Source organism: Streptomyces noursei ATCC 11455, from assembly GCF_001704275.1.
Classification (GTDB): Bacteria; Actinomycetota; Actinomycetes; order Streptomycetales; family Streptomycetaceae; genus Streptomyces; species Streptomyces noursei.
In genome coordinates this window covers 3,822,789-3,934,497 of record NZ_CP011533.1, presented here as the reverse complement: position 1 = coordinate 3,934,497, position 111,709 = coordinate 3,822,789, and the positions used below count along the sequence as shown (strand labels likewise).

Sequence of the window (111,709 nt, the reverse complement as noted above, 5' to 3'; positions counted from 1 at the left end):
GGCCGGCCGCCGCGGCGGCGGGCGATAGCCGTCCGGTGTGCCGAGCGACACCGCCAGCGCCACCACCGCCAGCAGCCCGGTCGCCCCGAACCCGGCGCGGGTGGTCAGCCGGGCCCGCCGCTCCGCGCCGGCCCGGACGTCGTGCGCGGGCGGCGGCACCGCCGGGCGGGACGCCGCCAGCGCGCCCAGCCGGGCGTGCAGCACCGCGCCCTGACGGTCCGGCGGCAGCCCCTTGAGCCCCAGTTCCGGCAACTGCTCGGCCAGGCACTCCCGGGCGTGCGTCAGCCGCCCGGTCGCCGCCGGTGTACTGGCCTCCACCTCGGCCGCGGTCTCGTGCAGCCCCAGCCCGACCCCGTCGTGCAGCAGCAGGGTGCGACGGTAGGGGACGGGCAGCGCGAGCACGGCCGTCAGCAGCGCATGGTCCCGCGGCGCGGCCGGCGGCGGCGCGGGTGTCCCGGGCCGGGGCCGCTCGGCGGGCCGCAGCCCGGGGAACAGCCGCCGCCAGGGCGCCAGCGCGTACTCGTACGCCGCCGCCCGCACCCACCCCACCGGATCCGGATCCGCCCGCACCTCCGGCCAGCGCTGCCAGGCCGACTGGAACGCCCGCTCGACGGCCCGCCGGGCGAGCCGGGCCCGCCCGGTGAGCAGCGTCGCCTGCTGGATCAACGGCCCGGCGTGCGCGCCGTGCAGCGCGTCGAAGTCGACTGACGGACAGTCAAGTCTGTTCTGGCCACGGCTCTCTGATGTGACGTCGGAAAATTTCTCGGGCTGCCTCCGGTCGCGCTCGCTCATACCGGAAGTCTGAAAACGCCGGGCCGTGGATCTCGCGCGACACGTCGGACGGATGCCCGATACGTGGTGGAAAGCGATGTTATTGGCAGCATGGCGGCGTGAGTCAATTGACCGAACGCGGTACCACGTTGTCCTCACACGGCCGGACCGCCGCGCAGCGCTCCTCGGCGATCGGCACCGCCGTCGTCAGCGGGGTGACCGCCGCCGGCCTCGGCCTCGGCGCGCTCGCGGTCGCCGTCCTGCTGCTCTGGGTCGTCTCCCCGTACCCGGACAGCGGTCCCTCACGGGCGCTGCACCTGGCCGCCGGCCTGTGGTTCATGGCGCACGGCGGGGGCCTGGTCCGTGAGGCGACGGCGTCCGGCGTCCCGGCGCCGGTCGGCGTGACCCCGCTGCTGCTGGCCACACTCCCGGTCTGGCTGCTCCACCGCGCCGCCCGGGACACCCTGGCCTCGGCCGCCGAGCAGCGCCCCGACGACGGCTCCGCGGTCGCCCCGCGCACCCTGCTCGGCGCCCTGCTGGCCGGGTACCTGGCGGTCGCCGCCGGGGCGCTGCTCTACACCTCCACCGGCCGGCTGACCGCCGCGCCGCTCGCCGCGCTGCTGGCCGTCCCCGGCACCGCCGCCGCCACCCTCGGCGGCACCGCCTGGCACATCCTCGGACCGGACGCCGTGGCCCTCCTGCCGGCCCGTGTGCCGCGCGCCTTCCGGAGGTTGCCGGCCGGCCTCCGCGCCGCGCTCACCGGCCCCCGCCTCGACACCGCCCTCAAAGCGGCCGCCGCCGCCACCCTCGCCCTGCTCGCCTCCGGCGCGACGCTCACCCTCCTCGGCCTGGCCCTGCACCCCGGCCGGCTCGCCGACGACCTGAGCCAGCTCGCCCCCGACTGGGCCGGTTGCTGCACGGTGCTGCTGCTCTGCCTCACCCTGCTCCCCAACGCGGCCGTCTGGGGCGCCGCCTACGGCCTGGGGCCCGGCTTCACCGTCGGCGCGGGCAGCACCGTCGGGCCGCTGGGCACCTCACCGCGCCCCGCGCTGCCGCACTTCCCGCTGCTCAGCGGCCTGCCGGACCCGGGCCCTGGAAGTTGGTGGTCGGAGGCGCCGGCCCTGGTGGTGCCGGCCGCCGCGGTGGTGCTGCTGACCCGGTACGCGGCCGGCGAGGGGCACCGTTCGTGGGGACGGACGGCCGGGACGGCGGCCGTGGCGGCCGCCCTGTGCGGCCTGGCGACGGCGGTGCTCGGGATGCTGGCCGGCGGCGCGCTGGGCCGGGGCGCACTCGCCTCGTTCGGCCCCCGCGGCTGGCTGATCGGCCTGGCGGCGGCGGGTTGGACGGCGCTGGCCGGGGTGCCCGGGGCGCTGGGCCTGCGCGCCTGGCGACGGGCCGGGCGACGGGTGGCGGAGGGCCGGTCGGTGCGCCTCCGCGCCCTGCCCGGCCTCCTGTTCCGCCGCACCCGGGCGGGCCACGGACAGCCGGGCCCGGAGACGGGACGGAGGGCCGGGCGGCGGATCGGCCGGGGCGTTCTCCGGGCCACCGGCACCGGCCGGCGCAACCGCCGGGAGGAGGGCGAGCGGACGGAGGGCACGGGGGACACGGGCCGGCAGGAGGGCCACGACGTCCGGCCCGAGGAGGTGCCAGGCGGTGCCGCCGAGGGGGACGGTGCCGGGGGCGGCGGCAGGAAAGGCGGCCGGGAAGGTCGGGCGAAGGGCCGGGGGACCGCCGCCTGACGGCGCACGCCCCGACGCCCCCCCACCCGCTCCGGGCCACCGGCCACCGGCCGTTCCCACCACCACGACGGGAACGACCGCTGACGGAAACGGCCGCTACTGCTGCTGCTGGCTGAGCAGCGGTCGGAGCTGCGGCGGGAGGAGGTTCTCGCAGGACTTGCTCGCCGACTGGGTCAGCGCATCGTTCACGCAGGTGAAGTAGTCGCGGTAGACGACCTGGACGGTGAAGGTCGCGGCCACCATCATCAGCGCCAGCGAGGCGGTCACCAGACCGGCGATCGCGGCGGTGGTCTGCGGCCGGGTCGCCGGGCCCGCGACACCGCCCGGACGCCCCGGCGGGGGCGGGGTGGCGCCGCCGGCCGGGTTCCCCTCGGGCGCCGCGGCGCCCGCCTTCTTCGGGACGGGCTTGCCGCGCAGCGCGCTGATGCCCCAGTAGAGGGAGAGCGAGCCCAGCAGCAGCGCCACCTCCGGCAGGCTGAAGAGCACGAAGAAGAACGCCCACATGCCTGCCAGCAGGGCGTAGCGGGCCCGTCGCTGGAGCGGGTCGGTCGGGTCCCAGCGCAGCCCGCCGGGGCCGCCGCCGCCCGGTCCGCCGGGCCCGCCCTGGCCGCCGCCCCGGCCCGGCCGGCTGCCGAAGCCGCCGCCCTGCCGGCCCGGCTGGCGGCTGCTCCACTGGCTGCCCCATGCCGGGGGCTGGTCCTGCGGCCGCTGCTCCTCGCCGTCGCCCGCGTCCCCCTGCGCCTGCCCGGTGAGGTGCGGGCGCGGGCGCCACTCCTGGTCGGGGGCGTCGGCCGGCGGCGGCGCGAACGGGTTGTCGTCCTGCCCGGCGGAGGTGGACGGGCCCGGGGTGCCGTCGGACGGTGCGTCCGGGTCGGACGACGACTTGCGCTCGCGCGGCAGGAGGACCAGCCCCGGGGCGGTGGTGGGCTGGGGGTGCCACCCGGCGATGGCCGGGGGAGGGAGGAGGAGAGCCGCGCGGCGGCGTCGGTCCGGCATCTGGAGTGAGTCTTCCCCTTGTCGTGGGCGTCCGTCCGGCGGGTGGGCCGGGCGTGCGGTCACCATGAACTGCATGCGATCTCTCGCCTGACGCTACCTCCCGTGTCCGCCCCCGTCCCGCGGGGGCCGCGCGGTGTGCCGGTATCGTTGCTGACGGTCGGCGCCTTCGTAGGGTTCCCCGGATTCACGGAACCCCTCGCTTTGTACGACCGCACAAAGCCCTGTAGAGCCCCGCACAGCCCCCAGACCCGCAAGACCTGGCGAGAAAGACCCCACCGTGGCCTCCTCTTCTCTTCCCGCTCGCTCCGCCCCGGCCCGCATCGTGGTACTCGTCTCCGGTTCGGGCACCAACCTCCAGGCGCTGCTCGACGCCATCGCCGAGGAGGGCGCCGCGGAGTACGGCGCCGAGATCGTGGCCGTGGGCGCCGACCGCGCCGGGATCGTCGGTCTGGAGCGCGCCGAGCGGGCCGGGCTGCCGACGTTCGTCTGCCGGGTCAAGGACCACCCGGACCGCGCGGCCTGGGACGCGGCGCTCACCGAGGCGACCGCCGCGCACGCCCCGGACCTGGTGGTCTCGGCCGGCTTCATGAAGATCCTCGGCAAGGAGTTCCTGGCCCGCTTCGGCGGCCGGACGATCAACACCCACCCGGCGCTGCTGCCCAGCTTTCCCGGTGCCCACGGCGTCCGCGACGCCCTCGCGTACGGCGCGAAGGTCACCGGCTGCACCGTCCACTTCGTCGACGACGGCGTCGACACCGGCCCGATCATCGCCCAGGGCGTGGTCGAGGTCCGGGAAGAGGACGACGAACCCGCGCTGCATGAGCGCATCAAGGAAGTCGAGCGATCGCTGCTCGTCGAGGTCGTGGGGCGCCTGGCCCGTCACGGCTACCACATAGAGGGACGAAAGGTACGTATCTCGTGACCGCCACCGAAGGTACGCAGCGGCCCATCCGCCGCGCGCTGGTCAGCGTCTACGACAAGTCCGGGCTGGAGGAGCTGGCCCAGGGGCTGCACGCGGCGGGCGTCCAGCTGGTCTCGACCGGATCGACGGCCGGGAAGATCGCCGCCGCCGGGGTGCCGGTCACCAAGGTCGAGGAACTCACCGGCTTCCCGGAGTGCCTCGACGGCCGGGTCAAGACCCTGCACCCCAAGGTCCACGCCGGCATCCTCGCCGACCTGCGCCTCGCGGACCACCAGCAGCAGCTGGCCGACCTCGGCGTCGAGCCGTTCGACCTGGTGGTGGTGAACCTCTACCCGTTCAAGGAGACCGTCGCCTCCGGCGCCACCCCGGACGAGTGCGTCGAGCAGATCGACATCGGCGGCCCCTCGATGGTCCGCGCCGCCGCCAAGAACCACCCCTCGGTCGCCGTGGTCACCAGCCCCGAGCGGTACGCCGACGTCCTCGCCGCGGTCAACGGCGGCGGCTTCGACCTGGCCGCCCGCAAGCGGCTGGCCGCCGAGGCGTTCCAGCACACCGCCGCCTACGACGTGGCCGTCGCCGCCTGGATGACCAACGTCTACGCGCCGGAGGCGGACGGGGCCGCGCTGCCCGAGTTCCTCGGCGAGACCTGGGAGCGCCGCAGCACCCTGCGCTACGGCGAGAACCCGCACCAGGCCGCCGCCCTCTACGTGGACGGCCAGCCGGGCGGCATCGCCAACGCCGAGCAGCTGCACGGCAAGGAGATGTCCTTCAACAACTACGTGGACACCGAGGCCGCCCGCCGCGCCGCCTACGACCACGATGAGCCCTGCGTGGCGATCATCAAGCACGCCAACCCGTGCGGCATCGCGATCGGCGCGGACGTCGCCGAGGCGCACCGCAAGGCGCACGCCTGCGACCCGGTGTCCGCGTACGGCGGCGTGATCGCGGTGAACCGCCCGGTGACCGTCGCCCTCGCCGAGCAGGTCGCGGAGATCTTCACCGAGGTCATCGCGGCCCCGGCGTACGAGGACGGCGCGGTCGAGATCCTCGCCCGCAAGAAGAACATCCGGGTCCTGAAGGTCGACGGCACCCCGCACCAGCCCGGCGACCTCAAGCTGCTCTCGGGCGGCGCGGTGCTCCAGCACACCGACGTCTTCCAGGCCGAGGGCGACGACCCCGCCACCTGGACCCTGGCCACCGGAGAGGCGCTGTCCGCCGAGGAGTTGGCCGAGCTGGCGTTCGCCTGGAAGGCGTGCCGCGCGGTGAAGTCCAACGCGATCCTGCTCGCCAAGGACGGCGCGTCGGTGGGCGTGGGCATGGGCCAGGTCAACCGCGTCGACTCCTGCAAGCTCGCCGTGGAGCGTGCCGGCGAGGAGCGGGCGTGCGGCTCCTACGCCGCGTCGGACGCCTTCTTCCCGTTCCCCGACGGCCCGGAGATCCTGATCGCCGCCGGCGTCAAGGCGATCGTCCAGCCCGGCGGTTCGATCCGCGACGAACTCGTCGTCGAGGCCGCCCAGAAGGCCGGCGTGACGATGTACTTCACCGGCACCCGGCACTTCTTCCACTGAGGTCCGACCGGCCCCGCGGGGCCGGACAGCGCGGAGGGCCGCACCCCTTGCCCGGGGTGCGGCCCTCCGCCGTGCGCGGTACCGCCGCGGTCAGTAACGCGGCCGGCTGAACCAGGCGTTGGACTCGTCCTTGGAGACGAAGACCGTCACCAGGATGCCCAGCACCGTGTGGACCAGGCCGATCGGGAAGCTGAAGAGGCTCACCAGGATGGTGCCGACGCCGAAGATGATGCTGCCGACGCGGACCCCGCCGCCGCCGTTGCCGAACTGGGAGGCGAGCGCGATCCCGGCCACCGTGAAGATCACGATGATGACGATGACCGCGATCAGCAGGCCCTTGCCGACGTTGAACGCCGACATGTCCGCGTAGGGCGAGGACGAGGCCTGGTGCGACGCCTTGGTGACGCCGCCCAGTCCCAGCACCGCCAGGACCAGCCCGATGAGGTTCAGCGCGGCGAGCACGAACATCATCACCCGGGCCGCCTTGGCGCTGCCCGGCATCACCGTCGGGTACGGCATCTGCGCCGGCGGCATCGCACCACCGGGGTAGGCGCCGTACGGGGCCATCGGCTGCTGCGGCTGCGGGGGCTGCTGGGGGTAGCCGTAGCCGGGCTGCTGGCCGGGCGGGGGGCCGTAGGGGTTGTTGGGGTTCGGATAGCTCACGAGCGGTGTCCTTCAGGCGACTTGAGGCGGTATCGGCGAGCGCCGCGAAGGCCCCCGATCGCTGCTGCGAGGGGGGCCTTCACTGGGCTGTGCGGGGCGTTGCGTGCGGCCCGTTACGGCATTACTTGGGAACCTGCACGACCACGGTGCCGACGATCTTGTCCGCGAACGTCTGGTTCTTCTCGTCCCACAGCGGCCACAGCCAGCCGATGCCGCACAGCAGACCGTTCAGGTAGCGGCAGAGGTAGCGCACGAAGGTCATGCCGAAGCCCATGGGCTGGACGGTGGTCTCCTTGATGACCTTGATGCCCAGCGCCTTCTTGCCCGGGGTCTGGCCGGTGGCGCCTTCCTTGGCGATGAGGAAGAAGCTGCCACCCACCATGATCAGCCACGCCAGCGCCATCATGATGATGGCGCCGACCGGCGTGCTGCTCGACACGGCGCTGTTGGCCGCGTCCCGGATGCAGGTGTAGTCGCCCGTCGGGCAGTGGGAGTAGTCCGGGGTGACCGAGGAGACCGAGCTGGCAGCCATGACCGCGGCGATGATGTACAGGATGATCGGCACGGCGGCGATGATGAGGCCGTCGACCAGCAGGGCGCCGACCCGCGCTCCCCAGCTCGCGTAACCCATCGGCATCCCCATCCCCATCCCCGGCATGCCGGGCTGGCCGTACGGGGCCGCCGGCTGCTGCGGGTAGCCGCCGTAGCCAGGCTGGCCCTGCGGCGGGACCTGGCCCTGCTGCGGGTAGCCGTACGGCTGCTGGGGCTGCTGCGGGGCGCCCTGCGGGTAGCCGTAGCCCGGCTGACCGCCCTGCGGCGGGACCGGCGGCTGCTGGCCGTACGGCCCCTGGGGGGCCTGCGGCTGCTGGCCGTACGGGTTGTTCGGGTCACCGAAGCTCATGGTGCTGCTTTCCTCCGTTGGTGTCAGTGGGGGACGACGCGGCGTGACTCGGAGGAAAAACAGGTTCTTTCATGGCCCGCCCCCGACGATGCCTGCGGCACTGCGGCGTCAATCCTTCTAGGTGAGGATTCCCTCTGTCCAGTCAAGGGGGTCAGCCTTTGTCCAACCGCAATGATCATTTCAGGACAACTGCCGTTCGCGCGCCCTGATTGGAACCCGGGAGCCTCTATCCGGGAGGATGGGGGTATGACTGCCCAGATTCTGGATGGCAAGGCCACCGCCGCCGCGATCAAGTCCGAGCTCACCGCCCGCGTCGAGGCGCTGAAGGCCAAGGGTGTCACCCCCGGCCTGGGCACCCTGCTGGTCGGGGACGACCCGGGCAGCCGCTGGTACGTCAACGGCAAGCACCGGGACTGCGCCCAGGTGGGCATCGCGTCCATCCAGCGCGAACTGCCGGAGACCGCCACCCAGGAGGAGATCGAGGCCGTCGTCCGGGAGCTCAACGAGGACCCGGCCTGCACCGGCTACATCGTCCAACTCCCGCTCCCCAAGGGCATCGACGCCAACCGCGTGCTGGAGCTGATGGATCCGGCCAAGGACGCCGACGGGCTGCACCCGATGAGCCTGGGCCGCCTGGTCCTCGGCATCGAGGGCCCGCTGCCGTGCACCCCGTACGGCATCGTCCAGCTGCTGCGGCGGCACGACGTCGAGATCAAGGGCGCGCACGTGGTCGTCGTCGGCCGGGGCATCACCATCGGCCGGCCGATGCCGCTGGTGCTGACCCGCAAGTCCGAGAACGCCACGGTCACCCAGTGCCACACCGGCACCCGCGACCTGTCCGCGCACCTGAAGCAGGCCGACATCATCGTCGCCGCGGCCGGTGTGCCGCACATCATCAAGCCCGAGGACGTCAAGCCCGGCGCGGCCGTGCTGGACGTCGGCGTCAGCCGGGACGAGAACGGCAAGATCGTCGGCGATGTGCACCCCGGCGTCGCCGAGGTGGCCGGCTGGGTCGCCCCCAACCCGGGCGGCGTCGGCCCGATGACCCGCGCCCAGCTGCTGGTCAACGTCGTCGAGGCGGCGGAGCGCGCGGCCCAGGGCTAGTCCGCACGGCCCGGCCCCACACCCGACGGGGAAGGGCCACACCGGCCCGGACGTGCGAGCCTGGAAGGGGCCGCCGCCCGCGGTCCCGCACTCTCGACCCGTTCTTGACACCGACCTGGACACCGGAAGGGGCTGACCGCCACACATGGCTGCCGAAGCGCACTCGGAGGGTGCGTCCGAGCCGCAGCGCACCTCGCGCCGCTTTCCGCAGCTGACCCGCGACACCGCCCGCCCCGAAGGCGGCGGCCGGGCTGCTTCGGGCGACTATCCGGCGCCGGCCCGACAGTGGCCGCTGCTCTCCGTACTGGGCGGGGTCGGCCTCGGGCTGCTGCTGGTCGCGCTGGACGCCTTCCGGATCGGCTCGATCGTGATCGGGCTGTCCCTGCTGGGCAGCGCGGTGCTGCGGTGGGCGCTGCCGTCGGTGGGGATGCTGGCCGTCCGCTCCCGCTTCACCGACCTGATCACCTACGGCGGACTGGGCTTCGTGATCGTGATCCTGGCCATGATGGTGCAGCCCAAGCCGTGGATCCACATCCCGTTCCTGGACGACATCGTCCACTTCACGGTCCGTTAGGGCCGGTCCGGAAGCGTCCCGCGGCGCTGCGGCACACCTCGTGCCGTAGCGCCGCGTGCTTGTGTGACGCGGGTAACTTGGCGACGTCCGGGGGGTGCCCCAACCGCGAGAGGGACGTCCATCTCATGGCCAAGATCAAGGTTGCCAACCCCGTCGTCGACATCGATGGCGACGAGATGACCCGCATCATCTGGTCGTCCATCAGGGACCGGCTGATCCTCCCGTACCTCGACATCGAGCTGAAGTACTTCGACCTCGGCATCGAGCACCGGGACGCCACCAGCGACCAGGTGACCGTCGACGCCGCGCACGCCATCCAGCGGTACGGAGTCGGGGTGAAGTGCGCGACGATCACCCCGGACGAGGCCCGGGTCGAGGAGTTCAACCTCAAGGCGATGTACCGCTCGCCGAACGGCACCATCCGCAACATCCTCGGCGGCGTGATCTTCCGCGAGCCCATCATCATGGAGAACGTGCCCCGGCTGGTGCCCGGCTGGACCCGGCCCATCGTCGTCGGCCGCCACGCCTTCGGCGACCAGTACCGCGCCACCGAGCTGAAGGTCCCCGGCCCCGGCGTGCTCACCCTGACCTTCGCCCCGGCGGACGGCGGCGAGCCGACCGAGCTGGAGGTGCACGAATTCCCGGGTGCCGGCGTGGCCCTGGCGATGTACAACCACGACGACTCGATCCGCGACTTCGCCCGGGCGTCGTTCCGCTACGGACTGGACCGCAACTATCCGGTCTACCTGTCCACGAAGAACACGATCCTGAAGAAGTACGACGGCCGTTTCAAGGACCTCTTCCAGGAGGTCTTCGACAGCGAGTTCCGGACCGACTTCGAGACCCGCGGCCTGACCTACGAGCACCGGCTGATCGACGACATGGTGGCCGCCGCCCTGAAGTCGTCCGGCGGCTACGTCTGGGCCTGCAAGAACTACGACGGCGACGTCCAGTCCGACATCGTCGCCCAGGGCTTCGGCTCGCTCGGCCTGATGACGTCGGTGCTGATGACGCCCGACGGCCGGACCATCGAGGCCGAGGCGGCGCACGGCACCGTCACCCGCCACTACCGCCAGCACCAGCAGGGCAAGGCCACCTCCACCAACCCCGTCGCTTCGGTCTTCGCCTGGACCCGCGGCCTGGCGCACCGCGGCAAGCTCGACGACACCCCCGAGGTGACCCGCTTCGCGCAGACCCTGGAGCGGGTCTGCGTGGAGACCGTCGAGGGCGGCCAGATGACCAGGGACCTGGCCCTGCTCATCGGCCCCGCCCAGCCCTGGCTCACCACCGACCAGTTTCTGGAGGCCCTGGACGCCGCCCTCCAGAAGGCGATGGCGCCGTCCTGAGTCCGCGCCGGCGCCGGCCGCCGTGCCTGGCCGGGATTCGCCCTCCGTGGAGAGCCGGCACGGAAAAGGGGGGATTGCCCTCGCGGATCCCGGGAATGCGCACCACAACCCCCCACGGGTGTGGCACAACCGCCGGCCGCCCGCGCTCCCCCTCCCACGAGCGGGCGGCCGTCGCCCCCTGATCGGGCCGCTCCGCCGGCCGCCCGCGCGGCGGTCGCCGAGGCGGTCCGGTCGGGGTCGGCGTGGCGGCCGGTGAGGTGTCCCACACCGGCCCGTCACGTGGGCCGGGCGGGGGTCCGATAGCCTGACGGCCGGGTCTCTCGATACCAAGAGACCTCGATAGATGGGCAGGGACACCCACCGCCACCCAAGGTGGTCCAGGGGCTTGCCCCCGGAATACCGCGCAGGAGATCGCCATGACCCGCACTCCCGTCAACGTCACCGTGACCGGCGCCGCCGGCCAGATCGGTTACGCCCTCCTCTTCCGCATCGCCTCCGGCCATCTGCTCGGCGCGGACGTGCCGGTCAAGCTGCGCCTGCTGGAGATCCCGCAGGGTCTCAAGGCCGCCGAGGGCACCGCGATGGAGCTGGACGACTGCGCCTTCCCCCTGCTCCGGGGCATCGACATCACCGACGACCCGAACGTGGCCTTCGCCGGCGCCAACGTCGCGCTGCTGGTCGGCGCCCGCCCCCGCACCAAGGGCATGGAGCGCGGCGACCTGCTGGAGGCCAACGGCGGCATCTTCAAGCCGCAGGGCAAGGCCATCAACGACCACGCCGCGGACGACATCAAGGTCCTGGTCGTCGGCAACCCCGCCAACACCAACGCGCTGATCGCCCAGGCCGCCGCCCCGGACGTACCGCGCGAGCGCTTCACCGCGATGACCCGCCTGGACCACAACCGCGCGGTCACCCAGCTCGCCCAGAAGACCGGCACCCCGGTGTCCGAGATCCACCGCCTGACCATCTGGGGCAACCACTCGGCCACCCAGTACCCGGACATCTTCCACGCCACGGTCGCCGGCAAGAACGCCGCCGAGACCGTCAACGACGAGAAGTGGCTGGCCGACACCTTCATCCCGACCGTCGCCAAGCGCGGCGCGGCGATCATCGAGGCGCGCGGCGCGTCCTCCGCCGCCTCCGCGGCCAACGCCGCCATCGACCACGTCCACACCTGGGTCAACGGCACCGCCGACGGCGACTGGACCTCCATGGGCATCCCCTCGGACGGCTCCTACGGCGTCCCGGAGGGCCTGATCTCCTCCTTCCCCGTCACCACCAAGGACGGCAAGTACGAGATCGTCCAGGGCCTGGAGATCAACGAGTTCTCCCGCACGCGCATCGACGCCTCCGTCAAGGAGCTGACGGAGGAGCGCGAGGCGGTTCGCGCGCTCGGCCTGATCTGAGCCGGCGCCCGCCGCAACACCACCCCACCGAGCCCGTACGGCCCAACGGCCGTACGGGCTCGTCCCGTTGACGGCCCGTCGTGAGCCGATAACGCGCTGACACGATGGCCTCCGCTCCTCTATGCTGCGATGCCTTCACACGTCCGGGTGACGGTGCGCGCCGGCGGAACCGCCCCACCGCGCCGGCGCGTTGTGACGGATACGCGGTGGCACGCAACGGCAGGTACGGGGGAGGCCGATGACTGGCAACGAGGTGCCCGCGCAGCCGGGGGAGCCGGGGGGCCGGCCACGACTGCGCAAGGAATCCGCGGGCGCTGCGGCGCCCGCACCGCTCCACACGACCCCGCCCGGGGCCAGCGAGGCCACCCGCCTGCTGTGCGCCGGGACGTACCTCGACGAGACCTTCCGCGACGCCGTCATCGACGAGCTCTACGTCCACGAGGAGCGGTTCGCCGCCCCCTCCCTGGGCATCGACGCGGCCCGGGTGCTCGCCCACGCCCTGCGCGCCCGCCGGCTCGAACTCGGCTGGTCGGCGGCGATCCTGCTGGTGTGGATCGTCGCCATCCCGCTGTCCCAGGGGATGGCGACGGCCTACCTCGGCCCGGTCGTCCTGCTGGGCCTGGCCCGTTTCGTCCGCAGGTTGTCGGCGACGTCGTGGTGGGCCCGGTCCGTCTCCTTCGTCCTGCGGTGGTACGCCCGGATCTCGCTGACGCTCTTCGTGGTGGGCTTGGCGCTGCTGGCCTTCGCCAGCAGCCTCCCGCGGATCCTGCCGGCGCTGTCGCCGCTCGCCCTGATCGACGCCCTGCTCGCCGAGATCGGCGCCACCCCGTCGTCGTCCTACGGCGGCGGATGGAGCGACCTGGGCGGCGCCCTGGGCACCTCGGACACGGGCGTTCCGGCCGTGTTCGCGATCTGGGTGGCGCTGCTGCTGCCGGTGCTGGTGGCCGTCCTGGTCGCGCTCCAGCGGGGCCAGTTCGCCCGCGCGCTGGCCCGCGAACTGTCCCGGGAGCGCTTCCCCGACGTGATGGCCGACCCGGCCGAGCGCGCCGAGGGCCTGCGCTTCCAGCGGCTGCGCGAGCGGGTGCGGACCGAGCAGCACGGGCCGCTGGTGATGTACCGCCCCGGTGACCCGTTCTGCGGCGCCGGCGAGCCGTTCAAACCCTGGTCGCTGTCGGTGGAGTTGGTCCCCCGCACCGACGGCACCGCCGTGCCGCTGGACAACGGCGAGATCCTCGCCCGGATCGTCCCCCTCGTCGAGGCGCTGCGGGTGCCGTCCGGCTCACCGGCGATGGCGGACGCGGTCCGCGACCGGCTGCGCGCCCTGGAAATCGACCAGTGCGTCTTCCTGCCGGTCGACGGCCTGCCGACCCGCGCCGCCGCGCCGTACGACCCGGTGGCCTTCGAGGCGCACCGTCTCGCCGCCCTGGAGGAGGGCGGCGAGACCCGCCGGCACTTCCTGCGGATCCGGGTCGGCGGTTGGCACGAGGGCGTGGTCACCACGGTCTTCGTCCGGGTCCACACCCAGGGCGGCATGCTGATGATGGAGGTGGCGCCGCACGTGCTGTGGCCGCTGCGCCCGCTCTTCCAGGACGCCGACCGGATCGCCCACCAGTACCGTCACCACCACCACTTCGGCAAGGCGGTCTGGGCGCTGACCCGCAGCCCCCGCACCGCCGGCGAGGCGCTGCTCACCCTGCTGCGCGGGGTGGGCGGCGCATGGCGCCTGGCCACCGAGGGCCACGGCGCCGCCCTTCCGGAGGGCCCCGCCGCGGCCGTCCGCGAACTGGGCTCGATCGGCGAGGCGTCGCTCTTCCAGTACATGGACGTCGCCCGCTACTTGAAGACCATCCAGCAGCGGGTGGCGGCCGGGGTGAAGAGCGCCCTGCACGAGGCGGGGTACCAGACCGCCGAGTTCGAGCAGCGCATCGTGCACGTCGCCGACGGCGGGGTCTACGTCGAGTCCGCGCAGGGCGCCGTCGGCATCGGCGACCACAACACCATCACCAACAACGGCGACCCCGCTCCCAAGAGCGACTCCGCTTCCCCGAAGGGCAGGTCCTGACGTGGCATCAGACGACACATCCGGCAAGGGCATCCACATCGGCAGCGTCCAGGGGGCCTTGGCCATTGGCGACCACAACACCGTCACCCACCACGGCGCCAACGTCCAGGGCGCCGGCGTGACCCCCGACCCGGCCCACGAGGAGCTGCTGCGGGCCGTCCGCGCCCTGCGCGAGGACCTCGGCCGGGCCGTGGAGACCCCCGAGGTCCGGGCGCTGACCGCCGAACTCGCCGGCGCCGAGGAGGAGATCACCGGCACCGGCACCGCCGCCCCCGGCCGGCTGGCCCGGCTGCGCGAGGTGCTGACCGACGCGAGCGCCGTGGTGGGGCTGCTGTCCTCCGGTGCGGCGGTGGTGCAGTCGGTCGCCGCCCTCCTGGGGGGCTGACCGGCCGTGCCCGCAGGCTCCGGACCGCGCTGGAACCCCGACACCCAGTCCTGGGAGACCGGCCCCACGCGTCCCACCCGCCCGTACACCGGCCCGATGCCGCCCCGCCCGGCCGCGCCGCCGACCGCCCCCGCGCCGCCGACCGCCCCCGGGCCGACGGCCGGCCCCGCCGCGCCCGAGTACCCGCCCGGCCCGTCGTACGACCCGGGCGCCGACACCCCGGGCGGGCCCGTCCCCGACCCGGCCGCCGGCCGCCGGACCCGGATCCTGATCGCCGGTGCGGTGGCCGCCGTCGTCGTGGTCGGTGCCGGCGGCGGCTACCTCCTGTGGGGCCGGGGTGCCGACGTCCGGCCGGCCGCCCGGCCGACGGCCTCGGCGAGCAGCGCCACCGCCGCCGCCCCGACCGGCCGCGCAACGGCCTCCGCGTCGCCCACCGCCTCCGCGTCCGCCACGCCCGTCCCCAGCGGCTACCACCTCGTCCACGACGAGAAGGGCTTCACGCTCGCGGTCCCCGACGGCTGGCAGCGCGAGCTCCGCCCCACCGGGGTCTTCTACACCTCGCCGGACTCCCGCAGCCTGCTGCAGATCTTCCAGATCACCGAGCCCGACCTCACCCCGCGGCAGGCCCTGGAGCAGGCGTCCAAGGGGCTCTCCGGCAACCCCGGCTACAAGGAACTGGGCATCGAACCGCGCCAGGGTCCGGCCGGCGCCGGCGCCGTCCAGCTGACCTACGCCTACGACAGCGACCGCCTGGGCATCCGGGTCCAGGCCGTGGACTGCGCCTTCACCGTCCCCGACGGCCGCCAGTTCGCGATCCTCGCCCTGGGGCCGGAATCCGACTGGCCCCGGCAGGAGGGGGTCCAGCAGGTCGCACTGGAGTCGTTCGCACCCACCGGCTGAGCGCCCGCGGCCCGGGTCCTCCGGGCCGCCGTCGCCGACAGGCCCTAGCCGGGCAGCTCGGTCCGCTCCCACCACTCGTAGACCGGCAGTCGGCCGTCGGCGGTGTCCCACTCCCGCGCGGTCGGCCGGAAGTGCTCGTAGCCGCCGCGGTACGCGACCTTCAGGTCGCCCCCTCCGGGCTCCACCTCGACGATCCGCTCGCTGATCCCCTCGGGACCGCCCTGGAGTACTGCCTTGGGTGCCTTGCTCGCCATGGCGGCAGTGTCTCGCGCGGTCCGCGGCCGTCCGGGACGGCTCGCCGGGCCGCCCGTCAGTCGCGCGGGAAATCCTCGGTCTGGAGGGTCATGCCGAGGACGGTGTCGGTGAGGTCGATCGGTTCGCCGTAGGCGAGGGTGAGGTCGCGCTTGTACTCGCCGTCCTGGGGGTGCGTGAAGACGCGGCAGCGGCCGAGGTAGGGGTCGATGATGAGATAGACGGCGATTTCTGCGGCGGCGTACGCCGCCTTCTTGGGACCGTAATCGTTGGTCCCGGTTCCCTTGGAGATGACCTCCGCCACGAACTCGACGTCCTGGCAGCGCCAGCGGCCGTTCTCCTTCTTGGCGTTCTCGGCGAGCTTGGCGATGTCCGGGCAGAAGCCGTTCTTTTCGCCGGGGAAGTCGATCCGTACGTCCGACTTCACCAGCCTTTTCTTCCCGCCGAAGCGCTCTCGGAGCGCCGTCGCGACCTCGAAAATGGTGTCCCAGTGGACGTCCCGCTGCGGCGCCATGTAAACGGTCCCCTCGACGATCTCGACCTTGTATCCCTCGGGGACGGGCATCCGCTCCAGTAGATCGAACAACTGGTCCAACGTCAGCTCACCGGGCTCGGCCATCTCGATCCGTTCGGTCCGCTCAAGGCTGATGGTCATCGTGCCGCTCCTCCCCGCTCCGCCGCGGGATGCGGGGAGCCGCACGCTTCAACGATACGTATGTACGAACGTCACGTGGGGCGAACGTCACGCGGCCTGGGTGCGGTTCTCCAGGGCGTTGATGTCGACGGTCTGGCCGGGGGCCGGGGTGTGCGGGGGGACCGGCCGGTCGTAGTCGCTGAGCAGGATGGTGCTGCTCTCGTCGTCGACCTGGGTGGTGATCTTCAGTGGGTAGTGGGTGCCCTTGATCGCGACGTAGACGGTCTGGGTGGCGTCCTCGGTCTTCTTGACGATGGGCAGGACCCGGGTGCCTTCGTGGGTGGTGGGTCGGCCCTTGCTGAGGGTGACCGCGGGGGGTGAGGGCTGATCGGGCGCGGGGGGCTGCGGGGTCACCGACTTCTGGAAGGCGTGCAGGTCGCAGGCGATGGCCAGGCTCTGGAGGAAGGTGTCGTCGGTGGTGCCGTGGAGGAAGCGGTCCTGGTAGTTGCGGGCCGCGGTGGTGCCCTCGTCGCCGGGCAGCTGGCTCTTCCAGTAGGCGGCGTCGGGCTTCAGCCACACGTCCTTGCCGCGTTTGATCAGGTCGACCCGGCCGAGCTTGCCCTTGTCGATGTTGCCGTTGCAGTTCCCGTCCTGGTCGAGGGTGAGGTCGAGCTTGGTGTCGTCGGTGGAGGTCTCGGTGCGCATGCGCAGGGACTTCGCGCCGAGGAGGCTGTGCAGGGCGTCGTCGGAGATCTCCTGGGCGGATTTGTGGGCGAGGTCGCCCTCGTCGCCCGGGTCGTCGGCCGGGACCGCGGCGATGCAGGTGGCGGTCAGGGCCGCCCCGGCCGCGCCGCAGGCCAGGGCGGTGAGGGAGCGGCGTCTGCGGGTCATCTCAGCACCTCCCGTCCGGAGGGGCTCCCGGGGCCGCGGTGGGCCGCTCGGAAGGCTCCGGGGTGGGCATACGGCTATTTAGCGTACGTTCCGGTCTATTCGGGCGCATGCGGAGGAGTCGGGCACTCGGCGGTGACTCGTGTCACTTTCGATGAATGTTTGCGCATAGGAACGGAGCTTTGGGTTAGGGGTCCCCGTTGCTGGCGGGCCGGCGGTTGCCTCAGTGGCGATCACCGAGGCCCCGGGCCGCCGGCGCAACACATCGGTAAGCGGAAGGCAGAAGATCGTCGTGGCGGCAACCGAGACAAGCGAGACCATTCACGTAGGCGGGGTGTGGCGGGCGGCCGTCTCCGGCGCCACGCGCGAGGTCCTGGACCCCGCCGACGCCACGACGCTGCAGGTGGTCGCCGAGGGCGGCGCCGAGGACGCCGACGCGGCGGTCGCGGCGGCCAAGGCGGCCTTCGACGGCGGCGCCGGGGTGTGGCCCCGCACGCCGGTCGCCGAGCGGGCGGCGCTGCTGCGCCGGGTCGCCGACCTGCTCCAGCGCGACCGCGAGCAGATCGCCCTGATCGAGAGCCGGGACACCGGCAAGACCCTGGAAGAGGGCGGGGTCGACGTCGACGACGTCACCAACGCCTTCCGCTACTTCGCCGACCTGGTCGCCAACGACAGCGGCGGCCGGGTCGTGGACGCGGGCAGCGCGGACGTGCACAGTGTCGTCGTCCACGAACCGGTCGGCGTGTGCGCGCTGATCACGCCCTGGAACTACCCGCTGCTCCAGGCGAGTTGGAAGATCGCCCCGGCGCTGGCGGCCGGCAACACCTTCGTGATCAAGCCGAGCGAGGTCACCCCGCTCTCGACGGTGTACCTGATCCGGCTGCTGGTCGAGGCGGGTCTGCCGGAGGGCGTCGCCAACATCGTCACCGGCGCCGGGCTGCCGGTCGGCCAGCGGCTGGCCGACCACCCCGACGTGGACCTCTTCTCGTTCACCGGCGGGCTGGCCAGCGGCACGAAGGCGGGCGCGGCGGCGGTCTCCGGCGCCAAGAAGATCGCCCTGGAGCTGGGCGGGAAGAACCCCAACGTGGTCTTCGCCGACGCCTGCGCCACCGACGAGGGCTTCGACACCGCCGTCGACCAGGCGCTGAACGCGGCGTTCATCCACAGCGGGCAGGTGTGCTCGGCCGGCGCCCGGCTGATCATCGAGGAGTCCGTGCGGGACCGCTTCGTCGCCGAACTCGCCCGCCGCGCCGAGAAGATCACGCTCGGCCGGGGGACCGAGCCGGGCGTGGAGTGCGGCCCGCTGGTCTCCCAGCAGCAGTTGGAGAAGGTCGAGGCGTACGTCGCCTCCGCGCTGACCGAGGGGGCGAGCCTGCGTTGCGGCGGCGCCCGCCCCGAGCCCAGCGACGTCCGTCCCGCCGGCGGCTACTTCTACCGGCCGACCGTGCTGGACGGCTGCCACCGCGGGATGAAGGTGGTCCGGGAGGAGACCTTCGGGCCGATCCTCACCGTCGAGACCTTCCGCACCGAGGACGAGGCCGTCGCGCTCGCCAACGACACCGAGTACGGACTGGCCGGCGCGGTGTTCTCCGCCGACACCGCCCGCGCGCGCCGGGTGGCCGCCCGGCTGCGGCACGGCACCGTGTGGATCAACGACTACCACCCCTACCTGCCGCAGGCCGAATGGGGCGGCTTCGGGAAGTCCGGCATCGGGCGCGAACTCGGCCCGAGCGGACTCGACGAGTACCGGGAGAGCAAGCACATCTACGAGAACCTGCGGCCCCAGCCCGTCCGCTGGTTCGCCGGCTGACCGGTACCCACCCGTCACGTCTCCGGCCCGGGATCCAGGCCCCCGGGCCTCAGCGCGCACTTCGCAGTAAGGAGCACCCCTCATGCCCGTGTACGACTACGTCGTCGTCGGTGGAGGAACCGCCGGTTCCGTCATCGCCTCCCGCCTCGCAGAGGACCCCGACACCACCGTCGCCGTCATCGAGGGCGGCCCCTCCGACATCGACCGCGAGGACGTCCTGACGCTGCGCAAGTGGCTCGGCCTGCTCGGCGGCGATCTGGACTACGAGTACACGACCACCGAGCAGCCCCGCGGCAACTCGCACATCCTGCACAGCCGCGCCAAGGTCCTCGGCGGCTGTTCGTCCCACAACACCCTGATCTCCTTCAAGCCGCTGCCGTCCGACTGGGACGAGTGGGAGGCGGCCGGCGCCACCGGCTGGGGCGCCGAGCAGATGGACCCCTACTACGGCAAGCTGCGCAACAACATCGTGCGGGTGGCCAAGAAGGACCAGAACCAGATCGCCACGGACTGGATCGAGGCCACCAAGACGGCGCTCGGCGTCCCCGAGGTCGTCGGCTTCAACGACCGGCCCTTCGAGGAGGGCGTCGGCTTCTTCGACCTCTCCTACCACCCGGAGAACAACAAGCGGTCCTCCGCCTCCGTCGCCTACCTCCACCCCCACATGGAGGCCGGCGACCGCCCCAACCTCACGCTGATGCTGGAGACCTGGGCGCAGAAGCTGGAGCTGGACGGCACCACCGCCAAGGGCGTCCACGTCCGCACCAAGGACGGCGAGGAGGTCTACGTCGAGGCCGCCCGCGAGGTGCTGGTGTGCGCCGGCGCGGTGGACACCCCGCGGCTGCTGATGCACTCCGGCATCGGCCCGAAGGCGGACCTGGAGGCGCTGGGCATCGAGTGCGTCCTGGACCTGCCGGGCGTCGGGGAGAACCTGATCGACCACCCCGAGTCGGTCATCGTCTGGGAGACCGACGGGCCGATCCCCGGCAACTCCGCGATGGACTCCGACGCCGGTCTGTTCGTGAAGCGGGACCCGGGACACAAGGGCCCGGACCTGATGTTCCACTTCTACCAGATCCCGTTCACCGACAACCCCGAGCGACTGGGCTACGAGCGCCCCGAGCACGGCGTCTCGATGACCCCCAACATCCCCAAGTCCCGCGCCCGCGGCCGGCTCTACCTGACCTCCGCCGACCCCGAGGTCAAGCCCGCCCTGGACTTCAAGTACTTCGAGGATGAAGGCGACTACGACGGGCAGACCCTCGTCGACGGCATCAAGCTGGCGCGCAAGGTCGCGCAGGCCGAGCCGTTCAAGAAGTGGCTCAAGCGCGAGGTCTTCCCCGGCCCCGAGGTCACCGACGACGCGGAGATCAGTGAGCTGGTCCGCAAGGCCGCGCACACCGTCTACCACCCGGCCGGCACCTGCAAGATGGGCGCCAAGGACGACCGACTCGCCGTCGTCGACCCGGAGTTGAAGATCCGCGGCCTGCACGGCATCCGGATCGCCGACGCCTCGGTCTTCCCGACGATGCCCGCGGTGAACCCGATGATCGGCGTGCTGATGGTGGGGGAGAAGTGCGTCGAACTGCTCCGCGCGGCCCCGGCCCAGGGGGGTGATGCGTGATGACCGGTACTGCCGCCGACACCACCGCGGTCCCCACCCCCCGCGAGTCCGGGCAGGGTTCCGCGGCGGACGACATGGGCACGCAGCCCGTGGTGTTCTCCGTACGGAACCTGTGGAAGGTCTTCGGCCCCAAGGCCGAGCGGATCCCCGAGGACGCCTCGGTCACCGACCTGAGCGCCCGGGAGCTGCGCGAACAGACCGGCTGCACGGCCGCCGTCCGCGACGTCTCCTTCGACGTCCGCAAGGGCGAGGTCTTCGTGGTCATGGGGCTCTCCGGCTCCGGCAAGTCCACCCTCGTCCGCTGCCTGACCCGACTGATCGAGCCGACCAGCGGCGACCTGGAGATGGACGGCGAGGACGTCCGCGCCATGGACCGCACCGCGCTGCGGGAACTGCGCCGCCGCCGGGCCGCCATGGTCTTCCAGCACTTCGGCCTGCTGCCGCACCGCACCGTCGTCGACAACGTCGCCTACGGGCTGGAGATCCAGGGCGTCGGCAAGTCCGAACGCCGCGAGCGGGCCGCCGAGATGGTCGACAAGGTCGGCCTGGCCGGCCTGGAGAAGCGCCGCCCCGGCCAGCTCTCCGGCGGCCAGCAGCAGCGCGTCGGCCTGGCCCGCGCGCTCGCCGTGGACCCCGAAGTCCTGCTGTTCGACGAGCCGTTCAGCGCGCTCGACCCGCTCATCCGGCGCGACATGCAGGAAGAGGTCGTCCGCCTGCACCGCGAGGAGGGGCGGACCATGGTCTTCATCACCCACGACCTCGCCGAGGCGCTGCGGATCGGCGACCGGATCGCCCTGATGCGCGACGGGCAGATCGTTCAGCTCGGCACGCCCGAGGAGATCGTCGGCTCGCCGGCCGACGACTACGTCCGCGACTTCGTCCGGGACGTCCCGCGCGAGCAGGTGCTGACCGTGCGCCGCGCGATGCGCCCGGCCGAGGACGGCGAGGCCGCCGACGGTCCCGCGCTCGCCCCCGACACCCTGATCGCCGACGCCATCGAGGCGGTCGCCCGCTCCGGCGGGCCCGCCCGGGTCGTCGACGGCGGCCGCTGCCTGGGCATCGTCGACAGCGCCTGCCTGCTGAACGTGGTGGCCCGGATCCCGCAGCCGCACCACGACGCCCCGGGGGAGGTGGCCGCCTGATGTACGCCGCCGCCCCCTACCGCGGCGCCGGCCGCGCCGTCGTTCCCCGCGCGCCCGCCGCGAGCCCCCGGGCCCGGCTGCGCGCCGCCCTGTTCCGCCAGTGGCGCCAGGCCCAGCGCGCCGCCGCGCTGAACGTGCCGGTCGGCACGGTGAAGCGAGGCCGCGCATGAGCGAGCGCAGCATGGGGGTCCCCCCGGCCGAAGGCTGGGGGAGAATCGTCAAAAGGTGTGTGCCGTGCGAATGCAGGGCCTCGCGAAGCGAGGTGTCGGCATGAGTACCGCCGCACCCCCCACCACTCCCGGCGCGCTCGGCGCCGGGAGGCTCAGTCCGATACAGGGCCTGCTGCGTCGCCGTGGCCTCGCCAAGCTCCTGCTGCTCGCCGTCGCCGCGGCGGTCCTGGTCCCGCTCGTCCGGTCCGCGTGGCCCGGCGCCTCCTGGCCCGGCGCGCTGACCGTGGACGTCTCAGGACCGCTCGACCACGCCAGCAACTGGATCATCGACAACCGCGACAGCCACTGGCTGTTCGTCTACGTCCTCGGCCACCTCAGCAACGCCGTGGTGCTCTCCGTCCGCGGTGTCTACCTGCTGCTGCTCGCGCTCGGCTGGACCGGTGTGACGGCCGGCGTGACGCTGCTGGCCTGGCGCGTCGCCGGCCTCCGCATCGCCGCCATCGCGCTGGTGTCCTTCCTGGTCAGCGGTGCCCTGGGGATGTGGGTCCCGACCATGCAGACGCTGGCGCTGATGATCGTGGCGGTCCTCGCCTCGGTCGTCGTCGGCGCGCTGCTCGGGCTCGCCGCCGGCCTCTCCCCGCGGCTGTTCAAGATCCTCCGCCCGGTCCTCGACACCATGCAGGTGCTCCCGGCCTTCGCCTACCTCCTGCCGGTCGTCATGATCTTCGGCATCGGCGTGCCGGCCGCGCTGCTGGCCACCGTGATCTACGCGGCGCCGCCGATGGCCCGGCTCACCGCGCTCGGGCTGCGCGGCGCGGACGCCGGCGTGCTGGAGGCGGTCTCCTCGCTCGGCGCCACCGGACGCCAGCGGCTGCTGACCGCCCGCCTCCCGCTGGCCCGCAAGGAACTCCTCCTCGGCGTCAACCAGACGATCATGATGGCGCTGTCCATGGCCGTGATCGCCTCGATGATCGGCGCCGCCGGCCTCGGTGACCGCGTCTACCAGGCGCTCGCCTCCGTCGACGTGGGCGCCGCGCTCGCCGCCGCCGTCCCGATCGTGCTGCTGGCCATCGTCATGGACCGCACCACCGCCGCGGCCGGCGAGAAGCTGGGCGCGACCCCGGCCGCCGCCGGCCCGCGGCTGCTGCGCGGCTGGCCCGCCTGGGCAGGGATCGCCGTGATCACCGCCGTGGCCGCGCTCGCCGGCCGGCTGGCCGGCGGAGCGATCTGGCCCGCCGGTGCCACGCTCGCCATCGCCCGCCCGGTCAACGAGGCCAAGGAGTGGATGGTCAACCACCTCTACTCCGGTGTCCCGGTCGTCGGCGGCACCGCCGACTGGGCCGCGCACTTCACCAACTGGGTGCTCAACCCGCTGCGCGACGGCCTGACCGCGCTGCCCTGGTACGGCGTGCTGCTCATCGTCGCCGCGCTGGCCTGGCTCATCGGCACCTGGCGCACGGCGCTCACCGCCGTCCTGGCGATGGCCGCCATCGGCGTCCTGGGCGTGTGGAAGCCGTCGATGGACACCCTCTCCCAGGTCCTCGCCGCCCTGGCGCTGACCCTGGTGGTGGGCCTCGGCGTCGGCATCCTCGCGGCCGGCAGCAAGCGCTTCGAGGCCGTGCTGCGGCCGGTCCTGGACGTCATGCAGACCATGCCGCAGTTCGTCTACCTGATCCCCGTCGTGGCGCTGTTCGCGGTGGGGCGCGCCCCGGCCGCCGCCGCTGCCGTGGTCTACGCGCTGCCGGCCGTCATCCGGATCACCACGCAGGGCCTGCGCCAGGTGGACCCCGGCGCCATGGAGTCCGCCCGCTCGTTGGGCGCCACCCGCTGGCAGACCCTCCTCCAGGTCCAACTCCCGCTCGCTCGGCCGGCGTTGCTGCTGGCCGTCAACCAGGGCGTGGTGCTCGTCCTCGCCGTCGTCATCATCGGCGGCCTGGTCGGCGGCGGTGCCCTCGGCTACGACGTGGTCACCGGCCTGGCCACCGGCAACCTCGCCATCGGCCTGGTCGCCGGCGTCGCCATCGTGTGCCTGGGCCTGATGCTCGACCGGGTCACCCAGCCCACGGAACGGCGCACGACCGGGAAGGGAGCCTGACCATGTCCCGCACACCGATACGCCCGCGCACCCTCGCCAAGGCGCTCGCGGCCACGGCCGCGACCGGCGCGCTGCTGGTCTCGCTCTCCGCCTGCGGCAAGGCCGACATGACCAAGCAGGCGTCGCCGTTCGCCGCCGCCAAGGGCTCGAAGTCCGTCACCCTGTCCGTCCAGACCTGGGTCGGCGCCCAGGCCAACGTGGCGGTGGCGAAGTACCTGCTCGAACACGAACTGGGCTACCACGTCGACACCGTCCAGGTGGACGAGATCCCCGCCTGGGACGCGCTCAGCCAGGGCCGGGTCGACGCGATCCTGGAGGACTGGGGCCACCCCGACCAGGAGAAGCGCTACGTCCAGGACAAGAAGACCATCACGGCGGGCGGCGGCAACGGCGTCACCGGCCACATCGGCTGGTGGGTCCCCAAGTACTGGGCCGACGCCCACCCCGACGTCCTCAACTGGAAGAACCTCAACAAGTACGCCGACCAACTCCGTACCTCGGAGAGCGGCGACAAGGGCCAGCTGATGGACGGCTCGCCGTCCTACGTCACCAACGACAAGGCGCTGGTGAAGAACCTCGGCCTGAACTACCAGGTCGTCTTCGCCGGCTCCGAGGCCGCCCAGATCACCCAGATCCAGCAGTTCGCCAAGCAGAAGAAGCCCTTCCTCACCTACTGGTACGAACCCCAGTGGCTCTTCAACCAGGTGCCGATGGTGGAGGTCAAACTCCCCGCGTACACCGACGCCTGCGCGGCGAAGGGCGCCAAGGACCCGGCGTCCGTCGACTGCGCGTACCCCACCACCCCCCTCCAGAAGTACTTCAACACCGACTTCGCCGAGAGCGGCAGCTCCGCGGCGCGGTTCCTGAAGAACTTCCGCTGGGACAAGAAGGACCAGAACGAGGTCTCCGAAATGATCGCCTCCAACGGCCTGCCGGCCGACGAGGCCGCCAAGAAGTGGGTGGACGAACACCCCGACGTGTGGAAGAGCTGGCTGCCGAACGCCCCGAAGAAGTAGCCACCGCACCACCACACCTCCACGCCGCCGGGCGGGACCGACATCGATCGGCCCCGCCCGGCGGCGTGCCCGCTCGCTCAGTCCTCCAGCAACTCGTTGACCAGGTCGACCGCCAGGTCCTGGGTCTGGTGGACGGGGAGGCCCTCGTCGAGGAACCAGTCGTCGGTGGCCTCGGGGTGGGGGCCGACCACGGCGACCTTGCCGGCGCCGCAGGGGGCGACGACGGCGGCGACGGTGCCGTTGGGGTAGGTGGCGAGGACGGTGGCGTCGGCGCCCTCGTCGAGGAGGAAGTGCGGGCCGTCCTGGAAGTAGACGGTGCGGGGGAGGCCGCGCCAGCGGGTCTCGACGACGGTGTCGCCGTCGTGGGTGATGGTGGCGCCGGGCGTGACGATGTACTGGTCGGTGTCGCCGGGGAGCAGGTCGAAGCCCGGGTCGTCGCCGGCCAGGTAGCCGCCCAGGCAGAAGCCCAGGTAGCGGCCGCCGCCCCGGACGTAGTCGCGGATCTCGTCGGCGTGCTTGCGCAGGCGGCGGTAGGCGGGGTCCAGGGAGCCGCCGCCGGGCTGGGCGTAGAGATGGGCGTGTGCCAGGGACGTGGCGGAGAGCGGGATGTCCTCGTGCGGGCCGATGTAGCGGACGTCGAGGTTCCAGGGGCCGGAGGACAGCAGCGAGGCGACCGCCTCGGAGCAGCCGGCGGGGCGGGCGGCCGGGCCGCGGTAGACCAGGGCCAGCCGGCGTCCGTCGGGTGTGGGCAGGGGCGGGGTCGGGGGTGCGCCGCCGCCGAGGAGCCGGCGGAGGGAGCCGAGGAAGCCGTTGGGGGGAGGCATGGGACTCACCGTGAGGGGCTGGTGGGGTGCGGGGTCGGGTCGGCGGGCGAGGGGGCGGCGGGCCGCAGGGCCAGGCCCTGGGCGGGGATGCCGTGCCATGCGGTGCCGGGGACGAGGTACTCGCCCTTCATGACCAGGGAGAGCGCGTCGAGCCAGACGCCTTCGCCGACGATGCCGTCGTAGAGCACGACCGCGCGGCTGCCGACGGTGGCGCCCGCCCGGACGGTGACCTTCGACATCTTCATCACCCGGTCCTCGAACAGGTGCGTCTGCAAGCTTACGCCGGGGCCGATCGCCGCGTCGTCGCCCACGTCGACCAGGTCGAACTCGGTGAGGAAGGTGGTGCCGAGCCATGTCCGGCGGCCGATCCGGGCGCCGAACAGGCGCAGCGCCGGCGGCAGGAACGGGGTGCCGGCGAGGGCGGCGAGGCCGGCCGGGACGGCCGCCGCCTCGTAGAGGCCGGTGACGAACTCGGTGCGGCGGACGAACCAGCTCCACAGGGGTTCGACGCGCGGCCGGTAGTGGCCCACGACCAGGAGTTTGAGCAGCGCGCAGGCGGCGATGACGGTCAGGCCGGACGCCATGAGCAGGAGCGGGGCCAGGAGGAGGGGGAGGGCCGGGGAGGGGCTGTGGGCGAGGGCGGCCAGGGCGAGGAGGAAGAGGAAGGCGGCGGTGCCCAGGAGGGACGCCGGCATGGTGGCGCGGAAGTACTCGATGGCCAGGCGGCGGCGGACCGCCTTGCGGGTGGGGCGGAAGGTCAGCTCCTCGGGGAAGGTGCCGCTGCTCTGGCGCTGCGGGAGGTGGATGGCGGGGGAGCCCAGCCAGAAGGTGCCGGCCGGCACCTCGTCCTCGGGGGGGACGGTGCCGACGCCGATCAGGGAGTTGGGCCCGGTCCGCGTCCCGGCCGGCAGGTAGGCGGCGTTGCCGACGAACGCGCGGCGGCCGACCTCGGTGCGGCGGCAGGCGACATGGCCGCCGGCGAACGCCGCGCCGCCGACCCCCGCCATGTCCGCGACGAAGCTGCCCTCGCCGAGGGTGAGCAGGTCCGGGTCGAGGTGGGCGGCGGTGGAGACCTCCGCGCCGGGGCCGATCCGGGCGCCCAGCAGCCGCAGCCAGGGGACGGTGTAGAGGGTGGCGTAAAGGGAGTTGGTGAAGGTGAGGCTGAATTCCAGCAGCTTGTCGGAGAGCCACTTGCGCACGCCGAGGCCGGAGCGGACCGGGTGGACGCCGACCGGGGTGCGGCGCAGCACCAGATGCTTGGCGCCGGCGATCGCGGCGCACACGGAGAGGACGTAGAGGGGGGCCGCCAGGGTCAGGGCGACCAGGACGGTGGGCCCGCTGCCCCAGGCCAGCCAGGTGCACCACATCAGTGCCGCGCTCGGGACCACGACGGCCAGCGCGAGGAATTCGAGGAGGACGACGCCCAGTGCCGCGGCGGCCAGATGCCGTGCCCGCCCGCGCTCCGTCGGGCCGCCGGCGCGCAGCATGTCCTCGATGTGCGGGGCCAGTGCGGCCACCGGGGAGGGCGGGGAGCCGGCCCAGCGGGCGCCGGGCGGCACCGCCTGGCCCTGGCCGATCACCGACTGCTCGCCGAGTCCGGCGCCGGCCGCCATGCGGGCGCCCGGCTCCAGCACCGCATGGGCTCCCACGTAGGCGCGGGGGCCGATGTCTATCGGGGCGACGGTCACCCAGCCGTCCGCGACCCGCCAGGCGCGCAGGGTGGCGCCGTAGCCGACCGAGGTGTCCGCGCCGATCCGGACCAGGGACGGCAGCGGCACGACGCCGGTGGCGATGGTCGTCCGCGGCCCGATCCGGGCGCCCAGCAGCCGCAGGTAGCGGCCCATCAGGGGGGAGCCGCCGAGCGTGGGGAGCGGGCTGGCGGCCAGGAGGAGGGTGAGCGTCCACAGGCGGAGGTAGGTCGCGCCCCACAACGGGTAGCGGCCCGGCCGGATCCCGGCGGCCAGCGGGCGGGCGAGGACCACCGGCAGCAGCCAGCGGATGCCGAAGTAGCCGACCAGCACGGCCAGTACGGGCCGCACCGGGACCGGGGCCCGGCTGGTGAACGTGCCGTCCTGCCAGCTGAAGACGGTGGCGAGCGGCAGGGTGAGGACGAAGAGCTGGACGTAGAGCACCACGGCCTGGACCAGGCCCGCGGCGGTCACCCGGGCACCGCTGTGCCGCAGCGGACGGGGGCGGACCGGCAGCGGGCCGGCGGGGGCGGCGCCGGTGCCGTCGCGCGCCGCCGCGCCGCCGCCCACGGCCTCCGTGGCGCCGGGAGCGCCCAGTCGGGCCGCCAGGCCCCGGACCGTCGGGTGGGCGTAGACGTCGCGCAGGGTGGCGCCGGTGTCGCCGCCGATGCCGCGGCTGCGGAGCAGCGAGACGACCTGGGCGGCGAGCAGCGAGTGCCCGCCGAGATCGCCGAAGAAGTCCGCGTCGGTGGACAGCGCGTCCGGTCCCATGCCGAACACCTCGGCCCACACGTCCCGTACCCGGCTCTCCGTCTCGTCCCGCGGCGGCACCACCGGCCGGCCGCCGCTGCCCAGCCTGCGGCCGGTGGGCGCGGGCAGCCGTCTGCGGTCCACCTTGCCGCTGGGCATCGCCGGCAACCGGGGGAGGATGTCCAGAAAGGGCGGCACCATGTAGGCCGGCAGCCGGTGCCGCAGGCGCTGGTGCAGCCGGGCCACCAGCGCGTCCCCGTCCGCCGTGCCCGCCTGCCCGCCGCGGTCCGGCGCCGGCACCACGTAGGCGGACAACTCCCGGCCCTCGCCCTCGCCGTTCCGGTTCGGCAGCGCCACCAGCGCGGTGGCCGCCTCGGCCACCCCGGGGTCCTCCAGCAGCACGTTGTCGATCTCGCCGAGGTCCACCCGGTAGCCCCGGACCTTCACCTCGTCGTCGGCCCGCCCCAGGAACTCGATCTCCCCGTCCGCGGTGATCCGGCCGAGGTCGCCGGTGCGGTAGAGCCGGCCGCCGCGGGGCGCCAGCGGGTGCACGATGAAGCGCTCCGCGGTCAGGTCCGGGCGTCCCACATAGCCGCGGGCGAGGCCGGGGCCGCCCACGCAGATCTCGCCGACCGCCCCGTCCGGGACCCGCCGCAGCAGGTCGTCGAGGAGCACCACCGTGTACGTGGGCAGCGGCCGGCCGATGGTGACCGGCCGGCCCGGCCGGAGTTCGCCGACGGTGGCGGTGACGGTGATCTCGGTCGGCCCGTAGGTGTTCAGGATCCGCCGGCCCGGCCGGCTCCACCGCTCGACGAGCCGGGCCGGGCATGCCTCGCCGCCCACCACGATGCTGCGCACCGCCGGCAGGTCCCGGGGGATCGTGGCCAGCAGCGTCGGCACGCAGTAGAAGACCGTGACGCCGGATTCCTCCAGGAGGTCGGCGAGTTCGGTGCCCAGCCGCGCCGATCCGGTGCCGGGGGGCCCCGCGACGACGGTCCCGCCGACCGTCCACGTGGGCCAGATCTCCTCGACGGAGAAGTCGAAGGAGAGCGTCATGCCCTGGTAGACCCGGTCGTCCGGGCGCACGTCGTAGACGGCGGGGACGACGGCGAGGAAGTTGCAGATGCTGGAGTGGGCGATGGCCACGCCCTTGGGCCGGCCGCTGGAGCCCGAGGTGTACATGATGTACGCGAGCGGGTCGGTGGGGTCGTCGGCCTCCCGGCCCGGGGGCCCCGCCGGGGCGGTGCGCCGCGCCGGGGCCGGCAGCGGCCGGGTGGCCGGGGCGGCGGCCAGCTCCGCCGCCGCCGCGTCCAGCGCCACCACCCGCGCCCGCAGGCCGTCCACCGTCGCCGCCAGCGCCGCCACCGTCAGCACCGCGTCCACCTCGGCGTCCGTCACGATGAAGGCGACCCGCTCGGCGGGCGCCGCCGGGTCGATCGGGACGAACGTCCCGCCCGCCTTGCCCACGGCCAGCAGCGCGGCGTACATGTCCACCGACCGCGGCACCAGGATCGCGACCCGGGACCCCTCGCCGATGCCCCGTGCCCGCAGGTGGTGGGCGAGCCGGTTGGCGCGGGCGTCGAGTTCGGCGTAGGTGTGCACGTGCGGCCCGCATTCCAGCGCCGTCGCCGACGGCATGCGGTCACAGGTGGCTTCGAAGAGGCGGTGCAGCCGCGCCGCGACCCGCCTGGTCGTGGTCATGACTCCATCGCATCGCCGATCATCCGTGATCGCATGTCCGGTCCCGCGACGGCCCGGCCGACCTGCTCGTCCGGGGCGAACCGCGGGCCGGGCGGGGCCCGTCAGCCGCGACACCAGCGGTCACCCGATCGTATGGCCGCGGTCACGCCGGGCCACCACGCACGCCTTCGCGCTCCAGGCTGGGAGGCGCCCCCACCCCACCCGGGGCCCGTCCCCGACCGAGCCGGGGACCCGCCCCGGCCCACGGAAGGCCCGGCCCGTCATGCCCCTGCCGCCGCCGCACTGCCCGACGCCCGACTGCGACGACCACCTGTGGAAGGACACCACCACCACCGAGTTCCACTGGGACAACTGGCGCTGGCGTTGCCACCGTTGCGACAAGAAGTGGTACCCGACCCGCGAGCAGATCGAGGAGTACCGGCACGCGGTCGGGGCGGGCCGCCGGGATCCCCGGGTGGCGGCCAGGCCCTAGTCAGGGCCCGTCCGAGGGCTCCTGGCCGGGGCCGCGGCCGTCAGGCGGGCTGCCCCGGCCACGGCACCTCGATGTCGACCGGCGCGCCGTAGTCGACGCCGGGGACCGCGAAGCCGTAGAGGCGGTGCACCTCGCCGTGGAACCAGCCCAGGTCGGCGAGGTGCGCGATGTCCTCCGTCGTGGCCGCCTGCCAGCGCTCGGCGACCGCGGCCTGGATCTCCGGGTCCAACTCCCAGGTGTCCAGGCGGATCCGGCCCTCCTCGTCCAGGTCGAGCGGGCGGACCCCGGTGAGCTGGTCCCACAGGGCGCTCAGCTGCGCGGTCGGCGGCACCATCCGCTCGTCGAGGACGCCGCGCAGCAGCCCGACGTAGAGCGCGATGCCGGGGATGGCGGTGGAGGACTGGGTGACCGCGGCGCCGTTGACGGAGGTCACCGCGCGCCCGCCGACCAGCTCGGACAGCCGCTTGTCGAGGGCGCGCGCGGTGCCCTCCAGGTGCGCCTTGGCGGCGCCGATGGTGCCCTTGCGGTAGATCGCCTCGGTCAGCGTCGAGCCGATGTAGGAGAGCGCCGCGGTGGCGAAGCCGTCGGCGAGCAGACCGCGGCCGGCCAGGTGGTCGATCCAGCGCTCCCAGTCGGCGCCGCCCATGACCGCCACGGTCTGCGCGATGTCCTCCTCGGCGGCCGGCGCGGTCTCCACCTCCTTGACCTCGGGCGCCCCCTCGTCGTCGAAGACCAGGGTCTTGGTGCGGGACGACGTGCCGATCGGCTGGAGGACCGAGGCATGCACGGTGCCGGTCTCGGGGTCGGTGCGCCGCGGCGCGGCCACCGAGTAGATCAGGTAGTCCAGCTTGCCGCCGAACCGCTCCACCAGCAGGTCGGCGACCTGCTCCTTCATCGCGTCGGAGAACGCGTCCCCGTTGAGGAAGACCATGTCCCGCCCGGCCTCGCGGGCCAGCTCGGCGGTCGCGGCGGTGCGGTACCAGCCGGCGGTGGCGGTGCGTCGGGCGGTGGCCGGCTTCTCGAAGCAGACGCCGATGCCGCGGATCCCGGCGCGCTTGAGACCGGCCAAGGTGGCGGCCAGCCCGTAACCGGCGGACGAGCCGATGACGAGGGCCACCGGGCCGTCGGCCGACGGCGGTGCGGCCGGGGCGTCCACGGCCTCCCACATGTCGGAGACCAGCTGTCGGCACCCGGCGGGGTGGGAGTCGAGGAAGAGGAACCCGCGGCTGCGGGGACGGTCGATGACGCGCTCGGTCACGTGAGGGTCCTTGGGACGGTTCGGACAGGACACCACTGATTGTCCCGATCTTTTCGCGGTCGCCTCCCCCGCCCCCGTCCGGCGCGGCGGACCGGCATAGTAGGGCGCGGCCCCTGCAGGGGCATGACAGTCACCACGGCGCACCAGCCGGTGTCGGCCGCCAGCCGTCCCGTGCCGCGCCCGCACGCCCGTACGCACCAGGGGGGAACCGCACCGTGCCGTCCACACCACCCGTCCCGCCCATCCCGTCCACACCATCGGCCTCGCAGGAGTGCCGCCGGCCGGCCGCGGGGGCGGTCCGGGCCCGTTCCCGTCGCCGGACCGGGCTGGCCGCCGCGGCGGCCGCAGTGCTGCTCGCCGTCGCCGCGACCGCCTGCGGTCCCGACGGCAACGCCGCGTCCGGGGCCGGGAGTTCGGCCGCCGGGGAGCAGAAGGCCGGCGGCCCGCGGCTGCCCGACGGGGCGCCGACCAGCCTCGACGACCTCAAGAAGTGGCAGGACGGCGGCTGGAAGAACTGGGAGAAATGGGCCCATAAGGCCCAGGACTTCGCCAACCCGATCATCAAGGATCACTGGAAGGCCGACCGGATGGCGCAGGCCCAGGCCGCGCCGGACGTCGGCGTGCGGGCCTCCGAGGCGGTCGGCGGCAGCGGCGCCACCGACCCCGAACCCCGCCCGGTCAACGCCGAAGAGGTGGCCCGCCCCTACCACCGCAACATGGCCCCGGTCGGGAAGATCTTCTTCGACAGCCCCAAGGGCCCGATGGTCTGCTCCGGCACCATCGTCGAGGACCCGGCGCACCCGGGGAAGTCCAACCTCGTGTGGACCGCGGGCCACTGCGTCCACTCCGGCCGGCAGGGCGGCTGGATGCGCAACATCGTCTTCGTGCCGTCGTACAACGACCACGGCGTGCCGATGAGCCAGGTCGGCACCGCCCCCACCGACCAGGTCACCCCGTACGGCCGCTTCTGGGCCGACTGGATCACGACCTCCGGCGAGTGGATAGACATGGGCAGCTCCTCGTCCGGCAACGGCGGCTCCGCCTACGACTTCGCGGTGCTGCACGTCCGGCCGGAGAACGGCGGCGGCAAGTCCCTCCAGGAGACCGTCGGCGCCGCGGCCCAGGTGTGGTTCAACGCCCCGCACGCCGACGGCATCAGCTCCGTCAAGGCGTTCGGCTACCCGGCCGCGCCGCCCTACGACGGCGCCCGGATGATGGCGTGCCTCGACCGCCCCGGCCGCCTCACCATGCAGCAGGGCACGCCCGCCATGGACCGGATCGGCTGCACCATGACCGGCGGCACGTCCGGCGGCGGCTGGTTCGTCGGCCGCGGCGGCAAGCTCACGCTGATCTCCAACACCTCGATCAGCTCCAACGCCCACACCTGGCTGGCCGGCCCGTACCTGGGCCCGGAGGCGCAACGCGTCTTCAACACGATCAGCGCGAAGTTCGCGGGGCAGTAGAAGCCGCCCGGCCCCGACCGCAACGCACCGCCCCCGGCCCGCAGTTGAGCGGGTACCGGGGGCCTGTCGTGCGGCGGCCCGCCCCGTCCCCGTCAGCCCTTGGCGGCTGTCCCGGCCGCCGCCTCGCGGCGCAGGGCGCGGACGCCCCGGAACCCGATCACGCCGATTGCCGTCCCCAGAAGAAAGGACACCACGGCGAGCAGCAGGTGGACCCAGAAGTACGCGGTCGGATCGCCGGCCGAGTCGAAGGCAAGACCGCTGGCATCCTTGATCAAATTTTTGACGAAAGTGAACCAGATGCACCAGCTCCACACCCCGAAGGCGAGCAGGAACCAGGACACGGGGCGAGAGAGCTTCATGGGTTCCAGTATGGGCGGCGGCTCCATCCGGCCGTTCGGAGGGGCACTCTTCCGTGGGGCGCGTTCTAAGAGGCGGTCGCAGACGGGTACGTTCACGGACGTGCCGACGACCAAGAGTGCCTCCGCGTCCCCCTCCGCCGTTCGTACCGTCGCCGCGTTGGCGTCCTCCGCGCTGCTGGTGTCGCCCCTGCTGGCCGGCACCGCGCACGCCGCCCCCGCGGACGGGGGGCAGCCGCCCAAGGCCCCCGTGCCGCCCGCGAAGATGTCACAGGTCGGCGGCGAGCGGCTGGGCCAGCCCGGTGTCCAGGTGCAGCTCAAGGCGGGCGCGCCCGCGCTCCCCAAGGAGCTCACCGCCCGCTCGTGGATCATCTCCGACGCCGAGTCCGGCGAGGTGCTGGCCGCGAAGAATCCGCACTGGCAGCTGGCGCCGGCCAGCACGCTGAAGATGCTGTTCGCCGACACCGTGCTGCCGAAGTTCCCCAAGACCCAGACGTACAAGGTCAAGCCGGCCGACCTGGCCGGTATGGGCACCGGCAGCAGCCTGGTCGGGATAAAGGAGAACCTCACGTACACCGTGCACGACCTGTGGCTGGGGGTCTTCCTGCGGTCCGGGAACGACGCGGTGCACACGCTCTCGGCGATGAACGGCGGCACCGAGGCCACCGTCAAGGAGATGCAGAAGCGGGCGGTGGAGCTGAACGCCACCGACACGCACGTGATCACACCGGACGGCTACGACGCACCGGGGCAGGTGTCCAGCGCCTACGACCTGAGCCTGTTCGCCCGGGCCGGGCTCAAGAACCCGGACTTCCGGGAGTACTGCTCCACGGCGAGCGCGCAGTTCCCGGGCGACATGGGCAAGGACGGCAAGCGGGCGACCTTCGGCATCCAGAACACCAACCGCCTGCTCAGCGGCGACTTCGACATCAAGCCGTACCCGGGCATCGCGGGCGTGAAGAACGGCTCCACGACCAACGCCGGGTCCACGTTCACCGGGGTCGCCCAGCACGGTGACCGCAAGCTGCTGGTCACCGTCATGAACCCGGAGAAGAAGCAGCACAACGAGGCGTACCGGGAGGCCGCCAAGCTCTTCGACTGGGGCTTCGCCGCGGACGGCAAGGTGGACCCGGTCGGCAGCCTCGTCGACCCCAAGGGCGCGGGCAACGGCACCGGCGGCGCCAAGGACGGCGACAAGGAGACCCAGGCCGCGCTGGACTCCGCCGGCGGCTGGGGCGGACCGTGGACGGCCGCCGGCATCGGCGGCGCGGTGGTGGTCCTGCTGGGCGCGGTGGTGTTCTTCGCCCGCCGGCGGCGGGCGCTGCCGGCCGGCGAGCGGGGGCGTCGGGGCGCCGGCGGGGGCCGGCGGAAGAAGTGACCGCGCGGGACTGAGACCGGGGGCCGGGCCCGCCGGCCGCCGGCCGGGAGGCGGCGGCCGGCACCCGGCACGGCCGGCACGTCCCCGCGCCGGTCACCTCCCCGCGGGCGTCACGTCCCGGTGGCCGCCGCCGGCTCCGTCCCCGCCTCCGGCCCCACCCGATGGGTGGCCGTCCAGGACGCGCAGAAGACCAGCAGCTTCGCGGTGAAGTTGATCCACAGCAGCAGCGCGACCGGGGTGCCGAACGCGCCGTACATGTTGCGTGCGGCGACGCCCCGCAGATAGCCGCTGAGCAGCAGCTTCAGCACCTCGAAGCCGATCGCGCCGATCAGCGAGGCGACGACCAGAGCGCGCCGCGGCGGATGGGCGCCGGCGAGCTTGGTCAGGATGTAGGCCAGCATCAGGAAGTCGGCGAGCACCGCGGTGCAGAACCCGGCGACGGTGAGCAGGATGCTGACCGCGCCGCCCTGGGGCAGGCCGATCGCCGCCACCGCCCGGTCGACCGCCGCGGAGGCGAACGCCGAGGAGCCCAGGGAGACCAGCGCCACCCCGCCGAGGCCGAGCAGCAGCACGCCGTCGCGGACCTTGCCGAACAGAAAGTTGACGTCCTCGGCGGGCGCCTCCCACACGGCCCGCAGGCAGTCGCGCAGGGACTGCACCCAGCCGATGCCGGTGAACAGCAGCACGGCACCGGCGATCAGGCCGACCGTGCCGGCGTTCTCCACCAGCGCGGCGAGGTCGAGCTGAGCGGCGATGCCGGGGACCTGCTCGGAGAGCTTGTCCTCCAGGTTGTGCAGCCGGTCCTTGCCGATGGTGGCGGCGACGATCGCGGCCCCGACGGTCAGCAGCGGGAACAGCGCGATGAAGCTGGTGAAGGTGATGGCCGCGGCCAGCCGGGTCCAGTGGACCCGCTGTATCCGTTCGTAGCTGCGCCACAGGTGGGTGGCGAGCACCCGGCGGACGACCGGGACGAGCGGCGGGCCGACGAGCGGCAGCCGGGAGACCCGCTTCAGCATCCCGCCATCGGCGCCGGGGCGCTCCTCCGCGGGGTCCTTCTCCGCGGGGCCCTTCTCCGCGGGGTCGTCGTCCGTGGAGCGCTTGTCCGTGGGGCCGTCGTCCGCGGGCGTGCCCCCGTCTTCGCCGTTCCCCCGCATGCCCCGTCCGCCAGTCATCCCCGTACCGCCCTCCCGCGCCGACCGCTCCGGCTGATCCGGAACACTAGCCTCCGGCCACCCCGGAGTGCGGCTGCCACCCGGAGCACCGGGCAGGTGCGCGCGGCGGGCCCGACGCGGCGACGCCTCAGGAGGAGGACGCGGCGGGCGGCCGGGACAGCTCGGCGGACTCCGCGGCCTGCCGGGGCAGCGTCACCGACCCGCCGCCGGACCCGAACGGGTACTCCCGCTCCAGCCGCCAGACCTCGTCGTCGCCCTTCTCGTAGAGCGCGAAGCCGCCGATCGTCCAGGCTGCCGAGTAGTCCGCGAGCTCCGTCTGGGCGCGGTCCATGGCCGCCTCGTCGATGGCGTGCGCGACCGTCACGTGCGGGTGGTACGGGAACTGCAGCTCACGGGCGCACGGCCCGGACGCGGCGCGGACCCGCTCCTGGAGGACGGCGCAGCCGCGGGCGCCCTCGACGACCTTGACGAAGACCACCGGCGAGAGCGGGCGGAAGGTGCCGGTGCCCTCCAGCCGCAGCGGGAACGGCCGGCAGACGGCGGCGACCGTGGCGAGGTGCCGCTCGATGCCGGGCAGCGCGTCGGCGTCCACCTCGGTCGGTGGGAGGAGGGTGATGTGCGTGGGGATGCCGCGGGCGGCCGGGTCGCCGAAGTCCTCGCGCTTCCGTTGGAGGAAGCTGCCGTGCGGCTCCGGGACCGCGAGCGAAACGCCGAGCGTGACGGTCCCCACTGCGTTCTCCCTCCTGACGTGTGCATGCGCGCCGCGTGGGCGCGCACCCTTCCCAGTGTGCCGGGGACGGACCCGAAGGCGCGTCCCCGGCCGTCCCCGGACGGTCAGCCCTTGGCCGGCAGGAACCCGATCCGGTCGTACGTGGCGGCCAGCGTCTCGGCCGCCACCGCACGGGCCTTCTCGGCGCCCTTGGCCAGGATCGTGTCCAGCGTCTCCGGGTCGTCGAGGTATTCCTGCGTACGGGTCCGGAACGGTGTGACGAAGTCGACCATCGTCTCGGCCAGGTCCGTCTTCAGCGCGCCGTACATCTTGCCCTCGTAGGAGCGCTCCAGCGAGGGGATGTCCTCGCCGGTGAGGGTGGACAGGATGGTGAGGAGGTTGCTGACGCCGGGCTTGGCCTCCCGGTCGAAGCGGATCACCGTGTCGGTGTCCGTCACGGCGCTCTTGATCTTCTTCGCGGTGACCTTGGGGTCGTCGAGGAGGTCGATGATGCCCTTCGGCGAGGACGCCGACTTGCTCATCTTGATCGACGGGTCCTGAAGATCGAAGATCTTCGCCGTCTCCTTGACGATGTACGGGTTCGGGACCGTGAAGGTGTCGCCGAAGCGGGTGTTGAAGCGGTCCGCGAGGTCGCGGGTGAGCTCCAGGTGCTGGCGCTGGTCCTCGCCGACCGGGACCTGGTCGGCCTGGTACAGCAGGATGTCGGCGACCATCAGGACGGGGTAGGTGAACAGGCCGACCGTCGTCCGGTCCGTGCCCTGCTTCGCCGACTTGTCCTTGAACTGCGTCATCCGGGACGCCTCACCGAAGCCGGTGACGCAGTTCATCACCCAGGCGAGCTGGGCGTGCTCGGGGACGTGGCTCTGCACGAAGAGCGTGCAGCGCTCCGGGTCGAGACCGGCGGCCAGCAGCTGGGCCGCGGCGATCCGGGTGTTGCGGCGGAGCTCGGCGGGGTCCTGCGGAACGGTGATCGCGTGCAGGTCGACCACCATGTAGAACGCGTCGTGGGACTCCTGGAGCGCCACCCACTGGCGCACCGCACCGAGGTAGTTGCCGAGGTGGAAGGAGCCGGCGGTGGGCTGGATTCCGGAGAGCACACGAGGCGGACGCGGCATGGCGGAGCCATTCCCCTTGGGGTGGTGGTGGGTGGCGGACGGGCGATCGAGAGCCATGGCAAGCATTGTCTCAGGTCCGCCGGGGGCCCGGGCGTGGAGGCCCGCAGGGGGTGGCCGAACACATCCCGTAGGGGACGCAGGCGCCCCCTACGGGGCCACAACGTGGGGGTGGTGAGGGGTATTCCCGGTGCTCCCGTGCTCCGGGTGCTCCGGGTGCTCGCGGGGCTCCGGGGGTCAGCCGCCCAGGGGCAGGCCCGGGGCCGGATGGGCGGCCATCAGGTCCGCCACCTCCTTGCGGATCGTCGCCAGCGCCTCCTCGTCGGCGCCGGCCGCGGCCCGCACGCCGCGGTCGATCCACTCCGCGACCTTCGGCATGTCCGCCGTCCCCAGCCCGCGCGAGGTCAGCGACGGGGTGCCGATCCGGATCCCGGACGGGTCGAACGGCTTGCGCGGGTCGAACGGCACGGTGTTGTAGTTCACCACGATCCCGGCCCGGTCCAGGGCCTTGGCGGCGACCTTGCCGGGCACCTCCTTCGACGTCAGGTCGATCAGCACCAGGTGGTTGTCGGTGCCGCCGGAGACCAGGTCGAAGCCGCGCGCCAGCAGCGCCTCGGCGAGCGCCTTGGCGTTGGCGACGACGGCGTGCGCGTACTCCCGGAAGGACGGCGCGGACGCCTCGCGCAGCGCCACCGCGATGGCGGCCGTGGTGTGGTTGTGCGGCCCGCCCTGCAGGCCCGGGAAGACCGCCTTGTCGATCGCCTTGGCGTGGGTGGCGCGGGACATCAGCATCGCGCCGCGCGGGCCGCGCAGCGTCTTGTGGGTGGTGGTCGCCACGACGTCGGCGTGCGGCACGGGGGAGGGGTGCGCGCCGCCCGCCACCAGACCGGCGATGTGCGCGATGTCCGCGACGAGCACCGCGTCGACCTCCCGCGCGATCGCGCCGAAGGCGGCGAAGTCGATGGTCCGCGGAACGGCCGTGCCGCCACAGAAGATGATCTTCGGGCGCTCCTTCAGGGCCAGGTCGCGCACCTGGTCGAAGTCGATCCGCCCGGTGTCGGCCCGTACGCCGTACCGCACCCCGTTGAACCACGTCCCGGTCGCCGAGACGCCCCAGCCGTGCGTGAGGTGCCCGCCCATCGGCAGCGACATGCCCAGCACCGTGTCGCCGGGGGAGGCGAAGGCGAGGTACACGGCGAGGTTCGCGGGCGAGCCGGAGTACGGCTGGACGTTGGCGTGCTCGACGCCGAAGAGGGCCTTGGCGCGCTCGACGGCCAGCGTCTCCACGAGGTCGATGTTCTGCTGGCCCTCGTAGTAGCGGCGGCCCGGGTAGCCCTCGCTGTACTTGTTCTGCAGGACCGTTCCGGTGGCCTCCAGCACGGCCGCGGAGACGTAGTTCTCACTGGGGATCAGCCGCAGGGTGTCGGCCTGGAGCCGCTCCTCGGCGTCGACCAGCGCGGCGAGTTCGGGGTCGGTGGCGTGCAGGGCGGGATGGGTGGCGGGATGGGCCGTCATGGCGTCCTCCGGGGCGATCGATCGGTGGTCGGTCGTGGTCCCGGGGTACCCAGGCGGGCGGCACCTCGTAGGCGTGTGGCCGCGCACCGCTCCCTCGGGGTCCGTTCCCCGTACGCCAGTCGCGGCTGCGCACCGGAAGTCTAGGGCCTGTCCGCGACGTCCCGCCCGCTGTGCGGCGCGCCCCGGCCGACGCCGCGAACTGCCCCGGCACGCGCCCCCGCCGCACCGGGCGGAGGGCCGGCCGGGGGACCGGCGCATGGTCTGCGGGCGCTTGCCCCCGGGCCCGACAATGGAAGGGAAGGGACGGGGGAGGCCGCAGGAGCAACGAGAGGCCGGAGAGCACGACGGCGGGGCCGGCCCCCGCCGATACGGTCGGGCCCGCCGGTCCGGCCCACCGGACGGAGTCAGCCGTGACATCCACGGAAGCGTTCATCGCCGCCGCCGAGGCCCACAGCGCGCACAACTACCAGCCGCTCCCCGTCGTCGTGGCCACCGCCGAGGGCGCCTGGATGACCGACGTCACCGGCCGCCGCTACCTGGACCTGCTCGCCGGGTACTCCGCGCTCAACTTCGGCCACGGCAACCGCCGCCTGCTGGACGCCGCGCGCGCCCAGCTGGAGCGGGTCACGCTCACCTCCCGCGCCTTCCACCACGACCGTTTCGCCGACTTCTGCACCCAGCTCGCCGACCTGTGCGGGATGGAACTCGTCCTGCCGATGAACACCGGCACGGAGGCGGTGGAGACCGCCGTCAAGACGGCCCGCAAGTGGGGCTACAAGGTCAAGGGCGTCCCCGACGGCCGGGCCCGGATCGTCGTCGCGGAGAACAACTTCCACGGCCGGTCCACCACCGTCGTCTCCTTCTCCACCGACCCCGAGGCCCGCGCCGACTTCGGCCCGTACACCCCCGGCTTCACCGTCGTCCCCTACGGCGACCTGGCCGCCCTGGACGCGGCCGTCGACGCGGACACCGTCGCCGTGCTGCTGGAGCCGATCCAGGGCGAGGCCGGCGTCGTGGTGCCGCCGCGCGGCTACCTGGCCGGCGTGCGCGAGCTGACCCGGGCCCGGAACGTGCTCTTCGTCGCCGACGAGATCCAGTCCGGGCTCGGCCGCACCGGGACCACCTTCGCCTGCGAACACGAGGGCGTGGTGCCCGACGTGTACGTGCTGGGCAAGGCGCTGGGCGGCGGGGTGGTGCCGGTGTCCGCCGTGGTGTCCTCCCGCGAGGTGCTGGGGGTCTTCCGGCCCGGCGAGCACGGCTCGACGTTCGGCGGCAACCCGTTGGCCTGCGCGGTCGGGCTGGAGGTGATCGCGCTGCTGCGCACCGGCGAGTACCAGCGGCGGGCCGCCGAACTCGGCGACCACCTGCACCGCGCGCTGGCGCCGCTGGTGGGCGGCGGCGCGGTGGACGCGGTCCGCGGCCGGGGCCTGTGGGCCGGCATCGACGTCCACCCCTCCCGCGGAGACGGCCGGGCCGTGGCCGAACGGCTGCTGGCCCGCGGCGTCCTGGTCAAGGAGACCCACGGCGCGACGATCCGGATCGCCCCGCCGCTGGTCATCAGCGAGGAGGACCTCGACTGGGGCCTGGCCCGACTCCGCGAGGTGCTGGGCGTCTAGGGCCTGTCCGGCGTGCGGGTGGAGCATGCGCGCCGGGCACCCGGTCGGGTGCCCCCTGCCCCCGTGGCCCGGTGGCCCCGTACAGTCGGGCCATGTTGCTCGGGATGATCTGTGCACTGGCCTCCGCCGTGTGCTTCGGCACCGCGTCCGTGTTCCAGGCCGTGGCGGCCCGGGACACCCCGACCGGCACCGGGTCCGGCGTCGACGCCCGGCTGCTGCTGCGGGTGCTGACGCAGTGGCGGTATCTGCTCGGACTGGCGCTGGACGGGCTGGGGTTCCTGCTGGAGCTGGTGGCGCTGCGGACGCTGCCGATCTACACGGTCGGCGCGGCGCTGGCGGCGACCCTGGCGGTGACCGCGGTGGTCGCCGCGCCGGTCCTGGGCGTCCGCCTCCGGCGTGCGGAGTGGGGCGCGGTCGCGGTGGTCTGCGGCGGCCTGGCCCTGCTGGCGCTGTCGTCCGGCGCCGAGGGGCACCGCGCCGGCACCCCCGCGCTGCGGATCGGGGTGCTGGTCTGCGCGCTCGCCCTGCTGGCCGGCGGCGCCCTGGCCGGCCGTCTCCCGGACCGGGCCCGCGCCGCCGTGCTCGGCCTCGGCGCGGGCTTCGGCTTCGGTGTCGTCGAGGTGGCGGTGCGGCTCATCGACGGCTTCGGGCCGGCCGACCTGCTCACCAATCCCGCCAGCTACGCGCTGCTGATCGGCGGGGCCGCGGCCTTCCTGCTGCTGACCGCCGCCCTGCAGCGCGGCGCGGTCACCACCGCCACCGCCGGCATGGTGATCGGCGAGACGCTCGGCCCGGCCGTGGTCGGCGTCGCCTGGCTCGGCGACCGCACCCGCGAGGGGCTGGCCCCGCTGGCCGTCGCCGGTTTCGCGCTGGCCGTCGCGGGGGCGCTGGCCCTGGCCCGGTTCGGCGAGGCGCCGGCCGCGCACCCCGCCGAGCCGGTGGCCGAACCCGGTCCCGCCCCGTTGGCCGCGGAACGCCCCTGAGCGGGCCCGGTCAGTCGCCCGGCGGCAGCGCCCGCAGCAGGGCGTCCAGGATGGTCGCGAAGGAGTGCTCCGGCGGGCGGCCGTAGGGGATGACCAGCGCGTCCCGGGCGACCGCGGGGCCCGCCGGGTCGGTGAACTGCGCCAGCCCCTGCACCGCCAGCCCCTGCCACAGCGCGGCCCGGGTGATGGACTGCTCGGTCCCGGCGGGGAGTTCCAGCACGGCGTGCAGCCCGGCGGCGATCCCCGAGACGTGCACATGCGGGGCGCGCTCGGCCAGCGCGGCCACCAGCTGGTCGCGCCGCCGCCGGTAGCGCAGCCGCATCCCGCGGACGTGCCGGTCGTACGCCCCCGAGGACATGAACTCGGCCAGGGTGAGCTGGTCCAGCGACCCGGACTGCCACTCGCCGGTCGACTTGATCTCCAGCACCCGGTCGATCAGCCGGTCCGGCACCACCATCCAGGCCAGCCGCAGCGCCGGGGCGAGGCTCTTGCTCGCGGTGCCCAGATAGACGACGTGGTCGGGGTCGAGCCCCTGGAGGGCGCCGACCGGCTGCCGGTCGTAGCGGAACTCGCCGTCGTAGTCGTCCTCCAGGACGTAACCACCTCTGGAACGGGCCCAGTTGACCGCGGCGGCCCGCCGGTCCGGGTGCAGCGGGACGCCGGTGGGGAACTGGTGCGCGGGGGTGAGCAGGGCCGCCCGCAGGTGGTCCAGGTCGGCCAGTCGGCCGGTGTCCGCGCCGTGGGCGTCGACCGGGAGCGGGACGGTGCCGAGCCCGGCGCGGGTGATGACGTCGCGGTGGAAGGGCAGTCCGTAGGACTCGGTGGCGACCCGGCCGGGCGTGCCGCCGCGCGGCTTCAGCGCCCGGCACAGCAGCCCCAACCCCTGCATGAACCCCGCGCAGATCACGATCCGGTCCGGATCGGTGCGGACGCCGCGGACCCGGGCGAGGTAGTCGGCGAGCACCGCGCGCAGTTCGGGGCGGCCGGCCGCGGTGCCGTATCCGAACGCCTCGTTGGGCGCGGCGGTCAGCGCCCGGCGGGCCGCCGCCAGCCAGGCGGTCCGGGGGAAGGCCGAGACGTCCGGGGTGCCGGGGGTGAGGTCGAAGCGCGGCCCGGCGGCGGTCGGGGACGGCGGGGCCGGGGTGCGCCGGGGCGCCCCGCCGCCGGCCCGCGGCAGCACCCGCTCGGCGACCTCGGTGCCGGAGCCCTGTCGGGCGCACAGCCAGCCCTCGGCGACCAGTTCCGCGTAGGCGTCGGCGACGGTGTTGCGGGCGATGCCGAGGTCGGTGGCGAGGGAACGGGAGGACGGCAGCCGGGTGCCGGGGGTCAGCCGCCCGGACCGCACGGCTTCGCGCAGCGCGCTCATCAGGGAGGCCCGCACCCCGCCCGGCCCGTCGAGGTCCAGATGCAGGTCCCGCCCGAGATCCCGACCGAAAGTGGCCCGCGATTTCTCCATGGAAGTGGACCATACTCCTGCGCCACTCACCCCGTAGCGTCAAGGTCATGACGAACCCGACGACACCTTCCGCAACCCAGCAGGCCCCCGCCGGGGCGGGCCACCACCACGGCCCCCGGATGCGCTGGGCCAAGCTCGCCCCCGAGGTCTACAAGGCCATGATCGCGCTGGACGCGGCGGCCAAGAAGGGCCTCGACGGGACCCTGATCGAGCTGGTCAACATCCGCGCCTCGCAGCTCAACAGGTGCGCCTTCTGCCTCCACATGCACACCGCCGACGCCCGGAAGGCCGGCGAGACCGAGGAGCGGATCGCCCTCCTCAACGCCTGGGAGGAGGCCGCCGGCTTCTACACCGACCGGGAGCGCGCCGCCCTGGCCCTCACCGAGGCGATCACCGTGCTCACCGAAGGCTTTGTGCCGGACGCCGTCTACGAGCAGGCCGCCGCCGTCTTCGAGGAGGCCGAACTGGCCCAGCTGATCGCCCAGATCACCACCATCAACGCCTGGAACCGCTTCGGCGTGACCACCCGCCTCGTCCCGGGTCAGGTGTGAACGCGATGAGCCACCGCATGAAGTACTGGAGCCGGGTCCCCGCCTTCTTCCAGGCCCAGCTCAAGCTCACCCAGGCCGCCAAGAAGGGGCTGGGCGACGACGTCCTGGCGGAGCTGGTCGTGCTCCGCGCCTCCCAGCTGAACAGGTGCGCGTTCTGCATCGACATGCACGTCACCAACCTCCGTGCGGCCGGTGTCGAGCAGCGGCGGATCGACCTGCTGCCGGCCTGGGAGGAGGCCGGCGACCTCTACTCCGAGCGGGAGCGGGCGGCCCTGGCCTTCACCGAGGCGGTCACCGTGCTCACCGAAGGCTTCGTGCCGGACGCCGTCTACGAGCGGGCCGCCGCGCAGTTCGACGAGACCGAACTCGCCCACCTGCTCGCCGTGATCGTCGCCATCAACAACTGGAACCGCGTCAACGTCACGGTCCGCCAGCCGCCCGGGGCGGAGCTGTGACCGCCGCCCGCGCGGCGACCCTGCGCGCCCTGCACCACGACCGCCGGCCGGGCGACCCGCTGATCCTCCCCAACGTCTGGGACGCCGCCAGCGCCCGGGTCTTCGCCGACGCCGGCTTCCCGGCGCTGGCCACGCCCAGCGCGGGCATCGCCGCGTCCCTGGGCTACGCGGACGGCGAGACCCCGGCCGACGAGATGTTCGCGGCGATCGCCCGGATCGTCCGGGCCGTGGACGTCCCGGTGACGGCGGACGTGGAGGCCGGGTACGGGCTGTCCGCCGAGGAGTTGGTCGGCCGGCTCGCCGAGGCCGGCGCGGTCGGCTGCAACCTGGAGGACTCCGACCACGCCACCGGTGCCCTCCGCGACCCGCGGGAGCAGGCCGACTGGCTGGCCGAGGTACGGGCCGAGGCGGGCGAGGCGCTGGTCGTCAACGCCCGGATCGACACCTTCCTGCGCGGCGGGACGGACCTCGACGCGGCGCTGGAGCGGGCCCACCGCTACGCCGCCGCCGGCGCGGACTGCCTCTACCCGATCCTCGTCCCGCCGGAGCTGCTGCCCGAGCTGGCCGCGGCGGCCCCCCTCCCGCTCAACGCCCTGGCCAGGGCCGGCGGCCCCGCCCCGCGCGAGCTGGGCGCCCTCGGCGCGACCCGGATCACCTTCGGCGGCGGCCTGCACCACGCGGCGATGGCCACCCTGGCGGCGGAGGCGGCACGGCTGCGGGACGGTGCCGAGCGATGACGGACCGTCAGTCGTCGCGGTGATCGACGCGCGGGGCGTACGGAACGAGCGGGGCGCACGGGGGCGTCCGCGACCGGCCCGGCCGCCCCGTTTCGCGGGTGGCGGATGCCAAGATGGGCCATGCTCTCCGTCGCCGTCGCCCCCTGGCAGCGCCCCCCGGTGATCCTGCGGAACGCGGACGTCCCGCACTACGCGGCCAGCACGATGAAGGTCGCCGTGCTCGCCGCCGTCCACCGCAGCGGACTCGACCCCGACCGGGAGGTCCCCGTCGTCAACCGCTTCGCCTCGGCGGCCGACGGCAGCTACACCCACTCCCGGGTGGACGACAGCGATCCGGCGCCCTGGGAGCTGCTGGGCCGCACCGCGCCGCTCGGCTGGCTCGCCGGCCGGATGGTCAGCCACTCCTCCAACCTGGCCACCAGCCTCTGCCTGACCGCGGTGGGCCATGCCGCGGTGGCCGAGGTGTGGCGGCGGGCCGGGGCGTCGGCCGCCTCCCGGAGCCCGCGCGGCGTCGAGGACGCCCCGGCCCGCGCCGCCGGCCTCGACAACCGCGTCACCGCCCACGACCTGATCCGGCTGCTGACATCGCTCGAACCGGAGGTGCTGGCCCGGTTGGAGCACAACGCCCACCGGGTCGACCTGGCCGCGGGCCTGCCGCCCGGCACCCGTCTGGCCAGCAAGAACGGCTGGTTCCCCGGGGTGCGGCACGGCGTCGGGCTGGTCCACCCGCCCGACGCCCCGCCCTACGCCCTCGCCGTCTGCTACACCGGCCCGCTGGCCAACGGCCAGGACGTCGACGACCCCGCGGCCCGCCTGCTGGCCCGCCTCTCGTCCCGCGTCTGGAACTGTCGGCACCGCCTCGCCCCCGCCCCCTGATGCGGAATTCGCTGAGGCTACGTCAGATTTCTTTTCCGTTCTGTGAATTGGCTGCTCAGAGGCTTCCGATCCGCGCTACAACCCGCCCCGGCGCGGGTATCAGGAGAACGGGCGTACGGGGAGCCCGAATGGCTTGATAGCTTGGTGGCGAAAGCCCGCGGGGCAACGGGGAGAAGCGGTACATGGCCGAGCAGTTCAGGGTCGACCTGGAGGAACTGGACGTCGTCGTGCGGCAGCTGCGTCACCTGCAGCGCGATATGGACGATCCCCATCAGACGGTCAAATACGCCACGGCGATCCCGAAGTCGGCGTTCGGGGTCGATTTCGTCGAGGCCGGAAAGCTCGCCGGCGCGCACGACGGCATGCAGACGTACATGGCGGACGTGCTCGGCGCGCTCCAGGACCTGATCCGCACCTTCGGCGAGAAGACCGAGGCCAGCCGCGGCGCCTACGAGGACCAGGAGCACGAGACCCGGCCCCCCGAGCACTGATGTCCCACCCCCGCCCGGCACCGGGCGGGACAGCGCGGCCCGCACCGGGCGGACATGACGACGGCGAGTTCGAGGGAGGGGGACCGGTATGACGGAGACCGGGCAGGCGCGCGACGGCGCCGCGGAGATGGCGCGCCGGCGGACCGAGCACGAGCGGGCGGAGCGGCTGAAGTCGCTCCGCGGACACCGGCTGACCCCGCGGTCCCCCTCCGACTTCCAGCAGCACGGCCTGCCCGCGCTCCGGGCGATGATCGAGCACGCCAGCGCCGGGGCGATCGAGACCTCCGGCCGGCACTGGCGGTCCTCCGCCGACCGGCTGGGCGGCGACGACGGACACGGCGGGATCCGCAAGGCGTTCCAGGACGCCGTGGAGCACGCCTCGGCGCACTGGGAGGGCTCGGCGGCCGAGGCGTTCCGCCGGGAGGCCGCCAAGGTGCTGGCGAAGATCGACCGGAGCTACCAGCACGCCCGCAACGTCGAGTCCACCCTGATCGGCACCCGCTCCTCGGGCCCGGAGGTCGGCGTCGCGCACAACCTCCGCGAGGCACAGAAGGCCCTGGCCAAGCTCCAGCTCGCCGGCGCCGCGGCCGACCCGATGGAGGCGGCCGGCGACGAGAGCCAGTTCAAGCGGGACATGGCCAATCCCAAGCTCGACACCCGGATGGCGCTGGAGCTCAACCGCGGCAGCCTCCCCCCGAGCAAGCAGCGCCAGATCGAGGCCGTCATCGTGATGGACGAACTGGCCGCCCACTACGAGGCGCAGGGGGAGCGGCTCCGGGAGGGCACCGGGCAGGGCGTCGAGGGCGACTGGCCGGTCGCCCCGTCCGGCAGCCCGGCCCCGCCGCCGGTGAACGCCGAGGTGACCGGCGGCCCCGCCCCGCAGCACCCGCCGACGGCGCAGCGGCCCAACGGCGCGGGCGGCGGCGCGGTACCGGCCGGCTTCGACAGTCCCCGGGCCGACCGGCCGGTGACCACCGGACTGGAGAGCATCGGCGGCGGCACCCTCGCCGCACCGCCGGCCGGCGGCCACGCCGTCGGCGCGGGCACGCCGCCCGGCGGCCAGAGCGGCCCCGCGCCCGCCGGCGGTGGCCTGCCGAACAGCGCGGTCGTGTCGGGCGTCATCGGGGTGACGGGCGGCGGGCTGCCCACCGGTGGGACGCGCCGTGCCGGGCGCGGCTCCGGCAAGGCCCGCCGGAGCGCCGGCGGCACGGCGGGCAGCCCCGACGCGGTCGCCGCCCGCGCCGCGACGCCGCCCCGCACCCCCGGCGCCCCGACCGCCCGGCCCGAGGGCCCGGCCGGCCCGGCCGGCGGCAGCAAGCAGGGCGGCGCCGGACTCCACCGCAGCCGCGGCGGCGCCCGGGCCACCGCGGCCGACCCGGCGTCCACCGAGGGCAAGGGCGGCCGGGGCAAGGCGGAGCAGTCCGACAAGGGCGGCCGGCGCCGCTCCGGAGGACCGCGGTCCCGCCACCCCGACGAGGACGAGAGCACCGGGACCCCGCCGCGGAAGATCCCGCCGCCGGTGATCGAGTGACGACCGGCGGGGACGGGGCACCGGAAAATCGGACGACGCGCCCCGGACCCCGCTGTTAGCGTCCCGAGCCATGGATCCGGTTGGCGAAAAACAGATACGCGCGTCCTTCGTGAACTGCTCGAAGGGCGAGGCGAGCAGGCTCAACCTCCCCGTGGGGCTGGCCGAACTCCCCTGGGCGGACCTCGACTTCCTCGGGTGGCGCGACCGGGGAGCGCCGGACCGTAGCTACCTGGTCGCCCCGCGGGCCGACGGCCTGATGGGTGTGACCCTGCGGGTGCCGCAGGGCGTACGGCGCAGCTTCACCAAGACGACGGTCTGCTCGATCTGCCTGACCGGGCACCCGGGCTCCGGCGTCAGCCTGCTCGCCGCCCGCCGTGCCGGGGTCGCGGGCCGGCAGGGCAACACCGTCGGCACCTATCTGTGCGCCGACCTCGCCTGCTCCCTCTACGTCCGCGGCCGCAAGAAGTCCCAGCTCGCCGGGCGGCACGAGGAGACCCTTCCGCTGGCGGACCGGATCGCGCGCACCGTGGGGAATCTGGACGCCTTCCTCGACAAGGTGCTGGCCGGCGAGCCGGCATGAGGACGCGGCGGGCCCGGGGACGGACCGCAGGTCACAGGCCCCGCGCGGCCAGGAAGTCCCCGATCAGCGCCAGCCACTCCGCGTTCCGCTCGACCATCGGCAGATGCCCGGTGGCGATCTCGACGTACTCCGCGCCCGGGATGTGGTCCGCCAGATAGCGGGAGTTGGCCGGGTCCAGCAGCGCGTCCAGGGTCGTGGCGACGACCAGGGTCGGGACCGTGATGCCCGGCAGGTCGGCGGTGGTGTCCAGGGCCTTCACCAGGGCCGCCTGCTCCGCCGAGCCGACCGGCGGCAGCGTCGGGTCCGGGTCCAGCACGGCGGCCAGCTCGGCCGGCGGCAGCGCGTTCAGGCGCTCCGGCGACAGCCCGCTGAGCGCCCGCGCCTGGGCGAAGCCCTGGTAGTCGCCGCGGTCCAGGAGCCGCAGCCACAGGTCCAGCCAGACGTTGGCGCGGGCGTCCGCCTTGGCCAGCCCGGCGGTCAGGACCAGCCCCCGCACCCGCTCCGGATGGCGGGCCGCGGCCCGCACGGACACCGCGGTGCCCATCGAGAAGCCGATCACGGTGAAGGTCTCCAGCCCGGCCGCGACCGCCTCGGCGACCACCGCGTCGGCCAGCGCGTCCAGCTCCAACGGGCCGGCGGCGCGCGGGGTTTCGCCCGAACCGGGGTAGTCCGGCGCCACCACCCGGTGGCCGGTGGCGGTCAGGGCCGGGATCAGCGTGCCGTAGTTGTCCCGGACGCTGCCGGTCGCGCCGTGCGCCAGCAGGACGCCGGGGCCGTCGGCCGGGCCGGCGACGGTGGTGGAGAGACGGGGAAGGGAAACGGACGGGGTCTGCGCTACGGGAATCTGCGTCATGCCCGAGAGGTTGCCCTTTGACACTGGTGTCAAGGTCAAGCCGACACCGGGAAGAAGCGGGGGAGAGGGGCGTCACATGGCGGACGGCACGGGGACGGATCCGCGGCCGACGGGACCGATGCGGATCGGCGAACTGGCCCGCCGCGCCGGCGTCAGCACCCGAGTGCTGCGCTACTACGAGCAGCGCGGCCTGCTCTGCGCCGGACGCGACACGAACGGCTACCGCACCTATGACGCAGGAGCCGTCGCGACCGTCGCCCGCATCCGCGAACTGCTCGCCACCGGTCTGAACACCGACTCCATCCGCGACCTGCTGCCCTGCGCCCAGGGCGGTCCCGGCCTGATGTCGTGCAGCTTCTCGTGCGGCGTGGTGGAGCGGCAGATGGCCCAACTCGACGCCGAGATAGCCGAGTTGCAGCGACGCCGGGCGGCCCTGGGAGCCTACGCCCAGGTTATGCGGGAACGGCGTGCCCAGGACGAGGCACTGGCCGCGATGGCCCTGCGGTCGGACTGACCGGCACCGGCCCGCGGCCGAGCCCGGAGACGGCGAAGGGCCCCGCCCCCGTACGAACGGGGGCGGGGCCCTGGGAAGCAAGCGGCCCGGGTCGGGCCCGACGGATCAGAACCGCCGGGTGATCAGGGCCCGCTTGACCTCCTGGATCGCCTTGGTGACCTCGATACCGCGCGGGCAGGCGTCCGTGCAGTTGAAGGTCGTCCGGCAGCGCCAGACGCCGTCCTTGTCGTTGAGGATCTCCAGCCGCTGCTCGCCGCCCTCGTCACGCGAGTCGAAGATGAAGCGGTGCGCGTTGACGATCGCCGCCGGGCCGAAGTACTGGCCGTCGTTCCAGAACACGGGGCACGAGCTGGTGCAGGCCGCGCACAGGATGCACTTGGTGGTGTCGTCGAAGCGCTCGCGGTCCTCGGAGGACTGCAGGCGCTCGCGGGTCGGCTCGTTGCCGGTGGTGATCAGGAACGGCATCACGTCCCGGTACGCCTGGAAGAAGGGCTCCATGTCGACGACAAGGTCCTTCAGCACCGTCAGGCCCTTGATGGCCTCGACGGTGATCGGCTTCTCGGGGTTGATGTCCTTGATCAGCGTCTTGCAGGCCAGCCGGTTGCGACCGTTGATCCGCATGGCGTCCGAGCCGCAGATGCCGTGCGCGCAGGAGCGGCGGAAGGTGAGCGAGCCGTCCTGGTCCCACTTGATCTTGTGGAGGGCGTCCAGGACGCGCTCCTTGGGGTCGATCTCCAGCTGGAAGTCCTGCCAGCCGGCCTCCTCGGAGACCTCCGGGTTGAACCGGCGGATCCGGAAGGTGACGCTGATCAGGTGCGCAGCGTCGTTCTCGGCCGCGTCCAGGGCCGCGGAGTGCTTGTCGATGGTCGGGGTGCTCATCAGTACTTACGCTCCATCGGCTGGTAGCGGGTCTGCACGACCGGCTTGTAGTCGAGCCGGATCGACTCGGAACCGTCGGCGCCCACCTCGCGGTACGCCATGGTGTGCCGCATGAAGTTGACGTCGTCGCGGTTGGGGTAGTCCTCGCGGTAGTGACCGCCGCGGGACTCCTTGCGGGCCAGCGCGGACACCGCCATGACCTCGGCCAGGTCGAGCAGGTTGCCCAGCTCGATGGCCTCCAGCAGGTCGGTGTTGAAGCGCTTGCCCTTGTCCTGGATCGCCACGTTCCGGTAGCGCTCGCGCAGCTCGGCGATCTTCTCGACCGCGGTCTTGATCGTCTGCTCGGTGCGGAACACCATCACGTTGGCGTCCATGCACTCCTGGAGCTCCTTGCGCAGCTCCGCGACCCGCTCGCCACCGGTGGAGTTGCGCAGCCGCTCGACCTGCTCGGCGACCAGCGACGCCGGGTTCTCGGGCAGCTCGACGAAGTCGGCGGTGGCCGAGTACTCCGCGGCCGCGATGCCGGCCCGGCGGCCGAAGACGTTGATGTCCAGCAGCGAGTTGGTGCCCAGGCGGTTGGCGCCGTGCACGGAGACGCAGGCGACCTCGCCGGCGGCGAACAGGCCCGGCACGACGGTGGTGTTGTCCGCCAGGACCTCACCCTCGACGTTGGTCGGGATGCCGCCCATGGCGTAGTGCGCGGTCGGCTGGATCGGGATCGGGTCCGTGTAGGGCTCGATGCCGAGGTAGGTGCGCGCGAACTCGGTGATGTCCGGCAGCTTGGCGTCCAGCTGCTCCGGCGGCAGGTGCGTCAGGTCCAGGTAGACGTGGTCGCCGTCGGGACCGCAGCCGCGGCCCTCGCGGATCTCCGTGTAGATGGAGCGCGAGACGACGTCACGCGAGGCGAGGTCCTTCATGACGGGCGCGTACTTCTCCATGAAGCGCTCGCCGTCCTTGTTGCGGAGGATGCCGCCCTCACCGCGGGCGCCCTCCGTCAGCAGGATGCCCATCCGCCAGATGCCGGTCGGGTGGAACTGGAAGAACTCCATGTCCTCCAGCGGCAGCCCGCGCCGGTAGCACGCGGCCTGGCCGTCACCGGTCAGGGTGTGCGCGTTCGACGTCACCTTGAAGAACTTGCCGGTGCCGCCCGAGGCGTAGATGACCGACTTCGCCTGGAAGACGTGGATCTCGCCGGTGGCCAGCTCGTAGGCGACCACACCGGCCGACTTCTTGACGCCGTCGACCTCGGTGATCAGCTGGTCCAGGACGTAGAACTCGTTGAAGAACTCCACGCCCTCCTTGACGCAGTTCTGGTACAGCGTCTGGAGGATCATGTGGCCGGTGCGGTCCGCGGCGTAGCAGGACCGGCGGACCGGGGCCTCGCCGTGGTTGCGGGAGTGACCGCCGAACCGGCGCTGGTCGATCCGGCCCTCCGGCGTGCGGTTGAAGGGCAGGCCCATCTTCTCCAGGTCGAGGACCGAGTCGATGGCCTCCTTCGCCAGGATCTCGGCGGCGTCCTGGTCGACCAGGTAGTCACCGCCCTTGACCGTGTCGAAGGTGTGCCACTCCCAGTTGTCCTCCTCGACGTTGGCGAGGGCCGCGGCCATGCCGCCCTGGGCGGCACCGGTGTGGGAGCGGGTCGGGTAGAGCTTGGTCAGCACGGCGGTGCGGCTGCGCTTCGTCGCCTCGATGGCGGCGCGCATGCCGGCGCCGCCGGCGCCGACGATGACGGTGTCGTACTTGTGGATCTGCATGGGTGGATACCTCAGTCCCTCAGCCCGGGGCCTAGCGGATGTTCGGGTCGAAGGTGAAGATCACCAGCGTGCCCAGAAGGACGGTGAACACCGTGGCGGTGTAGAGGAGCATCTTCAGCCAGAAGCGGGTGTTGTCCCGCTGCGCGTAGTCGTTGATGACGGTGCGCAGGCCGTTGGCTCCGTGCAGCATGGCCAGCCACAGCATCAGCAGGTCCCAGACCTGCCAGAAGGGCGAGGCCCAGCGGCCGGCCACGAAGGCGAAGCCGATCTTGGAGACGCCGCCGTCGAGCACCAGCTGGATCAGCAGGTGGCCGAGGACGAGGACGACCAGGACGATGCCGGACAGCCGCATGAACAGCCAGCCGTACAGCTCGAAGTTGGTGCGGGTCGACTTCGGGGTCCTCCCGGTGCGCTTGCGCGGCGCCTCGATGACCGGAGCGGGATTGTCCGCGTCGTAGAGCGCGACGTTCTCGGCGGTGGTGGATTCAGCAGACATCACGCGTCAGCTCCCGAACAGCGTGCGCAGGGTGTGCTGCAGCACGGGGTAGAAGGCACCAGCCATCAGCACGACCCAGACGCCGACGACGGTCCACAGCATCTGCTTCTGGTACTTCGGGCCCTTGGACCAGAAGTCCACAGCGATGACCCGCAGGCCGTTGAGCGCGTGGAAGAGGATGGCGGCCACCAGGCCGTACTCCATCACGTTGACGATGGGCGTCTTGTAAGTCGCTACGACGTTGTCGTACGCGTCGGGGGAGACACGGACGAGAGCGGTGTCGAGGACGTGTACGAACAGGAAGAAGAAGATGAGGACGCCAGTGACTCGATGAGCCACCCAGGACCACATGCCTTCCCGGCCGCGGTACAGCGTTCCAGCCGGCACGGAAGAACCCTCCGGGAGCGGGGACTAGGGCCGCGCCGGCTTCTCTGTCGGTCGGGCCCGGCCGGGTACGGTCCACCGGCCGCTCGTCATCGTATCGACGAGTTGTCGGTTCCTCGCGCGGGGGTCCTTAGGTGTGATCAAACAGGCACCAACGGGCTATCACACAAGTCCGAACCCGTCCATCAAGGACATCCGGCCGCGAGTCGCGCGAGCCTGGCGCGCGCCAGCCGCCGTAATTCCTCCGCGGCGACCGACCGCTCCTCGTCCGGTTCGTGTGCCAGGCGGGTGCGGATGGCGTGCAGGGTCTGGTCCATCAGCTCGTCGGCACGGTAGCCGTCCAGGCAGATGACGAAGGCGTACCGGAAGCGGAGCTCGTACGCGGCGTGCGCGGCGCGCAGTGCGGTGTGGGCGGCGAGGGCGCCGGGGCCGGGGCGAGCCGGTGGGAGCGGCGCGGGCGCCTCCTGGGCCAGCGCCTCGACCTGCTCGGCCGAGGTGAGGTCGTAGCTGGCCTCGTCGCCGGCGGCCAGCAGGGACTCCGGGTCCGGGTAGGGGCGGTGGCCGGCGAGCCGTTCGCCCCAGCGGAGGCAGCCGCAGCAGGTCAGCAGGGTGACGACGGCCTGGTGGTGGGGGAGTGCGTGGAAGCGGTCGAGGCCGGCCGCCGGAGCCGGGGCGAGCCGGTTCTGCCAAGGTATGCCGCACCGCGGAGCGGGCGGTTGGGGCCGCGCCGTCGGTCGGACGGCCGGAGTGTCACCGGACAGCGTGGGCTCCTCGGGCGGAAGCAGTCGAGTGTGATCGGCGTGGTGGCTGGGGCGGAGGTGAACGGCGGGTGCGGTGGTGAGGGAGAGGGCGGATGGGCGGCGGACGACTGGCGGAATCCGAGCGACGCGTGGGGCGAAATGGATGAAAAGTCTGATACGTACGGAAGTGGAGGCAGGTGTGGTGATACGTCACATGAGGTGGCACCCGGCGGTTGTCCGGCGGTCCACGCGCCCCGGAACGGAGTGAGCGACGGCGAGGCCACGCTAACGACGCCCGCCGGCCACTGTCCGACGGATGCGCGATTTTCACCCGGATGAGAGAGCTCTCGCGCGCTCGGTGGACGACCTGTTCCGCCCCCTGGCAATACCTTCGCCCCGAAAAGTGAGGATTGCACGATGTCGAACCCGATGCGGCCGCCGCGTTTCCCGCGGTCCTCAGCCTCCCCTCAGGACCCGCCTCCGGCCCGTCGGGCCGCCGGCCCGGAGGCCCGCCGCGCACTGCTGGCCGTCCCGGTGCTGGCCGGCGCGCTGGCGCTCGGCGGCTGCGCGCAAGGGGCCGATTCCCAGGCTCCCGGCGCTGCTCCCAGCTCCTCCAGCCCCGCCGCGCCCATCCCCAGCTGGGCCAAGGTGACCGGTCCGCCACACATCGTCCCGGCCGTACGGGACTTCCGCCCGGCGAACGGAATCGGCTGGCGACCGACCAAGGGCGCCCGGATCGTGGTACCGGCCGGGGAGAAGAGCACCGTCGCCGATGAGGCGCAACTTATGGCCAAAGATCTCGGCGGGTTGGCCGTGGTCTGGGGAAACCAGGACGTCCGGCCCGGCGACGTCGAGGTGAAGCTCAGCGGCGGCGCCAAGGGGCCCGACAACGCGCCCGGCAGCACCGTCGACGAGTCCTACACCCTCGCCGCCCGCGGCGGCCGGCTCACCCTCACCGCCCCCACCGACGCCGGGGTCTTCTACGGCACACGGACCGTCAAGCAGGCCGTCCGCAACGCCGGCGGCCTCCCCGAGGGCACCATCGAGGACCGTCCGGACCGCCCCCAGCGCGGCATGCTGCTCGACAACGCCCGCAAGTCGTTCACCGCGGACTGGATCGAGGCCCGCATCCGGCAGCTCGCCGACCTCAAGCTCAACCAGCTCCAGCTGCACTTCTCCGACGACCAGGGCTTCCGCATCCAGAGCGACAGCCACCCCGACATCGTCTCCGCGGACCACCTGACCAAGGACCAGGTCCGCCACCTGATCAAGGTCGGGCAGAGCCTGCACGTCACCCTCATCCCGGAGATCGACTCGCCCGGCCACCTCGGCGCCGTCCTCGACCACTACCCCGACCTGCAACTGCGCAACGCCTCCGGCAAGGTGCTCCGCGGCGCCATCGACATCTCCAAGCCCCAGGCGGGCGAGCTCGTCGACTCGCTGCTGAAGGAGTACGCGCAGCTCTTCCCCGGCCCGTACTGGCACCTTGGCGGCGACGAGTACCAGGTGCTGATGGCCTCGAACCCCGAGGCGTCCTACCCGCAGCTCGCCAAGGCCGCGCAGGACAAGTACGGCCCCGGCGCCACCATCAAGGACCTGGCGACCGGTTGGCTCAACGACCGGCAGAAGACCGTCCAGGCCGCCGGCAAGACCCGGATCGAAGCCTGGAACGACGGCTTCTTCGCCGGCGGCAAGGTGGCCGCGGACAAGAACCGCACGGTCGCCTACTGGACCGGCAAGGAGATCGGCGCCCGCGACCCCGCCGAGTTCCTCCGCGAGGGCCGCACCGTGCTCAACCTCAACGACGAGTACCTCTACTACGTGCTCGGCGAGCCCAACAACTTCACGTACCCGACCGGCGAGCGGATCTACAAGAGCTGGACCCCGCTGGTGCTGCGCCACACCTCGCCGGTGTCCGTACCGGCGAGCCTGACCGGGGCCGACCGCATCCCCGGGGCCCGGTTCGCGATCTGGAACGACCGCGCACAGGCGCAGACCGCGCAGCAGATCGCGGCCGGCATCAGGATGCCGCTCGCGGCGCTGGCGCAGAAGACCTGGGACCCGCGCACCCCCGCGCTGTCCTGGCCGGACTTCAAGGCGCTGGTGAACCGGCTCTGAGGGCCGGGCGGGAGAGATACGAGAGACGGCCGGGGCCGCCACCCCCCACAGGAGAGGCCCCGGCCGTCGCTCACGTAGGAGCCCGCGACGGGCTCCTAATCGATACAGCGCCAACGGTCCCGAAAGCGTCACACGGGGTACGGGCGACGGCACGGCCAGTGGCCTGGACGCGGGCCCGGCAGGCCCCGTAACGTGCCGGAACGCGCCGACCGGCGGACCGGTCGGGGCGTCCCGGCGACCGGAAGAACGGCTGGTTACCGGGGAGTTCGAGGAACGCGCGGGCACCGCGCACCGATGTGTCGTCCGCCCCAAGGGGTGGCCCGGGTGCCGGAACCCCGGTCTGACCCGTTACGGTCAGCAGGAACGGCCGGACGGCCGGTGGACGGCGCGGGGGCGACCCGGACCGGTCGGGCGCCGACCACGGCGGACCGGACGACCGACGAACCACACGAAGAAACAGCGACAGCGCAAAGCGGCAAGGACCGGGCGGCGGACATTCAGCGTGCGACAGGATGGACCCGTGCGAGGGGACGACATTCAGCCGGACGACGGACGGCTGACGGTTGCCGTGCAGGCGGCGCAGGAGGGTGACGAGACCGCGTTCCGGCTCGTCTACCGCGCCATACACCCCCGGCTGCTCGGGTACGTCCGGACCCTGGTGGGCGAGGCGGACGCCGAGGACGTGGCGTCCGAGGCGTGGCTCCAGATCACCCGCGACCTCGTCCGCTTCAGCGGCGACGCGGACCGCTTCCGCGGCTGGACCGCCCGGATCGCCCGCAACCGTGCGCTGGACCACATCCGGATGCGCGGCCGACGGCCGGCCATCGGGGGCGACGAGACCGAACTCACCGACACCCCCGCGGCGTCCGACACCGCGGGCGAGGCGCTGGAGGCGCTGGGCACCGGTCACACCTTCCGGCTGATAGGCCGACTGCCGCAGGACCAGGCCGAGGCGGTGACCCTGCGGGTGGTCGTCGGACTGGACGCCAAGAGCGCGGCGCAGGTCCTGGGCAAGCGGCCGGGCGCGGTCCGCACCGCCGCCCACCGGGGCCTGAAGAAACTGGCCGAACTGCTCACGGACGACGGCAGCGGGGACGACGACGGGGAATCAGGGGGGCCGTCCGGAGGTTCCGGCAAGGGTGGTGGAATGGCGGGAGAGCTGCCCATACAGGACCGAAGACGCCATAACGGCGTGGCGGAATCGTACGTACCAGGTGTGACGGAAACGGCCGCACGAACGCAGAAGGACATGTGATGGCCGACGACCGGTATAGCTGGCTCGACAAGGACGCCGCGGAGCGACTGCTGCGTGGTGAGCCGGCCGGTTCCCAGGTCGGTGACGGCGCACGCGAACTCGAACAACTGCTGAAGGCCGCCGCCGCGGCCGGCTCCGGCCTGCCCGAAACCGCCGCGGCGCCCGGCGAGGAGGCCGCGCTGGCCGCCTTCCGGCAGGCCCGGCCCGGTCCCGCCGCCCGCGGCGCGACGGCGCCCGGCACGCGCACCACCCGCACCCACCACGTCGTCGAACGCACCGGGCTCGCCCGCCCCTTCAGACGCGGCTTCGCGGTCGCCCTCGCGGTCTGCGCGATCGGCGGCATCGCGGTCGCCGCCGGCACCGGTGTGCTGCCCACCCCGTTCCGCGGCGGCGAGCCCCGGCCCGGGGCCAGCGTCTCGGCGGCCGAGTCGCCCAGCGTCTTCGGGAGCGAGGAGCCCGCCGCCACCACCGGCGAGACCGGCCGGATCCCGGCCACCCCGCCCGGCGGGCGGAGCACCGTACCCGGTCCCACCCCCACCCCCGACAGCAGTCACGGCACCGACCCGGCGCCGGGCAGCCGGACTCCGGGCGCCGGCACTTCCGGCAACGACGGCAAGCCGCTGCCGGGCGGCGGCGACGGCCGGAACCAGAAGCGGAAGCTGCTGCTGGCCCTCTGCAAGGACTACGAGGCCGGCAAGCGCGGCGACATGGACCGCGACACGCTGCGGCGACTGGAGGCCACCGCCGGCGGCGCGGAGAAGGTGCACGCCTTCTGCCGCCAGTACCTCGGCGACGGCGGCCAGGGCGGCGGCTCGGGTGACAACGATGGCGGGGGCGGCGGCCAGGGCGGCGGCCAGGGCGAGAACGGCGGCAACGGCGGCGGCCACAACGGCGGCGGCAGCGGCGACGAGGAGGGCGACTCTTCCCCCTCCGCCTCGCCCACACGGAGCGCGCCGCCCGCCAGCAGCACCCCCGCACCGACCCCCAGCACGGCCGTGCCGACTCCTACCGGAACCCTTCCCGCCGGTCAGGTGTGACGTTTTTTGACGCCGTGACGCAGTAAGAAATGAGCCGACTGGTCATCGGCGGCGCACGAGCCAGGGTTCCCCCCGTACCCGTGGCTCAGCGCACATGGCGCGGGCGGGGCACGTTCCCCCGGCCCTGCCCGCGCCGTCCCCCCTCTTTGCGCCTAAGCCGGCGCGCGCTTTCGCGGAGGGGGTTTGCTGTTGGTGGGGGTTGCTCAATTTTCGCTTCCGTCAGAGATTCCCTCGGTGGTCTGCGGCCGGATTTCGGCTTGCGGGGGCGGGGGTGGGGGATCGGCGGCCCGAGCTGTCAGTGCCGCCGGTGTTGGCCTCCCGGGATCCGCCGTATGACAGGCCCCTTCTCGACGCTGCGCCGCGGTGAACCTCCAGGCATGCTGTGCATGCGGTGCAAACCGGCACTGTTCACTCGTTTGGAGGCGTAGCGGACATGGTGCGGTACAGCGAGAGCGGGCTGCCCATCGAGCCGGTGTACGGGCCGGAGGCGCTGGCCGGATGGGACCCGGACGCCGGGCTGGGCGAGCCGGGCGCCTTCCCGTACACACGCGGGGTCTACCCGACGATGTACACCGGACGGGCCTGGACCATGCGGCAGTACGCCGGGTTCGGCACGGCGCGGGAGTCCAACGCGCGGTACCGGCGGCTGATCGAGCACGGCACCACCGGGCTGTCCGTCGCGTTCGACCTGCCGACGCAGATGGGGCACGACTCCGACACCCCGATCGCGGCGGGCGAGGTGGGCAAGGTCGGGGTGGCGATCGACTCCGTCGAGGACATGGAGGTGCTGTTCGGCGGGATCCCGCTGGGGACGGTCTCGACGTCGATGACCATCAACGCGCCGGCCGCGCTGCTGCTCCTGATGTACCAACTCGTGGGCGAGGAACAGGAGGTGAAGGGGCATCAGCTCAACGGCACGGTGCAGAACGACGTGCTGAAGGAGTACATCGCGCGGGGCACGTACATCTACCCGCCGCAGCCGTCGCTGCGGCTGACCGCGGACATCTTCCGCTACTGCCGGGCCGAGATCCCCCGCTGGAACACCATCTCCATCTCCGGCTACCACATGGCGGAGGCCGGCGCCTCGCCCGCCCAGGAGATCGCCTTCACCCTGGCCAACGGCATCGCCTACGTCCGCACCGCGCTCGCCGCCGGCATGGACGTCGACGACTTCGCGCCCCGGCTGTCGTTCTTCTTCGTCGCCCGCACGACGCTGCTGGAGGAGGTCGCCAAGTTCCGGGCCGCGCGGCGGATCTGGGCGCGGGTGATGCGGGACGGGTTCGGGGCGCGGAACCCCAAGTCGCAGATGCTGCGCTTCCACACCCAGACCGCGGGGGTGGCGCTGACCGCCCAGCAGCCGGAGGTGAACCTCGCCCGGGTCACCGTGCAGGCGCTGGCCGCGGTGCTCGGCGGGACCCAGTCGCTGCACACCAACTCCTTCGACGAGGCGATCGCGCTGCCGACCGAGAAGGCGGCCCGGCTCGCCCTGCGCACACAGCAGGTGCTGGCGCACGAGACGGACGTCACCGCCACCGTCGATCCGTTCGCCGGTTCGTACGCCGTGGAGTCGCTGACGGACGCCGTCGAGGACGCCGCGCGGGCGCTGATGGGGCGGGTGGAGGACCTGGGCGGCGCGGTCGCCGCCATCGAACAGGGCTTCCAGAAGGACGAGATCGAGCGCAACGCCTACCGGATCGCGCGGGAGACCGACGCCGGCGAGCGGGTGGCGGTCGGCGTCAACCGCTTCCGGACCGAGGAGGAGGAGCCCTACGAGCCGCTGCGGGTGGACCCCGCCATCGAGGCGCAGCAGGCCGAGCGGCTGGCCCGGCTGCGCGCCCGCCGCAACGGCCGCGCGGTCACCGCGGCCCTCGGCGCGCTGCGCAAGGCCGCCGAGGGGCCGGACAACGTGCTCTACCCGATGCGGGAGGCGCTGCGCGCCCGGGCCACGCTGGGCGAGGTGTCCGACGCGCTGCGCGAGGTGTGGGGGACGTATGTGCCGACGGACGCGTTCTGAGGCCGTGCCGGGTGCCGGGTGTGGCGCCCGGAACGCGTCCGTCAAACTGGAGGCATGTCCGCACCCCGCCGTCGCTGTCCCATCTGCACCCGAGAGATCGCCGTGGTCGGCGGCCGGTACGCCCGCCACGACCCGCCGGGGCGGCGGACCGGGATCGAGCTGATCTCCTGCCCGGGATCGCGGCGGACCGCGCCGATGATGGCGCCCGCGGAGAAGCTCTTCGACCCCGAGGAGCCGCCGATGCCCGGCCAGCAGCCGCTGTTCTGACGCAGCCTCCCGGGCGCGCGGGGTGCCGGGACGGCATCGACTACGGCGCCAGCACGTCCAGTTCGGCCATCGCGCCGGTGGTGATCTCCCGGGTGAGGGCCTCCGCCCGGGCCGCGTCCCCGGTGCGGATCGCCTCGGCGACCTGGACGTGCAGGGTGACCGCGGCCGGGTCGGGGTCGGTGAACATCACATGGTGCTGGGTGCGGCCGGTGAGGACGGCCGCGACGACCTCCGCGAGCCGGGCGAACATCTCGTTGCCGGAGGAGGTCAGCACCACCCGGTGGAACGCCATGTCGTGGACGAGGTACGCGTCGAGCTGCTGGCCGCGCGAGGTGGCCACCATGCCCATGGCGTGCTCGGTGAGTTCGGCGCACTGGGCGGGGGTGGCGTGGCGGGCGGCGAGACCGGCCGCCACCGGCTCGACGGCCGAGCGCAGCACGGTCAGCGACCGCAGCTGCCGGGGGCGGTCCCGGCCGGCCAGTCGCCAGCCGATCACCCGCGGGTCGTAGACGTTCCACTCCTCGGTCGGGCGGACGGTCACCCCGACCCGGCGCCGGGAGGAGACCAGGTGCATGGACTCCAGGACCCGGATCGCCTCGCGGATCACCGTGCGCGAGACGTCGAACCGCTCGGCCAGCTCATCGGTGCGCAGGACCGTGCCCGGAGGGTGGTCGCCCGCGGTGATCGCGGGCCCCAGGGACTCCAGCACGCGGGCGTGCAGCCCCTTCTCCCCGTTCCCGGTCGCTTCCATGGGCCAAGCCTACGGTCCCGCCTCTCGGCCAATTAAGTATGACGTTTGCGTCACAGGGGCTTGAATACGTCGTACCTAATGAGTTTCAGTGGGGGCGCACGAGGTCGAAGAGGACAGCGTCGTACCGATAGCGCCGATAACGGCTGTATCGGCGGTCTGGCGCGCAATGTCCTGCATACGAGGTATCGAGGTAATCGGGATGGGCAGCGCCGACGTCATCGTCGTCATGGGTGTGGCCGGGACCGGCAAGACGACGATCGGTCCCCTGGTGGCCGACGCGCTCGACGTCCCCTACGCCGAGGGCGACGACTTCCACCCGCCGGCCAACATCGCCAAGATGTCGGCCGGCATCCCCCTGGACGACGCCGACCGCGGCCCCTGGCTCGACGCCATCGGCTCCTGGGCGCACGGCCGCGCCGACCACGGCGGCGTGGTCAGCTGCTCCGCGCTCAAGCGCGCCTACCGCGACCGGCTGCGGGCCGCCGCGCCGGGCGTGGTCTTCCTCCACCTCGCCGGCGACCGCGCGCTCATCGAGGCGCGGATGGCCGAACGCAAGGGCCACTTCATGCCCACCGCGCTGCTGGACTCCCAGTTCGCCACGCTCGAACCCCTCGGAGCGGACGAGGCGGGCGTGGCCGTCGATGTCTCCGGCACCCCGGAGCAGATCGCCGACCGGGCCGTCAGCGCCCTGCGCCGCCCGGCTCCGGCCGCGTAACCCCCCCCAACGCGCCGGCCGGACCCGGGCCGGCCGGGCCCCGTCTCCCCCACGGGGCCCGGCCACCCTCCCCCTCCAACCAAGGGATCTCCCCTCTCCAACCAAGGGAATCGCCGTGCCACATCTCAGCGTCGAGATGCTCGCAGCGGACGCGACCGCGCCCATCACCTCGGCCGGTCACGCACAGCTGGGCATCGCCGTCCTGGCGGGTATCGCCGTCATCGTCCTGCTGATCACCAAGTTCAAGCTGCACGCCTTCCTGTCGTTGATCATCGGCTCGCTGGTGCTCGGCGCGGTGGCCGGCGCCCCGCTCGACAAAGCCATCGCCAGCTTCTCCACCGGGCTGGGCACGACGGTCGCGGGCACCGGCGTGCTGATCGCGCTGGGCGCCGTCCTGGGCAAGCTGCTCGCCGACTCCGGCGGCGCGGACCGGATCGTGGACACGATCCTGGCGAAGGCCGGACAGCGGGCGATGCCCTGGGCGATGGTGCTGATCGCCGGGGTCGTCGGACTGCCGATCTTCTTCGAGGTCGGCATCGTGCTGCTGATTCCCGTGGTGCTCCTCGTCGCCAAGCGCGGCAACTTCTCCCTCATGCGCATCGGCATCCCGGCGCTGGCCGGACTATCCGTGATGCACGGGCTGATCCCTCCACACCCGGGGCCGCTGGCCGCGATCGACGCGGTCAAGGCCAACCTCGGCGTCACGCTGGCGCTGGGCGTCGTCATCGCCATACCCACGGCGATCATCGCCGGCCCGCTGTTCTCCCGTTACGCGGCCTGCTGGGTCGACATCGCCCCGCCGGAGAAGATGCTGCTCTCCTCCCGGGAGACCCCGGACTCCCCGGCGCAGCACGCCTCCGACGGGCCGGACAAGCGGCCCGGCTTCGGGATCACCATCGCCACCGTGCTGCTGCCGGTGGTGATGATGCTGGCCAAGGCCCTGGTGGACGTCGTCGTGGACGACCCCAAGGACTCCCTCCAGCGGGTCTTCGACGTCGTCGGCTCGCCGCTGATCGCGCTGCTCACCGCCGTCGTCGTCGGGATGTTCACGCTCGGCCGGGCGGCCGGCTTCACCCGCGGCCGGATCGCCTCCACCGTCGAGTCCTCGCTCGGCCCGATCGCCGGGGTGCTGCTGATCGTCGGCGCGGGCGGCGGCTTCAAGCAGACGCTGGTGGACTCCGGCATCGGCCAGATGATCCTGGAGATCTCCCGGCACTGGAACATCTCCGCGCTGCTGCTGGCCTGGCTGATCGCGGTCGCCATCCGCCTCGCCACCGGCTCCGCCACGGTCGCCACCATCTCCGCGGCCGGCCTGGTCGCCCCGCTCGCCGCGGAGATGAGCACCACCCACGCCGCCCTCCTCGTCCTCGCCATCGGCGCCGGCTCCCTCTTCTTCAGCCACGTCAACGACGCCGGCTTCTGGATGGTCAAGGAGTACTTCGGCATGGACGTCGGCCAGACCCTGAAGACCTGGTCGGTGATGGAGACGCTGATCTCGGTCGTCGGGATCGTGGGGGTGCTGTTGCTGTCGCTGGTGGTCTAGGACGCCGCGACGGGCCGATGCGTGGACGGGCCCTCGCCGACTGCCTCAACTTGCGGTCGGCGGGGGCCCGTTGCCGCTTCGTCGCGGCCCTACGGCTGCTGTTTCAGGCCGAGTTGCAGCCGTGTCGCACGGGTGATGCTGCTGAGGTGCAGTGTCGGCCCCGATGGTCTTCAGGGCTGGTGCTCGTACCCGATCGTGAACCGGGGCGGCAGGCACCATTCCCCATACTCGATGACGCCATCGGCGTCCGACCAGCGGTGCGCACCCGCCAGGATCGGAGAGCCCACGGGGAGGCCCAGGGCGCTGGCCTCGCGCGCGTCCGCAGCCCGTGCGTGCATGTCGTCCCTGGCGTGCGTGACGGTGCGTCCCGTGGTCTCCAGCACCTTTGCCGACAAGCCGTGATTACGTTCTGGTGCGGTGTTCAGCAGGTCGGGCACGAGGGCGGCGAACGGCGCCGGATACCACGTCACCGCGAACACCGTCCGGGTCTTGCCCCGACCCGCCAGCCATTCCCGGCGCACCACCTGATCTCCCGTATTCAGGTCGAAGATCTCGGCGACGTACAGGGGAGGGGTGATCAGCTCAGCGGCCGTGACCCGGCTTGTCTCGCCGTCCGCGAGGAACGATTTCACGCGCTGCACCCTGGCGAGCCGGTCGCGAGCCGAAAGCGTCCATACCGGGTCGTCGGCGACGTACGTACCCCGTGGAGTGGTCCGGATGTACCCCTCCACCTGGAGCGCCTGGAGGGCGCGGGAGACCGTGGCGGCGGCCACCTGCCACTGCCCCGAGATCTCCCGGTTCGTGGGCAGCTTCGCCCCCGGCTCCAGATCGCCCGACAGGATCCGCTCCCGGAAGTGATCCGCGATCTTCGTGAATGTTTTCGGACCTGCCATCTCCCTTACCCCTCACGTGAGTTGAGCGCCGAAGTAGCTCAGCACACTAGGGCACCGGGAACCGTAGCGAAAGTGCTTCGGCCACTCGGATACTGAACTAGTTCACTCGGGCGGAGCAGTGGACAAGGGCACGGTCATGACCGGACCGAGCTGCCCGGCGTGAAGCGCGCCCGAAGGTGCTCTCCGAAGGCGCAACGGGCCATGTGCAGGACCCCCGCGACCGTCCGCCCGGCCCGAGGCATGGCCATCAAACGGCAAGGAGTTGACGACATGACCGACGTTCTCGCGAGATCACTGGTCCCACTGCCGGGGCTGATGTCGCCCGGGCGGGGTCGCCATCGGTCGGTCGGTGCGCGAACTACCGTGCGGGGCTGCGATGCTCCGGCGTCGGCGACTTCCCGCGTGCCCGTCGGGCGGTGCGGGCACCGACGGACGCTGTGGCTGCCGGTCGGCGGTCCCGACGCGGGTCGGCCCCGCCGGTTCCACGCCGCGGAGGTGGCCGCGCGATGAACCCCATGGACACCGTGCGGCTGTTGCCATGGAACAGCCCGGAGGGGAAGCCGTGCTACCTCCTCGGCGGGACCGGCACCGGATACGTCTCCCGGCTCGCCGACCGGGTGGAGGCGGAGCACATGGACGCGGCGGCCGAGTTCATCGAGGAAGCCGGTGACATCCTCGCCGGACGGTGTTGGACACCCGGTGAAATCCACCTGCTGGCCGTCGAGTTGACTGCTCATCTGGCCAGGGTCCACCGGGTCTCGGAGAGCCGGGGTGTTCGGCTGCTCCAGTTGGCCGGTGGTCTCGCCGAGGACGCCGAGGCGGCGGGGAGCGTCCCGGGCGCTGCCCTGAAGGGCGCCGCGCAGGGGTCGCGCGCGCGGTGAGGGACACCGGGGCCCGTCCTCTCCTGGTCGCAGGGGAAGAGGCGGGCCCCGAACCGGCGTCGCGGGCGGTGTGGTCCGGCCTGCCTCAGACCGCGACCGGGGCCGTGCCGAAGTGCGTCTCCAGTGCCTCCGTGATCGCGGCCTGCGCGGTCTCGGGCGGTGCCGCCACCGCCACGTAGCCGTCGGGGCGGATGAGGAAGACGGTCGGGGTGGTGCCGTAGGCGGCGTGCAGGTGGCCGTCGGGGTCGAGGAGGTCGGGGGCGGGGCCGGCGGTGCGGACGGTACGGACGGGGGTGGAGCCGGCGGCCCTGGTGAGGGGGGCGGGGTCGAGGTCCGGGGCGTCGAGGGCGAGCACGGTGAAGTGGGGGCCGCGGAAGACGTCGAAGAGGTGGGTGGGGGTGCCGTCGGCGATGGTGCAGGGCGCGTCGGGGGCGCGGTCGCCGGCGGTGAGGGCGCCGTCGGGGAGGGCGGTGCGCAGTTCGCGGGAGAGCGGGCTTTCCCGGTAGCCGACGTCGAGTTGGTGCAGGTCGCGGCCGCGGCGGAGGCTGCCGGAGCGGTGCAGGCGGGTGCTGGTCTCCAGGATGCGGGCGGCGATCGGGCGGCGCTCGGCCTCGTAGGTGTCCAGGAGGGCGTCGGGTGCGCCGTGGCGGAGCACCTGGCCGAGCTTCCAGCCGAGGTTGTAGCCGTCCTGGACGCTGGTGTTCAGGCCCTGGCCGCCGGCCGGGGAGTGGATGTGCGCGGCGTCGCCGGCCAGGAAGACCCGGCCGTGGCGGTAGGCGTCGGCCATGCCCGCCTTGGGGCGGTAGAGCGAGGTCCACAGCACCTCGCGGACGTGGTCGCGGGTGAGGTGGGTGTGCTCGGCGATCAGGCCGCGGACCGCCTCGGGGGAGGTGTCCGGCTCGTCGGAGGCCGCGGCGGCGAGCATCTGGAAGTCGTCCGTGCCGGCCAGCGGGAGGAGGGTGAGGAAGCCGCCGGTCGGCAGCGTCCAGCGGTGCCAGTGGTCCCGGTCGAGGCCGTCGAGGCGGACGTCGGCGAGGACGGCGTGGCCGGGGGCCAGCTCGGGGCCGCTCATGGGGACGGCGAGCTGCTTGCGGATGGTGCTGCCGCCGCCGTCGCAGGCGACGAGGTAGCGGGCGCGGACGGTGCGACGGACGGTGTCGGGGCCGGTGAGGTGGGCGGTGACGCCGTCCGGGTCCTGGGTGAAGTCGGTGAGTTCGGCGGCCAGTTGGACGCTGCCGCCCAGTTCCCCGAGGCGGTCGTGGAGCAGCTCGACGTTGCGCCACTGGGGGAGCATCAGGGCCTCGGAGTGGGGCGTGGACGGGGTCGGGGCGACCCGTTCGATCATCTGGTGGCTGTGGGCGATCCGGCCGTCCTCCCACAGCGCCACGGGCGGGTAGATGCCGCCGGCGGCCCGCGCGGCGTGGAGCACGCCGAGGTCGTCGTAGACCTCCTGGGTGCGCGGCTGGATGCCGGTGCCGCGGGCGCCGCGGGAGAGCGTGGGCTGCCGCTCGACGAGCAGGGCGGTCACGCCCCGGCGGGCGAGGTCGATGCCGAGCGCGAGGCCGGTCGGGCCGGCGCCGGAGATCAGGACCTCGACGGGTGGCGCGATGGGGTCCGGGGCGGTGGCCTCGAAGGCGTCCGTGGCGGCGTTGGCGAGGGTTTCCTTAACGCTGTTAAGTGCCATGCTTAGGAGACTGCCTTTAACGGTGTTAAGTTGTCAACATGGTTTCGCGTATCGACCGGGACGTGGTGGTGGAGACCGCCCTGCGGCTGCTGAACGAGAGCGGGCTGGATGGGCTGACCCTGCGGCGGATCGCCAAGGAGCTCGGCGTCCAGGCCCCGGCGCTCTACTGGCACTTCAAGAACAAGCAGGAACTGCTGGACGAGATGGCCACCGAGATCTTCCGGCGGCTGTTCCGGGCCACCATGCCGGAGGGCGGGCCCGGGGCGGACGGCCGGTGGCCGTCCTGGCGGGAGATGCTCCACCAGACCTGTGTCGTGCTCCGCCGCGAACTGCTCCGTTACCGCGACGGCGGCAAGGTCGTCAGCGGCACCCGGATGACGGACGACACCTTCGCGGCCCCGATGGAGCTCTTCCTCAGCCACTTCGTCGCGGCCGGCTACACCCTGCCCGAGGCGTCCCGCGCCTGGTGGACCGCGTACAACTACACGGTCGGGCTGGTCATCGAGGAGCAGTCGGTGCACCCCGACCCCGCGCACCCGGAAGTCCGCGATCCCTCCTACGACCAGGGCGAGCGCGAGCGCCGGCTGGGCAAGACGTACCCGCTCGCTGCGCGGGCCGGCCGGACGCTCTTCGGTGACGTCGAGGAGGCGTTCGAGGCCGGGCTGCAGATCATCGTGGCCGGCATCGAGGCCAACCACCTCAAGCGGCTGGGGAGTTGAGGGGAAGAGAGGAGCGCAGGGGTGGCCCCGCGGTGGGACGCTAGCGCCGCGGGTCGATCGCCCGGCGCAGGCGCGGGGTCAGCGGGCGCTCGACCCAGCGGTGGAGCACCCACGCGAGCAGCAGCATCAGCCCGACGGTCAACAGGAGCGTGGCGTACGAGGGCAGCCCGGCGCCGCGGTGCAGTGCGCCTATCACGACCCAGCCCAGATGCTCGTGGACGAGGTAGAACGGGTAGGTCAGCGCCCCGGCGACGGTCAGCCAGCGCCAGTCGGCCCAGCGGAACGCGCCCAGGGCGACGGCGGCGACCGCGGCGAACCCGAGGGTCACGATGGCGATGATGACGGTCGTCGAGCGGTAGGAGAAGGCGTGCACGGACGGTGCGTGCCACAGTCCGGCGACCGCGTAATGCTGTCCGATCAGCCAGCTGACCAGCACGATCGTCCAGGCGACCGGGTCCCGACGGCCGAACCGGTGCAGCAGGTACAGCCCCACGCCGCCGATGAAGAACGGGGCGTACTGGGGCATCAGCACGGTGGTGAGGAACGGCTCGTGGGAGGACTGGGCCAGCGCGGCGGCCAGCGTCCAGCCGGCGCAGAACAGGACCACCCGGCCGCGGGTGGCGCCCGGCAGCACCACGCACAGCGCGAAGAGGGCGTAGAAGCGCATCTCGGCCCAGAGGGTCCAGCAGACGCCGAGGACCCGGTGCACGCCCAACGGGTACTGGAGCATGGTGAGGTTCGTCAGCACCTCGCTGGGCGCGAGCGCCTTGAAGGCGACCCAGGGGAGCGCGAAGACGGCGGTGACGAGGAGGATCGCCGCCCAGTAGGCGGGATAGAGGCGGGAGACACGGCTCGCGACGAAGGAGCGCAGGGTCCGGCCCCAGCCGCTGAGGCAGATGACGAAGCCGCTGATCACGAAGAAGATCTGGACGCCCAGGCAGCCGTACGCGAACGCGTTGGAGAGGTACGGGAACTGGTGCGTCGGGGAGCCGCCCCAGGCCCGGGAGATATCGCCGTTCCGGCCGCCGTAGTGGTACGCGGCGACCATCAGGGCGGCGACCAGGCGCAACCCGTCCAGGGCGCGCAGCCGGGCGGCGCCGCCGGCCCGGTCGCGGCCCGGCGTCGCGGTGTCCCGGGCGGCGGCCGGCCCGGCGCCCGGCGCGCCGCCCGCGGTGCGGTCGGACGACACCGGGGGCGCCCCGGGCGGCGGAGAGGTGGTGGTCATCAGGCGGCGGTCCGCTTCCTCAGTCGGCGCTGCACGGCCCGGGCCCGGCGCGCCACCCGGCGGACCGCGGCGTTGCGCGGGATGAACGACAGCTGGGACGGCAGCGCGCCGGGCAGTGCCAGCACGGTGAGCCGGCGGCGCTTGAAGTAGCGCTGGGTGTGCGGGTCCAGATGGGCGGCCAGGTAGCGTTCGGCGGCCCGGCGCAGGTGCGGGTAGATCTGGTGCTGCATCGCATAGCCGACGGCGGTGACCAGCGGGCCGACGTCCTGCGGGGTGGCGGTGGCGCGCGGCGCCGCGCCCCGGTCGGCGAGGTCCGGCACCAGCGCGTCCACCAGCGTCACCGGCACCCGGTTGCTGTTCTCGTACGGCGTCAGCCGCTCCAGCAGCAGCCCGGTGCCGGTCCGGGCGACCGGCAGGTCGTAGAAGGCGGACGCGGTGAACAGTGCGGTGGAGAAGCACCCGGCCACCAGCGCGGGCCGGACCCGCTGGTAGAGGACCTCGGCGAGCACCGGCCGGTCCAGCACGGTCAGCGAGATCCCCAGCTTCTCGGCCTCCCGCTCCAGCAGGTGCGACCAGCGGGCCGGCGCCGACGGGTGCGGCTTGAAGACGATCTCGCGGTGGCCCCGCTCGACCGCCCCGCGCACCATCCGGACGTGCAGTTCCTCTTCCTCCTGCGGGGTGAGGATGGAGAGGGCGGAGAGGTACTGGCCGAGCAGCAGCGCCGCCCCCTCGGGGACGCCGGACAGGTCGCCCGACGCCTCGCCGTCGTCGGCGAGTTCGGTCAGCACCTTGGTGAAGGCGTCGGTCGGCACGATCACCGGCTCCACCCCGAACTCGGTCAGCAGCAGCGGCTTCAGGCCCGGCACCAGGTCCAGGTGGAGCAGTCGGCCGATCCGGGTGCCGACCAGCGGGTCGAGCTTGTTGCGGGTGGGGCCGTAGCTCATCAGCCCGTCGGCGTAGACGTCCACGGGGGCGTCGGGGAACAACTGGGCCAGCGCCATGGCCGGGTTGACCTGGATCGACTCCACGACCAGCTCGACCTGGTCGTCCCCCAGCCCCCACAGCAGCCGCAGATGGCGTTCCCACAGCGGCACGTCGTTGGGGCGCGGGGACCAGCCGCCGGGGTGGAACGGGCGGATCGTCTCATTCCAGGACAGCAGGCGGTCGAAGCGGCCGCGCAACGACGCGAAGCCGGGCATGGCGTCCAGGGCCGGGGTGGTCTCCGGGGTCGTCGCGTTGTTGCTGATCAGCAGCAGTCGGCGGTCGGCCGGGGGGAACAGGTCGGCGTCCAGGGCGGCGGCCAGGGTCGCCGCGCCGTAGAGCGTGGACGCCAGAAAGATCTGGGTACGGGGCCGGGCAGGCATCAGGCGGCGACCTCCGCCGTGGCGGAGGGGCGGCGGCGCAGCCGTCGCAGCCGGGACGCGCGCTGTACATCCATGGAATCCAGGGCTTCCTTCAGTACGTCCTGCGGCATGCGTTTCATGGCCGCGGCGCTCATCACCCGCAATTTACGGGCGACCGCCGGCTCGAATCGTTCGATCGAACCGAGATGATGGGAAATGATCGCGCAATAGGTGCGCACCGCCTTCGGCAGCAGCAGATGCGCCTCGGGGTCCCGTGCCGTTTCCTCGATCACCTGATCGAAAGCGCGGATGAAGTCCAATTGCCGGACATCGCCGATCTGGGTCAATGAGGACGCCACTCCACGCCGGTAGAAAACCCCCAGCAGACCGGTCACCGCCATGGATTTCGCCTCGCGGTGCAGCCGCCAGATCCACGGCCGGTCCTCCGCGGTGCGCAGCCCGTCGGTGAAGTGCAGCAGGCCGTCGTCGAGCAGCCGGCGGTGGTAGATCCCGGCCCAGGCGTAGGCGTAGTCGACCGAGGTGGAGCGGTCGGCGGGCAGGATCACGCTCCGCGGATCCATCACCACCCCCCGCCGGCCGTGCGGGACCCGGTGCACGGTGCGCGCCTTGGCGGTGCACTGGACGTGGTCCGTCCGCACGAAGTCGCACCCCAACTCCTCGATGACGGAGAGGAGTTCGGGGAGATAGCCGGGGGCCAGCCAGTCGTCCCCGTCGAGGAAGGCGAGGTACTCGCCGCGGGCCGCGTCCAGACCGGTGTTGCGGGCGGTGGCCAGGCCGCCGTTCTTCTCGTGTCGCAGCACCCGGGCGCCCGGGAGGTCCGTCGCGGCGCGCGCGAGGATCTCCGGCGTCTCGTCGCGTGAACAGTCGTCGACGAGCAGGAATTCGAAATCCTCACGGGAGTTCGCCGCGAGGCTTTTCAGAGTATCGGGCGCGTATGTCTGCACGTTGTAGAACGGCACGACGACGGAGAGCTTGACCACCCCCATGACGTTAGGTGCGGCGCCCGGCATTCGTCTTGACGCGGTGCGTACTTGGCGGTGAACGAAGAATGGCGGGATGGTTAACCAGTTCGGTGACCGGACGGTATCCGGGTGGGTTCGGTGTTCGTCGGTCGGCTGTTAACCCGTTGTTGCTCCTCAGTTGGTCCGCCGCCCGTCGCGCCTTTCTAGCGTCTTCGACGTGCCATCACCTACCCATTCGGCGCCGCGGGTCGCGGTGCTCGCCGACTCGGACACCCGGTGGAAGTGGGGCGCCCTGACCGCGCGCCGACTCCAGCCGGACGCCCGGCTCGACGGCTACCTGCTCCGCGGTCGCGCCACCCCCACCGTCCGCCAGCTCGGCGAGGTCGGAGCCCGCGCGGACTCGCTGCGGGAGATCAGGGGAGTGGACTTCCTCGAACTGATGGAGCGCGGCCCGGAGGCGGCGGACCGCACCCGCCACGACGTGCTGGTGCTGGCCTGCGTCGGCGGCGCCGTCCAGGCGATGCTGCACGGCCTCGGGCACGCCTGGCGGGCCGGCGGGCGCCGCCCCGTCGTCGTCACCGGCTATGTCGGCGTGGTCTACGAGAAGCTCGCCGACGGCCTGCTGCTGCGGCACGGCGCGGACGTGGTGCTCGCCAACTCCCGCCACGACGCGGACCGGTTCCGCGCGGTCTACCGTGGCGTGGGCGCGCCGGACGACAGTGTGGTGGAGTGCGCCCTGCCCTTCCTCGGCGGCGCCCCCTACGAGGCCCCGCACACCCCGTACACGGTGGTGTTCGCCGCCCAGCCCTCCGTCCCGGAGCACCGCGAGGGGCGAACGTACCTGCTGCGCCGGGCAGTTGAGCACGCCCGCCGGCACCCCGACCGCGAGGTGCTGATCAAGCTCCGCAGCAGGCCCGGCGAGCACACCACGCACATCGAGGAACTTCCCTACCAGAAGCTCGCCGCCAAGGTCCCCGGCGGACTGCCCGCCAACTGCCGCCTGGTGTACGGCAACATGGGCGAGGTCCTGGACCGCACCGACCTGATGGTCACGGTCAGTTCCACCGCCGCCCTGGAGTCGCTGCACCGCGGCATCCCCACCGCGGTCCTCACCGACCTCGGTATCCGCGAGGCGCTCGGCAACCACCACTTCCTCGGCTCCGGCTGTCTGGCCTCCTGGGACGAACTCGACGCCGGCCACCGCCCGGAGCCCGACCCCGACTGGCTGGCCCGCCAAGGTGTCGCCCCGGCGGTCCCGCCGGCCCCCGAGACCGGGGGAGGGGCGTACGAGCACGCCTTCGACGCCGCCCGCGACCGGGTCGCCGAGCTGGTCGCCGCCGACCACCTGCCGCCGCTCACCCCGTACTACACGCCCCGCACCGCCCCCGGCTATCTGCCCGGCATCCTCGCCCGCTACGGCCTGGACGCGCAGGGCGCACCGCTCGCCGGGTACCCCGACGCGCCCCAGGAGACCGGCGGGCTACGGCAGTTCGCCCGCGACACGGTCCGCGAGGCCGCCCGGGGCGCCTACCGGCACGGCGTCCAGCGCGTCGCCCCCGCCATCCGCCGCTGGGGGCAGCTGTGAGCGACGCACGACCAGGAACCGCGTTCGGCCCCCACTCGACCGAGGAGAGCCCCATGCCCCCCACCGTTGTGGCCGTCATCCCCGCCCGCGGCGGCTCCAAGGGCGTCCCCGCCAAGAACCTCGCCGCCGTCGGGGGCGTGCCCCTGGTGGCCCGCGCGGTCCGCGAGTGCCGCGCCGCCCGGCTCGTCACCGACGTGGTCGTCTCCACCGACGACGCCGGGATCGCCGCCGCCGCGCGCGGCGCCGGAGCGATGGTCATACGCCGGCCCGGCGAGATCGCCGGCGACACCGCCACCAGCGAGGCCGCGGTCCGACACGCCATGGACACCTACGAGGCCGAACAGGGCCGCCGGGTCGACGCGGTGCTGCTCGTCCAGTGCACCAGCCCGTTCCTGGTCAGCGAGGACATCGACGCGGTGGCCGCGGCGGTCGTCGAGGGCGGCGCGGACAGCGCGCTGACCGTCGCCCCCTTCCACGGCTTCGTCTGGCGGGACGCCGAGACCGCGAAGGACGCTGCGGGCGCCGCTCCCCAGGAGGCGGCCGACCCCGACGGCGGCGGCCACGGCGTCAACCACGACAAGTCCTTCCGGCCGCGCCGCCAGGACCGCCCGCAGGACCTGCTGGAGACCGGCGCCGCCTACGCCATGGACGCGGCCGGCTTCCGCACCAGCGGCCACCGCTTCTTCGGCCGCACCGAGCTGGTCCGCACCGACCCGGCCCGGGTGCTGGAGATCGACGACCCGCACGACCTGGCCCGGGCCCGCGCCCTGGCCCCGCTGCTGGACGCTCCGCGCCCCGGCGCCCTCCCGACGAGCGACGACATCGACGCCGTCGTCCTCGACTTCGACGGCACCCAGACCGACGACCGGGTGCTGGTCGACGCCGAGGGCCGGGAGACCGTCGCCGTGCACCGCGGCGACGGCCTGGGGATCGCCGCGCTCCGCCGCTCCGGGCTGAAGCTGCTGATCCTCTCCACCGAGCAGAACCCGGTGGTCGCCGCCCGCGCGCGGAAGCTGAAGGTGCCCGTCCTGCACGGCATCGACCGCAAGGACGTCGCCCTCAAACAGTGGTGCGAGGAGTCCGGTGTCACCCCCGAGCGGGTGCTCTACGTCGGCAACGACGTCAACGACCTGCCCTGCTTCGACCTCGTCGGCTGGCCGGTGGCGGTCGCCTCCGCCCACGACGTGGTGCGCGGCGCGGCCCGCGCGGTCACCGCCACCCCCGGCGGCAGCGGCGCCATCCGCGAGATCGCCGGCTGGCTCCTCGGCCCGTCCCTGTAACGCCGTTACAGGCACCCGTCCCGCCCGCACCCCCGACACCGCCCCCGAACCACCGCCCCCAGCCACCACCCCCGAAGCACCTCCCCGAACAGAACGAAGGAACCTCCCATGAGCAGCAACGCCCGCCTCCGCTCCCTCGGCGACCGCCTGGTCGGCCCCGGCCGCCCCGTCTACGTCACCGGCGAGATCGGCATCAACCACAACGGCGACCTGGAGAACGCCTTCGCGCTGATCGACGCCGCCGCGGACGCCGGCTGCGACGCGGTCAAGTTCCAGAAGCGGACCCCCGAGATCTGCACCCCGCGCGATCAGTGGGACATCGAGCGCGACACCCCCTGGGGCCGGATGACCTACATCGACTACCGCCACCGCGTGGAGTTCGACGAGGACGGCTACCGCGCCATCGACGAGTACTCCAGGAAGCGCGGCATCGCGTGGTTCGCCTCCCCCTGGGACGTCGAGTCCGTCGCCTTCCTGGAGAAGTTCGACGTGCCCTGCTACAAGGTGGCCTCCGCCTCGCTCACCGACGACGAGCTGCTGCGCGCCCTGCGCGCCACCGGCCGCGCCGTCATCCTCTCCACCGGGATGTCCACCCCCAAGCAGATCCGGCACGCCGTCGAGGTTCTGGGCAGCGACAACATCGTCCTCTGCCACGCCACCAGCACCTACCCGGCCAAGGCCGAAGAGCTCAACCTCCGCATGATCCACACCCTCCAGGCCGAGTACCCCAACGTGCCGATCGGCTACAGCGGCCACGAGACCGGCCTGCAGACCACCCTCGCCGCGGTCGCCCTCGGCGCCACCTTCGTCGAGCGGCACATCACCCTCGACCGTGCCATGTGGGGCTCCGACCAGGCCGCCTCCGTCGAGCCGCAGGGCCTGACCCGCCTGGTCCGCGACATCCGCACCATCGAGGAGTCCCTCGGCGACGGCGTCAAGAAGGTCTACGAGAGCGAGCTCGGCCCGATGAAGAAGCTGCGCCGGGTCGCCGGCGTGGTCGCCGAGGAGGAGGCCGCCGAGGCCGCCGACCGCGAGCCGGCCGCCGTCTGACCGGCCCCACGCCGACAGGAGTTCGCCACGTGAGCTCACCCGAAGGGACCTGCGCCGCCGGCGCCGAGGTCCCGCCCGAGGAGACGGCGGGGACTCCCACCCGCCGTCTCCTCGGCGTCCCCCGGCAGCGCAAGCGGACCGAACCCACCGGTGACGACATGACCACGGCCTCTGCGGACACCGCCGGTGCGGACACCGGCACCCTCGCCTTCGTCGAGAGCCCGGTCCAGCTGCTGAACGTCCTCGAATGGGCGCACACCCGGGTCGGCGCCGACCAGCCCGCCGCGCTCACCGTCGTGGTGCTCGCCCCGCACGACCCGATGACCCGCGGTCAGCTGCGCCGGATGGTCGAACTCGCCCGCGACGAGGGCCACACCGTCCGCTGGGAGGAGGCCCGCGGCGGCACCACCGCCCCGCTGCGCACCATCGGCGGTCTCACCCCGCTGCTCCGCCGGGCCGGCCGGATCGTCCTCGGCGACCCCTTCTCCCGCTACGTCCAACTGCTCCTCGGCCTCACCCGGGCCCGCGACCTGGTCGTGGTCGACGACGGCACCGCCACCATGGAGTTCATCGGCCAACTCGCCCGCGGCGAAAGGCTGGTGCGCTGGCACCGGCACGGCTCCGGGCGCGGCCCCCGCGACCTGGTCTTCGCACCGTTCGCCGCCGCGGCCCGCCGCCGTCTGACCCCCGGCCCCGAGGGCGCCCGGCGCCGCCGCACCGTCGCCCTCTTCAGCTCCATGCCGGTCCAGGCGCCCGAGGGCATGGCGGTCACCGCCAACGACTTCGCCTGGACCCGCGGCCGCTTCGGCCCGCCCCGCCTGACCCGCACCGCCGACATCGTCGGCACCTCGCTGGTGGAGACCGGCGTCGTCGACACCGACCGCTACCTGGCCGCGGTCGCCGACCTGGCCCGTGCGCACGGCGCCACCCGCTACTTCGCCCACCGCCGGGAACGCACCGGCAAGCTCCACCGCCTGGCCACCGAGACCGGGCTGGAGGTGGTCCGCCCCGACCTCCCCCTGGAACTGATCGCGCGCCGCGGCCCGGTGGGCCGGCTGGTCCTCAGCTTCCCCTCCACCGTCGTCCACACCCTGCCACTGGCCCTCCAGGGAACCGGAGTCCAGGTCGCGGTCTGCGACATCGACCCCGCCTGGCTCACCGCGCACGCCTCCCCGCGCGCCCAGGGGTTCCTCGACGACGTCACCGGCACCGCCCAGGACGTACGGCGACTGCCCGGGATGGGGGCGCTCCCCCGCAAGCGGGAGGTGCCCCCACCCGTTTGCGAGGGAGGACCTGACCGAACCTGACGGTGAGTGATGAAGCCCTGATGAGGCCCTGATAAAGCCCTCCTTCATACCCGTACCAAAAACCGTCCATGCACCCGGCTGCCTAAAATTTCTTCCCCTGACGGGCTGAACTTTTGTTGATCGAGGGACAGTTGCCCCGTTCGGCCCCGTAACCTTCAACGGGTGAACCAACTGATGTCTCGCGCCGCCGACGTTCCGCACGCCTCCGCCCTGCCCGGCACGCTCTCCGAGGCACTACGCGCCGAACTCATCACGTTCCGCCGCGACTTGCACATGCACCCGGAGCTCGGCAACCAGGAGTTCCGGACCACCGCGGCGATCAAGGACCGACTGGAGAAGGCCGGGCTCCGCCCGCGGGCCCTCAGCACCGGCACCGGCCTCATCTGTGACATCGGTACGGACGACGGCACCACAGCGGGCGGGCGGCTCGCCCTCCGCGCGGACATCGACGCCCTCCCCATCCCCGACACCAAGACCGTCGACTACGCCTCCACGGTCCCCGGTCGCGCCCATGCCTGCGGCCACGACGTGCACACCACCGTCGTGCTCGGCGCCGGCCTGGTCCTGGCCGAGCTGGACCGGGCGGGCCGGCTGCCCCGGCCGGTGCGGCTGCTCTTCCAGCCCGCCGAGGAGGTCCTGCCCGGCGGTGCCGCCGAGGCCGTCGAGAGCGGTGTGCTGGACGGCGTCGGGCAGATCCTCGCCGTGCACTGCGACCCCCGGGTGGACGCCGGCCGGATCGGCCTGCGCACGGGCGCGATCACCTCCGCCTGCGACCGCCTGGAGATCACCCTCGAAGGGCCCGGCGGCCACACCGCCCGTCCGCACCTGACCACGGACATGGTCACCGCCGCCGCCCGGGTCGCCATCGACGTCCCGGCGGTGATCTCCCGCCGGGTGGACGCCCGAGCCGGCCTCGCGATCACCTGGGGCCGGATGGAGACCGGCCACGCCTGCAACGTCATCCCGCAGCGCGCCGCGCTCGCCGGCACCATCCGCTGCCTGGACCTGAACGCCTGGCGGCAGGCGCCGGACCTCGTCCACGCGGCGATCGACGAGGTCGCCACCCTGCACGGCGCCAAGTCCCAGATCGACTACGTCCGCGGCGTCCCGCCCGTCGTCAACGAGGCGGACAGCGTCCAGCTGCTGCACGACGCGATGGCCGCCCGCCGCGGTGCCGAGGCCGTCGAGGGCACCGAGCAGTCCCTCGGCGGCGAGGACTTCTCCTGGTACCTCGAACACGTCCCGGGCGCCATGGCCCGGCTGGGCGTCCGTCCGCCCGGCGAGCTGAGCAGCCTCGACCTGCACCGCGGCGACTTCGACGTCGACGAGCACGCGATCACCGTCGGGGTCGAGCTGTTCACGGCGGCGGCGCTGCTCTGAGGCCCGCGGACCGTAAAGATCCCGCCACATCCCACCACCCCGGGCGGTCGGCCCTGCGCCGACCGCCCGCCGTGTTGCCGGGGCAGGTCGTGAGAGACGAATCGATAACGGCGACGCCATGGAGGGTTTTGCGCCAGGTCTACGCGCGTTAATCTCCCGACAAGCCAGCGCCACTGGGGGCGCTTACAGCGAAGGGAAGGCCCCGTGCGTCGGGTCATCAGGGTTGTCGCCGCGGCCACCGCCACCGCGTGTCTCGGGCTCACCGCCACCGCTTGCGGCCAGAGTTTCGCCGAGGCCAACCGCGCGAAACACGCGGGCGTCGGGCTGGCCTTCGACATCGGCGGGCGGGACGATCACTCGTTCAACGAGGCGGCCGCCCGCGGTACCGAGAACGCCCGCCGGCAACTGGGCGTGAACGTCAAAATGCTCACCGCGAAGAACGGCGAGACCGAGGCCGACCGCGAGCAGCGGCTGACCTCGTTCGCCGAGGCCGGGTACAACCCGGTGATCGGGGTGGGCTTCGCCTACAGCCAGTCCGTGCAGAACGTCGCCAAGGACTTCCCGGACACCACCTTCGGCGTGGTCGACGCGGTGCCGACCGGCAAGAACGTCGACGCGATGGTGTTCGCCGAGCACGAGGGGTCGTACCTGGCCGGCGTCGCGGCCGCGCTGAAGAGCAAGACCCACAAGGTCGGCTTCATCGGCGGGGTCAACAACGCGCTGATCCAGAAGTTCCAGGCCGGCTTCGAGCAGGGCGTGCGCGACACCGACCCGAAGGCCAAGGTCGTCTCGCAGTACCTGTACCCCAACAACGACAAGGGCTTCAACGACCCGGCCGCCGCCAACGCCAAGGCTCAGGGCATGCTCGACAGCGGCATCGACGTGATCTACACGGCCGCCGGCCAGTCCGGCGCCGGCTCGATCGAGGCGATCAGCAAGGTCAAGGGCGCCTGGGCGATCGGGGTGGACTCCGACCAGTACCGGCAGCCGGGACTGGCCCGCTACAAGGACCACATCCTGACCTCCGTGGTGAAGAACGTGGACGTGGCGGTCTTCGACCTCATCAAGAGCTGCGAGCAGCACAAGCCGCTGACCGGCATCCACACCTACGACCTGAAGCACGGCGGCGTCTCGCTCGCCACCTCGGGCGGTTTCATCAAGGACATCCAGCCGCAGATCGACGCGGCCCGGAAGAAGATCATCGAGGGTCAGGTGAAGGTCAAGGAGACGCCGTAGCCGTAGCCTCCGGGGGCCGCACCCGGCAGCCCCACGGGGCCGCCGCAGGCCCCTCTCCCCCCTCTTTTCCCTGGTTTTCCCCCACTCGTCCGCTTCTTCCGCTCCTTCGCCCCTGAGGGGAGTGCGCCATCAACGCAGCGCCCACCAGCAGCAGCCCGCCCGGCCAGGACGCCCCTGCTGTAGAACTCCGCGGGATCACCAAAAGGTTCCCCGGCGTCGTGGCCAACCACGACATCCATCTCACCGTCCGCCGCGGTACCGTCCACGCCCTGTGCGGTGAGAACGGCGCCGGCAAGTCGACCCTGATGAAGATCCTCTACGGCATGCAGAAGCCGGACGAGGGCACCATCGCGCTCGACGGCGAGCAGGTCGCCCTGCACTCCCCGGGCGACGCCATCGCCCGCGGCATCGGCATGGTGCACCAGCACTTCATGCTCGCCGACAACCTCACCGTCCTGGAGAACACCGTCCTCGGCGCGGAGAAGCTGCACGGCATCGGTGCCGGCGCCCGCGCACGGATACGTGAGATCTCCGACGCGTACGGGCTGAACATCCGGCCGGACGTGCTCATCGAGGACCTGGGCGTCGCCGACCGCCAGCGGGTGGAGATCCTCAAGGTCCTCTACCGGGGCGCCCGGACGCTGATCCTCGACGAGCCGACCGCGGTCCTCGTCCCGCAGGAGGTCGACGCGCTCTTCGACAACCTCCGCGAGCTCAAGTCCGAGGGCCTGACCGTCATCTTCATCTCGCACAAGCTGGGCGAGGTGCTGTCGGTCGCCGACGACATCACCGTCATCCGGCGCGGCACGACGGTGGCGTCCGTCGAGCCGTCGAGGACCACCCCCAAGCAGCTGGCCGAGTTGATGGTCGGCAGCGAGCTGCCCTCCCCGGAGACCCGCGAGTCCACCGTCACCGACGTGGAGATGCTGAAGGTCAGCGACGTACGGCTGTCCGCCACGGACTCCGACGGCGTGGTCCGCACGGTGCTGGACGGCATCTCGTTCACCATCCGCAAGGGCGAGGTGCTGGGCGTCGCCGGCGTCGAGGGCAACGGGCAGGCCGAGCTGGTCGAGGCCGTCATGGGCACCCGCACGCCCGACGGCGGGACCATCACCCTGGACGGCCGGGACCTGTCGCGGTCCTCCACCCGCGCCCGCCGCGAGGGCGGCATCGGCTACATCCCCGAGGACCGCCACCGGCACGGCCTGCTGCTGGACGCCCCGCTGTGGGAGAACCGCATCCTCGGTCACGTCACCGAGCGCCCCAACAGCAAGGGCAAGCTGCTCGACCTGGCCGGTGCCCGCAAGGACACCGAGCGGATCGTCGCCGAGTACGACGTCCGCACCCCCGGCATCGAGGTCACCGCGGCCTCGCTCTCCGGCGGCAACCAGCAGAAGCTGATCGTCGGCCGCGAGATGAGCCACCACCCCAAGCTGCTGATCGCCGCCCACCCCACCCGCGGGGTCGACGTCGGCGCGCAGGCGCAGATCTGGGAGCAGATCCGCGCCGCGCGCCGGGAGGGGCTGGCGGTCCTGCTGATCTCTGCCGACCTGGACGAGCTGATCGGGCTGTCCGACACCCTGCGGGTGATGTACCGCGGCCGGCTGGTCGCGGACGCCGATCCCGCAGTGATCACCCCGGAGGAGTTGGGCTCCGCCATGACCGGTGCCGCCAGCGGCCACCTCAGCGCGTCGGACGACAGCGCCGTCGCCCAGGGGGGTGGCGAGAAGTGAGCACGTCCACCACCACGCCGACGACCAAGAAGAACCCGGCCGTCGACGCCATCGCGCGCAGCGCCGCCCGGGACAAGATCCTGCTGGGCATCGCCGCGCCGGCGCTGGCGATCGTCGCCGCGATAGTGATCAGCTCGCTGGTCTTCCTGGCGTCCGGCGAGAACCCGTTCCGGGCCTACGGGATCATGGCCGACTACGGCCACTACAGCGACAGCCAGGTCTGGATCGTCAACAAGGCGGTGCCGTACTACCTTTCGGCGCTCGCGGTGGCCATCGGCTTCCGGATGAACCTGTTCAACATCGGTGTGGACGGGCAGTACCGGCTGGCCGCCTTCGCCGCGGCGGCGGTCGGCGGCGCCATCGCGCTGCCCGGCGCCCTCCAGATCATCCTGCTCATCGTCATCGCGATGCTGGTGGGCGCGATCTGGTCCGGCATCGCGGGGCTGCTGCGGACCACCCGCGGGGTCAGCGAGGTGATCACCACGATCATGCTGAACTCCATCGCGGCCTCGGTGATCGGCTACTTCCTCCAGGACGGCCGGCTCGCCGTCAAGGACGGCAACCTCCTGCACACCAAGTTCCTGCCGGAGTCCAGCCACTTCTTCTCCTTCCCGACCCACCCCAAGCCGGTCGAGGGCTTCGTGGTGGTCGCGGTGGTGGCCGGTGCCCTGTACTGGTTCCTGATCAACCGCACCCGCTTCGGTTTCGACCTGCGGGCGGTGGGTGCCTCCGAGTCGGCCGCCGAGGCCAGCGGCGTCAGCGTCAAGCGGATGATCGTCATCAGCATGCTGCTGTCCGGTGCCGCGGCCGGCCTGGTCGGGATGCCGACCCTGCTCGGCGAATCGTTCCAGTACGGCACGGACTTCCCGGCCGGTATCGGCTTCACCGGTATCGCCATCGCGCTGCTCGGCCGCAACCACCCGATGGGGATGGCGTTCGGCGCACTGCTGTGGGCGTTCCTCGACCGCACCGGCTCCCGGCTGGAGTTCGAGGGCTACGCCCAGGAGATCGTCGGCGTCATCCAGGGCGTGATCGTGCTCTGCGTGGTCATCGCCTACGAGGTCGTCCGCCGCTACGGGCTGCGCCTCCAGCAGCGCAAGGTCGGCGAGGAACTGGCCGTGCTGGCCCGGACCGGCGACGGCACGAACGGGACCGGCGTCGCCGGCAACAGTGACAAGCCGGAGGTGACGGCGTGAGTACGGAGCTCAAGTCCGCGGCGCGACCCGCGGCCCCCGGCACGGGCGGCGGGAAGCGGAAGCTGACCTACCCCTGGATCATGCTGATCGTCGCCGGCGCGCTGTTGGCGGTCTCCGCCCTGCGGGCCGTCAGCGGCGCCGCGGACCTCACGTCCGCCGGCCAGTTCGGGGCCGCGCTCAGCGCCGCGGTACCGATCGGGCTGGCCGGTCTGGGCGGTCTGTGGGCCGAGCGGGCCGGCGTGATCAACATCGGTCTCGAAGGCATGATGATGCTCGGCTCGTTCGCGGCCGGCTGGGTGGGCTGGCAGCACGGCCCCTGGGCGGCGGCCGCGGCCGGCATCCTCGGTGGCGCGCTCGGCGGCCTGGTGCACGCCGTCGCCACCGTGACCTTCGGCGTGGACCACATCGTCTCCGGTGTCGCGATCAACATCCTGGCGCTGGGCGCCACCCAGTACCTCGCCACCCTCTGGTTCGGCCAGGAGGGCAGCGCGGCGATGGTGGCCGGCGGCAACGACAAGCAGTCCCCGCCGATGTCCGACATGCCGACCTTCACCGTCCCCGGCCTCGCGGACTGGCTGAACGGGATCGAGGGCCACCACTGGTTCCTGGTCTCCGACGTCGCCGGGGTGCTCGGCGCCGCGGTCACCGGCGTCTCCTGGCTCACCGTCCTGACCGTCGTCCTCTTCGTCGGCACCTTCTTCCTGCTCTGGCGCTCGTCGTTCGGCCTGCGGCTGCGGTCCTGCGGCGAGGCCCCGCTCTCCGCCGAGACCCTCGGCGTCAACGTCTACGCGTACAAGTACGCCGCGGTGCTGGTCTCCGGCGCGCTGGCCGGTCTCGGCGGCGCCTTCCTGGCGATCAGCGTGCACTTCTACCAGGACGGTCAGACCGGCGGGCGCGGCTACATCGGCCTGGCCACGATGATCTTCGGCAACTGGCGGCCGGGCGGCGTCGCCCTCGGCGCGGGCCTGTTCGGCTTCATGGACGCCATGCAGCTGCGCAGCGGCGGCCCGACCGTGCACGCCCTGCTGCTGGGCCTGGCCGCGCTGCTCGCCGGCCTGGCGCTGGTGCGGCTGCGGGCCGCCAAGCGGGCCCAGGCCGCGGTCGCCGCGGTCGCCGCCGTCGTCCTGTTGGTCTGGTACGCGCTCTCCGACAGCGTCCCGCTGGAACTGGTCGAGGCCAGCCCCTACATCGCTACGCTGCTGGTCCTGGCGCTCTTCTCGCAGCGCCTGCGGTCCCCGAAGGCGATAGGCAAGCCCTACCGCCGGGGCCAGGGCCACTGACGCGCGCGGACCCCCGCACCGCGCGCGAAGGAAGACACGAAGGAAGACAGCACGTATGACGCACGAAGTGCCGGTCGACTGGACCGCACTGCGGACGCAGGCCCGGGACGCGATGTCTCGGGCCTACGCCCCTTATTCCGGCTACCCCGTCGGCGCCGCCGCTCTGGTGGACGACGGCCGCACGGTCACCGGCTGCAATGTCGAGAACGCCTCCTACGGCCTGGCGCTGTGCGCCGAATGCGGCCTGATCTCCGCCCTGTTCGCCGGCGGCGGCGGCCGACTGACCGCGTTCACCTGCGTCGACGGCAAGGGCGAGCTGCTCGTCCCGTGCGGTCGCTGCCGGCAGCTCCTCTACGAGCACGGCGGCCCGGAGCTGCTGGTGGACACCGCGGCCGGGGTCCGACCGCTGGCGGAACTGCTCCCGGACGCCTTCGGCCCGGGACACCTGACGCGGTGACGGCGGGCGGGGCCCCGCGGGCGGCGGGTGCCGCCGCCCGCCGCCCGCCCTGGCGACCGTGGCGTCTATGCGTGTAGAACGGGACCTACCCGTTCGAAAGGAACCCGTCCATGGACGCCATCTCCGTCATCCGTACCAAGCGCGACCGCGGTGAGCTGACCCCGGAACAGATCGACTGGGTCATCGACGCGTACACCCGCGGCGAGGTCGCCCACGAACAGATGTCGTCCCTCGCCATGGCCATCTTCCTCAACGGCATGAACCGTCAGGAGATCGCCCGCTGGACCGCCGCCATGATCTCCTCCGGCGAGCGGATGGACTTCTCCTCGCTCGCCCGCCCCACCGCCGACAAGCACTCCACCGGCGGCGTCGGCGACAAGATCACCCTGCCGCTCGCCCCGCTGGTCGCCGCCTGCGGCGCCGCCGTCCCGCAGCTCTCCGGCCGCGGCCTGGGCCACACCGGCGGCACCCTCGACAAGCTGGAGTCCATCCCCGGCTGGCGCGCCACCCTGAGCAACGACGAGATGCTCGACGTCCTGCGCACCGTCGGCTCGGTCATCTGCGCCGCCGGCGACGGCCTCGCCCCCGCCGACAAGAAGCTCTACGCCCTCCGCGACGTCACCGGCACCGTCGAGTCGATCCCGCTGATCGCCTCCTCCATCATGTCCAAGAAGATCGCCGAGGGCACCGGTTCGCTGGTCCTGGACGTCAAGGTCGGCTCCGGCGCCTTCATGAAGAACCTCGACGACGCCCGCGAACTGGCCTCCACCATGGTCGGGTTGGGCACCGACCACGGCGTGCGCACGGTCGCCCTGCTCACCGACATGGCCACCCCGCTCGGCCGCACCGCCGGCAACGCCCTCGAAGTCCGCGAATCCGTCGAGGTGTTGGCCGGCGGCGGCCCCTCCGACGTCGTCGACCTCACCCTCGCCCTCGCCCGCGAGATGCTCGACGCGGCCGGCCTGAAGGACGCCGACCCGGCCAAGGCGCTGGCCGACGGCTCCGCGATGGACCACTGGCGCCGCATGATCACCGCCCAGGGCGGCGACCCGGACGCCGCGCTCCCGGTGGCCCGCGAGACCCACGTCGTCCCCGCCCCCGCCTCCGGCATGTTGCGGACCCTCGACGCCTACGCCGTCGGCCTCGCCGCCTGGCGCCTGGGCGCCGGCCGCGCCCGCAAGGAGGACCCGGTGCAGGCCGGCGCCGGCATCGAACTCCACGCCAAGCCCGGCGACCGGGTCACCGCCGGCCAGCCCCTCCTCACCCTCCACACCGACACCCCCGAGAAGTTCGACTACGCCCTCGCGGCGCTGGACGGCGGGGTGGAGATCGCCCCGTCGGACACCCCGTTCGAGACCCGGCCGGTGGTGCTGGAGCGGATTGCCTGAGTGTGTGTGGGGGTGCCGTTGCCTTGAGGGGCACGGCATCCCCGCCACCCACCCCCGCCGGGGTGGTGGGACTCGTATGGGTGGGGGCGCCGGCGGTCCGGTATGAGGTGGAGCCTCCCGTACCGGTCCGAGAGCCGTTATCCGAGAGTCGTTAGTCGTCGGAGGTCAACGCATCCGCTTCGGGCACGGATGCTCCGGCCTGAAGAAGTTCGGGCAGGCGATCAGATGCACCGCGTAGAAGGTGGTGCCCCCCCGTTGATGCACCAGCCGCCGACGACATCACGGCCCTGCTCCACCGTTTCCCGCGCACTGTCGACCTGGGCCTGGACGGTCCCGGGGTCCTTCGCGTGGAATCCGTCGAACCGGTCGGCGTAGTCGGCGATCTGCTTCCCGAACCAGGCGGCCGCTTCGCCGGCGTCGTGGAACGTCTCCTTCACGAACGAGGCGTTTTTCAGCAGCCAGTTGGCCGGTTCCAGCGGAACCACTGATGCTGAGGCGAACTGGGGGTTGCCGGGCCGTCGAAGCGCATCGGTGCTGTACTCCGTCCCTGATCCGACCCAGGTGTATCCGTGGCAGTGAACGTTCAAGGATTCCTCCTGATGGAGGGCGGCCCGGGATCAAACGATCGGGGGCCGCCCTGTCTCACTGGCGTGGCACCGGAGTGCTACTGCACTGGGATATTGGCGACCGCACCCGTCCCCGTCGCCGCAACCCCCGGACGGGTTGCCGTCCTGGCCCTCGTCCTCGTCGCCTCCGTCGGCCTTGACCGGATCGAACCGATATCGCATGCTGCACCTCCTGGTGCGTGAGCGACGCGGGGTCCGTCCCCGCGTCGGCGTGCGCTGGCTGGGCCTCCGGAGGAGGCCCGGACCCGTCCCGGCCGGATGTCCGGCCAAGGAATCGCCGGCCGGGACGGGGGCTTGATGTGTTCCCCGAACGTCAGGGCTCGCGCCGCGGCGCGTCCAGGGGCAGGGGGAGCGGTTGCGTTTGCCGACGGGGGCGTCCCCCTCATGCCGCTGCGGATCCTCCTCAGGCGCTCGGCCTGACCATGCCGGAGCCCTTCCGGGTCTTGAAGGTCCAGATGCTGCACCACTGGGGCCGCGCTGCTCGACTCCGTCGAAGGCCGGCTGCAACCTGCCACTGCGGACGACCGTGATCGATGCCCCGAGCGTCTGGGAGCACGTGACCTGGACGACCTGGAAACCACCGCGCGAACCTTCCGCGCCTGGGATCACAAATACGGCGGAGGACTGCGCCATAAGGCGGTCCTCGGGCAGCTGAACGAGGTTGCCTCCGCGCTCAACGAGAATCAGCCCCACTCCATCGAACGGCGGCTGTACGGCGTCATGGCTCAACTCGCCGGCACCGCGGCCACGATGGCTTGGGACTCAGGGCTTCAACGCCGCGCTCAGGACTACTATTTGCTTGCTCTCCGCTCGGCGCATGCGGCTGGCGACACTGCATTCGGTGCCAACGTGCTCGCCGGCATGGCACGCCAGATGCTCTACGGAGACCGCCCGCAAGATGCGCTTGAACTGGTTCGTCTCGCCCAAGACCGAGTCCGTGCCACAGCGGGGGCGCGTTTGCGCGCGATGCTTCACACCCGTGAGGCATGGGCCTATGCGGTCATGGGGCGAGGCACGGACTTCCAACGTGCCACTGGACAGGCTCAGGAGGCGCTGGCGGCCACCAGCCTCAGCGATGAGCCCTACTGGATCAACTACTTCGACGCTGCCGAACTGGCAGGTGTCACCGGTGGTCGGCTACTCGAACTGGCCAGGCAAGCTCCCCGAGAACATGCGCTGAGCGCAGCGGAAGCGATCCATACCGCTCTTGAGCAGCGTGCCCCCGACGCACGCCGGAGCTATGCGCTCGATTGGATCGGTCTCGCTGAGTGCCATTTCCTCGTCGGAGACACCACCGAGGCAGTTCGCAGTACGCGGCAAGCGGTCAATGTCGCTGGGTTGACGCAGTCTGCCCGCGTCCGCCATCAGCTGTCCCGGCTCTACCCCTATACCGTCGGAAGAGAGGTTCCTGGCTCTCTCCGCGAGGTCCGAGACCAGATCCGTTCACTGCTCGCCGCCGCCTGAAAGAGACCCACAATGGTCACCATCGCCGTAACCGGGCACATGAACCTGACCGCGGGCACTGTGCCGCTCGTGCAAGAAGCTCTGCGAAGGCTTCTGTGTGAATACGCCCGGGATGGACTGGTCGGCGTCACCTGTCTCGCCCGCGGTTCCGACACCCTTTTCGCCGAGGCTGTTGTAGAGGCCGGTGGGGGGCTCGTTGTCGTCCTCCCCTCACGGGACTACCGCCAGACCAAGGTCAAGCCCGACCACGCGCCGGCTTTCGACCGCCTTGCCGCCGAGGCCGAGATCGTGACCATGCCCTACGACACCGCGAACCGGCAGGCATACGAGGCAGCCAACGGCGAACTGCTCAAGCGAGCCGACCGACTTGTGGCCGTGTGGGACGGAACGCCGCCTTCGGGAAAGGGAGGCGGGACCGCGGACACGGTCGAGCAGGCGCGGAGTGCGGGACTTCCCGTTGACGTGGTGTGGCCGGTCGGTGCTGGACGCGACGAGCCGTAGGACGACGAAAGGCCCGCCCCACCAGGACAGGTGGTGGGGCGGGCCCTTCGGTTCGCGGGGCCGCGTGGTGCGGCCGGGCTGGGGGCCGGGTTACGCGGCCTTGCCCAGGCTCAGCAGCCGCCGTTCGGTCATCGCCCGGCGGGTGGCGTAGAGGGTGATGCCGACGGCGCCGGCCATCGCGGCCAGGCCGAGCAGGACGGTGCCCGACCAGCCGGCGGCGTGGAAGGCGGCGGCGCCGAGCGCGCCGCCCAGGCTGCTGCCGATGTAGTACGCGCACTGGTAGAGGGCGGACGCCTGGGCCCGGGCGGTCTTGGCGGTGCGGCTGACCGAGGACGAGGCGACCGCGTGGCCCGCGAAGAAGCCCGCGGTGATCAGGACCAGGCCCGCCAGTACCGCGCCGATCGAGGAGGACAGGGTCAGCAGCAGGCCCGCGGTGGTGGTGCCGACCGCGAGGTAGAGCGCGCCGCGGCGGCCCATCCGGCCGACCAGCGTGCCGGCCGCGGCCGAGGAGACCGTGCCGACCAGGTAGATCACGAAGATCGAGCCGACGATGCCCTGGGGCAGGTCGAACGGCTCGGAGACCAGGCGGTAGCCGATCACGGTGTAGACCGCGCCGAAGACCGTCATGAACAGGGCGCCGATGGCGTAGAGGCGGCGCAGCAGCGGGTCGGCGAGATGGCCGCCGAGCGTACGGGCCAGCGTCCGCGGGCCCACCGCGCGCGGCACGAAGTGGCGGGCCCGGGGCACCAGCAGCCGGAACGCCACCGCGCAGACCACGGCCAGCACGCCCACCGCGCCGAGCGCGGCCCGCCAGCCCCACGCCTGGGCGACCCAGCCGGTGACGATCCGCCCGGACATCCCGCCGATGCTGTTGCCGGCCACGAACAGGCCGATCGCGCCCACCAGCGCCTTGGCGCGTACCTCCTCGGCCAGGAACGCCATCGCCGAGGCGGGCAGCCCGGCCAGCGCGACGCCCTGGACGGCGCGCAGCGCGATCAGCGTGCCGAGCGAGGGCGCGAACGGCACCAGCAGCGCGATCACCGCGGCGACGGTGAGGGAGGCCGTCATCATCGTGCGGCGGCCGAACCGCTCGGAGAGCGCACTGAGCGGGATCACCCCGAGGGCCAGCCCGAAGGTGGCCGCGGAGACGGTCCAACTGGCCTGGTCCGGGGCGACGTCGAGGTCGGCGGAGATGGCCGGCAGCAGTGCCTGCGTGGAGTACAGGAGGGCGAAGGTGGCCACTCCGGCGGCGAAGAGGGCGAAGCTCATCCGGCGGTAGCCGGGGCCGCCCGGCCGCAGCTTGTCCGACTCGGGGTCGGTCGGCGCGACGGAAGAGGAGGAGTCTGTGGACGACTGGGGAGAGGCGGCCGCACGGTCGGTGACGGACGCCCCGGTATCAGCGGGAGGCATGCTTCGAAGGTAGGACGACGGCATCTCATGCGTCCAATGCATCAAAACGCCATAATCGATGCCGTGGCACATGATCGCAGTTCACAAGGGTCTCTGTTGCAAGCTCGCAACAGAAAAGACATTCCGGAACGCCTCGGCCCGGTCCCGCCGACCGCGCCCGAGGCGGTCGAGCTGGGGCCCGACTCCTGGGCGTTGACCCTCGCCCCGCGGCTCGCCCAGTTCGCCGCCGTCGCCCGGCACGAGCACGTCACCCGCGCCGCCCACGAACTCGGCATGCCCCAGCCCACCCTCAGCCGCGCCCTGGTCCGGCTGGAGGACGACCTCGGTGTGGCCCTGTTCACCCGGCACGGTCGCACGCTCTCCCTCACCCCGGCCGGGCGCGCCTTCCGCGCCGCGGCCGAGCGGTCCCTGGGCGAGCTGGAACGAGCCACCGAAGCGGTCCGCGCCGACGCCGACCCGGCCGCCGGCAAGGTCGCCTTCGGCTTCCTGCACACCCTCGGCTCGGAGACCGTCCCCGGCCTGATCCGCAGCTTCCGCGCCGACCACCCCGGCATCCGCTTCCAACTCGTCCAGAACTACGGCGAGGCGATGATCGAACGGCTCCGGGCCGGGGACCTCGACCTGTGCCTGACCTCGCCGGTCCCGGACTACCCGGACCTGGTGGCGCGCCGCCTCGACGAACAGAAGCTCCGGCTGGTCGTCCCGGACGACCACCCGCTGGCCGCCCGCAAGCGGATCCGCCTCGCGGAAGCCGCCGGCGAACTCTTCGTCACCCTCGAACCGGGCTACGGCCTCCGCCGGATCACCGACGCGCTGTGCGCCGAGGCCGGTTTCATCCCGCGGGTGGCGTTCGAGGGCGAGGAGGCCGAGACGCTGCGCGGACTGGTCGCCGCCGGCCTGGGCGTCGCACTGCTCCCGCCGCCCGCGGTGCCCCGGCCCGGCGTCGCGGAACTGACCGTCACCGCCCCGCGGGCGGTCCGTGAGATCGGCGTGGCCTGGCTCGACGGCCGCACGGACACCCCACCGGTGGCCGCCTTCAAGAAGTTCCTCCTGAGCCGGCGGGGTGCCCTGCTGTCGTGACCCGGTCGGGGGCCTGGGCCCCACTGGTCGGCCGCACCCCCCGCAGGGCCTCGTCGTAGGCGGTCAGGGCGGCCTCGCGGTCGAAGAACTGGCGTTGTAGTGCGGACACCCGTCGGTAGCGCGGCCCAATGGGCATGCCGAATCCCCCCGTTGCTCTCGGTTGCCGGGGAGGGTACCCCCGACGTCCGGGCCCCGCACCGGAGTCGACCGTTCGGTCAGTGGCGCAGCGACGCCCCGAAACCCGACGCCAGGGGCATGCGCAGGCCCAGGGGCGGGGGAGCGGCCAGGGCGTCCTTGACGGGGCGGGCGTAGGCGCGGGCGAAGAGGGCGCCGAGGACGAAGTCGGTGGCCAGGGCGTGCACCTCGGCGCGGTGCTGGTGGAGGGAGTGGCTGTCGGAGTGCACCTCGAAGCGGCAGGTGTCGCGGTTGATCTTCTTGGCGCGCTGGGCGTAGCGGTAGGAGAGGTCGGGGTCCACGCGCTCGTCGTTGGTGCCGTGCACCAGGAGGACCTGACGGCCGATCAACTGCTTGACGGGTTCCGGCTCGGCGCCGAACCGGCGCGGGTCGGGCAGCCAGGGCGCGAGGGCCAGCACGGCGTGGACGGCCGGGTGGCCGGCGGCGTGCAGCGCGGCGCGGGCGCCCATGCCGGTGCCCACCAGCGCGACCGGGACGTCGCCGTAGCGCCGGACCACCTCCTCCAGCGCCCAGGTGGCGTCCCGCGCCGGGTGTGCGTCGGCGCCGTTCCAGCCGCGGCAGCGGTAGTGCACCACGTGGGCGGTCAGTCCCTCGGCGCGGCCGGCGCGCGCCAGCCGGGCGGCCAGCGGGCGCACGGTCAGCGCGTGCACCGGCGACGGCCGGCGCAGCCCGGTCGGTCCGCACCCCGGTAGCAGGAGGGCGACGGCGTTCACCGTCCGGACCGTGCCGTCCGCTCCCAGCGGTTTTCCCAGCCGGGCCTCGCGCACCGGCAGCGCTTGCTGAGCCATGACGAGAACGATGACAGAACGAGGCGCGCTGTCCACCCTGCCGACGGGTCACTGTTACGTATCGTTCGGCGTGATCTACGCGCGTAGGGGCTACAGTGCGGAAATGACGAGCGAGATCAGCAACCTCCCCACCGCCGAACAGATCCGCCGCGCCCCCAAGGTGCTCCTCCACGACCACCTCGACGGCGGACTGCGCCCCGGCACCGTCGTCGACCTGGCCCGCGAGAACGGCTACCAGGGGCTCCCCGAGACCGACCCGGAGAAGCTCGGGATCTGGTTCCGGGAGGCCGCCGACTCCGGCTCGCTGGAACGCTATCTGGAGACCTTCGCGCACACCTGCGCCGTCATGCAGACCCGCGAGGCGCTCTTCCGGGTCGCCGCCGAGTGCGCCGAGGACCTGGCGGCGGACGGCGTCGTCTACGCCGAGGTCCGGTACGCGCCGGAGCAGCACCTGGAGGCCGGGCTCAGCCTCGAAGAGGTCGTCGAGGCGGTCAACGAGGGCTTCCGGGAAGGCGAGCGACGGGCCCGCGCGAACGGCCACCGGATCCGCGTCGGCGCCCTGCTCACCGCCATGCGGCACGCCGCCCGTGCCCTGGAGATCGCCGAACTCGCCAACCGCTACCGCGACCTGGGCGTGGTCGGCTTCGACATCGCGGGCGCCGAGGCCGGCTACCCGCCCACCCGCCACCTCGACGCCTTCGAGTACCTCAAGCGGGAGAACAACCACTTCACCATCCACGCCGGCGAAGCCTTCGGCCTGCCGTCCATCTGGCAGGCGCTCCAGTGGTGCGGCGCCGACCGGCTCGGCCACGGTGTCCGCATCATCGACGACATCGAGGTCGCCGACGACGGCTCGGTCACCCTCGGCCGGCTCGCCTCCTACGTCCGGGACAAGCGCATCCCGCTGGAACTGTGCCCGACCTCCAACCTCCAGACGGGGGCCGCGGCCTCCTACGCGGAGCACCCCATCGGGCTGCTGCGCCGGCTGCAGTTCCGCTGCACGGTCAACACCGACAACCGCCTCATGAGCGGTACGAACATGTCCCGGGAATTCGAGCACCTGGTCAAGACATTCCGTTACACGCTCGATGACCTGCAGTGGTTCACGGTCAATGGTATGAAGTCTGCTTTCCTTCCTTTCGATGAACGTCTCGCCATGATCAATGACGTCATCAAGCCCGGATATGCGGAATTGCGCTCCGAATGGCTCTTCCGGCAGTCGGCGGCAACCCCCGCTCCCAGCAGGGGATCTGACGCTGAGTAAGTGCTCCGTGCGGGGGGCTAGCGCAACGGCCGGTGGATTGTCCACCGGCCGTTTTCCGGTGTGCCGGGAGTGTTTGCGGCGGCCATGGCCGAATCACTAGGTTTTTTAGCCGGTCAAGCCCCCATCACGAGGACGTAATGCAATGAAGCAGGGAACGGTCAAGACTCTCGGCGCCGTCGCGCTCGGTGCCGCCATCGCCGCCACCGGCGCGGGCACGGCCTCCGCCGCCCCGGTCGCCCCGGTTGCCCCGGCGGGCAACTCGATCGGTGCCAACGGCGTGGTGAGGGACGCCGCCACCACCCTCTCCGGGGTGACCAGCAACCAGGGCCCCGGCAACGACGTCAGGACCCCCATGACCCACAAGGGCAACCAGCTGCTCGGCGGCCTGCCCACCGGCCAGGTCGCCAAGCTCCCGATCGGCTGACCCGGCCCGAAGTCCCCTAGGGGACAACCCTTCAGGACCGCCCCGGTCCGTACGCGGTATCCCGTACGGGCCGGGGCACCCTCATGTCCGGGGCGCGCCCGGTCACCAGGCCGCGGCGCTGCGCGCCTTGTCCTCCGAGGGGAGCAGGATCCACAGCGCCAGGTAGACCAGGAACTGCGGACCGGGCAGCAGACAGGAGAGCAGGAAGATCACCCGCATCGTCGCCGGGGACGTCCCGAAGCGGCGGGCGAGGCCGGCGCAGACACCGGCGATCATGCGGTTGTTGGTGGGGCGGACCAGTGCGGCGGCCATGTCGGGCTACTCCTTCTCGACGATCCGGGGCGGTTGCCCCGATGTCTCAAAAGTAGGTCCGGCCGCCGGAGAAAACGTCAGCCTGCGGGGCCAGGCCGACCCTGGGGATTCTCGGGGTCGTGCCCCTGTGCCGCTCGTCCCGCCGGCGGAGCCGCGACCGGGCCCCAGGGACGATCAGCAGATGCGCCAGTGCCACCCCGAGCGTGTTCAGCAGCACCGCGTCGACGTCCGGCACCTGCCCCGGCACCGCGGTCTGCAACAGCTCGATCGTCAGCGAGATCATCGCGCCGCCGAAGACCGTACGGGCCATCGAACCCAGGGGGGAGACGTCCAGGCGCCCGCCGGCCAGTGGCAGCAGCACCCCCAGCGGCGCCAGCATCAGCACCGGCGCCCCCAGGTGCCACACCGCCGACCAGCCGCCCCGCGCCAGCTCGGCATGGATCGACGCCAGCGGCTCCAGATTCGCGGCCGGCACCCAGGGCACCGTGCGGGGAACCAACATCAGCCAGCCGACGATCAGCAGATGCACCACGAGGAGGAGAATCCCCGCGGCGCGCAAACGGGGGGCGACGGTATCGCCGGGGCCATGACGCTGCACACAGGCCAGGACGCCGGTTGCGGGGGCCACGGTTCCGCCCCGTTGCGCCCGTCTTGCGCCGGAAGCGCCGCGGAGATCCGTCAGAAGCGCCCTAACCCTCCTGGGACTGCGGGTCGCCCCAGCCCGCCTGCTGGGCGACGTTCGGATTGGCCTGCACGTCCGGCGAGCAGTCGTAGCGGTGCGCCGCCGCCCCGCCCGGGCCGCCCAGCAGTGCGCCCCCGGTACGGCCCAGCGCGGCGCTCCGCCCGTAGGTGCACACCAGCTGCGCCAGCGCGAACGACGGCAGGTCGTCCGGTTCGACGGACAGCCGCAGCGCCTCCGGGGCGTCCCCGGCGCGCGGCCCGTCCACCTGCAGTGCCTCGGGCACGGCGCTGGTGAAACCGGCCCGGGTCTCCTCGGCCGTCGGCGGCTTCTGCAACTCCGCCAGCAGCGCACGGGCCGCGGGCAGCCGGACCGCGGCCCCCGGCGTGCCCTGCGGACGGGGCACCGCCCGCTCCACCGGGACCAGCGTCGAACCGCACACCAGATACACCCGGACCCGCTCCACCACCGGCGCGCCCGCCTCCGGCGCGTGACAGCTCACCCGCGACGGCGCGTCGCCCGCGTCGACCGGTACGGACGTGCCGCGGATCCCGCAGCCGGCGGCGGCCAGCGCCAGGACGGTCACCGCTGCCGCACGCCGTGCGGCAGCGGGCCGGGAGGGCCGGATCACCGCCTGCCCTCCGTGCCCTCGCCGGCGCCCTTCGGCCGCTGTCCGCGGTCCGTCGGCCGGTCGTCGTCGGCCAGTCGGGAGGCGTCCATCGGCAGCCGCAGCGTGAACACCGCGCCGCCCTCGGGGTGGTTGGCGGCGCTGATCCGGCCGCCGTGGATGTGCGCGTTCTCCTGCGCGATCGACAGGCCCAGCCCGCTGCCCTCGGACCGCGGGCGGGACGCGCTCGCCTTGTAGAAGCGGTCGAAGACGTGCGGCAGCACGTCCTCCGGGATGCCCGGACCGTGGTCCCGCACCCGGATCACCAGCTCCCCGCCGGCGATCTCCCGCCCCTGCTCGAACCGGGCCGCCTCCTCGTCGGGGCCGGCCTCCGCCGCCGGGCCCTCGGCCGGCTCAGCGCCCTCCGTCGCCGGCACCGCCGCCGCGGGCTCCGCCGGCTCCGTGCGGACCGACACCCGCACCGGCGAACCGCCGTGCTTGAGGGCGTTGCCGATCAGGTTGGCCAGGATGACGTCCAGCCGCCGCGGGTCCAGACGGGCCACGATGCCGCGGTCGGCGTCCAGCTCCACCGCGTCCAGCCAGGCCCGGGCGTCGATGCAGGCGGTCACCTGGTCGGCGACGTCGACGTCGTCGAGCACCAGCCGGGCGGTGCCCGCGTCGAAGCGGGTGACCTCCATGAGGTTCTCCACGAGGTCGTTCAGCCGCCGGGTCTCGCTGACCACCAGCTGCACGGCCGGCGCGATCATCGGGTCGAGGGAGTCCGCCTCCTCCTCCAGCACCTCGGTCACCGCGGTGATCGCGGTCAGCGGCGTCCGCAGCTCGTGCGACATGTCGGCGACGAACCGGCGGGACGCCGCCTCCCGCCCGCTCAGCTCCTCGACCCGCTGCTGGAGCCGCTCCGCGGTGCGGTTGAAGGTCCGCGACAGATCGGCCAGTTCGTCGGTGCCGGTCACCCGCAGCCGGGTGTCCAGCCGTCCCTCGCCCAGCTGCCGCGCCGCGTGCCCGAGCCGCTGCACCGGCCGCAGCACGGTCGTCGCGGCGGCCTGCGCCAGCAGCGCCGAGCCGACCAGCGCCAGCGCGGTCGCGATCCCCAGCGACCAGCCCAGCGAGGTCAGGTCCTGCCGCTCGGTGGCCAGCGACTTCATCATGTAGCCGGTCGGCCCGCCGCCGATCACCTTCGCCCCGGCGACCAGGTACGGGACGTCCCCGACCTCCTTGCGCTGCCAGTACAGGTGGTGCGTGGCGTGGTTGTTCTCGTCGACCGGGCGCACCTGCTCGACGGCGTTGCGCAGCGACTGCGGGACGCCCTGCAGCGTCAGCAGGTCCTTCTCGGTGGTGGCCGCGCACTCCTTGCCCTCGCGGTCCACCCCGATCAGCAGCACCGCGTAGTTCTGCGGGCCGGCCGCCATCTGCCGTGCGGCGTCCTGGAGTTCGGAGCACTGCGGGTGCAGCGGCAGCGTGTGGGCGCTGTCCTCCAGCGACTTGCGGAAGTCCTTCAGCGCGGCGTTCTGGGTGCGGTCCAGGACCGTGTTGCGGTTGAGCCAGTACGCGATGCCGGACGCCGAGACCGCCGCGGTGAGCGCCACCAGCGCGAACACCACGACCAGCCGCAGCCGCAGACTCGTCAGGCGCAGCAGGCCCGCGGCCCGGCGCAGCAGCCGCCCGAGCCGGCCGCCGGACGACGGTGCGTCGTCCTCCGCGCCCATGTTCTCTTCCCCGGCCCCGCCGCCGTGCGTGCTCCCTGCCGTCACTGGGGCGCGTCCAGTCGGTAGCCGACACCGCGGACCGTGCGGATCAGCGTCGGCGAGGACGGGACGTCCTCCACCTTCGCGCGCAGCCGCTGCACACAGGCGTCCACCAGCCGCGAGTCACCGAGGTAGTCGTGCTCCCACACCAGCCGCAGCAGCTGCTGCCGGGACAGCGCCTGCCCCGGCCGCCGGCTCAGCTCCAGCAGCAACCGCAGCTCGGTCGGCGTCAGTTGCAGATCCTGGCCGTTCTTGGTGACGGTCATCGCCGACCGGTCGATCACCAGCGAGCCGAACGTCGCCGAATCGCTGGACTCCCGCTCGCCGCGCCGCAGCACCGCCCGGATCCGGGCGTCCAGCACCCGGCCCTGCACCGGCTTGACGACATAGTCGTCCGCGCCGGACTCCAGGCCCACCACCACGTCGATGTCGTCGCTGCGCGCGGTGAGCAGGATGATCGGCAGCTGGTCCGTGCGCCGGATCCGCCGGCACACCTCGAAGCCGTCGATGCCGGGCAGCATCACGTCCAGCACGATCAGGTCCGGCCGCTGCTCGCGCAGCAGCTTCAGGCCGTCCTCGCCCGTCGCCGCGGTCATCACACGGTGACCCTGGCGGGACAGCGAGAGTTCGAGGGCCGTGCGGATGGCGTCGTCGTCCTCGATCAGCAACAGGAAAGGCACGCCCGCCATTCTGGCCCATGGGACGCCGGGAGATCGACCGGTGGCCGCCCGGCACTCCCCCAAGCTCTCGGCTCCGCTCGGGCAGGGAGGTGCCCCCATCGGAGCCACGCCGGACCGCGATCACCCCTGTGACACGCCTGTGACAGTCGGCGGACAACGCGATGAAACTGGGTTGGCAGTCTTTTGGTCAGCCGGGAGAGATCAACACCGCAGAGGCGGGATCTCGACCGGGACACACCGAACGAACTGGCTCGATCGACGGGGGGCAGCACGATGAAGAACACCCTGCACGGCACGGCATCCGGCGCAGTCGTCACGCGGCTCCACGACATCGGGCAGGAGAAGTCCGGTGCCGACGGGGGTACCACCCTGCCCGAGCGAAGCCGAGGGTTTGGGGGAGGGCGGGGGTGCGCTCGCGGCACCGGGCGTCAGCGGCCGCCGTACATGGTGGCCATTGACGCGATGGTGGTGCCCAAGGGGCCCAACGGGGGAAACGGGGGCCAGGAGAGCACCGACGGGGGAGTGGAGTACAGGGAGACGGGGGACCGGCGCACCGCGACGGAAGCGGCCGAGGCCGAAGCGGCCTTCACCGCCTACGTCCAGGAACGCCGCGCCTCCCTGTACGCCACGGCGTACCACCTGACCGGTGACCGCTACGAGGCCGAGGACCTGCTGCAGAGCGCGCTGTTCTCGACCTACCGGGCCTGGGACCGGATCAGCGACAAGGCGGCGCTCGGCGGGTACCTGCGCCGCACCATGACGAACCTGCACATCAGCGCCTGGCGCCGGCGCAGGCTCAACGAGTACCCGACCGAGGAACTGCCCGAGACCGCCGCTGACACGGATGCCATGCGCGGCACCGAGCTGCGCGCCGTCCTGTGGCAGGCGCTGGCCCGGCTGCCCGAGACGCAGCGCACCATGCTGGTGCTGCGCTACTACGAGGGCCGCACGGACCCGGAGATCGCGGACATCCTCAACATCAGTGTCGGCACGGTGAAGTCCAGCATCTGGCGCTCGCTGCGCCGGCTGCGCGAGGACGAGGTCCTCAGCTTCGGCCGTGACGAGGAGGAGTCCTTCGGCGCACTGGTCGCCTGAGGACGGGGGGTAACGCCCGAGGGGGATCCGGGGGGAGAGCCCGAGGGGGGTACGGGGGAACACGGGGGAAGCGAGCGGGTTCGGGCGGCCGGGGGGTCTGTCCGAACCCGCTCTTCCGTGTACGCGCACGCCGCCGGTCGGCGCCCGCCGGTCCGCTCAGGGCCGCGCGGCCGCCTCCACCGGGTCCTCGGTCCGCGCCGTCGCTATCCGGGCCAGCGCCTCCGGCCGGGCGCACGGATGGGCGCCCAGCGCGGTGTGCCGGGCCACGATCGTCCGCTCGCTGCGCAGCAACCGCAGCCCCCGGCGCACCAGATACACCGCCGGCTTGCGGCCCTCCCGCAGATCCCGGGCCAGCCGCCGCCGGAACGTGGTGGTCGGACGCCCGCGCAGGCACAGCGCGTCGGCCAGCAGCCCGGCCTCCCGGCACCGTTCGATGACGTCGGCGGCGAAGATGCCCTCCGCGATGAACAGCGGCGCCCCGTCGAGCGCGAGTTCGGCGGCGCCGGTCCGGGCGCTGGTCGCGATGTCGTAGACCGGCACCGCGGTCCGCCCCGTGCGGCACAGCTCCTCGATGGCGGCGACCGCGGCGCCCGCGTCCCAGGAGAGCGGCGAGTCCCAGTCCGCGCCGCCGCCGTCGGGCAGTCGGGGCAGCGAGGGGTCCGCGGCCTCCTTGTAGAAGTCGTCGAGATTGAGGACGGGCAGACCGGTCAGCGCGGCCAGCGAGGTCTTTCCGGAGCCGGAGGGGCCGGTCAACAGGAGGACCCGGGCGGTGGCCCGGGCGGGCGAGTGGGAATTCACGGGTACTCATTGTCGGGCATTGCGCCGGGAGGGGTACCCCTGGCGCGCGAGGTGGAACCCCCGCCACCGCTCAACTACGCTACGCAATCGACCGATTACACAGCCGGCTCGGACGGCTCGCCCCGTAGAGGGCGACATCCGTACGTCCGCTCCGCTCCCGATCCACAGGCAGGTGGCACAGATGCCCTCCCACGCACGTCCCAAGCCCAGCCGCGTTCCCCGCGGCGTGTTGCGCGCCGGGCTGGTGATCTCCGCGGCCGGCGCCGCACTCACGGGCGGCGCGGCGGCGGCGAGCGCGGCCGCCCCCATGCCCGGCGGCGCGGCCGCCCCGCACCGGCCCGCGGCCGAAGACGGCGTCGTGGGGCACGCCCTGACCCGCGCGATGACGGACTCCACGGGCCGCGGCCTGGGTCCCGTCAAGAACCTCAAGCTGGACCCGATGAACAACACCGGCGTCGACCCGCTCGACAACGGCGTCGGCACCCAGGTCGCCGACTTCAAGCCGGTGAGCACCAAGCAGGTGACCGACCCGGTGACCAAGGGCGGCTCGCTGCGGAGCCTGCCGGTGACCGGCACCGCGATGGGGCTGCTGCCCGGCTGACGGCCCGCCGCCCCGGCCACGCGGAACGGCGCGGGACCCGCCCCCAGGGGCGAGGTCCCGCGCCGTTCGTCCCTGCCGGCCCGGACGGGGGCCGGAGGGCGTCAGACCCCCATCGGGTGCCACACCGTCTTGGTCTCCAGGAAGGCCAGCAGCCGGTCGGTGCCCGGGTCGGCGGACCAGTCCTGTGCCCGCGGGCGCAGCACCCGCTTGAGGTTGTCGGCCGCCGCCGTCTCCAACTCCTTCGCCGACTCGGCGTCGGCGCCGGTGAGGTCGAGGGCGTTGACGTCCTGGTGGGCGGCGAGCGGAGCGGCCAGTTCCGTGGTCCGGCCGGAGAGCAGGTTGACCACTCCGCCCGGCAGGTCGGAGGTGGCCAGCACCTCGGCCAGCGACAGCGCCGGCAGCGGGGCCCGCTCCGCCGCGACGACCACCGCGGTGTTGCCCGTGACGATCACCGGGGCGAGCACCGAGACCAGGCCCAGGAACGACGACTCCTGCGGGGCCACCACGGCCACCACACCGGTCGGCTCCGGGGCGGAGAGGTTGAAGTACGGCCCCGCCACCGGGTTCGACGACCCGGCGATCTGGGCGACCTTGTCGGACCAGCCCGCGTACCAGACCCAGCGGTCGATCGCCGCGTCCACCTGCGCCGCGGCCTTGGCCTTCGACAGCCCCTCGGCGTCCGCCACCTCGGCGACGAACTGCTCCCGGCGGCCCTCCAGCATCTCCGCGACGCGGTAGAGGATCTGGCCGCGGTTGTAGGCCGTGGCGCCCGACCAGCCGCCGAACGCCTTGCGGGCGGCGACCACCGCGTCCCGGGCGTCCTTGCGGGAGGCCAGCGGGGCGTTGGCGAGCCAGGTGCCCTTGCCCGCCGCGTCAGCAGCTGAAGTTGCTGTCGTCACTTCGTACACCCGGCCGCTCTCGGAACGCGGGAACTTCCCGCCCACGTACAGCTTGTAGGTCTTGAGAACGCTCAGACGCTCAGACATTGAGGTACGCCTCCAGACCGTGCCGGCCGCCCTCGCGACCAAAACCGGACTCCTTGTAGCCGCCGAACGGCGAGGCCGGATCGAACTTGTTGAACGTGTTGGACCAGATGACGCCCGCGCGCAGCTGGTTCGCCATCCACAGCATCCGGGAGCCCTTCTCGGTCCAGATGCCCGCCGACAGGCCGTAGGGGGTGTTGTTGGCCTTGGCCACCGCCTCCTCCGGCGTGCGGAAGGTCAGCACCGAGAGCACCGGGCCGAAGACCTCCTCGCGGGCGATCCGGTGCGCCTGGGTGACGCCGGTGAACAGCGTCGGCGCGAACCAGTAGCCGGAGCCGGGCAGTTCGCAGGACGGGGACCAGCGCTCGGCGCCCTCGGCCTCGCCCGCGGCGGCCAGCTCGGTGATCCGGGCCAGCTGCTCGGCGGAGTTGATCGCGCCGATGTCGGTGTTCTTGTCCAGCGGGTCGCCGACCCGCAGGGTGGCCATCCGGCGCTTGAGCGCGTCCAGCAGCTCGTCCTGGATCGACTCCTGGACCAGCAGCCGGGAGCCCGCGCAGCACACGTGCCCCTGGTTGAAGAAGATCCCGTTGACGATCCCCTCGACTGCCTGGTCCACGGCTGCGTCGTCGAAGACGATGTTGGCCGCCTTGCCGCCCAGTTCGAGGGTGAGCTTCTTGTCCGTACCGGCGACCGTGCGGGCGATCGCCTTGCCCACCTCGGTGGAGCCGGTGAACGCGACCTTGTCGATGCCCGGGTGCGCCACCAGCGACGCGCCGGTCGAGCCGTCACCGGTGACGATGTTGACGACGCCCTTGGGGAGCCCGGCCTGGCGGCAGATGTCCGCGAAGAACAGCGCGGAGAGCGGGGTGGTCTCGGCGGGCTTGAGGACGACGGTGTTGCCGCAGGCCAGCGCCGGAGCGACCTTCCACGCCAGCATCAGCAGCGGGAAGTTCCACGGGATGACCTGGCCGGCCACGCCCAGCGGCTTGGGGTCCGGGCCGAAGCCCGCGTGCCCCAGCTTGTCCGCCCAGCCCGCGTAGTAGAAGAAGTGCGCGGCCACCAGCGGCAGGTCGGCGTCCCGCGCCTCGCGGATCGGCTTGCCGTTGTCGAGCGTCTCCAGGACGGCCAGCTCGCGCGAGCGCTCCTGGATGATCCGGGCGATCCGGAAGAGGTACTTGGCGCGCTCGGCGCCCGGCAGCGCCGACCACTTCTCGAACGCCCTGCGGGCCGCCTGCACCGCGCGGTCGACGTCCTCGGCGGTGCCCTGGGTGTACTCGGCCAGCACTTCCTCGGTGGCGGGCGAGACGGTCTTGCGCAGGCCGCCGCCCGCGCCCTCGGCGAACTCGCCGTCGATGAACAGCCCGTAGGAGGGCGCGAGGTCCACGACGGAGCGCGACTCGGGCGCCGGTGCGTAGTCAAAGGTCATGGTCAGTCCACCGTGACGTAGTCGGGGCCGGAGTAGCGGCCGGTGCTGAGCTTCTGACGCTGCATCAGCAGGTCGTTGAGGAGGCTGGACGCACCGAAGCGGAACCAGTCGGCGGTCAGCCACTCCTCGCCCAGCGTCTCGTTGACCATCACCAGGTACTTGATCGCGTCCTTGGTCGTCCGGATGCCGCCGGCCGGCTTGACGCCGACCTGGACGCCGGTGGTGGCGCGGAAGTCCCGGACCGCCTCCAGCATCAGCAGCGTGACCGGGGGAGTGGCGTTCACCGCCACCTTGCCCGTCGAGGTCTTGATGAAGTCGGCGCCGGCCAGCATCGACAGCCAGGAGACCCGGCGGACGTTGTCGTAGGTCTGCAGCTCGCCGGTCTCGAAGATGACCTTGAGGTGCGCGGCGCTCCCGTCGGGCCGGGCGCACGCCTCCTTCACGGCCTTGATCTCCTCGAAGACCTCCAGGTAGCGGCCGGAGAGGAAGGCGCCGCGGTCGATCACCATGTCGATCTCGTCGGCGCCGGCGGCCACCGCGTCCCGGGTGTCGGCCAGCTTGACCGGCAGCGCGGCCCGGCCCGCCGGGAAGGCGGTGGCGACCGAGGCGACGTGGATGCCGGAGTCGCCGAGCGCCTCCTTGGCGGTCGCGACCATGTCCGGGTAGACACAGATCGCGGCGACCTTGGGCGCGGTGCGGTCGGTGGGGTCGGGGTGGACGCCCTTGGCGCACAGCGCCCGGACCTTGCCGGGGGTGTCCGCGCCTTCGAGCGTCGTCAGGTCGATCATCGAGATGGCGAGATCGATGGCGTACGCCTTCGCCGTGGTCTTGATCGAGCGGGTGCCGAGCGTGGCGGCGCGGGCCTGGAGCCCTACCGCGTCGACGCCGGGGAGTCCGTGCAGGAAGCGGCGCAGCGCTCCGTCCGAGGCGGTCACGTCCGCCATCGACGCCAGGCGCCCCGCGGCCTCTTTGCCGTATGCGGGAACAGTGGTGGGCATGGTCACGAGGGGAGCATATCTACGCGCGTAGCGACATGCCAGCCCCCGGCCGGAACCGCCTGGGAACGGCCGGATGCGCGCGGCGTCCGCATTGATGCCGTAACGCAATGTCCGGCATCCGGACGGTCGGGCAGAATCGGCGGCATGACGAGCCCGGAACGGTCCACCTCGCCGCCGCAGCAGTACGCGGAACGCAGCTACCGCTCGCCGGCGGCCCTGGTCGGCGGCGCGCTGCTCATCCTGCTCGGCCTCTGGCTCGGCGTCGACGCGCTGCTGCGCGGCACCGCCGCCACCAGGCTCACCGCGCTCTTCGCGCTGCTGCTCGGGGTGCCGCTGGTCGCCGCCTTCTCGCTGCGGCCGCTGGTCCGGGCGAGCGAGGACCGGCTGTTGGTGCGCAACCCGTTCCGCACCATCGCGCTGCCCTGGTCGGCCGTCGAGGGCCTGCGTGCGACGTTCTCCGCCGAGGTCGTCACCGGCGCCGGCGCCAAGTACCAGCTGTGGGCCATTCCGGTCTCCCTCCGCCAGCGCAAGAAGGCCACCCGGCAGGCGGCGCGCGGTGCCGGCGCCGACCGGCCGCGCTTCGGGCTCAACGTGGACGCCGGACCGGTCCCCAAGGCGATGGCCGACCAGACCCTCGCCGAACTGCGCGAGATCAAGGAGCGGGCGGCCCACCGGGAGACCGCCCGGGGCGAGCCGCGGGTGCGCTGGTCGTACGCGGTCCTGGTGCCGAGCCTGGTGGGGGCGGTGGGGCTGGCGGTGATGCTGGCGCTGTAGGGCGCGTCGCCGCCCTCCGGCTTCGCCGCCCGGCGGGGCGTCGGGACGGCGAACGGGGGCCGGGCTCGCACGAGCCCGGCCCCCGCCGTCATGTCCTGACGATGCGTCAGATGCCGGCCGCCGCCGACAGATCCTTCTTGAGCGCCGTCAGGGTGGCCGTCGCCTTGGCGCGGGCGTCGGGCAGGCCGCTCGCGTCGGCCACCGGCACCACGACCTCCAGGTAGCACTTGAGCTTGGGCTCGGTGCCGCTGGGCCGGACCACGACCCGGGCCGCCTCGATGCCGTCCGCCGGGGAGCCCGCGAGGTAGTAGCGCAGGCCGTCGGTCGGCGGGAGGTCGGCGCTGCCCGCGTTCAGGTCGTCCGCGCGGGCCACCGACAGGCCCGCCAGGGCCACCGGCGGCTCGGCGCGCAGCCGGCGCATCGCGTCGGAGATCAGCGACAGGTCCGTGACCCGCACCGAGAGCTGGTCGGTGGCGTGCAGGCCGAACTCCACGGCCAGGTCGTCGAGGAGGTCGGCGAGGCCGCGGCCGGCCTGCTTCAGCTCGGCGGCCAGCTCGGTGATCAGCAGGGCGGCGGTGATGCCGTCCTTGTCGCGGACGCCCTCGGGGTCGACGCAGTAGCCCAGCGCCTCCTCGTAGGCGTAGCGCAGGCCGTCCACCCGGGCCAGCCACTTGAAGCCGGTCAGCGTCTCCTTGTAGGGGAGCGCGGCACCGTCCGCGATACGGGACATCAGCTGGGAGGAGACGATCGTCGTCGCGAACGTCCCGGCGGCGCCCTTGCGCACCAGGTGCGCGGCGAGCAGCGCGCCGACCTCGTCGCCGCGCAGCATCCGCCAGCCCTCCGGCGTACCGGGGGCGGGGACGGCGACGGCGCAGCGGTCCGCGTCCGGGTCGTTGGCGATGACGATGTCGACGCTGCCCGGGGCCCGGGACCGGGCGGTGGCGAACGCGAGGTCCATCGCGCCCGGCTCCTCCGGGTTGGGGAAGGCGACCGTCGGGAAGTCCGGGTCCGGCTCGGCCTGCTCGGCGACGACCGTCGGGGCCGGGAAGCCGGCCCGCGCGAAGGCGGCGACCAGGGTGTCCCGGCCGACGCCGTGCATCGGGGTGTAGACGACGTCGATGTCGCGGGCGGAGCCGGGCGTGAGGACCGCGTCGGTGCGCTCCAGATAGGCGGCCAGGACGCTGTCGTCCAGGGTGTCCCAGCCGGCCTCGGGGCGGGGCACGTCGGCCAGCGAGCGGACCGCGGCGATCCGGTCGGCGATCTCGCCGTCCGCGGGCGGCACGATCTGCGAGCCGTCGCCCAGGTAGACCTTGTAGCCGTTGTCCCGCGGCGGGTTGTGGCTGGCGGTCACCTCGATCCCGGCCACCGCGCCCAGGTGCCGGATGGCGAACGCCAGCACGGGGGTCGGCAGGGGGCGGGGCAGGAGCGCCGCACGCAGACCCGCGCCGACCATGACCGCCGCGGTGTCCCGCGCGAAGTCGGCGCTCTTGTAGCGGGCGTCGTAGCCGATGACGACCAGCCCGCCACCGTCCGGCTCGCTGTCCTTCAGGTATGCGGCGAGGCCGGCCGCGGCCCGGATGACCACCGACCGGTTCATCCGCATCGGGCCGGCGCCCAGCTCGCCGCGCAGCCCGGCGGTGCCGAACTGGAGGGTGCCGGCGAACCGCGCCGCCAGCTCCTCGTGCCGGTCCGCCTCGATGAGCCCGGCCAGCTCCTCCCGGGTCTCCGGGTCGGGGTCCTCGGCCAGCCACGCCTGTGCCCGGCTGATCAGCTCCGCGGGAACGGTAGCCACGTGATGCTCCTGCCTGTGGATGCGATGTGGGGGATGCGTGCGGCCGGCCGGGCGGGCGCGACGGCGTCCGCCGGTCCCGCCCGCCGGCTCGGGCCGGCAGCGGGATCCTGCCGCCCGGACGGGCCCCGGGCCTGTCCGGGTGCCGGTATCGGCTAGATCTTGCTGAGGACCTGGCCGAGCAGCGTGCCCATCGCGATCGCGGAGTCGCGGCCTGCCTGGAGCACCTCCTCGTGGTTCAGCGGCTCGCCCGTCATGCCGGCGGCGAGGTTCGTCACCAGCGAGATGCCCAGCACCTCGGCGCCGGCCTCGCGGGCCGCGATCGCCTCCAGGACGGTGGACATGCCGACCAGGTCGGCGCCCATGGTCCGCAGCATCCGGATCTCGGCCGGGGTCTCGTAGTGCGGGCCGGGGAGCTGGGCGTAGACGCCCTCCTCCAGGCTCGCGTCGACCTCCTTGCACAGCGCGCGCAGCCGCGGCGAGTACAGGTCGGTCAGGTCGACGAAGTTGGCGCCGGCGATCGGGGAGGTGGCGGTGAGGTTGAGGTGGTCGCCGATGAGGACCGGCTGGCCGGGGCGCATGCCGTCGCGCAGGCCGCCGCAGCCGTTGGTGAGCACCACGGTCTTGCAGCCGGCCGCGACGGCGGTGCGGACGCCGTGCGCGACCGCGGCGACCCCGCGGCCCTCGTAGAAGTGGGTGCGGCCGAGGAAGACCAGGGCGCGCTTCTCGCCGATCTTGTACGAGCGGATCTTGCCGCCGTGGCCGGCGACGGCCGGCGGCGGGAAGCCGGGCAGCTCGGTGACCGGGAACTCGTGATCGGGGGCGCCCAGGGCCTCGGCAGCCGGGGCCCAGCCGGAGCCCATGACCAGGGCGACGTCGTGCTGCTCGGCTCCGGTGAGCTCGCGGAGGCGGGCCGCCGCGGCGTCGGCGGCGCCCTTCGGGTCGATGTCCGGGGTAACAGATGCGTTCACGCGGACGAGGGTAGCCGGTAATCCCCTACGCGCGTAGATGTCGCTGTCCACGGGCCGGTGGGCGTCGGCTTGTGGCTTTTGCCAAAGCGTTCCCGGGCGGTCTCGCGGCCCGGGGGGAGCGGCCACCTCAGCACGGGCGCTTGCGGATCTCCATGACGTAGTCGTGCGGGGCGCCGGCGGATTCGGCCGCGTCGGCGATCTCGCCCAGATAGCGGGCCGAGGGGAGGCCGCCCTCGTAGCCGTTGAGGACGTAGATCCACGCGGCCTCGTCGCCGTCGAGGGTGTGCACCCGGACCCGCATCCGGCGGTAGATGTCCAGGCCGACGCCCTCCCAACGGTCCATCGACTCCTCGTCCATGGGAGCGATGTCGTAGAGCGCGACGAAGAGCTGGGAACCGGGGTCCTCGACGACCGTCGCCAGGGCGCCCTCCCAGCCCATCTGCTCCCCGCCGAACGTGAGCCGCCAGCCGTTCAGCCAGCCGGTGCCGCGCAGCGGCGAGTGCGGTGCGCGGCGGGACATCAGCCGCGCGTCGAGGTTGCCGGCGTACGCGGCGTAGAGCGACATGCTTCCGAGGGTACGGGAGGTTCCCCGTTGGGCTCGTGGTACCGGAGATTCGTACAACCGGCTGGCGAGAGCACACGCCCGGCGCCCGCCCGGTGACCTCCGCGCCCCCGGGGGAGAGGCACCGACGGGCGTGCGGGACAATGGAGTACGTGACTCGGATCGTGATCATCGGTGGTGGGCCCGGCGGATACGAAGCGGCCCTGGTGGCGGCCTCGCTCGGCGCGGAGGTGACCGTCGTCGACTGCGACGGTCTGGGGGGAGCGTCGGTACTGACCGACTGCGTCCCGTCGAAGACCCTCATCGCCACGGCCGAGGTGATGACGACCTTCGACTCCTCCTACGAAGAGCTCGGCATCATCGTCGAGGACGACACCCCGTTCAAGGAGCGTCCCGCGCGGGTCGTCGGGGTCGATCTCGGCAAGGTCAACCGACGGGTCAAGCGGCTGGCGCTGGCCCAGTCCCACGACATCACCGCCTCGGTCACCCGTGCCGGCGGCCGGGTGATGCGCGGTCGCGGCCGGCTGGAGCCGGGCCAGGCCCCGGACGGCTCCCGCAAGGTCACGGTCACCGCCGCCGACGGCTCGACCGAGGGCCTGATCGCCGACGCGGTGCTGATCGCCACCGGCGCCCACCCGCGTGAGATCCCGGACGCCCAGCCGGACGGCGAGCGGATCCTGAACTGGACGCAGGTCTACGACCTCACCGAGCTGCCCGAGGAACTCATCGTCGTCGGATCCGGCGTCACCGGTGCCGAGTTCGCCGGCGCGTACCAGGCGCTGGGGTCCCGGGTCACCCTGGTCTCCTCGCGCGACCGGGTGCTGCCGGGCGAGGACCCGGACGCCGCCGCCGTGCTGGAGGACGTCTTCCGCCGCCGCGGGATGAACGTCATGGCGCGGTCCCGGGCGCAGTCCGCCAAGCGGGTGGGCGACCGGGTCGAGGTCACCCTCGCCGACGGCCGGACGATCTCCGGCACGCACTGCCTGATGGCGGTGGGCTCCATCCCGAACACTGAGGGGATCGGCCTGGAGGGCGCCGGCGTCAAGCTGAAGGAGTCCGGGCACATCTGGACCGACAAGGTCTCGCGGACCACCGCCCCCGGCGTCTACGCCGCCGGCGACTGCACCGGCGTCTTCGCGCTGGCGTCGGTCGCCGCCATGCAGGGCCGGATCGCGATGTACCACTTCCTCGGCGACGCGGTCACCCCGCTCAACCTCAAGACCGTCTCCGCCAACGTCTTCACCGACCCCGAGATCGCCACCGTCGGCTACTCCCAGGCCGACATCGACAACGGCGTGATCGACGCCCGGGCGGTCAAGCTCCCACTGCTGCGCAACCCGCGCGCCAAGATGCAGGGCATCCGCGACGGTTTCGTGAAGCTGTTCTGCCGCCCCGGCACCGGCATCGTGGTCGGCGGCGTGGTGGTCTCGCCGCGGGCCAGTGAGCTGATCCACCCGATTTCGATCGCGGTCGACAACAACCTGACGGTCGAGCAGATCGCCAGTGCCTTCACCGTCTACCCGTCGCTGTCCGGCTCGATCGCCGAGGTCGCCCGGCAGCTGCACACCCGGAAGGCGGCCGGCGACTGACCGGCGTTCCGCAAGCAGGCGCATGAAACATTTGTGCCTACGGTGGGCACTTGGGGTGAAACGGTCCTGCATGGTCAGGACCGAGCGCCTCGCCCGGGGTGCGGTGGTCGATTGCCCAAGAGCGCAACTGACCAGGCGTCGAGCGGGTTTGAGCACACACGGTGACGGGGAGTGAGGCATGTGCATGCCGCTTACCACGTGAAGCGATGCCGTGTGAACAACTTCCGTTAATTGGTGCAACCTGCTGAAAACAGACGGTCGTTGGCGTTACTGTCAGTTTCGTGTTCGCTGCAGAACGTCGCCAATTGATCCTAGAAATGGTGCGCGCAAACGGAGCGGTGTCGCTCCGTGAGCTCGCCCGTGTCGTCCAGACCTCCGAAGTAACCGTACGGCGCGACGTGCGGGCGCTGGAGGCAGAGGGACTGCTGGACCGCCGGCACGGCGGTGCGGTCCTACCGGGAGGTTTCACCCGCGAGTCCGGCTTCCCACAGAAGTCCCACCTCGCAACCGCGGAGAAGACGGCCATCGCCGATCTCGCGGCAGGCTTCGTCGAAGAGGGCGAGGCCATCGTCGTCGGTGCCGGGACCACCACCCAGGAGCTGGCCCGCCGGCTCGCCCGGGTCCCCGGCCTGACCGTCGTCACCAACTCGCTCCTGGTCGCCCAGGCGCTGGCCCATGCCAACCGCGTGGAGGTGGTGATGACCGGCGGGACCCTGCGCGGTTCCAACTACGCGCTGGTCGGCAGCGGTGCCGAGCAGTCCCTCCAGGGGCTGCGGGTCTCCCGCGCCTTCCTGTCGGGCAGCGGCCTGACCGCCGAACGCGGGCTGTCCACCTCCAACATGCTCTCCGCCAGCGTCGACCGGGCGCTGGTGCAGGCGGCGGGGGAGGTGGTGGTGCTCGCCGACCACACCAAGCTCGGCTCCGACACCATGTTCCAGACCGTGCCGACGGACGTCATCACCCGGCTCGTGACGGACGAACCGCCCGCCCACGACGACCGTGCCGCCACGGAGTTGCAGGCGCTGGCCGACCAGGGCGTCCAGATCGCCGTCGCCAGCGGCTCGCTCCCCGGGCAGCCGCCGGCCCAGCCGGGCATGGAGGCCGCCCCGCCGGAGCGCCGGGGTCCACGGCGGGACGTGCCGCTGCCGGGTCAGCGGCGCAACCACCCGGGCGCCGCGCCCGGGGCGCCGCAGCTGCGCTCGGCGGGTTCGCTCGGGGACGGCCGGGTGGCGGATCTGGCGCCCCGGCGCCGCTAGGACCTGTCGCCCCGGGCCGGGTCCGGCGAAGTCCCGTCGTCCGGCCGGAGGCCGGCAGGCGGGACTTCGCGGTCCCGCCCCGGGTCCTGTGCCGGGCGGGAGCGCGGGCGCCGGCGGGCCGGAGAGTCCGGCCCGGGGCTGCCGGGGTGCGCACCGCTGCGCCGGCGGCGGCCTACGCCCCCGCCTCCCGGCCCGTCCCGCCGGCCTTCAGCCCGCGCAGGGTCAGCGTCAGCAGCCGGTCGGCCAGCTCCGGATCGTCCGGGGACTCCTCGGCGGCCAGCGCGATGCCGTTGGTGAGCTGGAGCAGATCGCCGATGACGACGTCCCGGCGCACCGCCCCGGCCTGCTGGGCCCGGGCCAGCAGCGCGGACCCGGCCTCGCCGAGCGGGACGCGGCAGCGCGCCATCCCCGAGCTCTCGTCCGCGTACGCGGTCATCAGGGCCCGCGACAGGCCCCGGTAGGTGCTGGCGTGGGTGATCAGCGCGCGCAGCCAGTCCACCAGCGCGGTGCACGGCTGGGGGGCGTCGGCCAGCTCCCGGGCGTAGCAGAGCAGGGCCTCCACCTCGCCCTGGAAGACCGCGCCCATCAGGGCGGTGCGGTTGGGGAAGTGCCGGTAGAGGGTGCCGATGCCGACGCCGGCCCGGCGCGCGATGTCCTCCAGCGAGCTGTCCGTGCCGTGCTCCGTGAAGGCGGTCCGGGCCTCGGCCAGCAGCCGCTCGTAGTTCCGGCGCGCGTCGGCCCGCATGGGGCGTACCGCGGGCGCGTCCGGGGACGCCGGCTTCCCCGCCGGTGCGTGCGCCGCGGCGGCCCGCTCCGCCCGTCGCTGCCCTGCCGTCTCGGTCGCCATCCGCCGTCCCTCCTCGATCCCGCGTCCAGCATGCCATCGCCGTGCCGGGGGCGGACCGGGGCGTCCGTCCGGCGGCGCCGGTGGCCGGGTGGCGGCCGGCCGGTGACCGTTCGGGGTATCGCGCCCGTCGGGCCGGCGAACTCCTGGGAAAGGCTGCAACGTCCCCCCTCCAAGGGCCATCAAACCAGGCGCAAAGAGGGCTTCCGGGGACGTCCGGAGCCGTCCAGGAAGTCTGGGGAACATCGCATGGGACTGACCAGCCGGCCACTGCTGTACGCCATGATCGCCCTCGCTTTGGCCTGTGTGGGGCTCACGGTCTGGATCTGGCCGCGGCTCTCGGGACGGGGCCCACGGGCGGTGCTGGGGCGGCTCGGCGTGATCGCCGGGACCCAGCTGGCCGTCGTGGCCGCGCTCGGTCTGGTGGTGAACACCAACTTCCAGTTCTACGCCTCCTGGCACGAACTGCTCGGCCTGTACGACGGGGCGCCCGCCGCGGTCGGCAAGTGGGGCAACGAGGGCGCCGCCGGGCCCGCCGGCGACCCGTCCAAGGGCCTGGTGCAGGCGTCCGGCCCGGAGGGGCTGGACAAGGTGCACGGGGTGCCCAAGGGCCCGCCGGAGAAG

The 111,709-nt window shown here is 72.8% G+C and carries 104 protein-coding genes and 1 riboswitch (2 of these 105 only partly in view); of the genes, 60 read left to right on the top strand and 44 right to left on the bottom strand.

All coding sequences use genetic code 11. From position 1 onward, the window contains the following. Nucleotides 1-792, bottom strand: the 5' portion of a protein-coding gene (locus SNOUR_RS16390) for a SigE family RNA polymerase sigma factor (protein ID WP_312632595.1). Its footprint begins 180 nt before the window's first position; 792 of the gene's 972 nt are visible here — the first part of the coding sequence; the start codon lies at nt 790-792; its stop codon lies off the left edge, out of view. 98 nt (nt 793-890) lie between these two features. Between SNOUR_RS16390 and SNOUR_RS16385 the strand changes: the two genes are divergently transcribed. Further along, nucleotides 891-2,510 carry a cell division protein PerM gene (locus SNOUR_RS16385; protein ID WP_174717875.1) on the top strand — a complete coding sequence of 540 codons (1,620 nt, stop codon included), beginning with the start codon at nt 891-893 and terminating at the stop codon, nt 2,508-2,510. 96 nt (nt 2,511-2,606) lie between these two features. Here SNOUR_RS16385 and SNOUR_RS16380 read toward each other — a convergent pair whose 3' ends face one another. Further along, nucleotides 2,607-3,506, bottom strand: coding sequence for a hypothetical protein (locus SNOUR_RS16380; RefSeq protein WP_312632594.1), 900 nt, complete (start codon nt 3,504-3,506; stop codon nt 2,607-2,609). A 277-nt stretch (nt 3,507-3,783) separates the two neighbouring features. Between SNOUR_RS16380 and purN the strand changes: the two genes are divergently transcribed. Beyond that, nucleotides 3,784-4,428 carry a phosphoribosylglycinamide formyltransferase gene (gene purN / locus SNOUR_RS16375; RefSeq protein WP_067347690.1) on the top strand — a complete coding sequence of 215 codons (645 nt, stop codon included), beginning with the start codon at nt 3,784-3,786 and terminating at the stop codon, nt 4,426-4,428. Further along, nucleotides 4,425-5,996, top strand: coding sequence for a bifunctional phosphoribosylaminoimidazolecarboxamide formyltransferase/IMP cyclohydrolase (purH, locus tag SNOUR_RS16370; protein ID WP_067347689.1), 1,572 nt, complete (start codon nt 4,425-4,427; stop codon nt 5,994-5,996). Before purN ends, purH begins: the two co-directional genes overlap by 4 nt. Before the next feature lie 90 nt (nt 5,997-6,086). Here purH and SNOUR_RS16365 read toward each other — a convergent pair whose 3' ends face one another. Beyond that, nucleotides 6,087-6,659 carry a hypothetical protein gene (locus SNOUR_RS16365; protein WP_067347686.1) on the bottom strand — a complete coding sequence of 191 codons (573 nt, stop codon included), beginning with the start codon at nt 6,657-6,659 and terminating at the stop codon, nt 6,087-6,089. Nucleotides 6,660-6,780: 121 nt separating this feature from the next. Continuing rightward, nucleotides 6,781-7,560 carry an RDD family protein gene (locus SNOUR_RS16360; protein WP_067347684.1) on the bottom strand — a complete coding sequence of 260 codons (780 nt, stop codon included), beginning with the start codon at nt 7,558-7,560 and terminating at the stop codon, nt 6,781-6,783. 246 nt (nt 7,561-7,806) lie between these two features. Here SNOUR_RS16360 and SNOUR_RS16355 point away from each other — a divergent pair, with 246 nt between their 5' ends. The 7 genes from SNOUR_RS16355 to SNOUR_RS16325 all read left to right on the top strand — a co-directional run bounded on the left by SNOUR_RS16355 (nt 7,807) and on the right by SNOUR_RS16325 (nt 15,337). Continuing rightward, nucleotides 7,807-8,664 (top strand): bifunctional methylenetetrahydrofolate dehydrogenase/methenyltetrahydrofolate cyclohydrolase, encoded by an 858-nt coding sequence (locus SNOUR_RS16355; RefSeq protein WP_067347681.1) that lies wholly within the window; start codon nt 7,807-7,809, stop codon nt 8,662-8,664. A gap of 145 nt (nt 8,665-8,809) precedes the next feature. After that, nucleotides 8,810-9,238, top strand: a complete 429-nt coding sequence (locus SNOUR_RS16350) for a DUF3017 domain-containing protein (protein WP_067347678.1) — start codon at nt 8,810-8,812, stop codon at nt 9,236-9,238. 125 nt (nt 9,239-9,363) lie between these two features. Then, on the top strand, nt 9,364-10,584 hold the full coding sequence (locus tag SNOUR_RS16345; protein WP_067347676.1) for an NADP-dependent isocitrate dehydrogenase: 1,221 nt from the start codon (nt 9,364-9,366) through the stop codon (nt 10,582-10,584). Nucleotides 10,585-11,000: 416 nt separating this feature from the next. Next, nucleotides 11,001-11,990: a malate dehydrogenase gene (locus SNOUR_RS16340; RefSeq protein WP_067347673.1), complete on the top strand. Its 990-nt coding sequence runs from the start codon at nt 11,001-11,003 to the stop codon at nt 11,988-11,990. 238 nt (nt 11,991-12,228) lie between these two features. Then, on the top strand, nt 12,229-14,052 hold the full coding sequence (locus tag SNOUR_RS16335) for an AbeC-like domain-containing protein (RefSeq protein ID WP_067347670.1): 1,824 nt from the start codon (nt 12,229-12,231) through the stop codon (nt 14,050-14,052). A 1-nt stretch (nt 14,053) separates the two neighbouring features. Beyond that, on the top strand, nt 14,054-14,437 hold the full coding sequence (locus SNOUR_RS16330) for a hypothetical protein (RefSeq protein WP_067347668.1): 384 nt from the start codon (nt 14,054-14,056) through the stop codon (nt 14,435-14,437). 6 nt (nt 14,438-14,443) lie between these two features. Next, entirely contained in the window at nt 14,444-15,337 is an 894-nt protein-coding gene (locus tag SNOUR_RS16325) for a serine/threonine kinase C-terminal domain-containing protein (protein WP_067347665.1), read from the top strand. Nucleotides 15,338-15,381: 44 nt separating this feature from the next. Here the strand turns inward: SNOUR_RS16325 and SNOUR_RS16320 are convergent, their stop codons facing one another. The 3 genes from SNOUR_RS16320 to SNOUR_RS16310 form a co-directional block, all read right to left on the bottom strand. Further along, on the bottom strand, nt 15,382-15,591 hold the full coding sequence (locus SNOUR_RS16320) for a DUF5988 family protein (protein WP_067347662.1): 210 nt from the start codon (nt 15,589-15,591) through the stop codon (nt 15,382-15,384). A gap of 56 nt (nt 15,592-15,647) precedes the next feature. Further along, nucleotides 15,648-16,244: a Uma2 family endonuclease gene (locus tag SNOUR_RS16315; RefSeq protein WP_067347660.1), complete on the bottom strand. Its 597-nt coding sequence runs from the start codon at nt 16,242-16,244 to the stop codon at nt 15,648-15,650. 87 nt (nt 16,245-16,331) lie between these two features. Next, nucleotides 16,332-17,114: a hypothetical protein gene (locus SNOUR_RS16310; RefSeq protein ID WP_067347657.1), complete on the bottom strand. Its 783-nt coding sequence runs from the start codon at nt 17,112-17,114 to the stop codon at nt 16,332-16,334. Between the two features lie 331 nt (nt 17,115-17,445). Between SNOUR_RS16310 and SNOUR_RS16305 the strand changes: the two genes are divergently transcribed. The 6 genes from SNOUR_RS16305 to SNOUR_RS16285 all read left to right on the top strand — a co-directional run bounded on the left by SNOUR_RS16305 (nt 17,446) and on the right by SNOUR_RS16285 (nt 24,968). Continuing rightward, entirely contained in the window at nt 17,446-18,921 is a 1,476-nt protein-coding gene (locus SNOUR_RS16305) for an aldehyde dehydrogenase family protein (protein ID WP_067347654.1), read from the top strand. A gap of 82 nt (nt 18,922-19,003) precedes the next feature. Next, on the top strand, nt 19,004-20,545 hold the full coding sequence (locus SNOUR_RS16300) for a GMC family oxidoreductase (RefSeq protein WP_067347652.1): 1,542 nt from the start codon (nt 19,004-19,006) through the stop codon (nt 20,543-20,545). Continuing rightward, nucleotides 20,545-21,687, top strand: a complete 1,143-nt coding sequence (locus tag SNOUR_RS16295) for a quaternary amine ABC transporter ATP-binding protein (RefSeq protein ID WP_067347649.1) — start codon at nt 20,545-20,547, stop codon at nt 21,685-21,687. The genes SNOUR_RS16300 and SNOUR_RS16295 overlap by 1 nt, the downstream gene beginning before the upstream one ends. Continuing rightward, complete coding sequence (locus SNOUR_RS47155) at nt 21,687-21,857, top strand: hypothetical protein (RefSeq protein ID WP_167739049.1); 171 nt, start codon at nt 21,687-21,689, stop codon at nt 21,855-21,857. Before SNOUR_RS16295 ends, SNOUR_RS47155 begins: the two co-directional genes overlap by 1 nt. Before the next feature lie 100 nt (nt 21,858-21,957). After that, nucleotides 21,958-23,952 (top strand): ABC transporter permease, encoded by a 1,995-nt coding sequence (locus SNOUR_RS16290; protein ID WP_067358381.1) that lies wholly within the window; start codon nt 21,958-21,960, stop codon nt 23,950-23,952. 2 nt (nt 23,953-23,954) lie between these two features. Beyond that, entirely contained in the window at nt 23,955-24,968 is a 1,014-nt protein-coding gene (locus SNOUR_RS16285; RefSeq protein ID WP_067347646.1) for an ABC transporter substrate-binding protein, read from the top strand. A gap of 77 nt (nt 24,969-25,045) precedes the next feature. Here SNOUR_RS16285 and SNOUR_RS16280 read toward each other — a convergent pair whose 3' ends face one another. Then, nucleotides 25,046-25,792: a BPL-N domain-containing protein gene (locus SNOUR_RS16280; RefSeq protein ID WP_067347643.1), complete on the bottom strand. Its 747-nt coding sequence runs from the start codon at nt 25,790-25,792 to the stop codon at nt 25,046-25,048. Nucleotides 25,793-25,797: 5 nt separating this feature from the next. Further along, nucleotides 25,798-29,931: a Pls/PosA family non-ribosomal peptide synthetase gene (locus SNOUR_RS16275; protein WP_067347641.1), complete on the bottom strand. Its 4,134-nt coding sequence runs from the start codon at nt 29,929-29,931 to the stop codon at nt 25,798-25,800. A gap of 262 nt (nt 29,932-30,193) precedes the next feature. Here SNOUR_RS16275 and SNOUR_RS16270 point away from each other — a divergent pair, with 262 nt between their 5' ends. Further along, on the top strand, nt 30,194-30,403 hold the full coding sequence (locus SNOUR_RS16270; protein ID WP_067347639.1) for a hypothetical protein: 210 nt from the start codon (nt 30,194-30,196) through the stop codon (nt 30,401-30,403). Nucleotides 30,404-30,443: 40 nt separating this feature from the next. Here SNOUR_RS16270 and fabV read toward each other — a convergent pair whose 3' ends face one another. Next, nucleotides 30,444-31,661 carry an enoyl-[acyl-carrier-protein] reductase FabV gene (gene fabV, locus SNOUR_RS16265; RefSeq protein WP_067347636.1) on the bottom strand — a complete coding sequence of 406 codons (1,218 nt, stop codon included), beginning with the start codon at nt 31,659-31,661 and terminating at the stop codon, nt 30,444-30,446. Nucleotides 31,662-31,876: 215 nt separating this feature from the next. On the opposite strand from fabV, the gene SNOUR_RS16260 reads away from it, so the two are divergent. Then, on the top strand, nt 31,877-33,124 hold the full coding sequence (locus tag SNOUR_RS16260) for a trypsin-like serine peptidase (protein ID WP_376738520.1): 1,248 nt from the start codon (nt 31,877-31,879) through the stop codon (nt 33,122-33,124). Between the two features lie 92 nt (nt 33,125-33,216). Here the strand turns inward: SNOUR_RS16260 and SNOUR_RS16255 are convergent, their stop codons facing one another. Continuing rightward, the gene (locus SNOUR_RS16255; protein WP_067358378.1) at nt 33,217-33,483 is read right to left on the bottom strand and encodes an SCO4848 family membrane protein; all 267 of its coding nucleotides are present in this window, start codon (nt 33,481-33,483) and stop codon (nt 33,217-33,219) included. Nucleotides 33,484-33,583: 100 nt separating this feature from the next. Between SNOUR_RS16255 and SNOUR_RS16250 the strand changes: the two genes are divergently transcribed. Continuing rightward, entirely contained in the window at nt 33,584-34,858 is a 1,275-nt protein-coding gene (locus SNOUR_RS16250; RefSeq protein ID WP_067347634.1) for a D-alanyl-D-alanine carboxypeptidase family protein, read from the top strand. A 110-nt stretch (nt 34,859-34,968) separates the two neighbouring features. Here SNOUR_RS16250 and SNOUR_RS16245 read toward each other — a convergent pair whose 3' ends face one another. The 4 genes from SNOUR_RS16245 to glyA form a co-directional block, all read right to left on the bottom strand. After that, nucleotides 34,969-36,030, bottom strand: a complete 1,062-nt coding sequence (locus SNOUR_RS16245; RefSeq protein ID WP_079142703.1) for a YihY/virulence factor BrkB family protein — start codon at nt 36,028-36,030, stop codon at nt 34,969-34,971. Between the two features lie 127 nt (nt 36,031-36,157). Further along, a complete protein-coding gene (locus SNOUR_RS16240; RefSeq protein WP_067347631.1) occupies nt 36,158-36,760 on the bottom strand; it encodes a 2'-5' RNA ligase family protein in 603 nt (200 codons plus the stop codon). Between the two features lie 104 nt (nt 36,761-36,864). Further along, nucleotides 36,865-37,875 (bottom strand): tryptophan--tRNA ligase, encoded by a 1,011-nt coding sequence (trpS, locus tag SNOUR_RS16235; protein WP_078875777.1) that lies wholly within the window; start codon nt 37,873-37,875, stop codon nt 36,865-36,867. A gap of 234 nt (nt 37,876-38,109) precedes the next feature. Continuing rightward, nucleotides 38,110-39,387, bottom strand: a complete 1,278-nt coding sequence (gene glyA, locus SNOUR_RS16230; protein WP_067347628.1) for a serine hydroxymethyltransferase — start codon at nt 39,385-39,387, stop codon at nt 38,110-38,112. 40 nt (nt 39,388-39,427) lie between these two features. Beyond that, nucleotides 39,428-39,520, bottom strand: a riboswitch (ZMP/ZTP riboswitch). Between the two features lie 277 nt (nt 39,521-39,797). On the opposite strand from glyA, the gene rocD reads away from it, so the two are divergent. Together rocD and SNOUR_RS16220 are read left to right on the top strand one after the other, a co-directional pair. Continuing rightward, complete coding sequence (rocD, locus tag SNOUR_RS16225; RefSeq protein ID WP_067347625.1) at nt 39,798-41,003, top strand: ornithine--oxo-acid transaminase; 1,206 nt, start codon at nt 39,798-39,800, stop codon at nt 41,001-41,003. A 92-nt stretch (nt 41,004-41,095) separates the two neighbouring features. After that, complete coding sequence (locus SNOUR_RS16220; RefSeq protein ID WP_312632588.1) at nt 41,096-41,986, top strand: hypothetical protein; 891 nt, start codon at nt 41,096-41,098, stop codon at nt 41,984-41,986. A 10-nt stretch (nt 41,987-41,996) separates the two neighbouring features. On the opposite strand, the gene pdxR is transcribed toward SNOUR_RS16220, so the two are convergent. Further along, nucleotides 41,997-43,442 (bottom strand): MocR-like pyridoxine biosynthesis transcription factor PdxR, encoded by a 1,446-nt coding sequence (gene pdxR / locus SNOUR_RS16215; protein WP_067347619.1) that lies wholly within the window; start codon nt 43,440-43,442, stop codon nt 41,997-41,999. A 47-nt stretch (nt 43,443-43,489) separates the two neighbouring features. Here pdxR and SNOUR_RS16210 point away from each other — a divergent pair, with 47 nt between their 5' ends. The 7 genes from SNOUR_RS16210 to SNOUR_RS16180 all read left to right on the top strand — a co-directional run bounded on the left by SNOUR_RS16210 (nt 43,490) and on the right by SNOUR_RS16180 (nt 48,663). Further along, complete coding sequence (locus SNOUR_RS16210; RefSeq protein WP_079142701.1) at nt 43,490-43,993, top strand: carboxymuconolactone decarboxylase family protein; 504 nt, start codon at nt 43,490-43,492, stop codon at nt 43,991-43,993. Between the two features lie 5 nt (nt 43,994-43,998). Beyond that, nucleotides 43,999-44,448 (top strand): carboxymuconolactone decarboxylase family protein, encoded by a 450-nt coding sequence (locus tag SNOUR_RS16205; protein ID WP_067347614.1) that lies wholly within the window; start codon nt 43,999-44,001, stop codon nt 44,446-44,448. Further along, entirely contained in the window at nt 44,445-45,185 is a 741-nt protein-coding gene (locus tag SNOUR_RS16200; protein WP_067347611.1) for an isocitrate lyase/PEP mutase family protein, read from the top strand. The genes SNOUR_RS16205 and SNOUR_RS16200 overlap by 4 nt, the downstream gene beginning before the upstream one ends. 120 nt (nt 45,186-45,305) lie before the next feature. Further along, entirely contained in the window at nt 45,306-46,061 is a 756-nt protein-coding gene (locus tag SNOUR_RS16195) for a serine hydrolase (RefSeq protein ID WP_067347608.1), read from the top strand. 182 nt (nt 46,062-46,243) lie between these two features. Continuing rightward, a complete protein-coding gene (locus tag SNOUR_RS16190) occupies nt 46,244-46,552 on the top strand; it encodes a hypothetical protein (protein WP_067347605.1) in 309 nt (102 codons plus the stop codon). A gap of 88 nt (nt 46,553-46,640) precedes the next feature. After that, complete coding sequence (locus SNOUR_RS46205; RefSeq protein WP_067347602.1) at nt 46,641-48,083, top strand: hypothetical protein; 1,443 nt, start codon at nt 46,641-46,643, stop codon at nt 48,081-48,083. 70 nt (nt 48,084-48,153) lie between these two features. Further along, nucleotides 48,154-48,663 carry an FBP domain-containing protein gene (locus tag SNOUR_RS16180; protein ID WP_067347599.1) on the top strand — a complete coding sequence of 170 codons (510 nt, stop codon included), beginning with the start codon at nt 48,154-48,156 and terminating at the stop codon, nt 48,661-48,663. 31 nt (nt 48,664-48,694) lie between these two features. Here the strand turns inward: SNOUR_RS16180 and SNOUR_RS16175 are convergent, their stop codons facing one another. After that, a complete protein-coding gene (locus SNOUR_RS16175) occupies nt 48,695-49,516 on the bottom strand; it encodes an alpha/beta fold hydrolase (protein WP_067347596.1) in 822 nt (273 codons plus the stop codon). Between the two features lie 76 nt (nt 49,517-49,592). Between SNOUR_RS16175 and SNOUR_RS16170 the strand changes: the two genes are divergently transcribed. Then, on the top strand, nt 49,593-50,030 hold the full coding sequence (locus SNOUR_RS16170) for a MerR family transcriptional regulator (protein ID WP_067347594.1): 438 nt from the start codon (nt 49,593-49,595) through the stop codon (nt 50,028-50,030). A 105-nt stretch (nt 50,031-50,135) separates the two neighbouring features. Here SNOUR_RS16170 and SNOUR_RS16165 read toward each other — a convergent pair whose 3' ends face one another. From SNOUR_RS16165 to SNOUR_RS16145, 5 genes are all read right to left on the bottom strand, one after another. After that, entirely contained in the window at nt 50,136-50,909 is a 774-nt protein-coding gene (locus SNOUR_RS16165; RefSeq protein ID WP_039633460.1) for a succinate dehydrogenase iron-sulfur subunit, read from the bottom strand. Further along, nucleotides 50,909-52,663 (bottom strand): succinate dehydrogenase flavoprotein subunit, encoded by a 1,755-nt coding sequence (sdhA, locus tag SNOUR_RS16160; RefSeq protein WP_067347592.1) that lies wholly within the window; start codon nt 52,661-52,663, stop codon nt 50,909-50,911. Before sdhA ends, SNOUR_RS16165 begins: the two co-directional genes overlap by 1 nt. A 31-nt stretch (nt 52,664-52,694) precedes the next feature. Beyond that, nucleotides 52,695-53,159 carry a succinate dehydrogenase hydrophobic membrane anchor subunit gene (locus tag SNOUR_RS16155; protein ID WP_067347590.1) on the bottom strand — a complete coding sequence of 155 codons (465 nt, stop codon included), beginning with the start codon at nt 53,157-53,159 and terminating at the stop codon, nt 52,695-52,697. A gap of 6 nt (nt 53,160-53,165) precedes the next feature. Then, nucleotides 53,166-53,546: a succinate dehydrogenase, cytochrome b556 subunit gene (sdhC, locus tag SNOUR_RS16150; RefSeq protein ID WP_016574684.1), complete on the bottom strand. Its 381-nt coding sequence runs from the start codon at nt 53,544-53,546 to the stop codon at nt 53,166-53,168. A gap of 182 nt (nt 53,547-53,728) precedes the next feature. Next, a complete protein-coding gene (locus SNOUR_RS16145) occupies nt 53,729-54,238 on the bottom strand; it encodes a 2-oxo-4-hydroxy-4-carboxy-5-ureidoimidazoline decarboxylase (RefSeq protein WP_079142699.1) in 510 nt (169 codons plus the stop codon). 462 nt (nt 54,239-54,700) lie between these two features. Between SNOUR_RS16145 and SNOUR_RS16140 the strand changes: the two genes are divergently transcribed. From SNOUR_RS16140 to SNOUR_RS16120, 5 genes are all read left to right on the top strand, one after another. Next, on the top strand, nt 54,701-56,401 hold the full coding sequence (locus tag SNOUR_RS16140; RefSeq protein WP_079142697.1) for a beta-N-acetylhexosaminidase: 1,701 nt from the start codon (nt 54,701-54,703) through the stop codon (nt 56,399-56,401). 520 nt (nt 56,402-56,921) lie between these two features. Then, nucleotides 56,922-57,656, top strand: coding sequence for an RNA polymerase sigma factor (locus SNOUR_RS16135; RefSeq protein WP_067347585.1), 735 nt, complete (start codon nt 56,922-56,924; stop codon nt 57,654-57,656). Then, nucleotides 57,656-58,693, top strand: a complete 1,038-nt coding sequence (locus SNOUR_RS44665) for a hypothetical protein (protein ID WP_067347582.1) — start codon at nt 57,656-57,658, stop codon at nt 58,691-58,693. Before SNOUR_RS16135 ends, SNOUR_RS44665 begins: the two co-directional genes overlap by 1 nt. A gap of 433 nt (nt 58,694-59,126) precedes the next feature. Beyond that, nucleotides 59,127-60,707, top strand: coding sequence for an acyl-CoA mutase large subunit family protein (locus SNOUR_RS16125; protein WP_067347580.1), 1,581 nt, complete (start codon nt 59,127-59,129; stop codon nt 60,705-60,707). Nucleotides 60,708-60,761: 54 nt separating this feature from the next. Next, on the top strand, nt 60,762-60,974 hold the full coding sequence (locus SNOUR_RS16120; protein WP_067347577.1) for a hypothetical protein: 213 nt from the start codon (nt 60,762-60,764) through the stop codon (nt 60,972-60,974). 40 nt (nt 60,975-61,014) lie between these two features. Here SNOUR_RS16120 and SNOUR_RS16115 read toward each other — a convergent pair whose 3' ends face one another. Then, nucleotides 61,015-61,725 (bottom strand): FadR/GntR family transcriptional regulator, encoded by a 711-nt coding sequence (locus SNOUR_RS16115; protein WP_067347575.1) that lies wholly within the window; start codon nt 61,723-61,725, stop codon nt 61,015-61,017. Nucleotides 61,726-61,924: 199 nt separating this feature from the next. Between SNOUR_RS16115 and SNOUR_RS16110 the strand changes: the two genes are divergently transcribed. Next, the gene (locus tag SNOUR_RS16110; RefSeq protein WP_067347574.1) at nt 61,925-62,440 is read left to right on the top strand and encodes a gluconokinase; all 516 of its coding nucleotides are present in this window, start codon (nt 61,925-61,927) and stop codon (nt 62,438-62,440) included. Nucleotides 62,441-62,555: 115 nt separating this feature from the next. Further along, complete coding sequence (locus SNOUR_RS16105; RefSeq protein ID WP_099055697.1) at nt 62,556-63,983, top strand: GntT/GntP/DsdX family permease; 1,428 nt, start codon at nt 62,556-62,558, stop codon at nt 63,981-63,983. 170 nt (nt 63,984-64,153) lie between these two features. Here SNOUR_RS16105 and SNOUR_RS16100 read toward each other — a convergent pair whose 3' ends face one another. Beyond that, on the bottom strand, nt 64,154-64,876 hold the full coding sequence (locus SNOUR_RS16100) for a GntR family transcriptional regulator (RefSeq protein WP_067347571.1): 723 nt from the start codon (nt 64,874-64,876) through the stop codon (nt 64,154-64,156). A gap of 506 nt (nt 64,877-65,382) precedes the next feature. Between SNOUR_RS16100 and SNOUR_RS16095 the strand changes: the two genes are divergently transcribed. Beyond that, the gene (locus tag SNOUR_RS16095) at nt 65,383-65,757 is read left to right on the top strand and encodes a hypothetical protein (RefSeq protein WP_067347569.1); all 375 of its coding nucleotides are present in this window, start codon (nt 65,383-65,385) and stop codon (nt 65,755-65,757) included. An 85-nt stretch (nt 65,758-65,842) separates the two neighbouring features. Here SNOUR_RS16095 and SNOUR_RS16090 read toward each other — a convergent pair whose 3' ends face one another. Continuing rightward, complete coding sequence (locus SNOUR_RS16090; RefSeq protein WP_079142693.1) at nt 65,843-67,441, bottom strand: FAD-dependent monooxygenase; 1,599 nt, start codon at nt 67,439-67,441, stop codon at nt 65,843-65,845. 38 nt (nt 67,442-67,479) lie between these two features. Here SNOUR_RS16090 and SNOUR_RS16085 point away from each other — a divergent pair, with 38 nt between their 5' ends. Continuing rightward, nucleotides 67,480-68,160: a TetR/AcrR family transcriptional regulator C-terminal domain-containing protein gene (locus SNOUR_RS16085; protein WP_067347567.1), complete on the top strand. Its 681-nt coding sequence runs from the start codon at nt 67,480-67,482 to the stop codon at nt 68,158-68,160. A gap of 40 nt (nt 68,161-68,200) precedes the next feature. Here SNOUR_RS16085 and SNOUR_RS16080 read toward each other — a convergent pair whose 3' ends face one another. Genes SNOUR_RS16080 through SNOUR_RS16070 form a run of 3 tightly spaced genes read right to left on the bottom strand, consistent with a single transcriptional unit; the run spans nt 68,201 to nt 71,729 of the window. Then, complete coding sequence (locus tag SNOUR_RS16080; RefSeq protein ID WP_067347564.1) at nt 68,201-69,385, bottom strand: acyltransferase family protein; 1,185 nt, start codon at nt 69,383-69,385, stop codon at nt 68,201-68,203. Beyond that, nucleotides 69,385-70,749, bottom strand: coding sequence for a polysialyltransferase family glycosyltransferase (locus tag SNOUR_RS16075; protein WP_067347561.1), 1,365 nt, complete (start codon nt 70,747-70,749; stop codon nt 69,385-69,387). Before SNOUR_RS16075 ends, SNOUR_RS16080 begins: the two co-directional genes overlap by 1 nt. After that, nucleotides 70,749-71,729, bottom strand: a complete 981-nt coding sequence (locus tag SNOUR_RS16070; protein WP_067358368.1) for a glycosyltransferase family 2 protein — start codon at nt 71,727-71,729, stop codon at nt 70,749-70,751. Before SNOUR_RS16070 ends, SNOUR_RS16075 begins: the two co-directional genes overlap by 1 nt. Nucleotides 71,730-71,928: 199 nt before the next feature. On the opposite strand from SNOUR_RS16070, the gene SNOUR_RS16065 reads away from it, so the two are divergent. The 11 genes from SNOUR_RS16065 (at nt 71,929) to SNOUR_RS16015 (ending at nt 85,603) form a co-directional block, all read left to right on the top strand. Beyond that, complete coding sequence (locus SNOUR_RS16065; protein ID WP_067347559.1) at nt 71,929-73,296, top strand: DUF6716 putative glycosyltransferase; 1,368 nt, start codon at nt 71,929-71,931, stop codon at nt 73,294-73,296. A gap of 53 nt (nt 73,297-73,349) precedes the next feature. Further along, nucleotides 73,350-74,576: an acylneuraminate cytidylyltransferase gene (locus SNOUR_RS16060; RefSeq protein WP_067347556.1), complete on the top strand. Its 1,227-nt coding sequence runs from the start codon at nt 73,350-73,352 to the stop codon at nt 74,574-74,576. Between the two features lie 108 nt (nt 74,577-74,684). Next, complete coding sequence (locus SNOUR_RS16055) at nt 74,685-75,626, top strand: N-acetylneuraminate synthase family protein (RefSeq protein WP_067347553.1); 942 nt, start codon at nt 74,685-74,687, stop codon at nt 75,624-75,626. Nucleotides 75,627-75,784: 158 nt separating this feature from the next. Next, complete coding sequence (locus SNOUR_RS16050; RefSeq protein ID WP_067358367.1) at nt 75,785-76,933, top strand: hypothetical protein; 1,149 nt, start codon at nt 75,785-75,787, stop codon at nt 76,931-76,933. A gap of 174 nt (nt 76,934-77,107) precedes the next feature. Then, nucleotides 77,108-78,313, top strand: a complete 1,206-nt coding sequence (locus tag SNOUR_RS16045; protein ID WP_067347551.1) for an amidohydrolase — start codon at nt 77,108-77,110, stop codon at nt 78,311-78,313. A 204-nt stretch (nt 78,314-78,517) separates the two neighbouring features. Continuing rightward, nucleotides 78,518-79,549, top strand: a complete 1,032-nt coding sequence (locus SNOUR_RS16040) for a BMP family lipoprotein (protein ID WP_067347549.1) — start codon at nt 78,518-78,520, stop codon at nt 79,547-79,549. Nucleotides 79,550-79,767: 218 nt separating this feature from the next. Further along, nucleotides 79,768-81,282 (top strand): ABC transporter ATP-binding protein, encoded by a 1,515-nt coding sequence (locus SNOUR_RS16035; RefSeq protein ID WP_067347547.1) that lies wholly within the window; start codon nt 79,768-79,770, stop codon nt 81,280-81,282. A 50-nt stretch (nt 81,283-81,332) separates the two neighbouring features. After that, complete coding sequence (locus SNOUR_RS16030; RefSeq protein WP_067358365.1) at nt 81,333-82,478, top strand: ABC transporter permease; 1,146 nt, start codon at nt 81,333-81,335, stop codon at nt 82,476-82,478. Continuing rightward, nucleotides 82,475-83,758: an ABC transporter permease gene (locus SNOUR_RS16025; RefSeq protein WP_067347544.1), complete on the top strand. Its 1,284-nt coding sequence runs from the start codon at nt 82,475-82,477 to the stop codon at nt 83,756-83,758. The genes SNOUR_RS16030 and SNOUR_RS16025 overlap by 4 nt, the downstream gene beginning before the upstream one ends. A gap of 55 nt (nt 83,759-83,813) precedes the next feature. Beyond that, complete coding sequence (locus SNOUR_RS16020) at nt 83,814-84,215, top strand: cytidine deaminase (RefSeq protein ID WP_067347541.1); 402 nt, start codon at nt 83,814-83,816, stop codon at nt 84,213-84,215. 110 nt (nt 84,216-84,325) lie between these two features. Next, the gene (locus tag SNOUR_RS16015; protein ID WP_067347538.1) at nt 84,326-85,603 is read left to right on the top strand and encodes a thymidine phosphorylase; all 1,278 of its coding nucleotides are present in this window, start codon (nt 84,326-84,328) and stop codon (nt 85,601-85,603) included. A gap of 221 nt (nt 85,604-85,824) precedes the next feature. Here the strand turns inward: SNOUR_RS16015 and SNOUR_RS48345 are convergent, their stop codons facing one another. Further along, entirely contained in the window at nt 85,825-86,088 is a 264-nt protein-coding gene (locus tag SNOUR_RS48345; protein ID WP_312632586.1) for a hypothetical protein, read from the bottom strand. Nucleotides 86,089-86,706: 618 nt separating this feature from the next. Between SNOUR_RS48345 and SNOUR_RS42985 the strand changes: the two genes are divergently transcribed. Next, nucleotides 86,707-87,693 (top strand): NsdA family TPR-like regulatory protein, encoded by a 987-nt coding sequence (locus SNOUR_RS42985; RefSeq protein WP_512700990.1) that lies wholly within the window; start codon nt 86,707-86,709, stop codon nt 87,691-87,693. A gap of 12 nt (nt 87,694-87,705) precedes the next feature. Continuing rightward, nucleotides 87,706-88,194: a hypothetical protein gene (locus SNOUR_RS16005; protein ID WP_067347536.1), complete on the top strand. Its 489-nt coding sequence runs from the start codon at nt 87,706-87,708 to the stop codon at nt 88,192-88,194. A gap of 90 nt (nt 88,195-88,284) precedes the next feature. Here SNOUR_RS16005 and SNOUR_RS16000 read toward each other — a convergent pair whose 3' ends face one another. After that, complete coding sequence (locus SNOUR_RS16000) at nt 88,285-89,604, bottom strand: MFS transporter (protein WP_067347534.1); 1,320 nt, start codon at nt 89,602-89,604, stop codon at nt 88,285-88,287. Between the two features lie 96 nt (nt 89,605-89,700). Between SNOUR_RS16000 and SNOUR_RS15995 the strand changes: the two genes are divergently transcribed. Next, nucleotides 89,701-90,684 carry a LysR family transcriptional regulator gene (locus SNOUR_RS15995; protein WP_376738519.1) on the top strand — a complete coding sequence of 328 codons (984 nt, stop codon included), beginning with the start codon at nt 89,701-89,703 and terminating at the stop codon, nt 90,682-90,684. Nucleotides 90,685-90,899: 215 nt separating this feature from the next. On the opposite strand, the gene SNOUR_RS15990 is transcribed toward SNOUR_RS15995, so the two are convergent. Continuing rightward, the gene (locus tag SNOUR_RS15990) at nt 90,900-91,667 is read right to left on the bottom strand and encodes an alpha/beta fold hydrolase (RefSeq protein ID WP_067347530.1); all 768 of its coding nucleotides are present in this window, start codon (nt 91,665-91,667) and stop codon (nt 90,900-90,902) included. Nucleotides 91,668-91,770: 103 nt separating this feature from the next. Between SNOUR_RS15990 and SNOUR_RS15985 the strand changes: the two genes are divergently transcribed. Both SNOUR_RS15985 and SNOUR_RS15980 read left to right on the top strand, forming a co-directional pair. After that, complete coding sequence (locus SNOUR_RS15985) at nt 91,771-92,931, top strand: adenosine deaminase (protein ID WP_067347527.1); 1,161 nt, start codon at nt 91,771-91,773, stop codon at nt 92,929-92,931. Nucleotides 92,932-93,073: 142 nt separating this feature from the next. After that, complete coding sequence (locus SNOUR_RS15980; RefSeq protein ID WP_067347525.1) at nt 93,074-93,355, top strand: hypothetical protein; 282 nt, start codon at nt 93,074-93,076, stop codon at nt 93,353-93,355. Nucleotides 93,356-93,457: 102 nt separating this feature from the next. Here SNOUR_RS15980 and SNOUR_RS15975 read toward each other — a convergent pair whose 3' ends face one another. The 5 genes from SNOUR_RS15975 to afsQ1 all read right to left on the bottom strand — a co-directional run bounded on the left by SNOUR_RS15975 (nt 93,458) and on the right by afsQ1 (nt 97,399). Further along, complete coding sequence (locus tag SNOUR_RS15975) at nt 93,458-93,667, bottom strand: PspC domain-containing protein (RefSeq protein WP_067347522.1); 210 nt, start codon at nt 93,665-93,667, stop codon at nt 93,458-93,460. Nucleotides 93,668-93,713: 46 nt separating this feature from the next. Continuing rightward, nucleotides 93,714-94,199 carry a VanZ family protein gene (locus tag SNOUR_RS15970; protein WP_067347520.1) on the bottom strand — a complete coding sequence of 162 codons (486 nt, stop codon included), beginning with the start codon at nt 94,197-94,199 and terminating at the stop codon, nt 93,714-93,716. Between the two features lie 157 nt (nt 94,200-94,356). Next, nucleotides 94,357-94,977: a hypothetical protein gene (locus SNOUR_RS15965; protein WP_067347517.1), complete on the bottom strand. Its 621-nt coding sequence runs from the start codon at nt 94,975-94,977 to the stop codon at nt 94,357-94,359. Beyond that, on the bottom strand, nt 94,974-96,680 hold the full coding sequence (locus tag SNOUR_RS15960; protein ID WP_067347515.1) for an ATP-binding protein: 1,707 nt from the start codon (nt 96,678-96,680) through the stop codon (nt 94,974-94,976). Before SNOUR_RS15960 ends, SNOUR_RS15965 begins: the two co-directional genes overlap by 4 nt. Nucleotides 96,681-96,721: 41 nt before the next feature. Next, nucleotides 96,722-97,399, bottom strand: a complete 678-nt coding sequence (gene afsQ1 / locus SNOUR_RS15955; protein WP_016571665.1) for a two-component system response regulator AfsQ1 — start codon at nt 97,397-97,399, stop codon at nt 96,722-96,724. A gap of 273 nt (nt 97,400-97,672) precedes the next feature. On the opposite strand from afsQ1, the gene SNOUR_RS15950 reads away from it, so the two are divergent. Then, nucleotides 97,673-98,494: a SigE family RNA polymerase sigma factor gene (locus tag SNOUR_RS15950; RefSeq protein WP_067347512.1), complete on the top strand. Its 822-nt coding sequence runs from the start codon at nt 97,673-97,675 to the stop codon at nt 98,492-98,494. 156 nt (nt 98,495-98,650) lie between these two features. Here SNOUR_RS15950 and SNOUR_RS15945 read toward each other — a convergent pair whose 3' ends face one another. Continuing rightward, on the bottom strand, nt 98,651-99,292 hold the full coding sequence (locus tag SNOUR_RS15945) for a uridine kinase family protein (protein WP_067347510.1): 642 nt from the start codon (nt 99,290-99,292) through the stop codon (nt 98,651-98,653). Between the two features lie 181 nt (nt 99,293-99,473). On the opposite strand from SNOUR_RS15945, the gene SNOUR_RS15940 reads away from it, so the two are divergent. Beyond that, nucleotides 99,474-99,893 (top strand): hypothetical protein, encoded by a 420-nt coding sequence (locus SNOUR_RS15940; protein ID WP_067347507.1) that lies wholly within the window; start codon nt 99,474-99,476, stop codon nt 99,891-99,893. 101 nt (nt 99,894-99,994) lie between these two features. On the opposite strand, the gene SNOUR_RS15935 is transcribed toward SNOUR_RS15940, so the two are convergent. The 3 genes from SNOUR_RS15935 to deoC are packed head-to-tail and all read right to left on the bottom strand — an operon-like array spanning nt 99,995 to nt 103,300. After that, nucleotides 99,995-100,879, bottom strand: a complete 885-nt coding sequence (locus SNOUR_RS15935; protein ID WP_067347504.1) for an aldehyde dehydrogenase family protein — start codon at nt 100,877-100,879, stop codon at nt 99,995-99,997. Beyond that, on the bottom strand, nt 100,872-102,302 hold the full coding sequence (locus tag SNOUR_RS15930; RefSeq protein WP_067347503.1) for an aldehyde dehydrogenase family protein: 1,431 nt from the start codon (nt 102,300-102,302) through the stop codon (nt 100,872-100,874). The genes SNOUR_RS15935 and SNOUR_RS15930 overlap by 8 nt, the downstream gene beginning before the upstream one ends. A gap of 2 nt (nt 102,303-102,304) precedes the next feature. Next, nucleotides 102,305-103,300, bottom strand: coding sequence for a deoxyribose-phosphate aldolase (gene deoC / locus SNOUR_RS15925; RefSeq protein WP_174717961.1), 996 nt, complete (start codon nt 103,298-103,300; stop codon nt 102,305-102,307). 144 nt (nt 103,301-103,444) lie between these two features. On the opposite strand from deoC, the gene SNOUR_RS15920 reads away from it, so the two are divergent. Beyond that, the gene (locus tag SNOUR_RS15920; RefSeq protein ID WP_067347497.1) at nt 103,445-104,074 is read left to right on the top strand and encodes a PH domain-containing protein; all 630 of its coding nucleotides are present in this window, start codon (nt 103,445-103,447) and stop codon (nt 104,072-104,074) included. 106 nt (nt 104,075-104,180) lie between these two features. Here the strand turns inward: SNOUR_RS15920 and SNOUR_RS15915 are convergent, their stop codons facing one another. The 3 genes from SNOUR_RS15915 to SNOUR_RS15905 form a co-directional block, all read right to left on the bottom strand. Then, the gene (locus SNOUR_RS15915; protein WP_067347495.1) at nt 104,181-105,866 is read right to left on the bottom strand and encodes a phospho-sugar mutase; all 1,686 of its coding nucleotides are present in this window, start codon (nt 105,864-105,866) and stop codon (nt 104,181-104,183) included. A 152-nt stretch (nt 105,867-106,018) separates the two neighbouring features. Continuing rightward, nucleotides 106,019-106,834 (bottom strand): purine-nucleoside phosphorylase, encoded by an 816-nt coding sequence (locus SNOUR_RS15910; protein WP_067347493.1) that lies wholly within the window; start codon nt 106,832-106,834, stop codon nt 106,019-106,021. Between the two features lie 127 nt (nt 106,835-106,961). Next, complete coding sequence (locus tag SNOUR_RS15905; RefSeq protein ID WP_043265802.1) at nt 106,962-107,399, bottom strand: gamma-glutamylcyclotransferase family protein; 438 nt, start codon at nt 107,397-107,399, stop codon at nt 106,962-106,964. A gap of 140 nt (nt 107,400-107,539) precedes the next feature. Here SNOUR_RS15905 and SNOUR_RS15900 point away from each other — a divergent pair, with 140 nt between their 5' ends. Beyond that, on the top strand, nt 107,540-108,985 hold the full coding sequence (locus SNOUR_RS15900; RefSeq protein ID WP_067347490.1) for an NAD(P)H-quinone dehydrogenase: 1,446 nt from the start codon (nt 107,540-107,542) through the stop codon (nt 108,983-108,985). Between the two features lie 317 nt (nt 108,986-109,302). Further along, nucleotides 109,303-110,241 carry a DeoR/GlpR family DNA-binding transcription regulator gene (locus tag SNOUR_RS15895; RefSeq protein WP_067347487.1) on the top strand — a complete coding sequence of 313 codons (939 nt, stop codon included), beginning with the start codon at nt 109,303-109,305 and terminating at the stop codon, nt 110,239-110,241. Nucleotides 110,242-110,413: 172 nt separating this feature from the next. On the opposite strand, the gene SNOUR_RS15890 is transcribed toward SNOUR_RS15895, so the two are convergent. Beyond that, the gene (locus SNOUR_RS15890) at nt 110,414-111,088 is read right to left on the bottom strand and encodes a TetR/AcrR family transcriptional regulator (RefSeq protein WP_376738518.1); all 675 of its coding nucleotides are present in this window, start codon (nt 111,086-111,088) and stop codon (nt 110,414-110,416) included. Between the two features lie 246 nt (nt 111,089-111,334). Between SNOUR_RS15890 and SNOUR_RS15885 the strand changes: the two genes are divergently transcribed. Further along, on the top strand, nt 111,335-111,709 hold the 5' portion of the coding sequence (locus tag SNOUR_RS15885) for an alpha/beta hydrolase (protein WP_067347484.1). Its footprint extends 810 nt past the window's final position; the window shows 375 of its 1,185 coding nt (coding positions 1-375); it begins with the start codon at nt 111,335-111,337; the stop codon falls past the right edge of the window.

What these genes read in the sequence shown, in the direction of transcription:
- SNOUR_RS16080 (WP_067347564.1), bottom strand. Translation starts at nt 69,385, where the DNA reads ATGACCACCACCTCTCCGCCGCCCGGGGCGCCCCCGGTGTCGTCCGAC.
- SNOUR_RS16015 (WP_067347538.1), top strand. Translation starts at nt 84,326, where the DNA reads ATGGACGCCATCTCCGTCATCCGTACCAAGCGCGACCGCGGTGAGCTG.
- SNOUR_RS47155 (WP_167739049.1), top strand. Translation starts at nt 21,687, where the DNA reads ATGTACGCCGCCGCCCCCTACCGCGGCGCCGGCCGCGCCGTCGTTCCC.
- SNOUR_RS16020 (WP_067347541.1), top strand. Translation starts at nt 83,814, where the DNA reads ATGACGCACGAAGTGCCGGTCGACTGGACCGCACTGCGGACGCAGGCC.
- SNOUR_RS16210 (WP_079142701.1), top strand. Translation starts at nt 43,490, where the DNA reads ATGACGAACCCGACGACACCTTCCGCAACCCAGCAGGCCCCCGCCGGG.
- SNOUR_RS16245 (WP_079142703.1), bottom strand. Translation starts at nt 36,030, where the DNA reads ATGACTGGCGGACGGGGCATGCGGGGGAACGGCGAAGACGGGGGCACG.
- SNOUR_RS16125 (WP_067347580.1), top strand. Translation starts at nt 59,127, where the DNA reads ATGGTGCGGTACAGCGAGAGCGGGCTGCCCATCGAGCCGGTGTACGGG.
- SNOUR_RS16100 (WP_067347571.1), bottom strand. Translation starts at nt 64,876, where the DNA reads ATGGCAGGTCCGAAAACATTCACGAAGATCGCGGATCACTTCCGGGAG.
- SNOUR_RS15960 (WP_067347515.1), bottom strand. Translation starts at nt 96,680, where the DNA reads ATGGGCGCGGAGGACGACGCACCGTCGTCCGGCGGCCGGCTCGGGCGG.
- glyA (WP_067347628.1), bottom strand. Translation starts at nt 39,387, where the DNA reads ATGACGGCCCATCCCGCCACCCATCCCGCCCTGCACGCCACCGACCCC.
- SNOUR_RS16320 (WP_067347662.1), bottom strand. Translation starts at nt 15,591, where the DNA reads ATGGCGAGCAAGGCACCCAAGGCAGTACTCCAGGGCGGTCCCGAGGGG.
- SNOUR_RS16155 (WP_067347590.1), bottom strand. Translation starts at nt 53,159, where the DNA reads ATGTCTGCTGAATCCACCACCGCCGAGAACGTCGCGCTCTACGACGCG.
- SNOUR_RS16180 (WP_067347599.1), top strand. Translation starts at nt 48,154, where the DNA reads ATGGATCCGGTTGGCGAAAAACAGATACGCGCGTCCTTCGTGAACTGC.
- SNOUR_RS16120 (WP_067347577.1), top strand. Translation starts at nt 60,762, where the DNA reads ATGTCCGCACCCCGCCGTCGCTGTCCCATCTGCACCCGAGAGATCGCC.
- SNOUR_RS16295 (WP_067347649.1), top strand. Translation starts at nt 20,545, where the DNA reads ATGACCGGTACTGCCGCCGACACCACCGCGGTCCCCACCCCCCGCGAG.
- SNOUR_RS15980 (WP_067347525.1), top strand. Translation starts at nt 93,074, where the DNA reads ATGAAGCAGGGAACGGTCAAGACTCTCGGCGCCGTCGCGCTCGGTGCC.
- SNOUR_RS16315 (WP_067347660.1), bottom strand. Translation starts at nt 16,244, where the DNA reads ATGACCATCAGCCTTGAGCGGACCGAACGGATCGAGATGGCCGAGCCC.
- SNOUR_RS16095 (WP_067347569.1), top strand. Translation starts at nt 65,383, where the DNA reads ATGAACCCCATGGACACCGTGCGGCTGTTGCCATGGAACAGCCCGGAG.
- SNOUR_RS16090 (WP_079142693.1), bottom strand. Translation starts at nt 67,441, where the DNA reads ATGGCACTTAACAGCGTTAAGGAAACCCTCGCCAACGCCGCCACGGAC.
- SNOUR_RS15950 (WP_067347512.1), top strand. Translation starts at nt 97,673, where the DNA reads ATGAAGAACACCCTGCACGGCACGGCATCCGGCGCAGTCGTCACGCGG.
- SNOUR_RS16350 (WP_067347678.1), top strand. Translation starts at nt 8,810, where the DNA reads ATGGCTGCCGAAGCGCACTCGGAGGGTGCGTCCGAGCCGCAGCGCACC.
- SNOUR_RS16165 (WP_039633460.1), bottom strand. Translation starts at nt 50,909, where the DNA reads ATGAGCACCCCGACCATCGACAAGCACTCCGCGGCCCTGGACGCGGCC.
- SNOUR_RS16280 (WP_067347643.1), bottom strand. Translation starts at nt 25,792, where the DNA reads ATGCCTCCCCCCAACGGCTTCCTCGGCTCCCTCCGCCGGCTCCTCGGC.
- SNOUR_RS16110 (WP_067347574.1), top strand. Translation starts at nt 61,925, where the DNA reads ATGGGCAGCGCCGACGTCATCGTCGTCATGGGTGTGGCCGGGACCGGC.
- SNOUR_RS16175 (WP_067347596.1), bottom strand. Translation starts at nt 49,516, where the DNA reads ATGACGCAGATTCCCGTAGCGCAGACCCCGTCCGTTTCCCTTCCCCGT.
- deoC (WP_174717961.1), bottom strand. Translation starts at nt 103,300, where the DNA reads ATGCCCACCACTGTTCCCGCATACGGCAAAGAGGCCGCGGGGCGCCTG.
- SNOUR_RS16255 (WP_067358378.1), bottom strand. Translation starts at nt 33,483, where the DNA reads ATGAAGCTCTCTCGCCCCGTGTCCTGGTTCCTGCTCGCCTTCGGGGTG.
- SNOUR_RS16270 (WP_067347639.1), top strand. Translation starts at nt 30,194, where the DNA reads ATGCCCCTGCCGCCGCCGCACTGCCCGACGCCCGACTGCGACGACCAC.
- SNOUR_RS15990 (WP_067347530.1), bottom strand. Translation starts at nt 91,667, where the DNA reads ATGGCTCAGCAAGCGCTGCCGGTGCGCGAGGCCCGGCTGGGAAAACCG.
- SNOUR_RS16345 (WP_067347676.1), top strand. Translation starts at nt 9,364, where the DNA reads ATGGCCAAGATCAAGGTTGCCAACCCCGTCGTCGACATCGATGGCGAC.
- SNOUR_RS16050 (WP_067358367.1), top strand. Translation starts at nt 75,785, where the DNA reads ATGACCACGGCCTCTGCGGACACCGCCGGTGCGGACACCGGCACCCTC.
- pdxR (WP_067347619.1), bottom strand. Translation starts at nt 43,442, where the DNA reads ATGGAGAAATCGCGGGCCACTTTCGGTCGGGATCTCGGGCGGGACCTG.
- SNOUR_RS44665 (WP_067347582.1), top strand. Translation starts at nt 57,656, where the DNA reads ATGGCCGACGACCGGTATAGCTGGCTCGACAAGGACGCCGCGGAGCGA.
- SNOUR_RS15940 (WP_067347507.1), top strand. Translation starts at nt 99,474, where the DNA reads ATGCCCTCCCACGCACGTCCCAAGCCCAGCCGCGTTCCCCGCGGCGTG.
- trpS (WP_078875777.1), bottom strand. Translation starts at nt 37,875, where the DNA reads ATGCCGCGTCCGCCTCGTGTGCTCTCCGGAATCCAGCCCACCGCCGGC.
- SNOUR_RS16285 (WP_067347646.1), top strand. Translation starts at nt 23,955, where the DNA reads ATGTCCCGCACACCGATACGCCCGCGCACCCTCGCCAAGGCGCTCGCG.
- SNOUR_RS16380 (WP_312632594.1), bottom strand. Translation starts at nt 3,506, where the DNA reads ATGCCGGACCGACGCCGCCGCGCGGCTCTCCTCCTCCCTCCCCCGGCC.
- SNOUR_RS15900 (WP_067347490.1), top strand. Translation starts at nt 107,540, where the DNA reads ATGGAGTACGTGACTCGGATCGTGATCATCGGTGGTGGGCCCGGCGGA.
- SNOUR_RS16300 (WP_067347652.1), top strand. Translation starts at nt 19,004, where the DNA reads ATGCCCGTGTACGACTACGTCGTCGTCGGTGGAGGAACCGCCGGTTCC.
- SNOUR_RS15920 (WP_067347497.1), top strand. Translation starts at nt 103,445, where the DNA reads ATGACGAGCCCGGAACGGTCCACCTCGCCGCCGCAGCAGTACGCGGAA.
- SNOUR_RS16170 (WP_067347594.1), top strand. Translation starts at nt 49,593, where the DNA reads ATGGCGGACGGCACGGGGACGGATCCGCGGCCGACGGGACCGATGCGG.
- SNOUR_RS16290 (WP_067358381.1), top strand. Translation starts at nt 21,958, where the DNA reads ATGAGTACCGCCGCACCCCCCACCACTCCCGGCGCGCTCGGCGCCGGG.
- SNOUR_RS16275 (WP_067347641.1), bottom strand. Translation starts at nt 29,931, where the DNA reads ATGACCACGACCAGGCGGGTCGCGGCGCGGCTGCACCGCCTCTTCGAA.
- SNOUR_RS16005 (WP_067347536.1), top strand. Translation starts at nt 87,706, where the DNA reads ATGGTCACCATCGCCGTAACCGGGCACATGAACCTGACCGCGGGCACT.
- SNOUR_RS16000 (WP_067347534.1), bottom strand. Translation starts at nt 89,604, where the DNA reads ATGCCTCCCGCTGATACCGGGGCGTCCGTCACCGACCGTGCGGCCGCC.
- SNOUR_RS16340 (WP_067347673.1), top strand. Translation starts at nt 11,001, where the DNA reads ATGACCCGCACTCCCGTCAACGTCACCGTGACCGGCGCCGCCGGCCAG.
- SNOUR_RS15975 (WP_067347522.1), bottom strand. Translation starts at nt 93,667, where the DNA reads ATGGCCGCCGCACTGGTCCGCCCCACCAACAACCGCATGATCGCCGGT.
- SNOUR_RS15895 (WP_067347487.1), top strand. Translation starts at nt 109,303, where the DNA reads ATGGTGCGCGCAAACGGAGCGGTGTCGCTCCGTGAGCTCGCCCGTGTC.
- SNOUR_RS16045 (WP_067347551.1), top strand. Translation starts at nt 77,108, where the DNA reads ATGTCTCGCGCCGCCGACGTTCCGCACGCCTCCGCCCTGCCCGGCACG.
- SNOUR_RS16310 (WP_067347657.1), bottom strand. Translation starts at nt 17,114, where the DNA reads ATGACCCGCAGACGCCGCTCCCTCACCGCCCTGGCCTGCGGCGCGGCC.
- SNOUR_RS46205 (WP_067347602.1), top strand. Translation starts at nt 46,641, where the DNA reads ATGACGGAGACCGGGCAGGCGCGCGACGGCGCCGCGGAGATGGCGCGC.
- SNOUR_RS16055 (WP_067347553.1), top strand. Translation starts at nt 74,685, where the DNA reads ATGAGCAGCAACGCCCGCCTCCGCTCCCTCGGCGACCGCCTGGTCGGC.
- SNOUR_RS15935 (WP_067347504.1), bottom strand. Translation starts at nt 100,879, where the DNA reads ATGTCTGAGCGTCTGAGCGTTCTCAAGACCTACAAGCTGTACGTGGGC.
- SNOUR_RS16220 (WP_312632588.1), top strand. Translation starts at nt 41,096, where the DNA reads ATGTTGCTCGGGATGATCTGTGCACTGGCCTCCGCCGTGTGCTTCGGC.
- SNOUR_RS16075 (WP_067347561.1), bottom strand. Translation starts at nt 70,749, where the DNA reads ATGCCTGCCCGGCCCCGTACCCAGATCTTTCTGGCGTCCACGCTCTAC.
- SNOUR_RS16140 (WP_079142697.1), top strand. Translation starts at nt 54,701, where the DNA reads ATGTCGAACCCGATGCGGCCGCCGCGTTTCCCGCGGTCCTCAGCCTCC.
- SNOUR_RS16195 (WP_067347608.1), top strand. Translation starts at nt 45,306, where the DNA reads ATGCTCTCCGTCGCCGTCGCCCCCTGGCAGCGCCCCCCGGTGATCCTG.
- SNOUR_RS16085 (WP_067347567.1), top strand. Translation starts at nt 67,480, where the DNA reads ATGGTTTCGCGTATCGACCGGGACGTGGTGGTGGAGACCGCCCTGCGG.
- SNOUR_RS16355 (WP_067347681.1), top strand. Translation starts at nt 7,807, where the DNA reads ATGACTGCCCAGATTCTGGATGGCAAGGCCACCGCCGCCGCGATCAAG.
- SNOUR_RS16190 (WP_067347605.1), top strand. Translation starts at nt 46,244, where the DNA reads ATGGCCGAGCAGTTCAGGGTCGACCTGGAGGAACTGGACGTCGTCGTG.
- SNOUR_RS16335 (WP_067347670.1), top strand. Translation starts at nt 12,229, where the DNA reads ATGACTGGCAACGAGGTGCCCGCGCAGCCGGGGGAGCCGGGGGGCCGG.
- SNOUR_RS15930 (WP_067347503.1), bottom strand. Translation starts at nt 102,302, where the DNA reads ATGACCTTTGACTACGCACCGGCGCCCGAGTCGCGCTCCGTCGTGGAC.
- SNOUR_RS15890 (WP_376738518.1), bottom strand. Translation starts at nt 111,088, where the DNA reads ATGGCGACCGAGACGGCAGGGCAGCGACGGGCGGAGCGGGCCGCCGCG.
- sdhA (WP_067347592.1), bottom strand. Translation starts at nt 52,663, where the DNA reads ATGCAGATCCACAAGTACGACACCGTCATCGTCGGCGCCGGCGGCGCC.
- SNOUR_RS15905 (WP_043265802.1), bottom strand. Translation starts at nt 107,399, where the DNA reads ATGTCGCTCTACGCCGCGTACGCCGGCAACCTCGACGCGCGGCTGATG.
- SNOUR_RS16115 (WP_067347575.1), bottom strand. Translation starts at nt 61,725, where the DNA reads ATGGAAGCGACCGGGAACGGGGAGAAGGGGCTGCACGCCCGCGTGCTG.
- SNOUR_RS15985 (WP_067347527.1), top strand. Translation starts at nt 91,771, where the DNA reads ATGACGAGCGAGATCAGCAACCTCCCCACCGCCGAACAGATCCGCCGC.
- SNOUR_RS16360 (WP_067347684.1), bottom strand. Translation starts at nt 7,560, where the DNA reads ATGAGCTTCGGTGACCCGAACAACCCGTACGGCCAGCAGCCGCAGGCC.
- SNOUR_RS16060 (WP_067347556.1), top strand. Translation starts at nt 73,350, where the DNA reads ATGCCCCCCACCGTTGTGGCCGTCATCCCCGCCCGCGGCGGCTCCAAG.
- SNOUR_RS16205 (WP_067347614.1), top strand. Translation starts at nt 43,999, where the DNA reads ATGAGCCACCGCATGAAGTACTGGAGCCGGGTCCCCGCCTTCTTCCAG.